The 111,368-nt window shown below is 64.4% G+C and carries 112 protein-coding genes and 1 riboswitch (1 of these 113 running past the window's edge); of the genes, 60 read left to right on the plus strand and 52 right to left on the minus strand.

The window, feature by feature from the left end:
- From AC1DE1_RS13655 to AC1DE1_RS13815, 33 genes are all read left to right on the plus strand, one after another.
- Positions 1 to 417, plus strand: a 417-nt coding sequence (locus tag AC1DE1_RS13655; RefSeq protein WP_477176731.1) for an EF-Tu C-terminal domain-related protein, incomplete at its 5' end; no start/stop codon positions are given.
- 666 nt (positions 418 to 1,083) lie between these two features.
- Complete coding sequence (rpsJ, locus tag AC1DE1_RS13660) at positions 1,084 to 1,395, plus strand: 30S ribosomal protein S10 (protein ID WP_017461875.1); 312 nt, start codon at positions 1,084 to 1,086, stop codon at positions 1,393 to 1,395.
- Between the two features lie 20 nt (positions 1,396 to 1,415).
- Complete coding sequence (rplC, locus tag AC1DE1_RS13665; RefSeq protein ID WP_046972913.1) at positions 1,416 to 2,057, plus strand: 50S ribosomal protein L3; 642 nt, start codon at positions 1,416 to 1,418, stop codon at positions 2,055 to 2,057.
- 11 nt (positions 2,058 to 2,068) lie between these two features.
- Positions 2,069 to 2,671 (plus strand): 50S ribosomal protein L4, encoded by a 603-nt coding sequence (gene rplD / locus AC1DE1_RS13670; RefSeq protein WP_204634037.1) that lies wholly within the window; start codon positions 2,069 to 2,071, stop codon positions 2,669 to 2,671.
- A complete protein-coding gene (rplW, locus tag AC1DE1_RS13675; protein ID WP_046972911.1) occupies positions 2,668 to 2,961 on the plus strand; it encodes a 50S ribosomal protein L23 in 294 nt (97 codons plus the stop codon). Before rplD ends, rplW begins: the two co-directional genes overlap by 4 nt.
- A gap of 18 nt (positions 2,962 to 2,979) precedes the next feature.
- Entirely contained in the window at positions 2,980 to 3,801 is an 822-nt protein-coding gene (rplB, locus tag AC1DE1_RS13680) for a 50S ribosomal protein L2 (protein ID WP_046972910.1), read from the plus strand.
- Between the two features lie 12 nt (positions 3,802 to 3,813).
- On the plus strand, positions 3,814 to 4,086 hold the full coding sequence (gene rpsS / locus AC1DE1_RS13685) for a 30S ribosomal protein S19 (RefSeq protein ID WP_046972909.1): 273 nt from the start codon (positions 3,814 to 3,816) through the stop codon (positions 4,084 to 4,086).
- Positions 4,086 to 4,421: a 50S ribosomal protein L22 gene (gene rplV, locus AC1DE1_RS13690; protein ID WP_046972908.1), complete on the plus strand. Its 336-nt coding sequence runs from the start codon at positions 4,086 to 4,088 to the stop codon at positions 4,419 to 4,421. The genes rpsS and rplV overlap by 1 nt, the downstream gene beginning before the upstream one ends.
- A gap of 14 nt (positions 4,422 to 4,435) precedes the next feature.
- On the plus strand, positions 4,436 to 5,185 hold the full coding sequence (rpsC, locus tag AC1DE1_RS13695) for a 30S ribosomal protein S3 (protein ID WP_121881668.1): 750 nt from the start codon (positions 4,436 to 4,438) through the stop codon (positions 5,183 to 5,185).
- Between the two features lie 11 nt (positions 5,186 to 5,196).
- On the plus strand, positions 5,197 to 5,610 hold the full coding sequence (rplP, locus tag AC1DE1_RS13700; RefSeq protein WP_019464892.1) for a 50S ribosomal protein L16: 414 nt from the start codon (positions 5,197 to 5,199) through the stop codon (positions 5,608 to 5,610).
- 1 nt (position 5,611) lies between these two features.
- The gene (gene rpmC, locus AC1DE1_RS13705) at positions 5,612 to 5,797 is read left to right on the plus strand and encodes a 50S ribosomal protein L29 (RefSeq protein WP_046972906.1); all 186 of its coding nucleotides are present in this window, start codon (positions 5,612 to 5,614) and stop codon (positions 5,795 to 5,797) included.
- Between the two features lie 12 nt (positions 5,798 to 5,809).
- Positions 5,810 to 6,070 carry a 30S ribosomal protein S17 gene (gene rpsQ / locus AC1DE1_RS13710; RefSeq protein WP_038620426.1) on the plus strand — a complete coding sequence of 87 codons (261 nt, stop codon included), beginning with the start codon at positions 5,810 to 5,812 and terminating at the stop codon, positions 6,068 to 6,070.
- A 14-nt stretch (positions 6,071 to 6,084) separates the two neighbouring features.
- Positions 6,085 to 6,453 (plus strand): 50S ribosomal protein L14, encoded by a 369-nt coding sequence (rplN, locus tag AC1DE1_RS13715; protein ID WP_038620422.1) that lies wholly within the window; start codon positions 6,085 to 6,087, stop codon positions 6,451 to 6,453.
- A 14-nt stretch (positions 6,454 to 6,467) separates the two neighbouring features.
- Positions 6,468 to 6,782: a 50S ribosomal protein L24 gene (gene rplX, locus AC1DE1_RS13720; RefSeq protein ID WP_441605431.1), complete on the plus strand. Its 315-nt coding sequence runs from the start codon at positions 6,468 to 6,470 to the stop codon at positions 6,780 to 6,782.
- A gap of 10 nt (positions 6,783 to 6,792) precedes the next feature.
- Positions 6,793 to 7,335 (plus strand): 50S ribosomal protein L5, encoded by a 543-nt coding sequence (rplE, locus tag AC1DE1_RS13725; protein WP_441605432.1) that lies wholly within the window; start codon positions 6,793 to 6,795, stop codon positions 7,333 to 7,335.
- A 22-nt stretch (positions 7,336 to 7,357) separates the two neighbouring features.
- Positions 7,358 to 7,663: a 30S ribosomal protein S14 gene (rpsN, locus tag AC1DE1_RS13730; protein WP_441605433.1), complete on the plus strand. Its 306-nt coding sequence runs from the start codon at positions 7,358 to 7,360 to the stop codon at positions 7,661 to 7,663.
- A gap of 220 nt (positions 7,664 to 7,883) precedes the next feature.
- On the plus strand, positions 7,884 to 8,279 hold the full coding sequence (gene rpsH / locus AC1DE1_RS13735; RefSeq protein ID WP_441605434.1) for a 30S ribosomal protein S8: 396 nt from the start codon (positions 7,884 to 7,886) through the stop codon (positions 8,277 to 8,279).
- Between the two features lie 10 nt (positions 8,280 to 8,289).
- On the plus strand, positions 8,290 to 8,817 hold the full coding sequence (rplF, locus tag AC1DE1_RS13740) for a 50S ribosomal protein L6 (RefSeq protein WP_441605435.1): 528 nt from the start codon (positions 8,290 to 8,292) through the stop codon (positions 8,815 to 8,817).
- A gap of 83 nt (positions 8,818 to 8,900) precedes the next feature.
- Positions 8,901 to 9,260 (plus strand): 50S ribosomal protein L18, encoded by a 360-nt coding sequence (gene rplR, locus AC1DE1_RS13745; RefSeq protein ID WP_477176730.1) that lies wholly within the window; start codon positions 8,901 to 8,903, stop codon positions 9,258 to 9,260.
- 117 nt (positions 9,261 to 9,377) lie between these two features.
- Positions 9,378 to 9,887 (plus strand): 30S ribosomal protein S5, encoded by a 510-nt coding sequence (gene rpsE, locus AC1DE1_RS13750; protein WP_046972899.1) that lies wholly within the window; start codon positions 9,378 to 9,380, stop codon positions 9,885 to 9,887.
- Entirely contained in the window at positions 9,880 to 10,077 is a 198-nt protein-coding gene (rpmD, locus tag AC1DE1_RS13755; protein ID WP_046972898.1) for a 50S ribosomal protein L30, read from the plus strand. The genes rpsE and rpmD overlap by 8 nt, the downstream gene beginning before the upstream one ends.
- On the plus strand, positions 10,077 to 10,514 hold the full coding sequence (gene rplO / locus AC1DE1_RS13760) for a 50S ribosomal protein L15 (RefSeq protein ID WP_199045596.1): 438 nt from the start codon (positions 10,077 to 10,079) through the stop codon (positions 10,512 to 10,514). The genes rpmD and rplO overlap by 1 nt, the downstream gene beginning before the upstream one ends.
- 4 nt (positions 10,515 to 10,518) lie before the next feature.
- Positions 10,519 to 11,844: a preprotein translocase subunit SecY gene (gene secY, locus AC1DE1_RS13765; RefSeq protein WP_441605437.1), complete on the plus strand. Its 1,326-nt coding sequence runs from the start codon at positions 10,519 to 10,521 to the stop codon at positions 11,842 to 11,844.
- Positions 11,845 to 11,981: 137 nt separating this feature from the next.
- Complete coding sequence (gene rpsM / locus AC1DE1_RS13770) at positions 11,982 to 12,338, plus strand: 30S ribosomal protein S13 (protein WP_046972895.1); 357 nt, start codon at positions 11,982 to 11,984, stop codon at positions 12,336 to 12,338.
- Between the two features lie 12 nt (positions 12,339 to 12,350).
- Positions 12,351 to 12,737 carry a 30S ribosomal protein S11 gene (gene rpsK, locus AC1DE1_RS13775; RefSeq protein ID WP_007513384.1) on the plus strand — a complete coding sequence of 129 codons (387 nt, stop codon included), beginning with the start codon at positions 12,351 to 12,353 and terminating at the stop codon, positions 12,735 to 12,737.
- Between the two features lie 11 nt (positions 12,738 to 12,748).
- Positions 12,749 to 13,375, plus strand: coding sequence for a 30S ribosomal protein S4 (gene rpsD, locus AC1DE1_RS13780; RefSeq protein WP_046972894.1), 627 nt, complete (start codon positions 12,749 to 12,751; stop codon positions 13,373 to 13,375).
- Between the two features lie 16 nt (positions 13,376 to 13,391).
- Positions 13,392 to 14,390, plus strand: a complete 999-nt coding sequence (locus AC1DE1_RS13785; RefSeq protein ID WP_441605438.1) for a DNA-directed RNA polymerase subunit alpha — start codon at positions 13,392 to 13,394, stop codon at positions 14,388 to 14,390.
- 302 nt (positions 14,391 to 14,692) lie between these two features.
- The gene (gene rplQ / locus AC1DE1_RS13790; protein WP_477176729.1) at positions 14,693 to 15,073 is read left to right on the plus strand and encodes a 50S ribosomal protein L17; all 381 of its coding nucleotides are present in this window, start codon (positions 14,693 to 14,695) and stop codon (positions 15,071 to 15,073) included.
- Positions 15,074 to 15,338: 265 nt separating this feature from the next.
- Entirely contained in the window at positions 15,339 to 15,836 is a 498-nt protein-coding gene (locus tag AC1DE1_RS13795) for a disulfide bond formation protein B (protein WP_441605439.1), read from the plus strand.
- Positions 15,837 to 15,851: 15 nt separating this feature from the next.
- Positions 15,852 to 17,237, plus strand: coding sequence for a class II 3-deoxy-7-phosphoheptulonate synthase (locus tag AC1DE1_RS13800; RefSeq protein ID WP_441605440.1), 1,386 nt, complete (start codon positions 15,852 to 15,854; stop codon positions 17,235 to 17,237).
- Positions 17,238 to 17,469: 232 nt separating this feature from the next.
- On the plus strand, positions 17,470 to 19,152 hold the full coding sequence (locus AC1DE1_RS13805) for an MASE1 domain-containing protein (RefSeq protein WP_477176728.1): 1,683 nt from the start codon (positions 17,470 to 17,472) through the stop codon (positions 19,150 to 19,152).
- 221 nt (positions 19,153 to 19,373) lie between these two features.
- A complete protein-coding gene (locus AC1DE1_RS13810; RefSeq protein WP_477176733.1) occupies positions 19,374 to 20,078 on the plus strand; it encodes a c-type cytochrome in 705 nt (234 codons plus the stop codon).
- Positions 20,075 to 21,358 (plus strand): c-type cytochrome, encoded by a 1,284-nt coding sequence (locus AC1DE1_RS13815; protein WP_477178075.1) that lies wholly within the window; start codon positions 20,075 to 20,077, stop codon positions 21,356 to 21,358. Before AC1DE1_RS13810 ends, AC1DE1_RS13815 begins: the two co-directional genes overlap by 4 nt.
- Positions 21,359 to 21,373: 15 nt before the next feature.
- Here AC1DE1_RS13815 and AC1DE1_RS13820 read toward each other — a convergent pair whose 3' ends face one another.
- Positions 21,374 to 22,354, minus strand: a complete 981-nt coding sequence (locus tag AC1DE1_RS13820) for an NAD-dependent epimerase/dehydratase family protein (protein ID WP_477176726.1) — start codon at positions 22,352 to 22,354, stop codon at positions 21,374 to 21,376.
- A 90-nt stretch (positions 22,355 to 22,444) separates the two neighbouring features.
- On the opposite strand from AC1DE1_RS13820, the gene AC1DE1_RS13825 reads away from it, so the two are divergent.
- Positions 22,445 to 23,338 (plus strand): LysR family transcriptional regulator, encoded by an 894-nt coding sequence (locus tag AC1DE1_RS13825; protein ID WP_477176725.1) that lies wholly within the window; start codon positions 22,445 to 22,447, stop codon positions 23,336 to 23,338.
- Here AC1DE1_RS13825 and AC1DE1_RS13830 read toward each other — a convergent pair.
- Entirely contained in the window at positions 23,335 to 23,844 is a 510-nt protein-coding gene (locus tag AC1DE1_RS13830; RefSeq protein ID WP_477178076.1) for a mismatch-specific DNA-glycosylase, read from the minus strand. The two genes, AC1DE1_RS13825 and AC1DE1_RS13830, sit on opposite strands and share 4 nt — an antisense overlap.
- Before the next feature lie 168 nt (positions 23,845 to 24,012).
- On the opposite strand from AC1DE1_RS13830, the gene rng reads away from it, so the two are divergent.
- Both rng and AC1DE1_RS13840 read left to right on the plus strand, forming a co-directional pair.
- Positions 24,013 to 25,500, plus strand: coding sequence for a ribonuclease G (rng, locus tag AC1DE1_RS13835; protein WP_477176723.1), 1,488 nt, complete (start codon positions 24,013 to 24,015; stop codon positions 25,498 to 25,500).
- A gap of 36 nt (positions 25,501 to 25,536) precedes the next feature.
- Positions 25,537 to 29,445, plus strand: coding sequence for a YhdP family protein (locus AC1DE1_RS13840; RefSeq protein ID WP_477179113.1), 3,909 nt, complete (start codon positions 25,537 to 25,539; stop codon positions 29,443 to 29,445).
- A gap of 97 nt (positions 29,446 to 29,542) precedes the next feature.
- Here the strand turns inward: AC1DE1_RS13840 and AC1DE1_RS13845 are convergent, their stop codons facing one another.
- Entirely contained in the window at positions 29,543 to 30,748 is a 1,206-nt protein-coding gene (locus tag AC1DE1_RS13845; protein ID WP_477176721.1) for a sterol desaturase family protein, read from the minus strand.
- A 143-nt stretch (positions 30,749 to 30,891) separates the two neighbouring features.
- On the opposite strand from AC1DE1_RS13845, the gene tldD reads away from it, so the two are divergent.
- A complete protein-coding gene (gene tldD, locus AC1DE1_RS13850; RefSeq protein ID WP_477178078.1) occupies positions 30,892 to 32,331 on the plus strand; it encodes a metalloprotease TldD in 1,440 nt (479 codons plus the stop codon).
- Between the two features lie 163 nt (positions 32,332 to 32,494).
- Positions 32,495 to 33,916, plus strand: coding sequence for a YeiH family protein (locus AC1DE1_RS13855; protein WP_477176719.1), 1,422 nt, complete (start codon positions 32,495 to 32,497; stop codon positions 33,914 to 33,916).
- A gap of 292 nt (positions 33,917 to 34,208) precedes the next feature.
- Here the strand turns inward: AC1DE1_RS13855 and yjgA are convergent, their stop codons facing one another.
- On the minus strand, positions 34,209 to 34,790 hold the full coding sequence (yjgA, locus tag AC1DE1_RS13860; RefSeq protein WP_477176718.1) for a ribosome biogenesis factor YjgA: 582 nt from the start codon (positions 34,788 to 34,790) through the stop codon (positions 34,209 to 34,211).
- Positions 34,791 to 34,819: 29 nt separating this feature from the next.
- A complete protein-coding gene (locus tag AC1DE1_RS13865) occupies positions 34,820 to 35,068 on the minus strand; it encodes a DUF1653 domain-containing protein (RefSeq protein ID WP_046972880.1) in 249 nt (82 codons plus the stop codon).
- Positions 35,069 to 35,180: 112 nt separating this feature from the next.
- On the opposite strand from AC1DE1_RS13865, the gene pmbA reads away from it, so the two are divergent.
- Both pmbA and AC1DE1_RS13875 read left to right on the plus strand, forming a co-directional pair.
- Positions 35,181 to 36,533, plus strand: a complete 1,353-nt coding sequence (gene pmbA, locus AC1DE1_RS13870; protein WP_477176717.1) for a metalloprotease PmbA — start codon at positions 35,181 to 35,183, stop codon at positions 36,531 to 36,533.
- A gap of 98 nt (positions 36,534 to 36,631) precedes the next feature.
- A complete protein-coding gene (locus AC1DE1_RS13875; protein WP_477176716.1) occupies positions 36,632 to 37,072 on the plus strand; it encodes a DUF4870 domain-containing protein in 441 nt (146 codons plus the stop codon).
- 41 nt (positions 37,073 to 37,113) lie between these two features.
- Here the strand turns inward: AC1DE1_RS13875 and AC1DE1_RS13880 are convergent, their stop codons facing one another.
- The 8 genes from AC1DE1_RS13880 to AC1DE1_RS13915 form a co-directional block, all read right to left on the minus strand.
- Positions 37,114 to 37,872 (minus strand): hypothetical protein, encoded by a 759-nt coding sequence (locus AC1DE1_RS13880; RefSeq protein WP_477176715.1) that lies wholly within the window; start codon positions 37,870 to 37,872, stop codon positions 37,114 to 37,116.
- 91 nt (positions 37,873 to 37,963) lie between these two features.
- Positions 37,964 to 38,896 (minus strand): polyprenyl synthetase family protein, encoded by a 933-nt coding sequence (locus AC1DE1_RS13885; RefSeq protein WP_477176714.1) that lies wholly within the window; start codon positions 38,894 to 38,896, stop codon positions 37,964 to 37,966.
- The gene (locus AC1DE1_RS13890) at positions 38,856 to 39,107 is read right to left on the minus strand and encodes an exodeoxyribonuclease VII small subunit (RefSeq protein ID WP_354013004.1); all 252 of its coding nucleotides are present in this window, start codon (positions 39,105 to 39,107) and stop codon (positions 38,856 to 38,858) included. The genes AC1DE1_RS13885 and AC1DE1_RS13890 overlap by 41 nt, the downstream gene beginning before the upstream one ends.
- Before the next feature lie 49 nt (positions 39,108 to 39,156).
- Positions 39,157 to 40,446 (minus strand): tRNA lysidine(34) synthetase TilS, encoded by a 1,290-nt coding sequence (tilS, locus tag AC1DE1_RS13895; protein WP_477176713.1) that lies wholly within the window; start codon positions 40,444 to 40,446, stop codon positions 39,157 to 39,159.
- Positions 40,439 to 41,194 carry an NYN domain-containing protein gene (locus tag AC1DE1_RS13900; protein WP_477176712.1) on the minus strand — a complete coding sequence of 252 codons (756 nt, stop codon included), beginning with the start codon at positions 41,192 to 41,194 and terminating at the stop codon, positions 40,439 to 40,441. The genes tilS and AC1DE1_RS13900 overlap by 8 nt, the downstream gene beginning before the upstream one ends.
- Before the next feature lie 130 nt (positions 41,195 to 41,324).
- Positions 41,325 to 42,281 carry an acetyl-CoA carboxylase carboxyltransferase subunit alpha gene (locus AC1DE1_RS13905; RefSeq protein WP_477176711.1) on the minus strand — a complete coding sequence of 319 codons (957 nt, stop codon included), beginning with the start codon at positions 42,279 to 42,281 and terminating at the stop codon, positions 41,325 to 41,327.
- 537 nt (positions 42,282 to 42,818) lie between these two features.
- A complete protein-coding gene (dnaE, locus tag AC1DE1_RS13910) occupies positions 42,819 to 46,409 on the minus strand; it encodes a DNA polymerase III subunit alpha (RefSeq protein WP_477176710.1) in 3,591 nt (1,196 codons plus the stop codon).
- A gap of 91 nt (positions 46,410 to 46,500) precedes the next feature.
- A complete protein-coding gene (locus AC1DE1_RS13915) occupies positions 46,501 to 47,052 on the minus strand; it encodes a TlpA family protein disulfide reductase (RefSeq protein ID WP_477179114.1) in 552 nt (183 codons plus the stop codon).
- Between the two features lie 160 nt (positions 47,053 to 47,212).
- Here AC1DE1_RS13915 and AC1DE1_RS13920 point away from each other — a divergent pair, with 160 nt between their 5' ends.
- Positions 47,213 to 48,652, plus strand: coding sequence for an amino acid permease (locus AC1DE1_RS13920; protein WP_477176732.1), 1,440 nt, complete (start codon positions 47,213 to 47,215; stop codon positions 48,650 to 48,652).
- Positions 48,653 to 48,704: 52 nt separating this feature from the next.
- Here AC1DE1_RS13920 and AC1DE1_RS13925 read toward each other — a convergent pair whose 3' ends face one another.
- The 15 genes from AC1DE1_RS13925 to rpsB all read right to left on the minus strand — a co-directional run bounded on the left by AC1DE1_RS13925 (position 48,705) and on the right by rpsB (position 63,912).
- Positions 48,705 to 48,905, minus strand: coding sequence for a hypothetical protein (locus AC1DE1_RS13925; protein ID WP_441605256.1), 201 nt, complete (start codon positions 48,903 to 48,905; stop codon positions 48,705 to 48,707).
- Positions 48,906 to 49,270: 365 nt separating this feature from the next.
- Complete coding sequence (locus tag AC1DE1_RS13930; RefSeq protein WP_441605255.1) at positions 49,271 to 49,909, minus strand: ribonuclease HII; 639 nt, start codon at positions 49,907 to 49,909, stop codon at positions 49,271 to 49,273.
- Positions 49,902 to 51,113: a lipid-A-disaccharide synthase gene (gene lpxB / locus AC1DE1_RS13935; RefSeq protein WP_477176708.1), complete on the minus strand. Its 1,212-nt coding sequence runs from the start codon at positions 51,111 to 51,113 to the stop codon at positions 49,902 to 49,904. Before lpxB ends, AC1DE1_RS13930 begins: the two co-directional genes overlap by 8 nt.
- Before the next feature lie 59 nt (positions 51,114 to 51,172).
- Positions 51,173 to 51,946, minus strand: a complete 774-nt coding sequence (gene lpxA, locus AC1DE1_RS13940) for an acyl-ACP--UDP-N-acetylglucosamine O-acyltransferase (RefSeq protein WP_441605253.1) — start codon at positions 51,944 to 51,946, stop codon at positions 51,173 to 51,175.
- A complete protein-coding gene (gene fabZ / locus AC1DE1_RS13945) occupies positions 51,943 to 52,416 on the minus strand; it encodes a 3-hydroxyacyl-ACP dehydratase FabZ (RefSeq protein ID WP_046972869.1) in 474 nt (157 codons plus the stop codon). Before fabZ ends, lpxA begins: the two co-directional genes overlap by 4 nt.
- Positions 52,409 to 53,437: a UDP-3-O-(3-hydroxymyristoyl)glucosamine N-acyltransferase gene (lpxD, locus tag AC1DE1_RS13950; protein ID WP_441605252.1), complete on the minus strand. Its 1,029-nt coding sequence runs from the start codon at positions 53,435 to 53,437 to the stop codon at positions 52,409 to 52,411. Before lpxD ends, fabZ begins: the two co-directional genes overlap by 8 nt.
- 157 nt (positions 53,438 to 53,594) lie before the next feature.
- On the minus strand, positions 53,595 to 56,066 hold the full coding sequence (gene bamA / locus AC1DE1_RS13955) for an outer membrane protein assembly factor BamA (protein ID WP_441605251.1): 2,472 nt from the start codon (positions 56,064 to 56,066) through the stop codon (positions 53,595 to 53,597).
- A 219-nt stretch (positions 56,067 to 56,285) separates the two neighbouring features.
- Positions 56,286 to 57,632, minus strand: a complete 1,347-nt coding sequence (gene rseP / locus AC1DE1_RS13960; RefSeq protein ID WP_477178081.1) for an RIP metalloprotease RseP — start codon at positions 57,630 to 57,632, stop codon at positions 56,286 to 56,288.
- Positions 57,633 to 57,654: 22 nt separating this feature from the next.
- Entirely contained in the window at positions 57,655 to 58,842 is a 1,188-nt protein-coding gene (locus AC1DE1_RS13965; RefSeq protein WP_477176706.1) for a 1-deoxy-D-xylulose-5-phosphate reductoisomerase, read from the minus strand.
- On the minus strand, positions 58,839 to 59,657 hold the full coding sequence (locus AC1DE1_RS13970) for a phosphatidate cytidylyltransferase (protein ID WP_441605248.1): 819 nt from the start codon (positions 59,655 to 59,657) through the stop codon (positions 58,839 to 58,841). Before AC1DE1_RS13970 ends, AC1DE1_RS13965 begins: the two co-directional genes overlap by 4 nt.
- Before the next feature lie 8 nt (positions 59,658 to 59,665).
- Positions 59,666 to 60,406 (minus strand): polyprenyl diphosphate synthase, encoded by a 741-nt coding sequence (uppS, locus tag AC1DE1_RS13975; RefSeq protein ID WP_477176705.1) that lies wholly within the window; start codon positions 60,404 to 60,406, stop codon positions 59,666 to 59,668.
- A 25-nt stretch (positions 60,407 to 60,431) separates the two neighbouring features.
- Positions 60,432 to 60,989, minus strand: coding sequence for a ribosome recycling factor (frr, locus tag AC1DE1_RS13980; RefSeq protein ID WP_441605246.1), 558 nt, complete (start codon positions 60,987 to 60,989; stop codon positions 60,432 to 60,434).
- 161 nt (positions 60,990 to 61,150) lie between these two features.
- On the minus strand, positions 61,151 to 61,873 hold the full coding sequence (pyrH, locus tag AC1DE1_RS13985) for a UMP kinase (RefSeq protein WP_441605245.1): 723 nt from the start codon (positions 61,871 to 61,873) through the stop codon (positions 61,151 to 61,153).
- A 211-nt stretch (positions 61,874 to 62,084) separates the two neighbouring features.
- Positions 62,085 to 62,963, minus strand: a complete 879-nt coding sequence (gene tsf / locus AC1DE1_RS13990) for a translation elongation factor Ts (RefSeq protein ID WP_441605244.1) — start codon at positions 62,961 to 62,963, stop codon at positions 62,085 to 62,087.
- A 58-nt stretch (positions 62,964 to 63,021) separates the two neighbouring features.
- Complete coding sequence (rpsB, locus tag AC1DE1_RS13995; RefSeq protein WP_441605243.1) at positions 63,022 to 63,912, minus strand: 30S ribosomal protein S2; 891 nt, start codon at positions 63,910 to 63,912, stop codon at positions 63,022 to 63,024.
- Between the two features lie 345 nt (positions 63,913 to 64,257).
- On the opposite strand from rpsB, the gene map reads away from it, so the two are divergent.
- From map to dapE, 7 genes are all read left to right on the plus strand, one after another.
- Positions 64,258 to 65,025, plus strand: coding sequence for a type I methionyl aminopeptidase (gene map / locus AC1DE1_RS14000; RefSeq protein ID WP_046973047.1), 768 nt, complete (start codon positions 64,258 to 64,260; stop codon positions 65,023 to 65,025).
- Between the two features lie 745 nt (positions 65,026 to 65,770).
- Entirely contained in the window at positions 65,771 to 68,425 is a 2,655-nt protein-coding gene (gene glnD, locus AC1DE1_RS14005; protein WP_477178082.1) for a [protein-PII] uridylyltransferase, read from the plus strand.
- Between the two features lie 110 nt (positions 68,426 to 68,535).
- Positions 68,536 to 69,363, plus strand: a complete 828-nt coding sequence (gene dapD / locus AC1DE1_RS14010; protein ID WP_477176703.1) for a 2,3,4,5-tetrahydropyridine-2,6-dicarboxylate N-succinyltransferase — start codon at positions 68,536 to 68,538, stop codon at positions 69,361 to 69,363.
- Positions 69,360 to 69,716, plus strand: coding sequence for a Spx/MgsR family RNA polymerase-binding regulatory protein (locus AC1DE1_RS14015; RefSeq protein WP_477176702.1), 357 nt, complete (start codon positions 69,360 to 69,362; stop codon positions 69,714 to 69,716). The genes dapD and AC1DE1_RS14015 overlap by 4 nt, the downstream gene beginning before the upstream one ends.
- Positions 69,717 to 69,729: 13 nt before the next feature.
- Positions 69,730 to 70,227 carry a DUF2165 family protein gene (locus tag AC1DE1_RS14020; RefSeq protein ID WP_477176701.1) on the plus strand — a complete coding sequence of 166 codons (498 nt, stop codon included), beginning with the start codon at positions 69,730 to 69,732 and terminating at the stop codon, positions 70,225 to 70,227.
- A gap of 16 nt (positions 70,228 to 70,243) precedes the next feature.
- Positions 70,244 to 71,308: a VIT1/CCC1 transporter family protein gene (locus AC1DE1_RS14025; RefSeq protein ID WP_477176700.1), complete on the plus strand. Its 1,065-nt coding sequence runs from the start codon at positions 70,244 to 70,246 to the stop codon at positions 71,306 to 71,308.
- A 41-nt stretch (positions 71,309 to 71,349) separates the two neighbouring features.
- Positions 71,350 to 72,483, plus strand: a complete 1,134-nt coding sequence (gene dapE, locus AC1DE1_RS14030; RefSeq protein ID WP_477176699.1) for a succinyl-diaminopimelate desuccinylase — start codon at positions 71,350 to 71,352, stop codon at positions 72,481 to 72,483.
- Between the two features lie 56 nt (positions 72,484 to 72,539).
- Here dapE and AC1DE1_RS14035 read toward each other — a convergent pair whose 3' ends face one another.
- On the minus strand, positions 72,540 to 74,960 hold the full coding sequence (locus AC1DE1_RS14035; RefSeq protein ID WP_477176698.1) for a penicillin acylase family protein: 2,421 nt from the start codon (positions 74,958 to 74,960) through the stop codon (positions 72,540 to 72,542).
- A gap of 47 nt (positions 74,961 to 75,007) precedes the next feature.
- On the minus strand, positions 75,008 to 75,820 hold the full coding sequence (locus AC1DE1_RS14040; protein WP_477176697.1) for a phosphodiester glycosidase family protein: 813 nt from the start codon (positions 75,818 to 75,820) through the stop codon (positions 75,008 to 75,010).
- A 172-nt stretch (positions 75,821 to 75,992) separates the two neighbouring features.
- Between AC1DE1_RS14040 and AC1DE1_RS14045 the strand changes: the two genes are divergently transcribed.
- Positions 75,993 to 76,481, plus strand: coding sequence for an NUDIX hydrolase (locus AC1DE1_RS14045; protein ID WP_441605067.1), 489 nt, complete (start codon positions 75,993 to 75,995; stop codon positions 76,479 to 76,481).
- Positions 76,482 to 77,180: 699 nt separating this feature from the next.
- Here the strand turns inward: AC1DE1_RS14045 and AC1DE1_RS14050 are convergent.
- Together AC1DE1_RS14050 and AC1DE1_RS14055 are read right to left on the minus strand one after the other, a co-directional pair.
- The gene (locus AC1DE1_RS14050; protein WP_477176307.1) at positions 77,181 to 78,395 is read right to left on the minus strand and encodes a beta-ketoacyl-[acyl-carrier-protein] synthase family protein; all 1,215 of its coding nucleotides are present in this window, start codon (positions 78,393 to 78,395) and stop codon (positions 77,181 to 77,183) included.
- A gap of 3 nt (positions 78,396 to 78,398) precedes the next feature.
- Positions 78,399 to 78,650, minus strand: coding sequence for an acyl carrier protein (locus AC1DE1_RS14055; RefSeq protein WP_046971921.1), 252 nt, complete (start codon positions 78,648 to 78,650; stop codon positions 78,399 to 78,401).
- 222 nt (positions 78,651 to 78,872) lie between these two features.
- On the opposite strand from AC1DE1_RS14055, the gene AC1DE1_RS14060 reads away from it, so the two are divergent.
- The 3 genes from AC1DE1_RS14060 (at position 78,873) to AC1DE1_RS14070 (ending at position 81,726) form a co-directional block, all read left to right on the plus strand.
- Positions 78,873 to 79,931, plus strand: coding sequence for a GNAT family N-acetyltransferase (locus AC1DE1_RS14060; protein WP_477176308.1), 1,059 nt, complete (start codon positions 78,873 to 78,875; stop codon positions 79,929 to 79,931).
- Positions 79,918 to 80,793: an arginase family protein gene (locus tag AC1DE1_RS14065; RefSeq protein WP_477176309.1), complete on the plus strand. Its 876-nt coding sequence runs from the start codon at positions 79,918 to 79,920 to the stop codon at positions 80,791 to 80,793. The genes AC1DE1_RS14060 and AC1DE1_RS14065 overlap by 14 nt, the downstream gene beginning before the upstream one ends.
- Positions 80,794 to 80,910: 117 nt before the next feature.
- On the plus strand, positions 80,911 to 81,726 hold the full coding sequence (locus AC1DE1_RS14070; RefSeq protein WP_477176310.1) for a CPBP family intramembrane glutamic endopeptidase: 816 nt from the start codon (positions 80,911 to 80,913) through the stop codon (positions 81,724 to 81,726).
- Between the two features lie 9 nt (positions 81,727 to 81,735).
- On the opposite strand, the gene AC1DE1_RS14075 is transcribed toward AC1DE1_RS14070, so the two are convergent.
- From AC1DE1_RS14075 to crcB, 12 genes are all read right to left on the minus strand, one after another.
- Complete coding sequence (locus AC1DE1_RS14075) at positions 81,736 to 82,935, minus strand: DegT/DnrJ/EryC1/StrS family aminotransferase (RefSeq protein ID WP_477176311.1); 1,200 nt, start codon at positions 82,933 to 82,935, stop codon at positions 81,736 to 81,738.
- 13 nt (positions 82,936 to 82,948) lie between these two features.
- Complete coding sequence (locus AC1DE1_RS14080) at positions 82,949 to 83,392, minus strand: DMT family transporter (protein ID WP_477176312.1); 444 nt, start codon at positions 83,390 to 83,392, stop codon at positions 82,949 to 82,951.
- A gap of 3 nt (positions 83,393 to 83,395) precedes the next feature.
- Entirely contained in the window at positions 83,396 to 83,758 is a 363-nt protein-coding gene (locus tag AC1DE1_RS14085) for an EamA family transporter (protein WP_441605074.1), read from the minus strand.
- Between the two features lie 9 nt (positions 83,759 to 83,767).
- Positions 83,768 to 84,607 carry an alpha/beta hydrolase gene (locus AC1DE1_RS14090; protein WP_441605075.1) on the minus strand — a complete coding sequence of 280 codons (840 nt, stop codon included), beginning with the start codon at positions 84,605 to 84,607 and terminating at the stop codon, positions 83,768 to 83,770.
- 165 nt (positions 84,608 to 84,772) lie between these two features.
- Positions 84,773 to 85,288, minus strand: a complete 516-nt coding sequence (locus tag AC1DE1_RS14095; RefSeq protein ID WP_477176313.1) for a hypothetical protein — start codon at positions 85,286 to 85,288, stop codon at positions 84,773 to 84,775.
- A 111-nt stretch (positions 85,289 to 85,399) separates the two neighbouring features.
- The gene (locus AC1DE1_RS14100; RefSeq protein ID WP_477179115.1) at positions 85,400 to 86,815 is read right to left on the minus strand and encodes a M16 family metallopeptidase; all 1,416 of its coding nucleotides are present in this window, start codon (positions 86,813 to 86,815) and stop codon (positions 85,400 to 85,402) included.
- Positions 86,816 to 86,829: 14 nt separating this feature from the next.
- Entirely contained in the window at positions 86,830 to 88,221 is a 1,392-nt protein-coding gene (locus AC1DE1_RS14105) for a M16 family metallopeptidase (protein ID WP_477176314.1), read from the minus strand.
- Positions 88,222 to 88,416: 195 nt separating this feature from the next.
- Entirely contained in the window at positions 88,417 to 90,654 is a 2,238-nt protein-coding gene (parC, locus tag AC1DE1_RS14110; RefSeq protein ID WP_477176315.1) for a DNA topoisomerase IV subunit A, read from the minus strand.
- 240 nt (positions 90,655 to 90,894) lie between these two features.
- On the minus strand, positions 90,895 to 91,770 hold the full coding sequence (locus tag AC1DE1_RS14115; protein WP_477176316.1) for a TraB/GumN family protein: 876 nt from the start codon (positions 91,768 to 91,770) through the stop codon (positions 90,895 to 90,897).
- Between the two features lie 106 nt (positions 91,771 to 91,876).
- A complete protein-coding gene (gene cfa, locus AC1DE1_RS14120) occupies positions 91,877 to 92,995 on the minus strand; it encodes a cyclopropane fatty acyl phospholipid synthase (RefSeq protein WP_477176317.1) in 1,119 nt (372 codons plus the stop codon).
- Between the two features lie 50 nt (positions 92,996 to 93,045).
- Positions 93,046 to 93,390 carry a DUF190 domain-containing protein gene (locus AC1DE1_RS14125; RefSeq protein ID WP_441605082.1) on the minus strand — a complete coding sequence of 115 codons (345 nt, stop codon included), beginning with the start codon at positions 93,388 to 93,390 and terminating at the stop codon, positions 93,046 to 93,048.
- Between the two features lie 8 nt (positions 93,391 to 93,398).
- Positions 93,399 to 93,782 (minus strand): fluoride efflux transporter CrcB, encoded by a 384-nt coding sequence (gene crcB / locus AC1DE1_RS14130; RefSeq protein WP_441605083.1) that lies wholly within the window; start codon positions 93,780 to 93,782, stop codon positions 93,399 to 93,401.
- 73 nt (positions 93,783 to 93,855) lie between these two features.
- A riboswitch (Fluoride riboswitch) is annotated at positions 93,856 to 93,937 on the minus strand.
- 90 nt (positions 93,938 to 94,027) lie between these two features.
- On the opposite strand from crcB, the gene AC1DE1_RS14135 reads away from it, so the two are divergent.
- Positions 94,028 to 95,296: a multidrug effflux MFS transporter gene (locus AC1DE1_RS14135; RefSeq protein ID WP_477176318.1), complete on the plus strand. Its 1,269-nt coding sequence runs from the start codon at positions 94,028 to 94,030 to the stop codon at positions 95,294 to 95,296.
- Between the two features lie 43 nt (positions 95,297 to 95,339).
- On the opposite strand, the gene AC1DE1_RS14140 is transcribed toward AC1DE1_RS14135, so the two are convergent.
- Positions 95,340 to 97,364 carry a S1 family peptidase gene (locus AC1DE1_RS14140; RefSeq protein WP_477179116.1) on the minus strand — a complete coding sequence of 675 codons (2,025 nt, stop codon included), beginning with the start codon at positions 97,362 to 97,364 and terminating at the stop codon, positions 95,340 to 95,342.
- Between the two features lie 211 nt (positions 97,365 to 97,575).
- Here AC1DE1_RS14140 and AC1DE1_RS14145 point away from each other — a divergent pair, with 211 nt between their 5' ends.
- The 3 genes from AC1DE1_RS14145 to AC1DE1_RS14155 are packed head-to-tail and all read left to right on the plus strand — an operon-like array spanning position 97,576 to position 100,285.
- A complete protein-coding gene (locus AC1DE1_RS14145; protein WP_477176320.1) occupies positions 97,576 to 98,454 on the plus strand; it encodes a pseudouridine synthase in 879 nt (292 codons plus the stop codon).
- A 53-nt stretch (positions 98,455 to 98,507) separates the two neighbouring features.
- Positions 98,508 to 99,575, plus strand: a complete 1,068-nt coding sequence (locus AC1DE1_RS14150) for a class I SAM-dependent methyltransferase (RefSeq protein WP_477176321.1) — start codon at positions 98,508 to 98,510, stop codon at positions 99,573 to 99,575.
- A complete protein-coding gene (locus AC1DE1_RS14155) occupies positions 99,572 to 100,285 on the plus strand; it encodes a pseudouridine synthase (RefSeq protein ID WP_441605088.1) in 714 nt (237 codons plus the stop codon). The genes AC1DE1_RS14150 and AC1DE1_RS14155 overlap by 4 nt, the downstream gene beginning before the upstream one ends.
- A 24-nt stretch (positions 100,286 to 100,309) precedes the next feature.
- On the opposite strand, the gene AC1DE1_RS14160 is transcribed toward AC1DE1_RS14155, so the two are convergent.
- Positions 100,310 to 100,510: a hypothetical protein gene (locus tag AC1DE1_RS14160; protein ID WP_477176322.1), complete on the minus strand. Its 201-nt coding sequence runs from the start codon at positions 100,508 to 100,510 to the stop codon at positions 100,310 to 100,312.
- 229 nt (positions 100,511 to 100,739) lie between these two features.
- Here AC1DE1_RS14160 and AC1DE1_RS14165 point away from each other — a divergent pair, with 229 nt between their 5' ends.
- Complete coding sequence (locus AC1DE1_RS14165; RefSeq protein ID WP_477176323.1) at positions 100,740 to 102,299, plus strand: protein adenylyltransferase SelO; 1,560 nt, start codon at positions 100,740 to 100,742, stop codon at positions 102,297 to 102,299.
- A gap of 4 nt (positions 102,300 to 102,303) precedes the next feature.
- On the opposite strand, the gene trxC is transcribed toward AC1DE1_RS14165, so the two are convergent.
- Entirely contained in the window at positions 102,304 to 102,741 is a 438-nt protein-coding gene (trxC, locus tag AC1DE1_RS14170) for a thioredoxin TrxC (RefSeq protein WP_477176324.1), read from the minus strand.
- A 74-nt stretch (positions 102,742 to 102,815) separates the two neighbouring features.
- On the opposite strand from trxC, the gene AC1DE1_RS14175 reads away from it, so the two are divergent.
- Complete coding sequence (locus AC1DE1_RS14175) at positions 102,816 to 103,295, plus strand: hypothetical protein (RefSeq protein WP_441605092.1); 480 nt, start codon at positions 102,816 to 102,818, stop codon at positions 103,293 to 103,295.
- Here the strand turns inward: AC1DE1_RS14175 and AC1DE1_RS14180 are convergent.
- From AC1DE1_RS14180 to AC1DE1_RS14195, 4 genes are all read right to left on the minus strand, one after another.
- The gene (locus AC1DE1_RS14180) at positions 103,275 to 104,675 is read right to left on the minus strand and encodes a glycosyltransferase family 2 protein (RefSeq protein WP_477176325.1); all 1,401 of its coding nucleotides are present in this window, start codon (positions 104,673 to 104,675) and stop codon (positions 103,275 to 103,277) included. The two genes, AC1DE1_RS14175 and AC1DE1_RS14180, sit on opposite strands and share 21 nt — an antisense overlap.
- A gap of 312 nt (positions 104,676 to 104,987) precedes the next feature.
- Positions 104,988 to 105,785, minus strand: a complete 798-nt coding sequence (locus AC1DE1_RS14185) for an SH3 domain-containing protein (RefSeq protein ID WP_477176326.1) — start codon at positions 105,783 to 105,785, stop codon at positions 104,988 to 104,990.
- A gap of 124 nt (positions 105,786 to 105,909) precedes the next feature.
- On the minus strand, positions 105,910 to 106,998 hold the full coding sequence (locus AC1DE1_RS14190; RefSeq protein ID WP_477176327.1) for an aromatic ring-hydroxylating oxygenase subunit alpha: 1,089 nt from the start codon (positions 106,996 to 106,998) through the stop codon (positions 105,910 to 105,912).
- A 71-nt stretch (positions 106,999 to 107,069) separates the two neighbouring features.
- The gene (locus tag AC1DE1_RS14195) at positions 107,070 to 108,893 is read right to left on the minus strand and encodes a DEAD/DEAH box helicase (RefSeq protein ID WP_477176483.1); all 1,824 of its coding nucleotides are present in this window, start codon (positions 108,891 to 108,893) and stop codon (positions 107,070 to 107,072) included.
- A gap of 230 nt (positions 108,894 to 109,123) precedes the next feature.
- Between AC1DE1_RS14195 and AC1DE1_RS14200 the strand changes: the two genes are divergently transcribed.
- Positions 109,124 to 109,588, plus strand: a complete 465-nt coding sequence (locus AC1DE1_RS14200) for a VOC family protein (RefSeq protein WP_441605096.1) — start codon at positions 109,124 to 109,126, stop codon at positions 109,586 to 109,588.
- A gap of 1 nt (position 109,589) precedes the next feature.
- Here AC1DE1_RS14200 and AC1DE1_RS14205 read toward each other — a convergent pair whose 3' ends face one another.
- The gene (locus AC1DE1_RS14205) at positions 109,590 to 110,513 is read right to left on the minus strand and encodes an oxygenase MpaB family protein (RefSeq protein WP_441605129.1); all 924 of its coding nucleotides are present in this window, start codon (positions 110,511 to 110,513) and stop codon (positions 109,590 to 109,592) included.
- A gap of 244 nt (positions 110,514 to 110,757) precedes the next feature.
- Here AC1DE1_RS14205 and AC1DE1_RS14210 point away from each other — a divergent pair, with 244 nt between their 5' ends.
- Positions 110,758 to 111,368: the 5' portion of a 3-deoxy-7-phosphoheptulonate synthase gene (locus AC1DE1_RS14210; RefSeq protein WP_477176328.1), read on the plus strand. It continues 487 nt past the right edge of the window; 611 of the gene's 1,098 nt are visible here — the first part of the coding sequence; the start codon lies at positions 110,758 to 110,760; the stop codon falls past the right edge of the window.

Here is a 111,368-nt window from a genome sequence, read left to right on the forward strand (position 1 = left end):
ACGGGCGTGGAAATGTTCCGCAAGCTGCTGGACCAGGGCCAGGCAGGCGACAACGCCGGTCTGCTGCTGCGCGGCCTGAAGCGTGACGACGTCGAGCGTGGCCAGGTGCTGGCCAAGCCGGGCACGATCACCCCGCACACCGATTTCGAAGCCGAAGTCTATGTGCTGTCGAAGGACGAAGGTGGCCGTCATACCCCGTTCTTCAAGGGTTACCGTCCGCAGTTCTACTTCCGCACGACCGACGTGACTGGCGCTTGCCAGCTGCCGGAAGGCGTGGAAATGGTGATGCCGGGTGACAACGTGAAGATGGTGGTCAGCCTGATCCACCCGATCGCGATGGACGAAGGCCTGCGTTTCGCCATTCGCGAAGGCGGCCGCACCGTCGGCGCCGGCGTGGTGGCCAAGGTCATCAAGTAATACCCTTCGGGCTGCCACCTTCGGGTGGCAACCTGGAAAAAAAGCCGGCCTCTGGGCCGGCTTTTTTTATGTGACTTGTACGGATTGCGCCCCTTGCTCGTCATTCCGGCGCAGGCCGGAGGCGTTCTTCAACAGCCGAATGGCTGGTCATCCAGTAGCAGCATGGTTTGATGGTCGCGATAGGGGTGGATGCTTTGTTGGCTCGTTCGCGAACACCGCATTTGGTCGCCACTGGATCCCGGCCTGCGCCAGGATGACGAGCAAGAAAACCAACGAATCATGCAAAAAGAACCGCTTAGGGCTTTTCTTCCGCCGAATAGTCAGCTATAGTCGCCGTCTTGCCTGTCGCCGGACCTAGGTTCGGGCGACCTTACAGCGAAATGAGGCACAGGAAGTGCTTCGAGTTCGCTGGCCTGGATGGCCAATACGCAAGAGAGGGCTCGGACGACGAAGCATGACGCTTTGTTGACCTGGCCATTTCGCGCGTTTTATACTTTTCCGTCTAGGCGGGCCCGTTTTGGGCCTGCCTAGTCTTTTAAGGTCGGTTTGAGGTGTGGCGTCAGCCACCCAAGAAACGACTGGTTGTTGGCAGTAAAGGGTTGTGCGGGTGGGCGAGAAGCTCACTCGAATCACAAGAATTGTTCTTTCGATAACAGGACACGGTTTATGGCGAACCAAAAGATTCGCATTCGGCTCAAGGCGTACGATCACCGTCTGATCGATCGCTCGGCCAGCGAGATCGTCGAGACTGCCAAGCGCACTGGCGCAACGGTGCTCGGCCCGATTCCGCTCCCGACCAAGATCGAGCGTTACACCATTCTGGTGTCGCCGCACGTCGACAAAGATGCCCGCGACCAGTACGAAACCCGTACCCACAAGCGCGTGCTTGACATCGTCGACCCCAACGACAAAACCGTGGACGCGCTCATGAAGCTGGACCTCGCCGCTGGCGTGGACGTTCAGATCAAGCTTGGTTGAGCGAGAGACAGGATACGAAGATGAGTATCGGACTAGTTGGCCGCAAGTGCGGCATGAGCCGACTCTTCACTGAAGATGGCCGTTCGATTCCGGTGACCCTCATTGAGGCCACCCCGAATCGCGTCACGCAGCTGAAGACGGAAGAAAATGATGGTTACAGCGCTGTGCAGGTCGCAGCCGGCGTCAAGCGCGCCAGCCTGCTGACGCAGCCGCTGAAGGGTCACTACGCGAAGGCCAAGGTTGAGCCGGGTCGTGGTCTTTGGGAGTTCCGCGTGTCTGCCGACGACCTCGGCAAGTACAGCGTGGGCGCCGAGATCAAGGCCGACGACGTGTTCCAGGCAGGTCAGATCGTTGACGTTGCCGGCGTGTCGAAGGGCAAGGGCTTCCAGGGCACCATCAAGCGCTGGAACTTCACCATGGGTGACGCGACCCACGGTAACTCGCTGTCGCATCGTGCGCCGGGTTCTATCGGTCAGCGTCAGACCCCGGGTCGCGTGTTCCCGGGCAAGAAGATGTCGGGCCACATGGGTGCGGTCAACCGCACGCAGCAGGGCCTGGAAGTGGTCAAGGTCGACGCCGAGCGTCATCTGATCGCGGTGAAGGGCGCGGTGCCGGGTGCTACCGGCGGCGACGTCGTCATCCGTCCGACGACCAAGGGCTGAGGAGAGACGCCATGGAACTCAATGTTATTGGCGCCAAGCCGCTCAACGTGTCGGACGAAGTGTTCGGCGGTGAGCTCAAGCAGGCCCTGATCCACCAGGTCGTCATCGCCTATCAGGCGGGCGGCCGTGCCGGTACCCAGTCGCAGCTGTCGCGCGGCGAGATGTCCGGCACCACCAAGAAGTTCAAGAAGCAGAAGGGCGGCGGCGCCCGTCACGGTGACTACCGTGCACCGATCTTTGTCGGTGGTGGCCGCACGTTCGCTGCCAAGCCGCGCAGCTACGAGCAGAAGGTCAACCGCAAGTCGTATCGCGTTGCCATCCGTTCGATCCTTGCTGAGCTGATCCGTCAGGACCGTCTGAAGGTGGTCGAGAGCTTCGGCATCGATACCCCCAAGACCAAGGCGATGGTTGCCAAGCTGGCTGAACTGCAGGTCTCGGGTCGCGTGCTGCTGGTGTCGGAAGACGCCAACGAAGCCACCTTCCTGGCCGCGCGCAACATCCCGTACATCCACGTCGTGGACGTGCTGGCTCTGAACCCGGTCAGCCTGGTCGGTTCGGACCACATCGTCATGACCGTCGATGCGGTGAAGAAGATCGAGGAGTGGCTGGCATGAGCAACGAACGCATTCTGAATACGCTGCGTGCGCCGCACATCTCGGAAAAGGCTGCACGCCTGGCCGAGAAGAACCAGTACGTATTCGTGGTTGCTCCCGAAGCAACCAAGGCCGATGTCCGCGCAGCGGTGGAACAGATGTTCGACGTCAAGGTCGAGCAGGTGAACCTCGTCAATGCCAAGGGCAAGGTCAAGTCCTTCCGTTTCCGCACTGGCAATCGCCAGGGCAAGCGTAAGGCCTATGTCCGCCTCGCCGATGGCCAGACCATCGACGTGTCGGCCAAAGCCTGAGCCAGGAGTTGAATTGAGATGGCACTGATCACTCACAAGCCGACCTCCCCCGGTCGTCGCGACGCAGTCAGCGTTCGCACCGAGGGCCTTCACAAGGGCGCGCCGTACGCGGCGTTGACCGAGGCGAAGACCAAGAACGGCGGTCGCAATAACTACGGTCGCATCACCGTTCGCCACCAGGGCGGCGGTCACAAGCAGCGTTACCGCATCATCGACTTCAAGCGCGACAAGGAAGGCATTGCCGCCAAGGTCGAGCGCATTGAATACGATCCGAACCGTACCGCGCATATCGCACTGCTGTGCTATGCCGACGGTGAGCGTCGTTACATCATCGCGCCCAAGGGCGTGCAGGCAGGCGATCGCCTGGTGTCGGGCAGCGATGCGCCGATCAAGGCCGGCAACAGCCTGCCGCTGCGCGCCATTCCGGTGGGTTCGACCATCCACTGCATCGAGATGCGTCCGGGCAAGGGTGCGCAGATTGCGCGTTCCGCCGGCGCTTCGGTCCAGCTGGTGGCTCGCGAATCGGGTTACGCCACGCTGCGTCTGCGCTCCGGCGAAATGCGCCGCGTGCCGGTCGATTGCCGCGCCACCATCGGTGAAGTGGGCAACGGCGAGCACAGCCTGAAGAAGCTCGGCAAGGCCGGCGCCAAGCGCTGGTTGGGTATTCGTCCCACCGTTCGCGGTGTGGTGATGAACCCGGTCGACCATCCGCATGGCGGTGGTGAGGGCAAGACCTCTGGCGGTCGTCACCCGGTTTCTCCGTGGGGTACGCCGGCCAAGGGCTACAAGACGCGCTCGAACAAGCGCACCCAGCAGTTCATCGTGCGTCGTCGCAAGTAATAGGAAACGATCATGCCGCGCTCTCTAAAGAAAGGTCCGTTTGTCGACCTGCACCTCGTAAAGAAGGTGGAAGCCGCCGTTTCCGCCAATAACAAGCGTCCGATCAAGACCTGGTCGCGCCGCTCGATGATCCTGCCGGAAATGGTCGGCCTGACCATCGCCATCCACAACGGCCGTCAGCATGTCCCTGTGCTGGTCAACGAGAACATGGTCGGGCACAAGCTCGGCGAGTTCGCGACGACCCGTACGTTCAAGGGCCATGGCGGCGACAAGAAGGGCAAGTGATGAGCACTGAAGCCAAAGCGATCCTGCGCAGCGCCCGCATTTCGGCGCAGAAGGCACGCCTGGTGGCTGACCTGGTCCGCGGCATGCCCGTGGGCCGAGCCAGCGACGTGCTCCAGTTCACCAACAAGAAGGCCGCAGCCCTTGTTCGCAAGGTGCTGTTGTCGGCTGTCGCCAACGCTGAGAACAATCTCGGCGCCGACGTCGACGACCTGAAGGTCGCGCGCATCTTCGTCGACGAAGGTCCGGCGATGAAGCGCATGTACGCCCGCGCCAAGGGTCGCGGTTCCCGCATCCTGAAGCGCACGAGCCACATCACTGTGGTCGTTGGCAACTAAAGAGGACGTAGACGATGGGTCATAAAGTTCATCCCACCGGTATCCGCCTCGGCATTGCCAAGGACTGGAACTCGAAGTGGTACGCCAATAAGGGCGAATACGCCCAGTACCTCGCTGCTGACCTCAAGGTCCGCGAGATGCTGCGCAAGAAGCTGGCCCAGGCCGGCATCTCCAAGATCCTCATCGAGCGTCCGGCCAAGACCGCACGCGTGACGATTCACACCGCCCGTCCGGGCGTGGTGATCGGCAAGAAGGGCGAGGATATCGAGAAGCTGCGCAAGGAAGTCAGTGACCTGATGGGCGTTCCGGCGCACATCAACGTCAGTGAAGTCCGTAAGCCTGAGCTGGACGCACAGCTGGTTGCCGAGTCGATCGCGCAGCAGCTGGAGCGTCGCATCATGTTCCGCCGCGCCATGAAGCGCTCGGTCGGCAACGCGATGCGCCTGGGCGCACTGGGTATCAAGATCAATGTCTCTGGCCGTTTGAACGGCGCTGAGATTGCTCGTTCCGAATGGAGCCGCGAAGGTCGCGTGCCGCTGCATACGCTGCGCGCCGACATCGACTACGGCACCGCCGAGGCTCATACGACCTACGGCGTCATCGGCATCAAGGTGTGGATCTACAAGGGCGAAATCTTCGACCTTGCAGCAGCCGGCCAGGAGTCGAAGGAAGAGCAGTCCCAGCCGCGCCGTGAGGGTGGTGAGGGTCGTCGTGAAGGGCGTCGCGAGGGCGGTGAAGGCCGTCGCGAGCGGACGGCGAAGTAAGGAGAGTTGCCATGCTGCAACCTAAGCGAACCAAATACCGTAAGCAGTTCAAGGGCCGTAACGATGGTCTGGCTTTCTCCTCGAACCTCGTCAGTTTTGGCGAGTTCGGTCTGAAGGCAACCACCTTTGGCGCCCTGACCGCTCGTCAGATCGAAGCCGGTCGTCGTTGCATCACCCGTTTTGTGAAGCGCGGCGGCAAGCTGTGGATCCGTGTGTACCCGGATAAGCCCATCACCAAGAAGCCCATCGAAGTTCGAATGGGTGCCGGTAAGGGTGGCGTCGAATACTGGGTCGCTCCGATCCAGCCGGGCCGCATGCTCTATGAAATCGAGGGTATCGACGAGGCGACGGCACGCGAGGCGTTCCGCCTGGCCGCCGCCAAGCTCTCGGTCCAGACCCAATTCGTGACCCGGGCGGTGATGTGATATGGCCATCAAAGATTTGACCACCAAGTCGGCCGACGAGCTGAACAAGCATCTGCTGGACCTCCGCAAGGAGCAGTTCAATCTGCGCATGCAGAAGGGCACCGGCCAGCTCAATCAGCCGCACCAGCTGCGCCGCGTTCGGCGCGACATCGCCCGCACGAAGTTCGTGCTCGGCGGAAAGAAGTAAGGGACGGCTGATATGAGCGACAACCAAAAGCAGACGCGCACCCTCGAGGGCCGCGTCATCAGTAACAAGATGGACAAGACCGTGACGGTCCTGATCGAGCGCCAGGAACAGCATCCGCTGATCGGCAAGATCATCCGTCGTTCGACCAAGCTTCACGCACAGGACGACCTGGGCGCGAACGAGGGCGACCTGGTCCGCATTGCAGAATGCCGTCCCTTGTCCAAGACCAAGCATCACCGCGTGGTCGAAATCATCACGCGCGCTAACGTCTAAGGGAGGGTGCAGACATGATCCAGATGCAAAGCACGCTATCCGCGGCCGATAACAGCGGTGCTCGCGAACTGATGTGCATCAAGGTGCTCGGCGGCTCCAAGCGCCGTTACGCCGCGATCGGTGACGTTATCAAGGTCACCGTGAAAGATGCCATCCCCCGCGGCAAGGTGAAGAAGGGCGAGGTGTACAACGCCGTGGTGGTTCGTACCGCCAAGGGTGTGCGCCGTCCCGATGGCTCGCTGATCCGTTTCGACGGCAACGCAGCGGTCCTCCTCAACAACAAGCTCGAGCCGATTGGCACCCGTATCTTCGGGCCGGTCACTCGCGAGCTGCGCAGCGAGAAGTTCATGAAGATCGTCTCCCTCGCGCCCGAAGTGCTCTGAGCGGAGACTAGACCATGAACCGTATCCGCAAGGGTGATCAGGTCCTCGTGATCACCGGCAAAAACAAGGGTCAGCGCGGCGACGTGCTGCGCGTTGATGGCGACCGCGTGTTCGTCTCCAACGTGAACCTGGTCAAGCGTCACACCAAGCCGAATCCGCAGGCCAACCAGGCCGGTGGCATCGTCGAGCGTGAGGCTTCGATCCACCTCTCCAACGTCCAGCTGTTCAACTCCGCCACGGGCAAGGGTGAACGCGTTGGCGCCAAGACGCTCTCTGATGGGCGTAAGGTGCGCGTGTTCAAGTCCTCCGGCGAAGTCGTGGACGCGTAAGGAATTAACTATGACGACGCGTCTCGAAAACTTTTACAAAGACCAGGTCATCCAGAAGCTCACCGAGCGCTTTGGTTACCAGAACGTGATGCAGGTTCCCCGCATCACCAAGATCACGCTGAACATGGGCGTGGGCGAAGCGGCGGGCAACAAGAAAGTGCTCGAAAACGCCGTGGCCGACATGGCCAAGATCGCCGGCCAGAAGCCGATCCAGACCAAGGCCCGCGTGTCGGTTGCCTCGTTCAAGATCCGCGACGGCTGGCCGATCGGCTGCAAGGTCACCCTGCGCCGCGCGCAGATGTGGGAATTCCTCGATCGCCTGATCAACATCTCGCTGCCGCGTACGCGCGACTTCCGTGGTGTGTCGGGTCGCGCTTTTGACGGCCGCGGTAACTACAACTTCGGCGTCAAAGAGCAGATCATCTTCCCGGAAATCGACTTCGACGCCGTCGACGCGATGCGTGGCATGGATATCTCCATCACCACCACCGCCAAGTCGGACGACGAAGCCAAAGCGCTGCTGGAAGCCTTCAGCTTCCCGTTCCGCAACTGATACACGCGAGAGATATCTATCCATGGCAAAGACCTCGATGGTCAACCGCGATATCAAGCGGACCAAGCTCGTCAAGAAGTACGCCGCCAAGCGCGCCGAACTGAAGGCGATCGTGCTGAGCCCCAACGCCTCGTATGACGAGAAGATGGAAGCCCAGACCAAGCTGCAGAAGCTGCCGCGCGACGCGAGCCCGTCTCGCCAGCGCACCCGCTGTGCTCTGACCGGCCGTCCGCGCGCCGTGTATCAGAAGTTCGGCTTGGGCCGCAACAAGCTGCGCGAAGCCACCATGCGTGGTGACGTGCCTGGCCTGCGCAAGGCCAGCTGGTAATACCCCAAACAGGGCGTTGACGGGTTTCGGCCCGTTGGCGTTCGATGCGGCGGTGGGCATCAGCCTGCCGCCGTTGGCGCGATTTATGCGCTGATGTTCGCAAAGTCGGAAAAAGCTGTTATAGTCGTCGGTCTGCGTTCCGCAGGTCGGCACTGTGCCGGCTCACAATTGAATTGATTTCCGGTTTTTCGGATATCGGTGCACTCTGAAGGATGTTTTCATGAGCATGACTGATCCCATCGCCGATCTGTTTACGCGCATCCGCAATGCCCAGCTCACGGGCAAGCAGACCGTAAACATGCCGTCGTCGAAGCTGAAGGTGGCCATCGCCAACCTTCTCAAGAATGAGGGCTATATCCTCGACGCCAAGGCCTCCTCCGTGGAAGGCAAGCCGGTGCTCGAGATCAAGCTCAAGTATTTCGAAGGCCGTCCGGCTATCGAAACCATTGCCCGTGTCAGCCGTTCCGGTCTCCGCGTCTACCGCGGCAAGGACGAGTTGCCGAAGGTCCTCGGTGGCCTGGGTATCTCGATCATCTCGACTTCCGCCGGTCTGCTGACCGACGCGCAGGCCCGTTCGAAGGGTCTGGGCGGCGAAGTCATCGGCCAGGTCGCATAAGGAGCCGACGATGTCCCGCGTAGCCAAACAACCGATCAACCTGCCCAAGGGCGTTGAAGTCAAGTCCGACGCCAACGGCATTTCCGTCAAGGGCCCGAAGGGCACCCTGGCGATCCATCACCTGCCGGGCGCCTCGATCAATATCGACAATGGCGTGGCCAACATCGTTCTCGCCGAAGGCGCGGACGACAAGTTCGGTGGCACCCTGCGCGCGCTGCTGGCCAACATGGTCAAGGGCGTGTCCGACGGTTACGAGCGCAAGCTCGAGCTGGTCGGCGTGGGCTACCGTGCTTCGATGGCCGGCAAGTCGCTGAACATTGCCCTGGGCTTCTCGCATCCGGTCGTGTTCGAAGCGCCCGAAGGCATCACCATCGAAACCCCGACGCAGACCGAAATCCTGATCAAGGGTTCGGACAAGCAGCGCGTGGGCGAGGTGGCCGCCAAGATCCGTGGCTTCCGTCCGCCGGAACCCTATAAGGGCAAGGGCGTGCGCTACTCCGGCGAGAAGATCACCCTGAAGGAAGCCAAGAAGGCGTAAGCGGTCCCTCGCGAAAGAGCAGCCATCCATGGCTGCACTCTTCAAAAAGGCTAAAGCTGCTTGTCGATCCGCTTCTAGGAACTATGACGATGAACAAGAACGAATCCCGCCTGCGTCGCGCCAAGTCGACTCGCTCCCACATCCGCAAGCTCGGTGTGGCGCGCCTGTCGGTCCATCGCACCGGTCAGCACCTGTACGCACAGGTGTTCGACGCTTCGGGCACGAACGTGGTGGCAGCTGCCTCCACCGTGCAGAAGTCGGTTGCTGAAGACCTCAAGGGCACCAAGAACCTCACTGCTGCCGCCGCTGTCGGCAAGGCCGTGGCTGAGCGTGCGCTGGCCGCTGGTATCGAGTCCGTGGCGTTCGATCGCTCGGGCTTCCGCTACCACGGTCGCATCAAGGCGCTGGCCGATGCGGCCCGCGAAGCCGGCCTGAAGTTCTAAGGCCGCCTGGTATCGGGTGCCGGTTCGCCGGCACTTGATGCCAATAGAAGTACCCACAACTCCAAGCGGCTCAGCCGCAAGTAAAAGTCCCGGTTTGCCGGGCACATGGAAAAAAACATGTCTTCTACCGATCGCGAAAATTCAGACGGCCTGCTCGAGAAGCTGATTGCCGTTAACCGCGTGGCCAAGACCGTCAAGGGTGGCCGCCAGATGAGCTTCACTGCGCTGACCGTGGTCGGCGACGGCGAAGGCCGCGTGGGTTTTGGTTATGGCAAGGCGCGTGAAGTGCCGGTCGCCATCTCCAAGGCCATGGAACGCGCCCGCCGCCAGATGGTGAGCATCGACCTGAACAACGGCACCCTGTGGTACGCCATCAAGGCCAACCACGGCGCAGCCCGCGTGTTCATGCAGCCGGCTTCCGAAGGTACCGGCGTGATCGCCGGCGGCGCCATGCGCGCTGTGCTGGAAGTGGTGGGCGTGAAGAACGTGCTCGCCAAGGCCGTTGGTTCGCGTAACCCGATCAACCTGGTCCGCGCGACCATCAAGGGCCTGCAGGCCGTTGCCTCGCCGAAGCAGATCGCTGCCAAGCGTGGCAAGACCCTGGAAGAGGTGCTGGGCAATGGCTAAGAACAACGAAACCGCCGCCACCGTGCGCGTGCGCCTGGTCAAGGGCCTGCGCGGTGTGCAGAGCCGCCATCGCCTGAGCGTGAAGGCGCTCGGCCTGAGCAAGCTCAATGACGTCCGTGAACTGAAGGACAGCCCGCAGGTCCGCGGCCTGATCAACACGGTCTATTACCTCGTGCGGGTTGAGGAGTAATCACCATGCGTCTTAACGACATCAAGCCGGCCGCCGGCTCCCGCAAGACTCGCCTTCGCGTGGGTCGCGGTATCGGTTCGGGCCTGGGCAAGACCGCCGGTCGCGGTCACAAGGGTCAGCACGCTCGCGCGGGCGGCACCCACAAGTACGGTTTCGAAGGCGGTCAGATGCCGCTGCAGCGTCGCCTGCCGAAGGTTGGCTTCCGCTCGCTGAAGAAGAAAGAAAGCCAGGAAGTGTTCCTGTACCAGCTGGCCACCCTGAAGGCTGACGTGATCGACACGATCGCGCTGCACCAGGCAGGTCTGATCGACAGCCATGCCAAGAAGGTCAAGGTTGTCCTCAAGGGCGAAATCGGCCGCGCCGTGAAGCTGTCGGGCGTGCTGGCTACGGCCGGCGCCAAGGCAGCGATCGAAGCTGCCGGCGGCAGCGTGGAGTAATCACGTGGCGTCAGCCCAGGGCACATCGCTCGGATCGCTCGGCAAGCTGACGGAACTGCGTCAGCGCATCTTCTTCGTGATTGGTGCGCTGATTGTCTTCCGTCTCGGTTCCTTCATCCCGGTTCCCGGCGTCAATCCGGAAGCCATGACGAACCTGATCGAGCAGGGCGGCGGCCTGATGAACATGTTCAACATGTTCTCGGGTGGCTCGCTGGCACGTTTCTCGGTGTTCGCGCTCGGCGTGGTGCCGTACATCTCTGCCTCCATCGTGGTGCAGATGATGGGTTCGGTGATCCCGAGCCTGCAGGCGCTGCGTAAAGAGGGTGAGTCTGGTCGTCGCAAGATGACCATGTACACCCGCTTTGGCACGGTAGGCCTGGCGGCATTTCAGGCGTTCAGCATCGCCATGGCGTTGCAGAAGCAGACCGCCCTGGGTGGCGCGCCGGTGGTGTATACGCCTGGCATGGGTTTCGTCATGTCGTCGGTGGTTGGCCTGACGGCCGGCACGATGTTCCTGATGTGGCTGGGTGAGCAGATCACCGAGCGCGGTATCGGCAACGGCATTTCGCTGCTGATCTTCGCCGGCATCGTCTCCGGCCTGCCCGGTGCGGTGGCGCACACGCTGAGCATGGCCAACAACGGTGAGCTCTCGGTCATCAAGATGCTCATGGTGGTTGCCGTGATCCTGCTGGTGACGGCGTTCGTGGTGTACATGGAGCGCGCCCAGCGGCGCATCACCGTGAACTACGCGCGTCGTTCCGGTGGACAGCGGGCCTACATGAACCAGACCTCGCACCTGCCGCTGAAGGTCAATATGGCCGGCGTGATCCCGCCGATCTTCGCCTCAAGCTTGCTGCTGTTCCCGGCGACGGCTGCTACCTGGTTCGGCCAGGGTCATCAGGCGCGCTGGATCACCGAGCTGACCCAGGCGCTGACCCCGGGCGAACCGCTGTACGACATCGTCTTCGCGGTGCTGGTGATCACTTTCGCCTTCTTCTATACGGCGATCGTGTTCAACTCCCAGGAGACGGCAGACAACCTCAAGCGCTCCGGCGCCTTGATTCCGGGCATCCGCCCGGGCCGCTCCACGGCTGACTACATCGACAACGTGATGACCCGTCTTACCGGTGTCGGCGCGCTGTACCTGGTGCTGGTCTGCCTGGTTCCATCGTTTATGCAAAAAGCGTGGCACGTCCCGTTCTACTTCGGTGGCACCTCTCTGCTCATCGTCGTGGTCGTGGTGATGGATTTCACTGCTCAGGTGCAGGCGCACTTGGTCAGTCACCAGTACGAAAGCCTGCTGAAGAAGGCCAACCTCCGCCGCAACTGATGGCTGCTGGGGTGGTGTGAAGTTGGTCTAAGTCGGAGGGCGGCGGTACCCCAGGTACCGCAGGGCTTTCCTAATGGGTTGTTTAAGGTTAGAATTGCGCGTTTACCGCGCACGAAACGCATCGGAGAAAGTACATCATGGCGCGCATCGCGGGTGTCAATTTGCCGGTCCAGAAGCATGTCTGGGTTGGCCTGCAGAGCATTTACGGGATCGGCCGCAGCCGGGCCAAGAAGGTCTGCGCGGACGCTGGCGTGGTTCCTACCACCCAGATCAAGTCCCTGAGTGAAGGCGAGGTGGAGAAGATCCGCCACGAAATCAGCAAGTACGTCGTTGAAGGCGATCTGCGTCGCGAGGTGGGTATTGCCATCAAGCGTCTGATGGATCTGGGTTGCTACCGCGGTCTGCGTCACCGCCGTGGTCTGCCGGTGCGCGGCCAGCGCACGCGTACCAATGCACGCACCCGTAAGGGTCCGCGTCGCGCCATCAAGAAGTAACGGATTCCGAACATGGCTAAGCCTGTCAAGACCAAGAAGAAGATCAAGCGCGTTGTCACGGATGCCGTGGCCCACGTGCAGGCCTCCTTCAACAACACCATCGTCACCATCACCGATCGCCAGGGCAATGCCCTGTCGTGGGCGACTGCCGGCGGCGCGGGTTTCCGCGGCTCGCGTAAGTCGACCCCGTTCGCTGCCCAGGTTGCCGCCGAAAAGGCTGGCCGCGCTGCTGGCGACTACGGTGTGAAGACCGTGGAAGTGCGCATCAAGGGCCCGGGTCCGGGTCGTGAGTCCGCCGTGCGTTCGCTGAACGCGCTGGGCTACAAGGTGCTCAACATCATCGACGTCACGCCGATTCCGCATAACGGCTGCCGTCCCCCCAAGAAGCGTCGAGTCTAAGGAGCATACCCATGGCCCGTTATCGTGGAGCTACCTGCAAACTCGCCCGTCGTGAGGGTGCAGATCTCAGCCTGAAGAGCCCGGCGCGCGCGCTGGACTCCAAGTGCAAGCTGGAAAACAAGCCCGGCCAGCATGGCGCCAACAAGCGCATGCGCATGTCCGATTACGCCAACCAGCTGCGTGAAAAGCAGAAGGTCAAGCGCATCTACGGCGTGCTCGAGCGTCAGTTCAGCAACTACTACTCCAAGGCGTCGACCCTCAAGGGCAACACCGGCGAGAACCTGCTGCGCCTGCTCGAAAGCCGTCTGGACAACGTTGTTTACCGCATGGGTTTCGCGGTCACCCGCGCCCAGGCCCGTCAGCTGGTCAGCCACAAGGCTGTGCTGGTCAACGGCAAGAAGGTGAACATCCCCTCGTACCAGGTCCGTCCGGGCGACGCGGTTGCACTGACCGAGCGTGCGCGCACTCAGCTGCGCGTGCAGGAAGCGGCAACCGTGTTCGACACCATGGACCTGCGTCCGCAGTGGGTCGAAGTCGACAGCAAGAAGTTCGAAGGTACGTTCAAGTCGATGCCGGACCGCGGCGATCTGCCGACCGACATCAACGAGAGCCTGATCGTCGAGCTCTACTCGAAGTAATCAACCGGAGCCCTGCATGGCAGTTTCGTCAACTAGCGTGCTGCGCCCTCGCGGCCTCAGCGTCGAGCAACTCGGAGCCAACCGCGCCAAGGTGGTGGTCGAGCCGCTCGAGCGTGGTTTTGGCCACACCCTGGGCAACGCGCTGCGCCGCGTGCTGCTCTCCTCGATCCCTGGCTCTGCCATCGTCGAGGTAGAAATTGATGGCGTGCTGCACGAGTACACCACCCTGGAAGGCCTGCAGGAGGACGTCATTGAAGTCCTGCTCAACCTCAAGGACGTGGCGATTCGCCAGCATTCGGGTGATGAAGTCACCCTGACCTTGTCCAAGAAGGGCAAGGGCGTGGTCACCGCCGGCGACATCGCCGTCGACCACTCGGTGGAAATCATCAACCCCGAGCATGTGATCTGCCACCTGACCAAGGACATTGCCCTCAACATGCGTTTGAAGGTGCGTCGCGGCGTCGGCTACCAGCCGGCCAGCTCGCGCCAGCATCCGGATGACGAGGCTCGTCCGATTGGCCGCCTGCAGCTCGACGCGTCGTTCGCGCCGGTCCTGCGTGTTGCCTACGAAGTTGACGCCGCTCGCGTTGAGCAGCGCACCAACCTCGACAAGCTCGTGCTCGACATTGAAACCAACGGCACCATCGGTGCGGAAGACGCGGTTCGCAAGGCCGCTGAAATCCTCAACGACCAGCTGTCGGTGTTCGGTGACTTCTCGCGTCGCGAGAGTGCCACCGACAAGGCGGAGAAGGGCGGTTTCGATCCGCTGCTGCTGCGTCCGATCGACGATCTGGAGCTCACCGTGCGTTCGGCAAACTGCCTGAAGGCCGAGAGCATCTACTACATCGGCGACCTGGTGCAGAAGACGGAAGTCGAACTGCTCAAGACGCCGAACCTCGGCAAGAAGTCCCTGACCGAAATCAAGGACGTGCTGGGTGGTCGTGGTCTCGCGCTCGGTATGAAGCTTGAAAACTGGCCGCCGCCGGGTCTGTCCCACGGCATGCAGCTGGGTTAAGTGTTTTGGCGGTCGTTCGCGACTGCCGGCTGTAACGGCAAACTGGCGAGCGTACTTCGGTGCGCTCGCCAGCTGCTAAAGCGGTATCAAGACCGCACGATGTTTTGGGTGACTACTTTGGTCGCCGGTATTGGTGCTCTGACGAGTGTTCTACCCTCGGATTTTGCAGACACCTGAAACGGCCAGCTTGGCCGTCTTGCTCAATAAGAGCCCGTAGTACCAAGGGCTTCATCAGCGGGTAACCGCGGGAAGTCGGACCTAACCGCCGGCTTTTCATAACAACAGACATAGAGAGTATTGCCATGCGCCACCAGAAATCCGGTCGCAAGCTCAACCGCACGAGCAGCCACCGCGAAGCCATGTTCAAGAACATGGCCGCGTCGCTGATCAAGCACGAGCTGATCCGCACCACCCTTCCCAAGGCGAAGGAACTCCGTCGCGTCGCCGAGCCGCTCATCACGCTCGCCAAGACCGATGGCGTTGCCAACCGTCGTCTCGCTTTCGCGCGTCTGCGCGACAAGCAGGCCGTCGGCAAGCTGTTCGTCGAGCTGGGTCCGCGTTACCAGGCCCGTCCCGGCGGCTACCTGCGCATCCTCAAGTGCGGCTTCCGCCCGGGCGACAACGCTCCGATGGCGTACGTCGAGCTGGTCGATCGTCCGCAGACCGACGAAGCCGCCGAGTAATCGGTAGCAACAAGTGTTTTGCAAAACCCTGGCAGGGCAACCTGCCGGGGTTTTTGCTTTTTGGGGCGGGGAGTGGGAGTGCTGCCATGGGACGCTCAAGCGCCTCGGCGTGGCATTTCAGCTGACCGCGGCCGCGGGAAGTTGCGGTTTGGCGAGCACGCCGCCGACCTGCGACTGCGCCACCAGCGCGTGGGTGAATCGGCAGGGCTGACAGGGGCGGGGCAAGCGGGTAATGTCCGCTTTCGCATTGCAGCACAGTCAGGTCATGAACCCTTTCCGTTGGTCGTATCGCGCCACCTGCTTCGCCGGTTTCTTCATCTGCGTGGCTCTGCTGGGCTTTGCCCTGTACGCCGAGCACGTGCTCAACATGATCCCGTGTCCGCTGTGTATTTTTCAGCGCATCGCCTTCATGGTGATGGCCGTGTTTTTCCTGCTAGGCGGCTTGCATGCACCGCGCGGGGGCGCGCGCTGGATTTATACCGGTGGCGTCCTGCTGGGCGCCCTGGGCGGCATCGTCACGGCGGCGCGCCATCTTTGGCTGCAGACGCTGCCTGCCGATCAGATTCCCGCATGTGGCCCGAATCTCGGCTACATGATGGATACGTTCCCCTTCGCCAAAGTGCTAAAACTGGTGTTCACCGGCTCGGGCGAGTGCGCCAAGATCGAACCGGTGCTTGGCCTGCCCATGCCGGCGTGGACGCTGATGTGGTATGTGCTGCTGGTGATCGCGGCGGTCGTCGCCGCCACACGCAAGCGAGTCTGAGCAAGGTCGTTTTCTATGTCGCAGGTCATGCCCGTCAAGCCTTCACCCTCAGCAGATCTGGAAGGCTGGTCGCCACAAAGTTGGCAGGGCCGCCAGGCGTTGCAGCAGCCGCTCTATGAGGACGCCGCCGAACTGGCGCGCGCCACCGATCAGCTGGCCACGCTGCCTCCGCTGGTCACCTCGTGGGAAGTGCTGTCCCTCAAAAAAGCGCTGGCCGAAGCGCAGGAAGGGCAACGTTTCTTGTTGCAGGGCGGCGATTGCGCCGAGAGTTTCGCCGACTGCACCAGCCCGATCATTTCCAACCGGCTCAAAGTGCTGTTGCAGATGAGCCTGGTGCTGGTGCATGGGCTGAAGAAGCCGGTGCTGCGCGTGGGCCGGTTTGCCGGCCAATACGCCAAGCCGCGCTCGACCGATCACGAGACGCGCGATGGCGTGACCCTTCCGAGTTTTCGCGGCGACGTGGTCAATGGACCGGAGTTCACGCCTGAAGCGCGTCGAGCCGACCCGCAGCGCCTGATTCAGGGGCATGCGCATTCGGCGCTGACCATGAATTTTGTGCGTGCGCTGATCGATGGCGGTTTTGCCGATCTGCACCATCCTGAATACTGGGATCTGGCCTGGGTGGAGCACTCGCCGCTGGCGGCCGAATATCGCCGCATGGTCGCGGCCATCGGAGATTCATTGCGTTTCATGGAAACGCTGGCCGGGCCGATTGCCGGTTTCTCCCGCGTGGATTTCTTCACCTCGCACGAAGCGCTGCTGTTGCACTACGAGCAGGCGCTGACGCGCAAGGTGCCGCGGCACCAGGGTTGGTTCAACCTGTCCACGCACTTTCCGTGGATCGGCATGCGTACCGCGGCGCTTGATGGCGCCCACGTTGAATATTTCCGTGGCATTCGCAATCCAATCGCGGTGAAGGTGGGACCCTCGGTCACGCCGGATCAATTGCTGCCCGTCATCGATGCCTTGAACCCGGAAGACGAGCCCGGCCGCCTCACCTTGGTCCACCGCATGGGCAATGGTCTCATCGGCAGTGCACTGCCGCCCTTGCTCGAGGCCGTCAGGCGGGAAGGGCGCCGTGTGCTGTGGGTGGCCGATCCCATGCATGGCAATACCGAAACCACCTCCAATGGGTATAAGACGCGCCGTTTCGACAATATCCGGGGCGAGCTGGACCAGGCCTTCGATATCCATGCGGCCTCGGGAACGCGACTGGGCGGCGTGCATCTGGAATTGACCGGCGAAGACGTGACCGAATGCATGGGTGGCGCCCGCGATCTCAACGAGGCGGATCTTGATCGCGCCTACAAGTCCATGGTCGACCCGCGGCTCAACTACGAGCAGTCGCTGGAGCTGGCCATGTTGATCGTGCGCAAATCCGTCGGCTCGTCGCCGCGCTGACCGGCTGTGCGCGTGAACCTGCAAAAAAAGATGTGAAAAACAGCGCCCGGCCCCGTCGCCGGGCTTTGTTTTTGCATGGAGAACGGCAAAGGCCCGCGACTGCCGCGATGCAGCGCGTTGCGTAGGACGTTTCCTGCGACAATCGGCGACTCGCTGACGGCCCGATCTCACCGCTCCGCAACGCCTGGACCGGTCTCACGCGTTTATTGAAACAGGGGTTTGGCACCACTCGATGGGCACGGCAACGAAAGAATACGGCGACGCAGGGAAACGTGCGGCGCTCCACGCAAAGCTTCGCCAGGTCGGCGTTGTCGTCGCTTATGCGGTGGGTTTCTCGCTGCTCAAGGAAATCTCCACTTCCCACTGGAACATGATTGCCGGCCTGCGCCTGCTGTGTCTGCTGGTGGTGCCGTATCGCTACTGGCCGGCCATGATCATCGGCGAGACGATCCCCCTGATCGGGCTGGGTTGGGCCTACCATGACCGTTTTGGAACACTCTGGGCACTTTCGGTCACTGTGTCGCCGATGCTGGTGACCGCACCGGTCATTGCCTGGTGCCGGCGCCGCGTGCCTGTGTGGGCGGACGGCCGGGTGAACATCGCCGCGATCATGACCTGCATTCTTGCCGGCAGTACCGTCAGCGCTCTGGTCAATAGCGCTTCGTTTGCCACGATGACGTTCCGGGCAAGCGAAAAACCTCATCCGCTGACGGTGCACACGGTGCTCGAGTATTTCCTGGGCAGTTACCTTGGTGCGCTGACCCTGGTTCCGCCAGTATTCGCCTGGCTGAGTTGGTCGGGTCGGCAGGTGGTGGGTGTCCCCTCGATTAAGCGAGAGGCATTGATCGATTGCCTCAAGGGCGTGGTGCCGTCGCTGCTGCTGCTGATCTGGCTGGCCTCGACCCAGCTTGGCGATGAGGTGGTGGCCGTCGCCCGCATGGCCATGTTCCTGCCGGTGGCATGGCTGACCCTGCGCCTGGGCTGGCAGGGTGCGGCCATCGGTGGCCTGCTCGCCAGCATCGCCGTCGAGCTCACCATGACGGTGGAGCGCGACCCGGCCGTCATGCAGGCGCAGGCACTCATTTCCTTCGCCGTCTCCAGCTTGATCATGCTGGGCGCACGCCTGGCGCCGAAGTCGGTCGGTGATCAGGACGGGCGCCTGGAAAGCAACGAGAGCCTGCGTGGATTCCTGTTGGCGCAGCAAGGCCTTTATCAGGAGGAGTTGCGCCTGCGCCACGTGGCCGAGTCGCTCGATCGCCTGGGCCAGTCGATGCGCGATGGCCAGCACCGCATGATGGAGCGCCTGCGACCGGTGCTGCCGGCCAGCATGGAGCAGACCTATGCACGGCACCTGGATCTGACCCAGCTGGAAATGCAGCGCCTCGCCGACGCCCTGCATCCGCGCGCCTGGCGTGAACATGGTTTGGCGGCGACCTTCGAGAGCGGTCCATTGTCGAAGGCCGCCTCGCTGGTGGGCGCGGTCTACAGCTGCACGCTCACCGGCAGCGGCCTCAACCTGCTGGCGCCCGACGTCCACATGATGCTCTACCGCCAGGCCTGCGAAGTGCTGGTGTACATGCTGGCGCGCGAGCCGATGAAGCGCGTGCGCGTACATATTCGCGGCGGCTGCTCGCACGGCCGGCGCTGGGTAGTGTTGCGCATGAGCGCCGTTCGCTCGGCGCCTGCGCAGCGCGGTCGGCCGGTACCCGAATGGCGCCAGCTCGTATCGCTGCTCGGCACCAATGGACAGGGCATGGCCACCGTGCGCGAACGCGCGCTCATCTACGGTGGCGTGGTGCACGAACGCGAGAGCCAGGATCATCTTGGCGTGACCCTGCTGTTGCACGACGCGTTGCGCGTCGACACGCCGGCTTCGCTGCAGATGCCGCCGCTGGATCGAGCGGTGTCGGCCTGACCCACACGGGAAATCGACAGCACCGGGATCAAGCTTGTGCGGCATGATGTCGCTAAATCGCGCCGTCTGATGGTTTGATCCTGCACAGCGCGGATGCGCGCCTATAATCGACCACCGTTGCGGCGCGGCACGTTCTCGCCGCGCACTCAGGCGTAGGTCGGGGAAACATGAAAACCCTTTCAGCGAAGTGGTCGCAGGCCGGGCGCGCATGGGGCGCATGGATGGCGTTGATCTTGTTGGCGCATGTTGGCCTTGTCCACGCACAGGACGCGCCGCATCCTGTTATTCCCGACACGCTGCAGCAACGCATTGCTGCATGCACCGCCTGCCACGGCGCGCATGGTGAAGGCACGCCGGAAAGCGGATTTTTTCCGCGCCTGGCGGGTAAGCCCGCCGGCTATCTCGCGCGCCAGCTGAAGGATTTCCAGCTGGGCCTGCGCAAGTACGGTCCGATGGAATACACCGTGCGGCAGCTCAGCCCCGAATACATGCACGAGATTGCCGAGTACTTCGCCGCGCAAGAGGTTCCTTACGCGCCTTCGCCGTTGCCCCGCATCACCGCGCAAGCGCAAGAGCGCGGCGAAACGCTGGTGCTGCATGGTGATCCGTCGCGCCAGATTCCCGCTTGCCAGTCTTGCCATGGCAGTCAGCTCACCGGCGTGCAGCCCGATATTCCGGGACTGGTCGGCTTGCCGTACGACTACCTGAGCTCGCAGCTCGGCTCATGGCGGACAAAAACGCGAGCGATGACGGCACCGGACTGCATGGCGGAAATCGCCAATCGCCTGAGCGACTCGGACATCACCGCCGTGTCGGCATGGCTGGCCAGCCGTGCACTGCCGGCCGACATGCACGCGCAGGCGCCAGGGTCGGTGACGCCGCCGCTTCGTTGTGGCGTGCTTGGCGACAAGGGAGACGGCGCATGAAGCGCATGGCGATCATCGTTGTCGTGGTTCTGCTGCTGGCCGGTGGCTGGTGGTGGTTCCAGCATGAGGCGAAGCCTTCCGTGGCGCCATCCACCAGCAGGGCCGATAGAGCGAGTTTGAAGGATCCGGCGCTGATCGCGAAGGGCGAATACCTCACAGCGGTGGGTGATTGCGCGTCGTGCCACACCGCCCAAGGTGGCGAGCGTTACGCAGGTGGACGCGTGCTGCCTACGCCGTTCGGAAATATTCCCTCGCCCAATATCACGCCTGATCACGCGACTGGGTTGGGTGACTGGAGCTTCGAGGATTTCTGGCAGGCGCTGCACAGCGGCAAGGGACGCCAGGGTGAATTGCTGTATCCGGTGTTCTCCTATACCTCCTACACCAAGGTGTCGCGCGACGATGCGTTGGCGATGTTCGCCTATCTGCAATCGTTGGCGCCCGTGCATGCGCCAGCGCAACAACCGACGCTGGAATTTCCATACAGCGTGCGCAGCGGACTGAAGGCGTGGCGCGCGTTGTATTTCCATGAAGGCGAGTTCCAGCGCGATGCGTCGAAATCCGATGCATGGAATCGCGGCGCGTATCTCGTGCAGGGCTTGGGCCATTGCAACGAATGCCATGCACCGCGCGATTCCTTGGGCGGGCAGGAAGGCAAGGCTTCGCTGGCCGGCGGACAGATTCCCGCGCAAAACTGGTACGCGCCGGATCTGAGCATGCAAGCCAATGGCGGCCTTGCCGGCTGGAGCGAGCAGGACATCGTCGATCTGCTGAAGACGGGTCAGTCCGCGCGCGGCACGGCGTTTGGCCCCATGGCCGACGTGGTGGTGCAGAGCACGCAGCATCTGCACGATGAAGACCTGCGTGCGATCGCCACCTATCTGCAATCCTTGCCGCCGCGGGCCGCAACAAAGTCGCAGGAATCGTTGCTCGACACGCACGCCATCATGGCGCAGGGCGCGAAGGTGTACGAACAGCGTTGCGCGGATTGCCACGGCAAGGACGGCAACGGCGTGGTGGGTGTCTATCCGCCGCTCAATGGCAATTCTTCGGTGAATGAGCCGACCGCCATCAATGCGATGCGCGTGGTCCTGCTGGGCGGATTTGCGCCGGTGACCAAGGGCAATCCGCGGCCTTATTCGATGCCGCCGTTCGCGCAGCAATTGAGCGACGCCGATGTTGCGGCGGTGGTGACCTACATCCGCAGGTCGTGGACGAACTCCGCCTCGGTGGTGATGGAGCGCGACGTCGGCAAATACCGCCACACGCCGATCGACTGATCGGCGCTGCGCGTATCACGCCGGCGCATCTGCGTGGCCGGCGACCTTGCTGATGCAGCCGGCACCGACAAGTGCTGCGCGAACCGCCTGGTCGAATGGCGTATAGAGCTCGTTTCCAAGGAACGCCTTGAGCTTGGCATCGTCGAGCTGGACGCGGTCGCGCCACAGATAGCGCATCTTGCAGAGCTCGCGCATGGTTTCGTTGAACGGCGAGGCGAGCTGCGCCAGCCACCAGGGAAAACGCCCAGCCTTGATCGTGTCGTCGCCGGTGGCATGACGCACGGCGTCGAGCATGGCGTGCCCGTCGACCCAGTGGCCGCCGAAATGAAAGCGCTCAAACGGTGCCAACTCCGCTTCGCGATCGAGGAGGCGTACCAGCGTCTGAGCGACATCCGGCAAATAGGCCCAGCTATGGCCGATGCTGTAGTCGCCGGGATAGGCGATGCGCGTGACCGGCTTGCCGGCCTGCAGCAAACCCTGCGCGAACCAGTTGTTGCCGGCGCGCGGTCCAAAGAAGTCGCCGCAGCGAAGCACCAGCACGCGGGCACCTGTCTGCGCGGCGGCCCGCAAACGGCGCTCCATCTCGACGCGAATCTCGCCCTTGCGGGTGCGTGGATGCTGCGGCGCCTCCTCGCCAAGCAGGGGAAAGGCGTCCGGACCGTAGTTGTAGACGGTGCCCGGCAGCACGATGCGGGCGCCATTCGCCTGGGCGGCGGCGATGGTGTTGTCCACCATGGGCAGCACCAACTGGTTCCATGCCTTGTAGCCCGGTGGGTTCACGGCATGGACGATCACGTCTACACCGGCCGCCGCGTCGAGGACGTCGGCGCGCTGCATGGCATCGCCGATGCGCCAGTCGATGGTGTTCGGACCCGCTTCCGGGACCTTGCGGACCAGAGCGCGCACTTGCCAGCCGCGTCGCAGCAGGGCCGTGCAGGTTTCCTGGCCAATCCCGCCGTTGGCGCCGATCACTAGAGCCGTACGCTGCGATTGCATGACAAGTCCTCGTTGGGGAGGGCCACAGCTTGCGAGCCCGGCAGCTAAAAGAAAATTGCCGATCGGCGAAGATCTGCTATAAAAATATGCATGGCCAACGTGGAACCCGCTTGGGAGCTTTATCGGTCCTTTCTCGCCGTGATGCGGGAAGGCAGCCTGTCGGGTGCGGCCCGCGCGCTGGACATGACCCAGCCCAGCCTTGGGCGCCACATGCGTGAGCTGGAATCGACGCTGGGCGCGGCGCTGTTTGCCCGTTCGCCGCAAGGCCTGGTGCCCACGGAGCTGGCGCGGGAGCTGCTGCCGCACGCGCAGGCCATGGCCTCGGCCTCGGCTGCGCTGCAGCGTACGGCCTCAGCTGGTCGTGGCGAGGTCAGCGGCACGGTGCGGCTGACGGCGAGCGAGGTGATCGCCACCGAGGTGCTGCCGTCGATGCTGGCCGACTTCCGCGAACGCCATCCGGGCATCGTGATCGAGCTGGCGCCGTCCAACCAGGCCGCCGACCTGCTGCGACGCGATGCCGACATCGCCATCCGCATGCACCAGCCCACCCAGGATGCGCTGATCGCTCGGCACGTGGGGCGCGTGGAGCTTGGCATGTTCGCGCACAAGCGCTACCTGGAATCGCACGGCTTTCCGCAGGCGCTGGCGGATCTGACAGGGCATGCATTGATCGGCTTCGACACCGAAACGCCCTATATCCGGCGTCTGCGTCCCGAGGGCATGCCCTATACGCGGGAACACTTCGCCCTGCGCACGGACAGCGATCTGGCCGCCCTGGCCGCGATTCGCGCGGGCTTCGGCATCGGCATCATGCAGGTGAACCTGGCGAAGCGGGATGCACAGTTGATCCGGCTATTCCCGGCCGACGTGTCGCTGGCGCTGGAGACTTGGGTGGTGATGCACGAGGACCTGCGTCCCAGCCTGCGTGTGCGGCGCCTGTTCGATCATCTGGCGTCGGCGCTGGAGAGCTACACGCAGGCCTAGCGCGCCCTTACCAGCGCAGCGAGCGCGTGCCAGGGGGCAAGATCCCAATGGCCTCTCGCCTGGCCAGACGGGGAGGGCAGCACAAACAGCTGCGTCGGCCCGTAGCGTTCTTCCTGCAGGCCATAGTCAGCCGCGCGCCCGAGCGCGGCACGTGCGGCGGCCTTGCTGGTGAAGGCCAGCACGCGGGGCGCATGGCGTTCGATGCGCTCGCGCAGTGCTGCTGCATCAAAAGCGTCCCGCGGCAGCTCATCGTCATTGCCCACGTGATGCTTGGCCAGATCGGTCAACCCGATGCCGAGTGCAGGGAGCTGCGGATACTCGGCCGGCGCAAAAAGCCGCGGCGTCAGCGCCACGGCGTGCAGCGCGCGCCAGAACAGGTTGCCCGGATGAGCGTAGTAGGCCGCCTGCTCGGCCGAGCGTCGCCCGGCAGCGGTGCCGCAGAACACCAGGTCCAGGCCGGGTCGCAGCAGATCAGGAAGGATGGGATCGGGCATCCGGACAAGCATAGCCCGCCGATTCCTGCGCAGCTAATGGAACACTCGCCGGTACATGAAATCCCGCGATTTGCGCGCTGGTTGGCGACGTGGCGGAGCTCGCGCGGCCTAGCCTCTTTCACGCATCGACAGTGTGCGCATGCAGCCGCTATAAAGATCGTCCATGCATTGGAGTCACCGGTGAGCGAAGAAATCCTGATCAACGTGACCCCTCGCGAGACACGCGTCGGCGTGGTTGAAAACGGCATGTTGCAGGAGGTGCACGTCGAGCGGGCCTCCCGCCGCGGCTATGTGGGCAATGTGTACAAGGGGCGCGTGCAGCGGGTGATGCCCGGCATGCAGGCGGTGTTTGTCGATATCGGGCTGGAGCGCGCGGCGTTTCTGCATGCTTCGGACATCGTGCGTCCGCCGGTGCCCGCTGCCGCCGAAGGGGTGGAGGTGGTGGCCAGCGGCAATGGCCATACGCCATCGATCAGCGAACTGGTGCACGAAGGCCAGGAGATCGTGGTGCAGGTGGTCAAGGACCCGATCGGCACCAAGGGCGCCCGGCTGTCCACCCACTTGTCGATTCCTTCGCGCTACCTGGTGCTGCTGCCGTATGCGCGCACGCTGGGCATTTCGGCCCGGGTCGAGGAGGAGGCCGAGCGCCAGCGCCTCAAGGAAGTGCTCACCTCGCTGATTGGCGAGAACCCGCTGGGCTATATCGTGCGCACCAATGCGGAAGGGCAGACCGCCGAATCGCTGGCCTTCGATGTCACCTACCTGGGCAAGGTCTGGCGCGTGGTGCAGGAGAACATCGTCAAGGCCAAGGTCGGCGAGCGCGTCTACGAAGAGCTGTCGCTGCCGCTGCGCAGCCTGCGCGACATGCTCAACGACGATATCGAGAAGGTGCGGGTGGATTCGCGCGAGACCTTCGAGAAGGTCGTCAAGTTCGTGCACAAGTTCATGCCGCAGCTGGACGACCGCATCGAGCACTATTCGGGCGAGCGGCCGATCTTCGACCTCTATGGCGTCGAAGATGAAATCCAGCGCGCCCTGAAAAAAGAAGTACCGCTCAAGTCCGGCGGCTACCTGATCGTCGACCAGACCGAGGCGATGACCACCATCGACGTGAATACCGGCGGTTACGTCGGTACGCGAAATCTGGAGGAAACCGTTTACCGGACGAATCTGGAAGCAGCGCAGGCCGCCGCACGCCAGCTCCGACTGCGCAACCTGGGTGGCATCATCATCATCGACTTCATCGACATGACCGACGAGGAGCACCGGCGCCAGGTGCTGCGCATGCTCGAAAAGGGGCTGCTGCGCGACCACGCCAAGACCACGGTCTACCCCATGTCGGCCCTGGGCCTGGTGGAAATGACGCGCAAGCGCACCACCGAAAGCCTGGAACGCCAGCTGTGCGAACCCTGCCCGGCCTGCAGCGGGCGGGGCACGCTCAAGACCGCCGAAACCGTGACCTACGAGATCTTCCGCGAGATCACCCGGGCCGTGCGCCAGTTCAACACCGAAAAACTACTGGTGATGGCCAGCCCGAACGTGGTCGGCCGCATCCTGGAAGAAGAGTCCGCCGCAGTGGCCGAACTGGAAGAGTTCATCTCCAAAAGCATACGCTTTCAGGCCGAGGAGCATTATTCGCAGGAACAGTTCGATGTGGTTCTTCTGTAAGACGCGCCGCCCCGCGCTTCGCGTCGCGAGCCAGTCGTGAGCGCACCCTGGTTGAAACGTACTCATTTCTGCGCCCGGGCTGTCGCCTGGGTAGTCGGCGTGGCCGTGATTTCGCTGGCCGTGCTGATGGGACTGGGCCAGCTGCTGTTGCCGCTGCTGGCCAAGCACCCTGCATGGGTGGAGACGCAGCTGGCCGCCAAACTGCATCGTCCGGTGACCTTCGAGTCGATGGAAGGTCGCTGGCAGCCGTCCGGTCCGATGTTCGTCATGCGTGGCGTCACCATCGGGTCGGGCGACGGCGGTGCGCCGCTGCAGATTCCCGAAGCGGAGCTCAAGCTTGATCCGGGTGGTTGGTTGCTGCCATCGCGCCATGTGGTGAACCTGCATGCGCGTGGCCTGCAGTTTGACCTCAGCCGCGATACCGATGGCACCTGGCACGTCAACGGCTTTGGGCTGGCGGGCGGCGGCGAGCGACAGAAGCCGGGCTTCAACCAGTTGTCGATCGGTTTGTCGCTGAGCGATACGCGGCTGGATATCACTGATAACCGCATCAATCGTCATTTCACCTTGCTGGCCGACCAGCTGCGCCTGAGTCGACAGGGCAGCCGCATTCGCGTCGGCGCCTTGTTGCGTCGTGAAGGGTCGCCGGGCCAACTGCGTGGCGCCGGCAATTTCAGCGACGACGGTTCGGACGGCAAGCTGTGGATCAGCGGCAGCAATCTTGACCTGCACGCCTTGTCCACCGGCATCGATATGGCCGGCTATACGGCCGACAGCGGCAGCGGTTCGTTCGAAAGCTGGCTGGATTGGCGCGATGCGCGCGTGGTGCGCAGCCTCACGCGTTTTCATCTGAGCGATCTGAAACTCGGCAATCCCGATGGCGCCACCGCCAGCGCGGAAGGGCTCGATGGCCTGGCCGAAGTGGCCATCGGCAAGGACAGTTACACCATACGCTGGGCGGCGGATGACGGCGGTATCGCCGTAGCTTCGCTGAAGGGCATGAACACCGATCAGGCCAGCGTCGATGTCGTTGCGCGCAACCTGCAACTGGCGCCGTTGGTGCCCTGGCTGGCGCTCAAGCCGCAGTTGTCGCCGGGCCTGGCGCAGTGGGTCGGGACGGGAAAGCCGCGCGGCCAGATCACGCAGGCGCAGTTCGGCTGGAATCACGCTGAAGGTTTGCGCTCGCTCGACGTCTCCTTCGACAACGTGGCGATCAACCCGGTCGGCAAGTTGCCCGGTATCGATGGCATCCACGGCGAGTTTCGTGGCGATACGCAGGCGATGGCCGTCTCGCTGCCGGCGCAGGCCACGGTAGTGCGCTTTCCGCACACCTTCCGCGAACCGTTCGTGATGTCGAAGCTGGGCGGCGATGTGGCGTTCTGGCGCGATGACGACGCGTTGCATATCGGCACGCAGGCATTTGCATTCGAAGGCGCGGGGTTCGGCGGCGAAGCGCGTGGCGAAGTGGCGTTGCCCAATGAGGGTGGACGTCCATTCATGGATCTGTACGCCACCATCTCCCATGCCGATATCGTCGCTGCCAAGCTGTTCTGGCCCGTGGATTCGATGTCGCCCGCCGCTGTGCAGTGGCTGGACCAGGCATTGGTCGACGGCAAGATGGATCATGCCGATGTGCTGGTGCGCGGCGACCTGAAGGATTGGCCGTTCCACCACAACGAAGGGCGCTTCGAGGGACGTGCCGAGCTCAGCGGGTTGGAGCTCAACTATGGCCGGGACTGGCCGCATGCGCAGAACGTCACGGCGGTCGCCAACTTCATCAACGGCGGCATGTTGGTCGAAGCCAGTGCGGGTGAGTCGCTGGGCAACAAGGTCGAACGCGCGGTGGCGATCATTCCGGAACTTGGCCACAGCGTGCTCGACCTCAATGTGAGCGGCAGCGGCACGGGCGCCAGCATGATGGACTTCGTGCAGCGCAGCCCCATCGGCATCCATCACGCGGACACCTTGTCCAAGCTGCGGCTGGGCGGCAGCGGCGATTTCGATTTCCACCTGTCCTTGCCGGTGGCGGACTCCAGCAACTTCATCCTCGATGGTCGTGCGCAATTGAAGGGCGTGGATTTCGACGCGCCGGAGTGGAACCTCAAGCTCGACAAGCTCACCGGCCCGGCGACTTTCGACAAGGCCGGTTTCCACGCGGGGCCGCTTGATACGAGTTTCCGCGGCCAGCCGGCCAAGCTGGATCTGGCCATCGCCGGCGCCACCGGGCAACCCAATACGGTGCTATCGGCCAAGCTCGCTGGCCGTTTCAGCATGGCCGAGCTCACCCAGGGTTACAAACAGCTCGACTGGCTCAACCAGGTAGCGGATGGGCGTAGCGACTTTACCGTCGGTTTCAACATCCTCACGGCGCCGGGCTCGGCCGCCAGCACGCAGCAATTGAGCGTGGATTCGATGCTCAATGGCATGACGCTCGATTTCCCCACGCCGTTGAAGAAGTCGGCCGAGGGGACGCTGCCGCTGCATGTAGAGATGAATCTGCCCATGCAGGGCAGCGACGTGCAGCTGAGCGTGGGGCAGGTCGTACGCGCACGCTTGCGTCTTCCCCAGAACGACAGCCAGTCGCTGGCAGCCACCTTCGCCTTTGGCACGAGGGCGCCCGATTCGGTACCCGACAAGGGTATTCGCATACGTGGCCGACCCGGCAAGCTCGATGTGACTGGCTGGACGCAGTACGCCTCGTCGGGCAGCAGTGCCAACGGCCCGGGGCTGGAGAGCATCGATGTGACGGCCGAACAGGCGATGGTGTTTGGCCATCCGTTTGCCGATATGCACCTGCTCGCCAGCTCGCAGCCGGATGGCCTGGTCGTGGACGTCGACAGCGCCGGGCTGGCGGGTCGTTTCAATATTCCGCTGGCCGATCTCACGCGCCGCGGCGTAACTGCGCGATTGCAGCGCCTGTACTGGCCCAAGGATGTAGTGACGCCGAAGAAGCCTGCCGGTGGCGCCACCGATGCAACGTCGGCGCAGAGTACGGCTGCACAACCGGGCGCCAGCGCGTCAGCCGCGCCGCCCAATCCAGCCGTCACCGGCATCACGCCGTCGGCGCTGCCGCCGTTCCATCTCTGGGTGAACGACCTGCGTTTCGGTGATTCCAAACTCGGCGAAGCCCGGCTGGAAACGTGGCCGACCGACAAGGGCATGCATATCGACCAGCTACGCACCTTGTCGCACGGCGTGCAGATCAATGGCGTCGGCGACTGGAACGGCACGGCGAACGACAGCCACTCGCACATGCGCTTCGATTTTGCCGCCGAGAACATGGGCGACATGCTCGGTGCCTTCGGCTATGAAGGATTGCTAGCCGGCGGCAAGGTCCGTTCGCAGCTCGATGCCACCTGGCCGGGCGCACCCTCGGCGATGGAGCTGGGCAATATGGACGGCAAGCTGAGCATCAACATCACTGACGGTCGCATGCCTGAAGTGACGCCCGGCGTGGCGCGCCTGTTCGGCCTGGTGTCCGTGCTGGAACTGCCGCGTCGCCTGTCATTCGACTTCGGCGATGTGTTCGGCAAGGGTCTGGCCTTCGACGCCATTTCCGGCGATTTCAAATTGGGCGATGGGAACGCGAACACCGACAATCTGCAGATACGCAGTCCGGCAGCGGAGATCTCCATCACCGGGCGCACAGGCCTGCGTGCCAAGGACTATGACCTGCAGGTGCTTGCCATACCGCATGCCGGCAACAGCTTGCCGGTGGTCGGCGCGTTTGTCGGTGGGCCGATCGGTATTGCCGCCGGCTTCGTGGCTCAGGGGCTGCTGGGGCACGGCATCAATCGTTTCGCCAGTGCGCGCTACAAGGTCACGGGCAGCTGGGACAAGCCCACGATCACCTTGATCGAGAAAAAGGATGTGCCGGTGCCGCCCGCGTTGGCCGCGCCGGGCGCCCCCACCTTGCCGGCGCCGGCGAGCAGCAGCGCGCGCTGAGCCGTCTCCAAAAAAAAGTGTGGGAGCGCACCCTGTGCGCGACGGCCTGGTCGATACCCAAGCCGTCGCACAGGGTGCGCTCCCACAGGTATCGCTCTTACATCTCAGGCTCTCGCGGCTTGGTGCTTCCCCGAAACGGAAACAGCTGCTGGCGCACGAAGCCATCAGGCATGTAGTCGCCGACTACGCCATAGCTTTCCGGAAACTTCTTGGTCGACTTCACCGCCGTGCCAAACAGATGGTCCAGAAACGCGTAGTGCGCGGCGTAGTTCTTGTCGATCGCCTCGTCGTCGGAGGCGTGGTGCCAGTGATGGAAGTCCGGCGTGACGATCACGTACTTCAGCGGGCCCCACGGCAGATGCACGTTGGCGTGATTGAACACGGCCTGGAAGCCGACCACGATGATGTACGCATTCATCACGCCCTCGCTGAAACCGAGGATGTAGAGCGGCGCCAGCACGGCGACGCGCGTGACGATGAGCTCCAGCATGTGCTGGCGCGAGCCGGCCAGCCAGTCCATCGTCTTCACCGAATGATGCACAGCGTGGAAGCGCCATAGCAGCGGCACCTCGTGATACGCACGATGGGTCCAGTACTGCGCCAGGTCAGCCACCAGGATGCATACCAGCAGCTGCGGTACGAACGGCGTGTGTTGCACGAACTGCTGGAAGTCGCTGCGCACCAGCCAGCCGAACAGGTGATGCAGCAGAAAGTTCACCACCAGCAGGGCCAGGCCCACGATGAAGTGATTCACCGCGAAGTGCTTCAGATCGGTCTGCCATTCCTTGCGGAACAGCGTCTGGCCCTTGTACAGCGGAAACAGCTTCTCGATCACCACGAACACCAGGGTGGAACCGAGCAGGTCGAGGATGAACCAGTCCAGCCCGATGTACGGCGTGTGGTCAGGAAAATCGCCCACCGGCACGCGCGAGCCGCCCAGTGCGGTCGCGCCGATCACCAGGGCGAACGCCACCATGCTGAGCCGGCGCGCGCGGCCCAGGATGATGTTGGCCAGCGACATGCCGCCCGCGACTAGCAGGGCGGCCAGCAGCAGCTGGCGCAGCACGTCCACGGAATACTCGTGCCGCAGGTCGGGGGTGGTCAGGTATTGGGGAAAGTGGAAGGCCAGCACCGCCAGCAGGCTCAGGAAGCCCAGCGACAGCGCGATGATGCTGCTCACCATGCCGTGGCCCGGCTTGAGCGCCCCGTCCTTGTGCAGCAGCTCGCGGGTCTCCTCGATGGGCGCCTTGATGGTGCGGTCGATCACCTTGTGGGCCAGCGGCTGGCGGGGTGTGTCGCTCATACGTGTTCCTTCACATGCGCGTCATGGTTGGGTGGCGGCATCCTAACCGTTGGCCCGGCCCGGCTCCATCAGACGAGGCTTTAAACGCCCGGCGAGTGGCCCCAACTTGCTAAAGTCCCCTTTTTGCATACGGCACCGACTTCATGGATTCCCTGATCGCGCAGGCAGAACGCCGCCTGCTGTCGCCGGGCGGCCTGGCCGCCACCGACCTAGACCGCGTCTTCAACCAGTTGATGGGCCCCTCCATCGACGCCGCCGACTTGTATTTCCAGCATTCGCGCAGCGAGTCCTGGGTGCTGGAGGAGGGCATCGTGAAGGATGGCAGCCACTCCATCGAGCAGGGCGTGGGCGTGCGCGCAATCAGCGGCGAGAAGACCGGCTTCGCCTACTCCGACGAGATCGTCCTGCCGCAGCTGCTGGAAGCCTCCAAGGCCGCCCGTGCGATTGCCCAGGGTGGCAATGGCGCCGGTAAGCCGCTGGCCCTCAACGGCGCGCGCCAGCTGTATCCGGCGATCGATCCGGTCGAAAGCCTGCCCAATCCCGACAAGATCGCCCTGCTGCGCGAAGTGGACGCCTATGCGCGCTCCCGCGATCCGCGCGTGAAGCAGGTCATCGTCAGCCTGTCCGCCACCATGGATACGGTGCTGATCGCCGCTTCCGACGGCACCCTGGCCGCCGATGTACGCCCGCTGGTGCGCATGAACGTCACCGTGATCGCCGAGAAGAACGGCCGCCGGGAGCAGGGCAGTTCGGGTGGTGGTGGCCGCTATGGCTATCGTGAGCTGATCGAAAACGGCCGTGCCATGGGCTTCGCCGATGAGGCCGTGCGCGGGGCGCTGGTCAATCTGGAAGCCGTCGACGCGCCCGCCGGCAGCATGCCGGTGGTGCTGGGGCCGGGCTGGCCGGGCGTGCTGCTGCACGAAGCGATCGGCCACGGCCTGGAAGGCGACTTCAACCGCAAGGGCAGCTCGGCATTTGCCGGCCGCATCGGCCAGCGCGTCGCCGCGCCGGGCGTCACCGTGGTGGACGACGGCACGCTGTCCGGACGCCGCGGCTCGCTCAGCGTGGACGACGAAGGCACGGCCACCGAATGCACCACGCTCATCGAGGACGGCATCCTCAAGGGCTACATGCAGGACAAGCTCAACGCACGCTTGATGGGCATGGCGCCCACCGGCAACGGACGCCGCGAGTCGTTCGCGCAGCTGCCGATGCCGCGCATGACCAACACCTACATGCTCGCCGGCCAGCACGATCCGCAGGAGATCATCCGCTCGGTGAAAAAGGGCTTGTACGCCGTGAATTTTGGCGGAGGCCAGGTGGACATCACCAACGGCAAGTTCGTGTTCTCCGCCAGCGAGGCCTACCTGATCGAGGACGGCAAGATCACGCGTCCCGTGAAGGGCGCCACCCTGATCGGCTCCGGTCCCGACGTGCTCAACCGCGTCTCGATGATCGGCAACGATCTCGCGCTGGACGAAGGCGTCGGCGTATGCGGCAAGGATGGCCAGAGCGTGCCCGTGGGCGTGGGCCAGCCGACGCTCAAGGTCGATGCGATGACGGTGGGTGGCACGGCGTCCTGACGCCGCTGCAGAGCCTGCCTGCCGCCAGTCTGCGGCTATATCGATAGAACAAAAGCTCATTTCGCTTTGACGAGCCGCAGCTGGACAGTGTCCGCTGCGGCTTTTCCCGTTGGCCGCCCGGACGTCTGGACGTCCGGTTCATCTTTCGGTGAGGGGCGGTGCGATGAGCGAAGCGACACGAGTTCTGCCGGGTCAGGCCCGCGCCCAGGCGGCTGCCGCCACGCGCCCTGCGCAGTGGGGCGTGTTCTCCAACGAAGACTGGTGGTCGGTGTGGATCGGCCTGCTGGTGATCGTGGTGGCCTGGGCGCTGTTTGCCAATGGCAGCAGCTTGAAGTGGTTGGCGGTGGCGCCGGCGAAGTGGAAGACGCTGGCCGAGGCGTGGCAGGGCCTTGTTGCACATGGGCCCAACTATCTCGCACTGTTCGCTGCGTTCGCGCTGCTGTTCGGCACGGGACTTGCCGTGCTCGGGCAGTCGCTGACGCGTTTTCTGCCCGCCTTTGCGATTCTGTTCGTGGTGTCGCTGCTGATCTTCACGGCTTCTGCGTGGGTCCAGGCTTCGCGGTACAACCTTGAGGCGCCTTTGCTCGCGCTGGGGCTGGGCCTGATCGTTTCCAACACGGTCAAGTTGCCCGAGTGGTTCCAGTCGGGGCTGCGCGTGGAGTTCTACATCAAGGTGGGCATCGTGCTGCTCGGTGCGACCTTGCCGCTGACCCTGCTGTTCTGGGCAGGTCCGGTGGCGGTGGGGCAGGCGACCATCGTGTCGCTCGCCACGTTCTTCACCATCTTTCTGGTCGGCAAGTCCCTGGGTCTCGATAAGCGATTCGCCGCCGTGCTCGGTGTGGGTGGCGCGGTATGCGGCGTTTCCGCGGCGATTGCGAGCGGCGGCGCAGTGCGTGCACGTCGCGAAGATACGTCGGTGGCCATCACCCTGGTGGTGGTGTGGGCCATTGTGATGATCTTCGTGTTGCCATTTGCGTCGCGCGCGCTGGGATTGTCGACGCCGGTAGCCGGCGCCTGGATCGGGACGTCCGAATTCGCGGATGCGGCCGGCGTAGCGGCGGCACAGGCTTACGGCGATGCTGCGCGCAACGCGGGCGGTGCCATTGCGGGTGCGCCGGATGCTGCCGTGCAGGCGTTCACGCTGATGAAGGTGGTGGGCCGCGATATCTGGATCGGCATCTGGGCCTTCGTGCTGGCGTGGATCGCTACGACGCGCTGGAACACTTCTGAGGATGGCGTGCAGGCGAAGGCCGATGTGCGAGAGATCTGGGCGCGCTTTCCGAAGTTCGTCTTTGGTTTCGTCATCGCCTCAGCCCTGGTCACGTGGATCGCCAGCCACTATTCGCTGGTCGACTATCGCAAGGTGGTCACGCCGGATCTGGTCGCGCCGATCAGCACGCTGCGTACCTGGGCTTTCACGCTCTGCTTCTTGAGCATCGGACTCACCACGCGACTGCGTTCGCTGACGGCCACTGGATGGCGTCCGCTGGCGGCGTTTACCGCGGGCGTGGTGGTGAACGTGATCATCGGCTACGTGCTGTCGGTGCACGTGTTTGCGAACTATTGGAACGGACTGGGCGGATGAGCGCGGTAGCGACACTCGCGGCGTGTTGCGCGCACTGTCGCCATCGTTGCGATGATCCGCGCGAGACGGAGCAGCGTGTGCCGGGTTTGACGTCGTTCGGCTCGGCCTATGGCGCGAGTATCGGGGCGAGTGCGTTGTGCGAGGTGCACGATTGTTTTGTGTCGCCACGGGATACGTGCGGGCGGTTCAGTGCCATTGAAGATTGAGGCGGTTTGAGTCGCGCACAGGGTGCGCTCCCACAAGGTGACTTCGATCCTGTGGGAGCGCACGCTGTGCGCGACTCACGCTGGCCTCAATCCTCGTTTTCTTCCGGCGCGTCGTCTTCGTTTTCGTCGACGGCCTCGTCCGTGCGGCTGCCTCCCGCCAGATCCTTCAGCAATTGATAGATCTCGCGATACGCCCGCGGCGGCTTATTGCCGTCTTTTTCGATCTTGGCCTGGCGCACCAGCGAACGCAGGTGCTGGCGGTCGACATTCGGATACTGCGCGATCACCTCGCTCATGGCGTTGTCCGGATCGCTCAGCAGGCGATCGCGGGTGGCTTCCAGGCGGTGCATGGCGGCTGTTTCCTGCCGTTGGCGATCGCGGTTTTCGCCGAGTGCGGCCCTGACGCCTTCAAACACGCTGGCGTCGTGACGGCGCATCACCTTGGCCAGAAATGCCAGCTGTCGCTTGCGCGCGATGTGCGCGGTGATGCGGCGCGTGTTGGCGATCTCGCGCTCCACATCTTCCGGCAGCTCCAGCTTGGCCAGCTTGCTCGGCGGCAGCTCGAGCAGTTGGACGGCCAAGGCCAGCACGGCCAGCGCGTCCTTGCGTTGCTGCGTGCGGGTCGGGCCGTAATCGTGGTCCGGATTGTCGGTGTAAGTGCGATTCACTGGGGTATTCCAACAGATGGAGCAAACGCTCAGGGGGCAGCGATGACGCCGTCGAGCAGGTCCGGTTCGGCCTGTTCCAGCGCGAAGCGGGAAATCGGCTCGCCCTCCAGCTCCACGGTTTCGCAGAACATGGCGGCGGGACGCACCCACAGGCCGTAATCGCCATAGAGCGCCTGGTAGACCACTACCTCTTCCATCGTTTCGCTGTGCCGGGCCGTGCCCAGGACGCGGTAACGCTGGCCTTTGTAGTGACGGTAGATGCCGGCTGTCAGTGACATGGCGTTCTCCGCGACGCTCCGTTGCTTTCGGGTGCGCGACCCCCACTTTCGGAGGTGCGCGGCTAGGACCGCGTATTCTACCCGTTCCCCGCTTGCCCGTAGGAATCGACGAGTGACCCAGCTCAGCCCCACCCAGGACCGCAGCAACGACGAACTCGACCGTCTGGCCCAACTGGCCGAGGACGTGATTCGCCGGGCCCGCGCCGCCGGCGCCAGCCAGGCCGAGGTGGCAGCCAGCATCGACACGGGCCTGAACGTGAACGTGCGCCTGGGCGAGGTGGAAACGGTCGAACACACGCGCGACCGCGGTTTCGGGCTCACCGTGTACTTCGGCCAGCGCAAGGGCTCGGCCAGCACGGCCGACCTCAACCCCGATTCCATCCAGGCCACGCTGGAGCAGGCCTGCGCGATCGCCCGCTACACCGAGGAAGATCCGGCCGCGGGCCTCGCCGACGCGTCCCGCATGGCCACCCAGTTCCCCGACCTGGACCTGTGGCACCCGTGGCGCATCGAGACCGACCAGGCGATCGAGCTCGGCAAGCAGATCGAGGACGCCGGCCGCGCCCACGCGGGCATCACCAACTCCGACGGCGCCAGCGTGCAGATGGGCGAAAGCCTGGCCGTCTACGCCAATTCGCATGGTTTTGTCGGCCGCGAGCGAGGCACCCGCCACTCGCTGTCCGTGGCGCTGATTGCCGGCGACGACGACGGCATGCAGCGCGACTATTGGTACGACAGCGTGCGCTCGGCCGAGGATTTCATCAGCGCCCAGGCGCTTGGCGACAAGGCCGCGCAGCGCACGCTGGCACGCATGGGCGCTCGCTCGCTGTCCACGCGCCAGAGTCCGGTGTTGTTCACGCCGGAAGTGGCACGCGGCCTGATCGGTCACCTGATTGGCGCCGTCAGCGGCGGCGCGTTGTACCGCCGTGCCAGCTTTCTGCTGGACCATGCCGGCAAGCAGGTGATGCCGTCCTGGATGAATATCGTGGAGCGTCCGTTCGTGATGCGTGGGCAGGGCTCGGGCTCGTTCGACGCGGAAGGCGTGGCTACGCGCGACAGTTCGCTGATCGAGAACGGCGTGCTCGCGCGCTACGTGCTCGGCAGCTATTCGGCGCGCAAGCTGGGCCTGGAATCCACCGGCAATGCCGGCGGCATCCACAACATGATCGTGCAGCCCGGGCAGGACGATTTCGCCGGCATGCTCAAGCGCATGGGCACCGGCCTGGTGGTCACCGAGGTGATGGGGCAGGGCGTGTCCACCATCACCGGCGATTATTCGCGTGGTGCGGCCGGCTTCTGGGTGGAAAACGGTGAGATCGCCTATCCGGTGGAAGAGATCACCATTGCCGCGAACCTGCGCGACATGTACGCCAATATCGTGGCGGTGGGCGCCGACGTGGATCATCGCTCGCACCTGCTGACGGGCTCGATTCTGCTGGAGCAGATGACTATCGCGGGAGAGTGACTAGCTACACCGGTAATACGGGCGGACACTTGCTAGGATGAGGCCGTCAGCAGCAGCTGACTGAACAATCAGGCCTTTACGACCCAGGAGATGTACGCATGAGCGTTCCGCCCGAGTCCGTCGTACCGCCCCCGTCGAGCGGCTCTGCCGTGCCGCCGTCCGATGTTCCCAGCGTCCAGGAGCGCCAGTGGGCGATGTTCGCCCATCTGTCTGCACTGCTCGGCCTCATCATCACCGGCCATTGGTTTGGCTGGGGATGCTTCCTCGGGCCGCTGATCATCTGGCTGGTGAAGAAGGACACCATGCCCTTCGTCAATGATCAGGGCAAAGAGGCGCTCAACTTCAATATCACCGTGGCCATCGTGTTTTTTGCGCTGTTCGTGCTCACCTTGATCACCCTGGGCCTTGGCGTGCTGATTGCCGTCCCGGTGGGCATCGTGGTCGGCGTGGCGTGGCTGGTGTTCACCATCATTGCCGCCATCCGGGCGAATGAGGGCGTGCGTTATCGCTACCCGTTCACCTTGCGGCTGATCAGCTGAGCCTGCAAGAAAAAGGCGACCATCGGGTCGCCTTTTTCGTTTCAGTGCAAGCCCACGTAGGTGCGTTTGAAGCCGACCGGCTGCTCCAGCGTGGGCACCTTCCAGGCGCCGGTCACCACCATCTGCTTGCCGTCGTCCGACATGGCCCAGGTCTGGTCGAGCTGGGTGCCATCGGCGTAGCGGATATTCACCACCAGCTGGCCACTCATGACCTGGCCGCGCACCATCGCGTTGCCGTTGAGCGACTGACGGGCCACGCCGTCCAGCTTGCCGGTGAGCTGATCGCCGTTGCTCAGGTGCACCTGGAAGGTTTTGGCGTCTTGCTGCACCAGCAGCACTGAGTCGGCCTGCAGCATCGGCGGCATCGGGTAGGTGGCCGTCGCGATAGGGTCTTTGTCGGTCGCTGGCGCGGTCTTGCTGTCGCCACCGCCGCCACCGCCGCCACCGTGGCCGTGACCGCCGCCGCCCATGCCGCCACCGTGGCCGCCACCGCCCATCCCGCCCCCACCCATCCCGCCCCCGCCCATGCCACCACCACCGTGGCGACCGCCGCCATGCGTGCCCGCAGGCGACGCACTGGATGACGACGAGGCGGGCGCTGAGGACTGCTGGCGCGCCGCGAGCTCCTTGCGCGCTTCCACGCGCATCGCGTTGGTCAGGCCATCCGCGCTATCGCTGTTGCGATCATCCAGGCGCCAGGCGCCGGAAAAATCGTTGGACTGCGCCGCGATGGCGGCGCCGGCCACCAGCATGAGCATGGTGCCGAGCCAGCGGCTGCGAATGAAGCGGGGTAATGGCATCGGGTTCGCGCAGTCGGGGATCCAACACGCAGGAACGTTCGAGCGTGGCGACTGTTGACCCGTTGCCGGCAGCGCGCTGTGGAGCGGATGCTCAGCGCAGGCGCGCAGCGGCGTAGCGGGCGAGTTCTTCCAGCAGGCCGGCGCGTTCGCCGAACGGGGCGATCGCGTCGAGCGCATCCTGGGTGAGGCGTGCCAGATGTTCGCGCGACGCCTCCATGCCGATGATCGAAGGGAAGGTCGGCTTGTCGGCAGCCGCGTCCTTGCCTGCGGTCTTGCCGAGCACGGCCGATTCACCTTCCACGTCCAGGATGTCGTCGCGCACCTGGAAGGCCAGGCCCACGGCATGGCCGTAGCGATCGAGCGCCAGGAGATCGTCGTCCGAGGCCCCGGCAGCCAGGCCGCCCAGGCGCACGGCGGCACGAATCAGCGCGCCGGTCTTGCAGGCGTGCATGAACTCCAGTTCCGTGAGCGTGAGCTTGCGTCCCACCGCAGCCAGGTCGAGTGCCTGGCCGCCGGCCATCCCGTCGGCACCGCAGGCGCGGCCAAGCACGCGCAGCATCTCCACGCAGCGCGCGGGCGACACGCCAAGGTCCACGTCATGGGCCAGCAGCTCGAATGCCAGGGCCTGCAGCGCATCGCCGGCCAGGATGGCCATCGCCTCGCCAAACACGATGTGGCAGGTGGGACGGCCGCGACGCATGGCGTCGTCGTCCATCGCCGGCAGGTCGTCATGCACCAGCGAATAGGCGTGGATCAGTTCGACCGCCACTGCGGGAGCGTCCAGGCGCGAACCCGATTCGCCGAACGCGTGGCCGGCCGCATAGACCAGCAGCGGGCGCAGTCGCTTGCCGCCGCCGAGCACGGCGTAACGCATCGCCCGATGCAACTCGATGGGGGCGGTGTCTTCCGGCGGGAGGGAACGGACGAGCGCCTCTTCGGCGCGGGCGATCAGCGACTTGAGCTGGGCGCCAAGCTCGGAGCTCTCAGAGCTCGGGTTCAAAAGGTTCGGCTGTGTCTGGGGCATCGGGGTCGAGCAGCATCCGTACGCGCAACTCGGCATTTTCCAATGCCTGCTGGCAATGGCGATAGAGGCCGATGCCACGTTCGAAGGAGGACAGGGATTCGTCCAGGCTCAATTCACCGCCCTCCATACGCGCAACCAACTGCTCGAGTTCGTCCAGCGAGTGTTCGAAATCGGCGGCGGGGGCGACGGGGACGGATGCTGACTTGGCCATGGCCCGCAAAGCTAGCGCAGGGGCGGTGCGGAATCAATCGCAACAACGCTCAGTAGGCCGGTTGCCATAGGGGCCGCGCCTCGCCGAACACGGCTACGCCATGGGCGCTCAGCCAGCGGTCGCCCACCCCGATCAGCTCGTCTCCTGCGTAAAGCATGGGGCAGGCCAGCCGACGCCATGGCGGCATGCCGCCATGCTGGAACAGGTCGCGCAGTTCGCGGGTGTGCGCATCGCCCGCCGGACGCAGCTGCTCGCCACCACGGCGCAGGCGGATGCTGATTGACGCGTCCAGCTGACCGGGCGGATCAAGCCGCAGGCTGCCGCCATCGGGCAGGGCCAGCGGCTCGCCGTGCCAGTGGGCACTCCATTGCGGATCGATCACCGGCTGCGGCGGCAGCGCCCACAGGCGTCCACGCCACACATGCACCTCGGCGCCTGGCCAGCGGATGCAGGGCAGCTGGCCGTCGCGGGCGCCGCACTGGCGTTCGATCTGCTCGCGCTGGGCCGTGGTGGGCGCGGTGAGTCCGCGCGCGTGCAGCCAGTCGTCCAGCAGTGGATGACGCAGCGCGGGCGAAAGCGCGAGCCAGCCGTGGGCGTCGAGGCTGCCGTTGGTGGTGTCCAGCAAGCGTGCCTGCTCGCTGCGCCACTGCCGCTCCAGCGTTTCGGTGGCGGCACGGTGGAGGCTGGCGCTGTGCACGATGGAATCCACCGCTTGCGGCCAATGCTGAGTGAGGCGCGGCAGGATCTCGTGGCGAAGAAAATTGCGCGAGAGGCGAGCATCATGGTTCGACGGATCGTCGATGCAGGGCAGTTCGTGCTGCGCCACGTAGCGACGCAGTTCGTCGCGCGACGTGTCCAGCAGCGGACGCCACAGCAGGCCTTCGCCAAGACGACGCGTGGCGCGCATGCCGCCAAGTCCTTCCGGGCCGGCGCCACGGAGCAACTTCAGCAGGACCGTTTCAGCTTGATCATCACGATGGTGCGCCAGCAACAGTCGTTCGCCTTTTTGCAGCGAGGCGGCGAACGCGCGATAACGCGCATCGCGCGCTGCCGCCTCCAGGCCATAGCCGCGTGCATGATCGACGTGGACGCGCAACACCAGGCAGGGCACACCCCACTCGCGCGCCATCTGTTTGCAGCGTTCGGCCCATGTCGCGCTGTCCGCATGCAAGCCGTGGTCGATATGCAGGGCGCGCAGCTCACGCGCGTTTGCTTCCGGCAATTGGGCCAGCGCATGCAGCAACGCGGTGGAATCGGGGCCGCCGCTGTACGCAACGCACAGTTGTCCTTGCGGTTGCTGCTGCAAGGCATGACGCAGCGTGTCGACCAGCTTATTCACGAGCTGCCGTCTTCTTGCCCTTGTTGCGCACGTAGATCACCTTGGGGCGTCCTTCGCCGGGGCTGCGGCGATCCAGTTCGAACAGCGTGGTGGCGGCAATCAATTCGCTCAGCTTGTTGTAGCCATAGCTGCGGGCGTCGAAGTTCGGGCGCTGCTTGGTGATGATGGAACCCACGCCGCCGAGGGCGGCCCAGCCGTCGTCGTCCGAGGCTGCTTCCAAGGCATTGCGCAGCAGATTCACAAGGCTGGAATCCTGCTTGAGCTGGGCGGCCGTGCGCGGCTTGAGCGGCTGCTCTTCATCGGGTTTGCCGACGATGATGTCGGTGTAGATGAACTTGTCGCAGGCAGCCACGAACGGATCGGGCGTCTTGCGTTCGCCGAAACCGTAAACGATCAGTCCCGATTCGCGGATGCGCGCGGCCAGGCGGGTGAAGTCGCTGTCGCTGGAGACGATGCAGAATCCATCGAAGCGCCCCGAATAGAGCAAGTCCATCGCATCGATGATCATCGCCGAGTCGGTGGCGTTCTTGCCGCTGGTATAGCCGAACTGCTGGATCGGCTGGATCGACTGGGTGAGTAGTTGCTCTTTCCAGCTCTTGAGGTGATTGGACGTCCAATCACCGTACGCACGCTTGACGTGCGCGGTGCCGTACTTGGCAACTTCAGCGAGCAACGGCTCGGCAATCGTCGGTTGCGCGTTGTCGGCGTCGATCAGGACAGCCAGCTTGCTGGTGTGTTCGTTGGCCATGGACGCGATTCCGGGCAGCGTTGGCACGGATGGTAGCGCGCTGGCGCGACGATGGTATGTCCTTGTAGGAGCGCACCCTGTGCGCGAACGGGCCTGCCATGCAGGCCCATCGTGAACAGGGAGATGCTTGTTATTCGACGAACGCGCCGTACCCGCGCAGACGCTTGTAGCGCAGATCCATCAGATCCTTGACCGGCAGCGCTTCCAGCTCGTCGAGCTGGTTGAGCAGCACGGCCTTCAGGCGCACAGCCATCGAGTGCGGGTTGCGATGCGCGCCGCCCAGCGGTTCGCGCACGACCTTGTCGACCAGGCCCAGCTCGAGCAGGCGCGGTGCGGTGAGGCCCAGGGCTTCGGCCGCGTCGCGTGCCTTCTCGGCGCTCTTCCACAGGATGGACGCGCAGCCTTCCGGCGAAATCACCGAGTACGTGGAGTACTGCAGCATGATCGTGCGGTCGCCCACGCCGATGGCCAGCGCGCCGCCCGAGCCGCCTTCACCGATCACGGTGCAGATGATCGGGGTCTTGAGGTCGGCCATTTCCAGCAGGTTGCGGGCGATGGCTTCGGACTGGCCGCGCTCTTCGGCGCCCACGCCGGGATAGGCTCCCGGGGTGTCGATCAGGGTGATCAGGGGCAGGCCGAAACGCTCGGCCATCTTCATCAGGCGCAGCGCCTTGCGGTAACCCTCGGGGCGCGGCATGCCGAAGTTGCGGCGCACCTTGCCCTTGGTATCGCGCGCCTTCTGGTGGCCAATGATCATCACCGAGCGGCCGTTGATGCGGCCCAGGCCGCCCACGATGGCGGCGTCGTCGGAGTAGGCGCGGTCGCCGGCCAGCTCATGGAACTCGTCGCACATCACGCTGATGTAATCGAGCGTGTAAGGACGACCCGGATGGCGCGACAGCTGAGTCACCTGCCAGGGCGTGAGGTTGCGGAAGATCTCGTTGGTCTTGAGCTTCAGCTTCTCGCGCAGGCGTGCGACTTCTTCGTCGATGTTGAACGCCTGCCCGTGACTGGCATGACGAAGCTCTTCAATCTTCGCGTCCAGCTCGGCGATGGGTTGTTCGAAATCGAGGAAGTTGGGATTCATTCGGTGCAGTTCATGACACGGAAGCGCGCAAGTATACCGGTCCGCGGAATTTCGCGGGAACGGGGGCGTATGGGGTTAGGAATTGGTGAAGGGCCGCTCAGATGGGGCGGTGAGGCTAGATTGGCCCCTCACCCCAGCCCTCTCCCCGCTGGGGAGAGGGAGAAGTGATGTACATCGCGAAAACCAGCAAACCAGGGGCAATGCGAAGCGAGCCTCCGCTTTAAGTCCTCAGCGATTCGGGCGCGTTGCGCAGCGCTTGGAACTACCCGCTGTGTACCCTCGGAGGTTGTCCCACAACGACGCACCTCAAGCGCTCGGGCTTATCCCAGCACGATGCTGCGGGCGTTATCAGGCCATTTTCTTTGGGTTACTTTTCTTTTGGGCCAGCAAAAGAAAAGTGACTCGGTCGGCGGCAGCCGATCGAAACGCCCGCCGCGTAGGCGGCACGCTGGCGATACGCGACAACTGAGCCGTGTCGCTACTGGATCCCGGCGTACGCCGGGATGACGACTAGGAAAGGACGCGCCGACCGGTCAATCAATCCCCCCGCGGCCGATCATCCGTCTTCACAATCCTCAACTTCGCCGCCTCCACCCCAGGCACCGCCCGAATCGCCCGCAACAACTCCGGAATAGCATCCACCCGCCACTCCTCCCCCAACTCCAGGTCCGCCTGCGCCGTATCGTTGTGATACCCGTAAAGAATCACGCTAGCGCGCCCACCCCGGTACCCAGCCAACGTCCGCCGCAGGTCCTCGATAAAACCCGGATTGACCCCGTTCAGTTTTAAACGCAGCAGGCGCGCGTAGCGGCGGCAGCCGTCGCCGAGGGTGTAGGCGCTGCGGGCGCGTAAAGCGAAGCCGCCGCCAGAGAAATCGTCGATGCGCAGGCCGCCTTCCACCACCAGCATTTCGTCGCGCGTCAGCAACGGCGCCACCTGCTGGTAGAGCTCGCCAAAGAAGCTCACCTCGATGATCCCGGTGCCGTCTTCCAGCCGCACGAAGGCGTCGCTATCGCCGCGTTTGCGGATGGCCGTGACCATGCCGGCCACGGTCCACGGTGTATCCGGGCCCCGGCGGAAACGGTTGTTGTCGCCGTCGTCGTTCTTGCGCGGCTTGGGCGGCTGGTAGCGATCGCCGATCTCGCCCAGCGGACAAGTGGATAGTTGCGCCAGCTCGTCCTTCCACGGGTCGGTGGGATGACCGGACAGGTAATGGCCTAGCGTGTCGCGCTCGCCCTGCAGCAGTTGTTCCAGCGGCCACTCGGGCACGGTAGGGAGATCGACCTGCACGACCGGGGCAACGCTGCCCATCATCGCGCCGAACATATCGTTCTGGCCGCTCTGTCGATCGCGCAGATGCTGCTCGGCCACTTTCATCGCGTTCGGCAGCTGCGCCATCAGGCTGGCGCGGTTTTCGGCGAGTGCGTCGAGCGAGCCGGAAAGAATCAGCGCTTCGAGCACGCGTCGATTGAGCTTGGTCGAATCCACGCGACGGCAGAAGTCGGGCAGGTCCTTGTACGGGCCGTTGCGCTTGCGTTCGTCCGCGATCGCTTCGCACGCGCCCTGGCCGACGCCCTTGATCGCGCCCAGGCCATAGCGGATGGTGCGCGCGCCCTGGCGACCGGTCGACGATGAGCCGTCCGCTTCCACTGCCACGAACATGAATTCGGACGCGTTGACGTCCGGCGGCAGCACCTTCAGGCCGATCGCCTTGGACTCGTCGATGAAGGTGACGGCCTTGTCGGTGTTGTCCATGTCCGACGAAATCGTCGCGGCCATGAACTCGGCCGGGTAGTGCGCCTTCAGCCACGCGGTCTGATAGGAGACCAGCGCGTATGCCGCAGCGTGCGACTTGTTGAAGCCGTAGCCGGCGAACTTTTCCATCAAGTCGAAGATGGCGTCGGCCTTGTCGCCGGTGAGTCCGTCCTTGGCGGCGCCTTCGCGGAACTTGGCGCGCTCCTTCGCCATTTCCTCGAGTTTCTTCTTGCCCATCGCGCGGCGCAGCAGGTCGGCGCCGCCGAGCGAATAACCGCCCACGATCTGCGCCATCTGCATCACCTGCTCCTGATAGACCATGATGCCGTAGGTCTCTTTCAGGATCGGTTCGACGCGCGGGTCGGGATAGATCACATCCTCGCGGCCATGCTTGCGCGCTACGAAGCTGGGGATCAGATCCATCGGGCCGGGGCGATACAAGGCCACCAGCGCGATGATGTCTTCGAAGCGGTCGGGCTTGGCGTCCTTGAGCATGCGCTGCATGCCGGAGGATTCGAGCTGGAACACCGCCACCGTCTGCGCTTTTTTCAGCAGGTCGTAGGTGGGTGCGTCGGTCAGCGGCAGCGCGGCGATATCCAACGGCTCTTCGCCACAAGTCTCGCGGCGCAGATTGATCGCCTTCACCGCCCAGTCGATGATGGTCAGCGTGCGCAGGCCGAGGAAGTCGAACTTCACCAGGCCGACCGCTTCCACGTCGTCCTTGTCGTACTGCGTCACCACACCCGCGCCGCCCGGTTCGCAGTACAGCGGTGCGAATTCGGTGAGCGGCTTGGGACCGATCACCACGCCGCCGGCGTGCTTGCCGACGTTGCGGGTGAGGCTTTCCAGGCTCAGCGCCAGGTCGATCAGCGTGCGCGCTTCTTCGTCCTGCTCGTAGAGTTCGCAGAACTCCTTGACGATGCGATCGGGTTCTTTCTTGGCTTTTTCCGAACGACCGAGCGCGCACTGCAAGGTGAGGTCGAGCGGGCGCGCGGGAATCAATTTGGCGATGCGGTCGACCGCGTTGTAACCCATGCCGAGCACGCGGCCGGAGTCGCGCAGCACGGCCTTCGCCGCCATCGAGCCGTAGGTGATGATCTGGCTGACGTGGTCGCGGCCGTATTTGCGCGCGACATAGTCGATCACCTCATCGCGGCGATCCATGCAGAAGTCGATGTCGAAGTCGGGCATCGACACGCGTTCGGGATTGAGGAATCGCTCGAACAGCAGGTCGAACTGGATCGGATCCAGGTCGGTGATCTTGAGCACCCACGCCACCAGCGAACCCGCGCCCGAACCGCGGCCCGGTCCGACGGGAATGCCGTTCTGCTTACCCCAGTTGATGAAGTCCGCCACGATAAGGAAGTAGCCGGGGAAGCCCATCTTGATGATGACGTCCAGCTCGCGTTCCAGTCGCGTTTCGTATTCCTCGCGCGTGCGGCCCGGCGCGACGCCGGCGAATTCGAGTCGCTCGCGCAGACCCTCGCGCGAAATTTCGCGGATATAGCTGGCCAGGTCGTGGCCTTCCGGCACCGGGAAATCAGGCAGGTAGTACGTGCCGAAATCCAGTTCCAGCGAGCAGCGCTTGGCCAGCTCGATAGTGTTTTCCAGTGCCTCGGGAAGGTCGGCGAACAGCGCCTCCATTTCTTCCGGCGACTTCAGATACTGCTGGTTGCTGTAGTCGCGCGGGCGCTTGGGATCGGCCAGCACGCGACCCTGGTTGATGCAGACGCGCGCTTCGTGCGATTCGAAGTTGTCCGCCTTGAGGAAGCGCACGTCGTTGCTGGCGATCACCGGCAGGTCGAGCTCGCTGGCCAGGGCCAGGGCGGCGGCGTTCCAGTTTTCCTCGCCGTCGCGACCGGTACGGGTCAGCTCCAGATACAGGCGATCGGCCATTTGCTGGGCGAACGGTCGCAGGCGCGCGGCCGCGTTGGTCACGCCCTGATTCACAGCGATGCGTCCGGCTTCGCTTTCTCGGCCGAGCAGGGCGATCAAGCCACGCGTCGCATCCTCAGTCAGCCAGCTGGCGTCCACCAGCGCACGACCGCTGTGCTGGCCGTCGCGCCACGCGCGCGACACCAGACGGGACAGGTTGAGATAACCCTCGCGGTCCTGGCAGACGACCGTCAGACGCCAGGGGCGCGGATCGTCCGGCGCGCTCACCCACAGGTCGCAGCCACCGATCGGCTTGATGCCGGCGGCGCTGCAGGCCTTGTAGAACTTCACCAGCGCGAACATGTTGCTGTCGTCGGTCAGCGCGACGGCTGGGATACCCAGACGCACACAGGCTTCGACCAGTCCCTTGATGCGGACAGTCGAGTCGACCAGCGAGTATTCGCTGTGCAGGTGGAGGTGAGCGAAGCGAACGGACATGGCGCACGCGCGAGATGGATGTTCAGCCTAACGGTGCGGCAGGGGAGGGGCAAGATTGACATTGCCGCCCCTACGACTTTTCCCCATGGGATCAGGAAGAAGCCGGGCCTGCGACCGCTGCCTTCGTCGCGTCCGGCGCGGGTTGGGCGAGCAATTCGTCCACTTGCGCCATGATGGTGTCCAACAAATCTTCGCCGTAGCCGGTGTAGATGTGGGCAATACGACCGTCGCGCCCGATCATGACCATGAAGGGCAGGCCGTTGATGGCGTACGGCTTGCCGATGCGGTTGTCGGGGGCATCGTAGGTCAGGACCACGTCGAGGTTCTGCCAGCGGCGGCGCAAGTCCTTGAACTTGTCGTACTCGTCGGCGTGATTGACGCCGATCACCTTGAGCTCGTCGGCGCCCTTGAGCTTTTGCAGCACGGCCAGCACGGGCAGCTCTTTGCGGCAGTAGGCGCACCAGGAGGCCCAGAAGGAAACGATCACGACTTTGCCGCGCATGCCCGACACCAGGACGTCGTGCCCGTCGCGATCGTGGCCGAGATAGTCGGGCGGAATATCGCCGGGTCCGGGTCGGGCCTGGACCAGGGTCGCAACGGCAAACGCCAGCACGGCCAGCGTCGTTCGGATCGAGTGTCGCATCGCATCTCCCCCTGGATGGGCGAAGCATAGCCGAGGCCCGGGCCGGAGCCATGGCGCCGCGCAGCCGGACCTATGGCGGTTGCAGGGAGTGGCCGGGACTGGCATGGTCGAACGCTTTATCCATCTGCACGGCGGCCTGGTGCTCGCCGGGGAAACACTGATGTCACTGATCCGATCGCTGTTCACCGCCAAACCCATCGAGGCATCGCTGACCGCCAGCGACAACCTGCGGCGTACGCTGGGCCTCAAGGATCTGATCGTGCTGGGCGTGGGTGCGGTGATCGGCGCAGGCATCTTCGTGATCACCGGGCAGGCAGCGGCTGAGCATGCCGGTCCGGCCTTGACCCTTTCGTTTGTACTGGCGGGACTCGCCGCCGCACTGGCCGCGCTGAGCTACGCGGAGTTCGCCGCCATGCTGCCGGTCTCCGGCAGTGCCTATGTCTATGCGTACGCCACCTTCGGCGAGTTGCTGGCCTGGTTCATCGGCTGGAACGTGGTGGCCGAATACCTGCTGGCGGTGTCGTCGGTGGCGGTGGGCTGGTCTGGTTACGGCGTGGGCCTGATGCACAGCATGGGCATCGATGTCCCCAGCGTGCTGGCCAATGCGCCACTGGCTTTTCACGACGGTCACTTCGTGGTGACCGGTGCCTGGATCAACCTGCCGGCGCTGCTGGTGGTAACCGCCATCACGGCCTTGCTCTACACGGGAACGCGGCAATCGACCTTGTTCGCCAGTGTGGTGGTGGTGGTCAAGGTGCTGGTGGTGATCCTGTTCGTGGTGTTTGGCCTGCAATACATCGACACCTCGCTGTGGCACCCCTATGTGCCGGCCAACCAGGGCGGCGACCATTACGGCTGGAGCGGCGTGTTCCGCGCAGCGACCAGCGTGTTCTACGCGTACATCGGCTTCGACGCGGTGGCGACGGCGGCGCAAGAGACGCGCAATCCGCAGCAGAACGTGCCCGCCGGCATCCTGATCTCGCTGGCCGTGTGCACGGTGCTCTACATCATCGTGGCGGCGGTACTGACGGGACTGGTACCGTTTGCCCAGCTCGCCACCGCCGAGCCGGTGGCGACGGCGCTGGCGGCACATCCACAGCTGGCCTGGCTCAAGCTGCTCACGCAGGTTGGCGCGGTGGCCGGCCTGACCTCGGTGATCCTGGTGATGCACCTGGGCCTGGCGCGCATTCTCTACAGCATGGCCGGCGATGGCTTGTTGCCGCGCATGTTCGGCGCCGTGCACGAGCGCTTCCAGACGCCGCATCGCACGACCGTGCTGGTCGGCCTGGTCGGCGGCGTGCTGGCGGCGGTGTTCCCGCTGAGCCTGCTCGGCGACCTGCTCTCGATGGGTACGCTGCTGGCCTTTGCCACGGTATGCGTCGGCGTGCTGGTCCTGCGTCGCACGCGTCCTGACTTGCCGCGCGGTTTCCGCGTGCCTGCCGCCGCGGTGGTATGCCCGCTGGGCGTGGCGGTCTGCCTGTTCCTGCTCGCGCAGATGAATGCCGGCAACTGGATGCTGCTGGCCGGCTGGACGGCGCTCGGCATGCTGATCTATGTCGGCTACGGCTATCGCCATAGCTTGCTGCGGGCGCGCGACTGATTTCCCATTCCAGGGCGACGATGGCGCTCCATCGTCGCCTACCTTGACGGCATCACCAGATGTGAAAGCGTTCGCTGGCGTCGTAACGGTCGAGGTAGTGCTCCAGTCCGTCCACCCTCAGCGGATGGCGGTCGTAGTCGACGTGACGGTATTCGGCCTCGGCGATCGCATTCATCTCTTCAAGCGTGAGTTGCGAGTGGGGCGTGAGGTTGGGGCTGATGTCAGGCTCGTTGGGGCGGCGGGTGGTGCTCATGACACAACTCCTGCGGTCGAATGCGCGCTTGGAGCTTGAGTGCCATGCGGCTGGGGAGACCGCATGGGCCTGCATCCCTGCATACAGGAGACACCGCACCGCGTGGAACGTTCAGCGGGTGAGGGAGCAGGCGGTGGCTTTGGCTTCCTTATCCATTCGGATGCAGCGGCGGCAAAAAAGGTTGCCTCGCCATGGCTGTCGCGTGCGGGCCGCTGCTCCATGTTTCGAGCCTAGCGTAGCGCTATTGCGAGCCGATGACGTGGGTCAATGGACATGCATGTACAGCCGCTATTTGGCCTCATCGATGCATCACCAGACGCGACTCACAAGGAGTGAGTTGGACGTCCATTCCCCTTTGGATCGTTCTAGAACAGCACGCCCTGATCCACCAGGATCTTTACCGGCGCGAAGCTGCGTCGATGATGCGGGCACGGTCCCAGCCGCTGCAGCGCGGCCAGATGGGCCGGCGTACCGTAACCCTTGTGCTCGGCGAAGCCATAGCCGGGATGCTGGCGATCGAGTTCCACCATCCAGCGGTCGCGGGTGACCTTGGCGAGGATGGATGCTGCACTGATGGCAGGCTCCAGCGCGTCGCCGCCGATGATGGCGCGTCCTGCGCAGGGCAGGTCGCGCGGTAGTGCATTGCCGTCGATCCAGGCTTCGTGAGCGCTCGGCGTAAGCCCCGCCAGCGCGCGGCTCATGCCCGTCATGGTGGCCTGGAAGATGTTGATGCGGTCGATCTCGTCGGACATCACCATCACGATGCTATAGCTCAGCGCGCGCTCGACGATTTTCTCGTACAGCGCTTCGCGTTTGGCATGCGTGAGTTTCTTGGAATCGTCCAGGCCGCGGATGCGGGGCCTGGAGGGATCCAGGATCACCGCCGCCACCGCCACCGGACCTGCCAGCGGTCCGCGGCCGGCTTCGTCGACACCGGCGATAAAGCGCACGACGGCATCGGCGTCTGGCGCTACACGACGTGTCCTGGCCTTTGCTTCAGGCACGATGCGCCTCGATCAGCTCGGCGACCGCGTCGGCCGCCAGGTCGCCGGCGTGGCCTTGCAGATCGCCGCGCAGGGCAAGATGCAATTGCTCGAACGCGGCGACAATGGCGCCACGGCGCTCGCTGTCCTGGAACAGCGCCAGCGTGGCGTCGGCCAGCTTGTCAGCGGTGAAATCGTCCTGCATCAATTCGGGCACCAGTATCACGTCCTCGCCCATGCCATTGGCGCGAGCCAGGATATTGGGCAGCGAATAGACGTCCGTCTTGAGCATGTTCAGTGCGCGCGCAATGCGGTAGCTCACCGGCGAGACCCGGTAGCCCACCACCATCGGACGCTTGGCCAGCATCGCCTCCAGCGTGGCCGTGCCGGAGGCGAGCATCACCACGTCGGCGGCGAGCATCGCTTCGTGCGCATGGCCGTCGATCAGCTGCGGCGCGCTTTCGTCGTCGGCATGGCCGATGATTTGCTTCAGGCTGGCATGCACGCGTTCGTTCGCGGCCGGCACGATGATGCGCAGGCCCGGCATCTGCGCGGCGACCTTGCGCGCCGCTTCGATGAAGGCGCTGCCAAGTTGTTTGATCTCGGAACCGCGGCTGCCCGGCAGCACGGCGAGCACCGGAACGCTGAGCGGAATACCGAGAAAATCGCGGGCTCCTATGCGATCGGAGACCAGCGCGAAACGGTCCGCCAGGGGATGGCCGACGAAGCGCGCATCGACGCCGTGACGTGCATAGATCGCCGGTTCCATCGGGAACAGGCATAGCACGCGATTCGCGCTGCGTCCGATTTTTTCCGTGCGCTTTTCGCGCCATGCCCAGACCGAAGGGCTGACGTAGTGCACGGTGCGGATGCCGGCTTCGCGCAGGCGCTTTTCGACACCGAGGTTGAAGTCGGGCGCATCGATGCCGACCACCACATCGGGTCGTGCGGCGATGATGCGCGCCACCAGTTCCTTGCGCAGCTTCAGCAGCCTGGGCAGATGCGAGACGACCTCGGCGAAGCCAAACAGCGAGAGCTCCTTGATGTCGTACCAGGAGTCGAAGCCGGTGGCCTGCATGCGCGCGCCACCGATGCCGACGAAGCGCGCCTCCGGGTAGCGGCGGCGCAGCGCGGCGACCAGGTCGGCGCCCAGCTGATCGCCGGAGTCTTCGCCGGCGATGATGGCGATGGTGGGAGCGCGTCGGGTCACCTGGTTTTCAAGCATGTCCCCAAACCCTCAAGGCCAGAGCCGTGTCCGTTGGGTTGATATGGGCGAAGCCCAGATCAACGCGCCAACGAACGCTCGCTGCGATCAAGGAACTCCAGCATGGCGCGCACGTCATCGCTGTCGTTGGCCTGCGTGCTCAGCTGCTCGCGCGCGTCGGCCAGCGTCAGGCCGGCCATGTACAGCGTGCGGTAGGCGCGCTTGATGGCGGAGATGCGCGTGGTGTCGAAACCGCGACGCTTGAGGCCTTCGCTGTTGATGCCGCGCGGACGTCCACGTTGTTCGTTGGCCATCATCACGAATGGCGGCACGTCCGAGCCCAGCAGGCAGCCCATGCCGATGAACGCGTGCGCGCCGATCTTGCAGAACTGGTGGGCGCCGGAGAAGCCGGCCATCACCACCCAGTCGCCCACTTCCACGTGGCCGGCGAGGGCGGAGTAGTTGGAGAACACCGTGTTGTTGCCGATCTGGCAATCGTGGGCGATGTGGACGTAGGCAAGAATCCAGTTGTCATTGCCGATGCGCGTGGCGCCGCCGCCGTCGCTGGTGCCGCGGTTGATGGTGACGAACTCGCGGATCAGGTTGCGATCGCCGATGATCAGCTCGGTCGGCTCGCCCTTGAACTTCTTGTCCTGCGGCGCGCCACCCAGGGAGGCGAACTGGCTGATCTGATTCTCGCGTCCGATGCGCGTGGGACCTTCGATCACCACGTGCGGACCGATCACCGTGCCTTCGCCGACATGCACGTCAGCGCCGATCACGCTGTACGCGCCGATGCTCACGTCATTGCCAATGACGGCGGAAGGATCGATCTGCGCGGTGGCATGGATCATTTGTCGGACCTCGCGGCGCACATCAGTTCGCAGCTCGCCACTTCCTTGCCGTTGACGATGGTGCGTGCCTCGAACAAGCCCATGCTGCGCAGCAGGCGCTTGAGTTCGACCTCAAGGCGCAGCTGATCGCCCGGTACCACCGGCGCGTTGAAGCGCGCGTTGTCCACCTTGGCCAGGTAGAACAGCGGGCTGCCCGTGGTGCCCTTGAGGCGGCTGGAGATCTGCGTGAGCAGGCCGGCAGCCTGGGCCATGGCTTCCACGATGAGCACGCCCGGCATCACCGGGTGGCCCGGGAAATGGCCCTGGAAGAACGGCTCGTTGATCGTCACGTTCTTGATCGCCACGGCGCTCTTGTCGGGCACCAGCTCGATCACGCGGTCGACCAGCAGGAACGGATAGCGGTGCGGCAGCAGCTGCTGGATTTGTTCCACGTTCACGGGAAGGTGGAAGGGCACGGTCAGGTCACTCATTGTTGCTGTCCTTCTCCAGCGCCGAAAGGCGGCGCACGTATTCATCGAGATGCTTGAATCGGGCTGCGTTGCGCCGCCATTGGCGGTTTTCCTGCAGTGGGACGCCCGAGGAGTATTCACCGGGCTCGCGTATGGAGTGCGTGACCAGGCTCTTGGCGGTAATGGTAACCCGGTCGGCGACTTCCAGATGGCCAAGCACGCCCGCATTGCCGCCGATCATGCAGTAACGGCCGATCTTGGCGCTGCCGGCCACGGCGGCGCAGCCAGCCAAAGCCGTGTGCGCGCCAATGTAAACGTTGTGGGCGATCTGGATCTGGTTGTCCAGGCGCACGTCTTCCTCGAGCACGGTGTCGTCCAGCGCACCGCGGTCGATGGTGGTGTTGGCGCCGATTTCGCAGTCGTCGCCGATGCGCACGCCGCCCAGTTGCGGCAGCTTGATCCAGTGGTCGCGGTCGAAGGCGAGGCCGAAGCCGTCCGAACCGATCACCGCGCCCGGATGGACCAGCACGCGCTTGCCCAGGGTGACGCGGATCACCAGGGTCACGCGGGCGACCAGGCGACATTGGGCGCCTACGGTGCACTCGGGGCCGACGATGCAATGCGGGCCGAGTATCGCCCCGTCTTCCACCACGGCGCCGTCCTCGATCACGCAGCCCGGACCGATGCTGGCGGTCGGCGCCACGCGAGCGGTGGGCGCGACCACGGCCGTGGGATGGATGCCCTGCGGCGAGGCGGGCAGGCGTTCGAACAGGGCGGCGATCTTGGCGTAGGCCACATAGGGATCACGCGCCACCAGGGCGATCACCGGGCTGTCGGCCACGTTCTCTTCGCGCATCACCACCACGCCGGCGCGGGTAGCCGTCAGTTGCGAGGCGTATTTGCTGTTGGAGAGGAAGCTCAGCTGGCTCGGGCCGGCGCCGGCAAGGGTGCCCACGCCGTCGATGACGCGGGAGCCGTCGCCGTGACACACCAGGCCAAAACGCTCGGCCAGCTCGGATACGGTGGTTTGAAAAACGCTCATGTCAGCTCCCTGCAATCGGGCCATTGTAGGGCTCCCCGCCGGGGGCATCAAAAGTGCCCGGCGCGACGCAGTCGTCGCATCAGCGATGGTGGCCACAAAAAAGAAGGCGCGGCATGGCCGCGCCTTCTGCTGTTTCAACCTTGAGCCGGTCAGCCGATCAGAACTGGCTGCCGAAGGTGAACTGGATGCGCTCCTCGTAGTGACCATCATCCGCCTGGGTGCGCAGCGGCACGGCGAAGTTGATGATCAGCGGGCCGATCGGCGCCTGCCAGTGCAGCGAGAGACCCGTGGAGACGCGCAGCGTCTTGGCCGTGAAGCTCTGGTAATCCTGGTAGGCGTTGCCGACGTCCACGAACCACGACACGCGGGCCGTGTTGATGTCCTTGAGGAACGGCAGCGGCAGGTACAGCTCGGCCGTGCCCAGCACCTTGAACGCGCCACCCAGCGGCTGTGCGTAGCTGTACACACTGCCTTGGCAGGTGCCGTTCGGCAGCGGGGTGATCGGCACCTGCTTGCCCGTGGCCGGATCGGTCACGGTGCCCACGCAGACGCGCGGACCCAGCGTGTTGTCCTGGAAGCCACGAACGTCGCGCACACCGCCGGAGTAGAAGTTCTCCCAGAACGGGAAGGTGATCTTCTCGCCGGCCGTGTAGGTGGTGCCGCCATCGTTGTCGAAGGTCTGGCCGTAGGTCTTGCCGTAACCGACCTGGCCGTCCACGTAGAGCACGAAGCCCTTGCCGATCGGCCAGTAATGGTTCGCCTCACCCATGATCTTGTAGTACTGCACGGTGGAGCCGGGCAGTGCGATATCGGTCGACAGCGAGATCAAGCCGCCGCGGGTCGGCGCCCAGTAACCGTTGCGCGTGTCGTGGTTCCAGCCCAGCGTGGCATCCCAGGTGTGGATGGTCTGGTGGCCCAGCGCGTTCTGGTAGTCGATCAGCACCTGCGGCGAGTAGTTGGCCGTCTGCGTGACGGTGTTGCCGTTCTCGTCGACGGTCAGGTACTGGTAGCTGAGGTTGATCTTGTTGCTGCTGAGGCCCAGACCCGCGCGGATGTTGTCCGTTTCGGAAATCGGGAAGCTCAGGAAGCTGGAGAACGACTTCATCGAACTTTCGTAGTTGACGAAGTCGCTGTTGGTGTCGCCGTAGTTGCTCTTGGTGTAACCGGCGTTATAGCCGATACCCACGCCGCTATCGGTGAGGTAGGGGTTGAAGTAGCTGGCGTTGATGCTGGTGGAGTAGTCGCTGCGCGATGCGCCCACGGTGAAGCTGTCACCGGTGCCCATGAAGTTGTTCTGCGACACCGACGCGGACAGGATGATGCCCGAGTACTGCGAATAGCCCACGCCGAACATCAGGCTGCCGGCGGACTGTTCTTCCACCTTCACGGTCAGGTCGACCTGGTCTTCGGTGCCCGGCACCAGCGCCTTGTCGATGTTGACCGTCTTGAAATAGCCCAGGCGCTGCAGGCGGATCTTGGAGCGGTCGATCGCCGGTTGCGAGAACCAGCTGCCTTCCAGCTGGCGCATTTCGCGGCGCATCACGTCGTCTTCCGTGCGGGTGTTGCCCTGGAAGATCACGCGGCGCACGTACACGCGCTTGCCCGGCTCGATGTAGAGCGTGAGGTCGACGGTACGCTTGTCCTTGTCCAGCTTCGGCACCGGCGTCACCTTGGCGAACGCATAACCGATGCTGGCCAGGATGGTCTTGATCGCGTTGGTGCTCGCTTCGATCGCCTTGCGATTGAAGGTGTCGCCCTTGTGCACATACACCAGCTGATGCAGCGAGTCCTCGGGGAGGACCAGCTCACCAAGCAGATGCACGTCGGAGATGGTGTAGATATCGCCTTCCTTGACGCTGGCGGCGATGTACATCGAGCGCTTGTCCGGCGCAATCGTCACCTGCGTGGAGTCGACGCCAAAGTCGGCGTAGCCGCGGTCCATGTAGTAGGACTGCAGCTTTTCCAGGTCGCCGGAAAGCTTTTCGCGCGAGTACTGGTCGTCCTTCGAATACCACGACAGCATGTTGGACGTGCTCGACTCGAAACCCTTGCGGATTTCCTTGTCGGTGAACGCCTTGTTGCCGACGATGTTGATTTCCTTGATCTTCGCGACCTTGCCTTCGCGAATTTCAATGTCGACGGCCACGCGGTTGCGATCGAGGTTGGTCACGTGCGGATCGACCGACACGTTGTACTTGCCGCGGTTGTAGTACTGGCGAACCAGTTCCTGCTGCACGCGATCGAGCGACAGGCGGTCGAAGGTCTCACCTTCGGACAGGCCGATTTCCTTCAGGCCCTTGCGCAGATCCTCTTCTTTGATGTCCTTGTTGCCGCGCAGGGTGAGCTTGGCGATCGAGGGACGCTCGACCACCTTGATGACCATGATGTCGCCTTCGCGATCGATTTCGACATCGCTGAAGAACTTGGTCTGATAAAGCGCACGGATGGCGCGCTGGGCGCCATCGTTGGTCAGGCGGTCGCCGCGGTTGACCGGCAGGTAGTTGAGTACCGTGCCAGCGGAAATGCGGCTGAGGCCATCGATGCGGATATCGGAAACGACGAAGGGCTCGAAAGCGAGGACATTGGCGGACAGTGAGGCAAGCAGGATCAGGGCGGCGATACGCTTCATCGTCGATTCCGTTGGTTTATTCCGATAGGACGGCTTTTTAGGGCCGCCCCGATCAATACGTGAAGCCAGGACAAGCCCAGCCTTGAAAGGGTGCTTGCATCTTCCCCAGATGCACCGGGTAAACCACCGCCATGTTTCCGTAGCAAGCGCGTGATCGCGCACGCTGCAGATACGGCTGTCCGTCGGACGTCGCGCGACTTTCGGCAAAGCCGGTGCGCGTCACGAGGGCAGGAAGCGATGGATGTCGTTGTAGAAAGCCAATCCCATTAACGTGAACAACATGACCAGGCCGACATACTGACCTGCCATCATCGCACGTTCGCTGACGGGACTGCCTTTGACCAACTCAATAAGGTAATACAGCAGCCAACCACCGTCCAAGACCGGTATCGGCATCAGGTTGAGGATCGCAAGACTTAGCGACACCATGGCCAGGAAGCTGAAGAACCAGCCGATCCCCATGCTCGCCGAGGCGTTGGCCACCTGGGCGATGCCGATGACGCCGGAAAGGTTCTTGGTGGATGCCTGTCCGGTCAGCATCTTGCCGATCATGTTGAAGGTGGAGGCGGCGCTGTTCCAGGTGGTTTCCAGCGACGCACCGACGGCCTTCAGCGGGCCATAGCGAAGTACGGCCGGTTCGCGCTGGGCGAACTGCACGCCGATCACCCAGTTGGTCGGCTGACCTTCCAGCGACTCCATGCGGGCCGTGACGGACAGCGGAATGGTCTTGCCGTTGCGCTCCACCACGATGGCCAGGGTCGGCGACTTGGCCGCCTGCTCCGGCACCAGTCGCTGGAATTGCTCGTAGCTGTCCACGGCGGTGCCGTTGAGGCTGGTGACGCGGTCGCCGCCCTGCATGCCGCCCACCGAGGCAGGCTTACCCGGAAGCACGATGCCAACGAGAGCTGGCGAAGGAGCCAGCTTGAGGCCGAGCTGGTCCAGGTATTGCCCGATGTCCTGACCGGCCGGCAGCTGGTTCAGCGGCAACGTGAGGTTGCGCGTGCTGCCGTCGGTGCCGCGAACTTCCATGGGCAGCGGATCGCGGCCGAGCATGGCGTTGGCGACGACATCCATGGAGTCGCTCCAGGTGGCCACCACGTGGCCACCCACACTCAGGATGCGGTCACCGGTGCGCACACCGGCGTCGGCGGCCATGCTCTTGGGCGCAGCGTCGACGACCGGCGCAACGTCCGGCTTGCCCACCAGGAACATCAGCCAGAACGCAAACAGGGTGAAGATGAGATTGAAGGCGGGGCCGGCGGCGACAATCGCAATGCGCTGCCATACCGGCTTGGCGGTGAATTCCTGGCCGGCGAGGGCGGGATCGACCTCGCCTTCGCGGGCGTCCAGCATCTTCACGTAGCCGCCCAGGGGGATCATGGCAACCTGGTACTCGGTGCCGTCCTTGCCGATGCGCTTCCAGATCGCCTTGCCGAAGCCCACGGAAAAACGCAGCACCTTGACGCCGCAACGCCGTGCTACCCAGTAGTGTCCAAATTCGTGAAAGGTCACCAGCACGCCTAGCGTGACGAGTAACCAAAACACTGAGCCAAATACACTATTCATCGGTGAGAGCTTATCAGGCTTGTCAGCAAGCGTTGCGAAGGATGCGGCGGGCGGCCTCGCGGGCCGTGCGGTCGCGTTCATTCAGGGTCTGGACATCGACCACAGCTTGCGCCGGCAGTTCCGTAAGCACGCTCTCAACGAGATCGGCGATGCCCAGGAAGGGCAGCCCGCCGGCCAGGAAAGCCTCGACGGCAACCTCGTTGGCGGCGTTGAGAATGGCCGTGGCATCGCCGCCCGCCCGCAGCGCCTGGAAGGCCAGCGCAAGGCAGCGGAACGTGGCCAGATCAGGCTGCTGGAACGTCAGCGGAGCGCAGGCGGCCAGGTCCAGCGGCGCCACACCCGCTTCGATGCGCGCCGGCCACGCCAGCGCATGGGCGATCGCCGTACGCATGTCCGGATTGCCCAGTTGGGCCAGCACCGAACCGTCGACGTATTCGACCATCGAATGCACCAGGCTCTGCGGGTGCACCAGCACGTCGATCACGTCCGGGGCGGCGCCAAACAAATGGTGCGCCTCGATGACTTCCAGGCCCTTGTTCATCAGGGTGGCCGAATCCACCGAAATCTTGCGTCCCATCACCCAGTTGGGGTGCTTGCAGGCCTGCTCCGGGGTGACCCCTGCAAGTTCGGCGCGCGTACGGCCACGGAACGGGCCGCCGGAGGCAGTCAAGATGAGACGGCGCACGCCGCTGGCGGCCAGGTTGGGACGGCCGCCCGGCAGGCACTGGAAGATGGCGTTGTGTTCCGAATCGACCGGAATCAACTCGCCGCCGCCGACCGCTAGCGCGTCCAGCAGCAGCGCGCCGGCCATCACGATGGATTCCTTGTTGGCCAGCAGCAGGCGCTTGCCGCTACGTGCGGCGGCGAGCGTGGAGTCCAGTCCGGCGGCGCCGACGATGGCCGCCACCACGGTGTCGCACAGGTCGCCCGAGACAGCCTGGGTAACAGCGTCATGGCCGCTGGCAACGTCACAGCGCACGCCAGCCGCGGTTAGGCGGCGAACCAGCTCGGCTTCGAGCGTCGGATCGGCGATGACGGCAAGTTCGGGCTGGAAGCGGACGCACAGCTCGGCCAGCGCAGCGACATTGCTGTGCGCCGCCAGCACGGTGGCGCGAAAGCGGTCGGGATGGCGGGCAATCACATCCAGCGTGCTGCCACCGATCGAGCCGGTCGCACCCAGTACCGCCACCTTGCGCAAGCTATGACTCATAGACCCAGCAGAAGCATGCCGGCAGCGAACACCGGCATCGCGGCGAACACGCTGTCCAGGCGATCAAGCAGGCCGCCATGACCGGGGAACAGGTTACCCGAATCCTTCACGGCGGCATGGCGCTTCATCAGGCTCTCGAAAAGGTCGCCCACGATCGAGACCACCACGACGAACACCGACAGCACCAACAGGCCAATGAGCTTGCCGCCACTGACGCCGAGCAGCGAACCACCGACGCCGGCGACGATGGCGCCAGCCACGAAGGCGCCGTAGACACCCGCCCAGGTCTTGCCGGGGCTGATGGTGGGAGCGAGCTTGCGACGGCCGAACTGGCGGCCGCTGAAATACGCGCCGATATCGGCAGCCCACACGATCAGCAGCGCGAGCATGGTCCACCAGTTGCCGCGGTCTGCCGCGCCATGAATGGTCACGGCGGCGATCCACGCCGGCACGATGGTCAGCAGGCCGGCGCCCAGCTTGATCAGCATGTTTTCGCGCGTGGGCGCGGCACCGAAGGCGAAGTGGCGCAGCCATTGGCCCACCACGATCCACCAGCTCACGCCGATGCCGATCAGCACCGGCCAGGTGATGCCGGCGCGCACGTACCAGCACAGCGCGAAGATCGCGGCGGTGAGCACCAGCAGGGCGGCGCGTGCGGCGTTTTCCTTCAGGCCCGACAGCCGGGTCCATTCCCACATCGCGGCAAGAAAGGCGAGAGCGACGATCGCCGCAAACAGGCCCGTCGGCGCCAGCAGGATCAGGGCGATCACCAGCGGGGCGAGCAGCAATGCGGTCAAGGTGCGCTGGAGCAGCATGAATGTCCTTACGCCTGTTTGGCGACTTGGTCGCCGGTCTTGCCGAATCGGCGTTCGCGGCGTGCGTAATCGTCGATGGCGCTCTTCAAGCAAGCCTCGTCGAAATCGGGCCACAGGGTATCGGTAAAGTGCAGCTCCGCGTAGGCAAGCTGCCACAAAAGAAAGTTGCTGACGCGGCATTCGCCGCCGGTTCGGATAAACAGATCCAGCGGTGGCAGTTCGGCCAGGCACATGCCCTGGCCAAGCGTGGTTTCGTTGATGTCCTCGGCGCGCAGCTCGCCGTGTGCCACCGCTTCGGCGGCCTTGCGCGCTGCCTGCACGATGTCCCAGCGACCGCCGTAGCTCACGGCAATATTCAGATGCAGCGCCTCGTTGCCGGCGGTGCGCGCCATCGCGACCAGCATGCGCTGGCGCAGGCCGGCTTCGAAACTGTCCAGGTCACCGACGAAGCGAATGCGCACGCCGTTGCCGTGCAGTTCGTCCACTTCCTTGTCCAGCGCGCGCACGAACAATTCCATCAGCGCGCCGACTTCATCCTGCGGGCGCTGCCAGTTCTCGCTGGAAAACGCGAACAGCGTGAGCACCTTGACGCCCTGGCGCAGACAGCTTTCGACCACGTTGCGCACGGCCTTGCGGCCGGCGTTGTGGCCGAATGTGCGCGGTCGGTGGCGCAGCTTCGCCCAGCGACCGTTGCCATCCATCACGATGGCAACGTGGCGCGGTGTCCGCGCGGGATCGGCGCTGGTCATGGGCAGGCGCTCAGAGCGATGGCGCTTAGAGCGCCATCAGCTCCTCTTCCTTGTTCTTGACGACGCCGTCGACGTCTTTGACGAAGCGATCGGTCAGCTTCTGGATTTCGTCCTCGGCCTTGCGCTCGTCGTCTTCCGTGATCAGCTTTTCCTTGAGCAGATCCTTGACCTGCTGCATGGCGTCGCGACGCACGTTGCGGATGGCGATCTTGGCGTCCTCGCCTTCATGCGCCACGTGCTTGGCCAGTTCGCGGCGGCGCTCTTCGGTGAGCGGCGGCATGTTGAGGCGGATGGTGAGGCCCGAGGTGTTCGGCGTGATGCCGACGTCCGAGGCCATGATGGCTTTTTCGATCGGGCCGACCAGGGTCTTTTCGAACGGGGTGATGATGATGGAGCGCGAATCGCCCAGCGCCACCGTGGCCACCTGGTTCAGCGGCATGTCCGAGCCGTAGTACGGCACCTTGATGCCGTCGACCAGGGCGGTGCTCGCGCGACCCGTGCGCAGGCGCATCAGGTTGTGCTTGAGCGAGTCGATGCTCTTGCCCATGCGGGTCTGGGCATCGTTCTTGATGTCGTTAAGCATGGGAAACCCCTCAAACCGTGCAAGCCCGCGAGTATAGCAGGGGCCCATGAGGGCGGGGCGGGGGAGTGGGTCGTGGCGACGGCTCGGGGTGAGGGATGGTTGTCAGGGATGTGGGGTGAGCAGCGTCCCCGCGACTCACCCCCAGCTCCTCACTCAATTCCTCAGTCGTCTGACACCAGCGTGCCGATCGCCTCGCCCTGCATGATGCGCATGAGGTTGCCGGGCACTGTCATGTCGTAGATGCGCAGCGGCATGCCGTGGTCGCGGCACAGCGCAATGGCGGCGGTATCCATCACGGCCAGCTTGCCCTCGATCACCTGGTCGTAGGTGAGCGTGTCGTAGCGCGTGGCGTCCTTGTGTCGAGCCGGATCGGCGGTGTAGACGCCATCCACCTTGGTGGCCTTCAGCAGCAGGTCCGCGCCCACTTCCACGGCGCGCAGCGCGGCGGCCGAGTCGGTGGTGAAGAACGGATTGCCAGTGCCGGCCGCGAACAAGACGATGCGGCCCTTTTCGATATGGCGGATCGCGCGGCGGCGGATGAAGTCTTCGGATACGTCGTGGATCTGGATCGCACTCATCACGCGGGCAAAGCCGCCGCGACGCTCGATGGCGTCCTGCATGGCCAGTGCGTTCATCACGGTGGCCAGCATGCCCATGTGGTCGCCGGTGACGCGGTCCATGCCGGCGGCTGCCAGGCCCGCGCCGCGGAAGATGTTGCCACCACCGATGACTACGCCGATCTGAATGCCTGCCCTTTGGACTTCGATGATTTCGTCGGCGAGGCGGCCGATCACTTTCGGGTCGATGCCGTAGTCGGCCTCGCCCATGAGGGCTTCACCGGAGAGTTTGAGCAGGATGCGGCGGTAATTAAGCGGTGCGCTCATGGGGTCTCCGGATTGTGTGGGCAAAACGCGCGTATTGTAACGGCAGTGACGCGAACGGGTAAGGGTTGCGTGCCGTGACGGGGGAAGAAAAGCCGGCTGCACCGTGGGGGCGGGGGAGGGGCGCCGCACGCTTGGCGCGGCGGCAGGCTTTCATAAAAAAAGAAGCCGCGGTTGCCCGCGGCTTCTTCGAGACTTCCTGCAATGGGAGGCCTTAGACCTGCATCGCCTTGGCCACTTCGGCCAGATAGTCTTCCTGCACCTTCTCGATGCCTTCGCCGACGGCCAGGCGGACCACGGCCACGACGTCAGCGCCTTCCTTCTTCAGGACATCGCCGACGGTGACATTGGTGTCCAGCACGTAGGGCTGGCCGACCAGGGTCACTTCCGACACGATCTTGTTGATCTTGCCGGAGATGATCTTCTCGAGGATGTCGGCCGGCTTGGCCTTGTCCTTGTCGGTCATCTGGCTCAGCGCGATGTCCTTTTCCTTCGCGATGAACTCGGCCGGGACGTGCTCCGGCTTGATGTGCGGCGGGTTCATGGCAGCCACGTGCATGGCGATGCCCTTGGCCAGCTCTTCCGAGCCGCCCTTGAGCGCCACGATCACGCCGATCTTGCCGCCGTGCGAATAGGTGGCCAGCGGGCCATCGTTCGCGACGTGGGCAATACGGCGCACTTCGATCTTCTCGCCAATGGTGGCGGTCTGGGACTTGGCGGCAGCTTCGACGCTGTCGGCGCCCGGGAAGGCGGCAGCCTTGGCGGCGTCGATGTCGGCAGCGCCCGAGGCCAGCACGGCTTCGGCCACTTCGTTGGTGAACTGCACGAAATTCGGCGCCTTGGCGACGAAATCGGTTTCGCTGTTCACTTCGACCAGCACGGCGTTGCCGTTGCCCTGGGCGGTCGCGATGCGGCCTTCGGCGGCGACGCGGTCAGCCTTCTTGTCGGCCTTGGCCAGGCCGGTCTTGCGCAGGTATTCCACAGCGGCGTCGATGTCGCCGTTGTTCTCGACCAGCGCCTTTTTGCAATCCATCATGCCGGCGCCGGAGCGCTCGCGCAGTTCGCTAACCAGTTTTGCGGAAATGGCGGTCATCTGGGTTCCTCAAAAGCTTTGATGCGCCCCGACCCTTGCGGGCCGGGGCAGGGAAGGCTTACTCGCCGTCCGACGACGGCTCGTCGGCGCGACCGCGGCCACCACGGCCACCGTCACGACGCGGCGCGCCAGCGCCCTTCTTGGCCGGACCACGGTTGTTGCGGTCGTCACGGCGCGGGGCAGCCTTGCGCTCGTCCTTGGCCACCGGGTTGCCTTCTTCGTCCAGCTCAACGAACTCGTTGGCGTCGCCCTGGGCGGCAGCCGGCGCAGCGGCCTTGCCTTCCAGGATCGAGTCGGCAGCGGCACGGGCGTACAGCTGGATGGCGCGGATGGCGTCGTCGTTACCCGGGATGGCGTAATCGACCAGTTCCGGGTTGTAGTTGGTGTCGACCACGGCGATCACCGGGATGCCAAGCTTCTTGGCTTCCTGCACGGCGATGTCTTCGTGACCGATGTCGATGATGAACAGCGCGTCGGGCAGACGGTTCATGTCCTTGATGCCGCCCAGCGAATTCTGCAGCTTGTCGCGCTCGCGGCGGCGGGCCAGCACTTCGTGCTTGACCAGCTTCTCGAAGCTGCCGTCGGTTTCAGCGGCTTCCAGTTCCTTCAGGCGGGCAACCGACTGCTTCACGGTGCGGAAGTTGGTCAGCATGCCGCCGAGCCAGCGGGCGGTCACGAACGGCATACCGGCGCGCGCGGCTTCTTCAGCCAACGGCTCACGGGCCGAACGCTTGGTGCCGACGAACAGGACGGTGCCACGCTTCTGGGCGATGGCCGACAGGAAATTCATCGCGTCGGTGAAGAGCGGGAGCGTCTTCTCGAGGTTGATGATGTGGATCTTGCCGCGGGCGCCAAAGATGTACGGAGCCATCTTCGGGTTCCAGTAACGGGTCTGGTGACCGAAATGCACGCCAGCTTCGAGCATTTGGCGCATGGTGACTTGAGCCATGGTGTAACTCCAAATTGTTGGGTCGGCCCTGAAAGGCGATTGACCCGGGGGGTTGGGACCTCCACGCATCCCCGACTTCGACCCCGGCAGCCCGTTATGATTGGGTAGGCTGACCAAGGCACCCCGAAGACGGTGCCGATGCGTGTGTGGCGTTTAAGTGTCCGATCAAGGACTTGTGGGGGTTGCACCGCAAGGCGGTTACAATCTCCCTCGCTCTGCGACGACCGTCTGGACCCATGGAAAGGGACGCGTCGGGTCAGCAAAACTTCGAAATTGTAGCCGGTGCGCCGGCGATGCGGCAAGTCGCTGGATTTTCAGCAGGTTTGCCGCCATGTGAGTAGAACTATGGCAGTCACCCTTAAAACCCCCGAAGACATCCAGGCCATGCGCGAGGCCGGCAAGCTGGCCGCCGAAGTGCTTGCCATGCTCAAGGAGCATGTAAAGCCCGGCGTGACCACCGAAGACCTCGATCGGCTGGCCTACGAGCACATCGTCAATGTGCAGAAGGCGATCCCGGCCAACGTGGGCTACAACGGCTTTCCCAAGACGTTGTGCACCTCGGTCAACCATGTGATCTGCCACGGCATTCCGACGCCGGGCAAAGTCCTCAAGGACGGCGACATCATCAATCTCGATGTCACCGTCATCAAGGACGGCTGGCATGGCGATACCAGCCGCATGTATTTCGTCGGCACCCCGTCGGTGCTGGCCAAGCGCCTGGTGGACACCACTTATGAAGCGATGATGCACGGCATCCAGGCGGTGCGCCCGGGCGCGACGCTGGGCGACATCGGCGCGGCGATCCAGAAGCACGCGGAAGCGGCCGGTTTCTCGGTGGTGCGCGAGTACTGCGGGCACGGCATCGGCAAGGTCTATCACGATGAGCCGCAGATCCTGCATTACGGGCGTCCGAGCACGGGCCTGGAGCTGAAGAAGGGCATGACCTTCACGGTCGAGCCGATGATCAATGCGGGCAAGCCGCAGACCAAGCAGCTGCCGGATGGCTGGACGGTGGTGACCAAGGATCACTCGTTGTCGGCGCAGTGGGAGCACACGATTGCGGTGACGGATGATGGGTTTGAGATTTTGACGCCTTGGCCGGATGCGGCTTGAGGTTGTTGGATTTTTGATGGTTGAGGGAAGGTCGCTGCGGCGGCCTTTCTTTTTGGCTCATCCTTTTTGATCGTCATCCCGGCGCAGGCCGGGATCCAGAGCCTCGGTATTTGGTTGTCGCCTCTCCGCCAACGTGCCGCCTACGACGCGAAGCTAGTCCCTGTGGGACGCGGCGGGCGTTTCGATCGGCTGCCGCCGCTCGAGTCACTTTTCTTTTGCTGGCCCAAAAGATCCCACGGGACTAGCTTCGCGTCGAAAGTAACCCAAAGAAAATGGCCTGATAACGCCCGAAGCATCGTGTTGCGATAAGCCCGAACGCTCGAGGCGCGTCGTTGTGGGACAACCTCCGAGGGTACACAGCGGGTACTGCAAAGCGCTGCGCAACGCGCCCGAATCGCTGAGGACTTAAGGCGGGGCCTCGCTGCGCATCGGCTTTAGCCCCGCACATTGCGAACTGGATACCGGGCCTGGCGGTTGTCTGTGGGAGCGCACCCTGTGCGCGACCGTCACGCTGCGGTGTGCCGCTCCGTAGGCTTGTCGCGCACAGGGTGCGCTCCCACAGTTTTTTCTCCCTCTCCCTTTTGGGGAGAGCTCTGGGGTGAGGGGGGCTCGTGGCGGCGTTGCAATCGAAGCCGTTTATCAGGCTTGGGCTTTTGCCGATATTTTCTGGTCTTGACCACAATTTGCCCTGCGCTCCACCCCCATGCGTGGCAGACTTGCTGCATCGCCACATGCGTCCCTTTCCATGCCTGTCGCTCCGATCGTGTTGCCTCCTTTGCCACGCCTGCCTGCGGCGGTGCCGCGTTCGGGTGTGTCGGCGGATGCGCGGCGGGCGCTGCGGCAGCTGCTGGGTGATGTGGATCGCGCGCTGGCGACGGCGTTTCGCGATGGTGCGGATGCGGCGGCGCTGGCCCAGCGGCGCGGGGAGTCGGTGCAGCGGATCGTGGTGCATGTGTGGTCGGCCTGCCTCGGCGACGTGAGCGATGCTGCGTTGTTTGCGGTTGGCGGGTTTGGCCGCGGCTTGCTGTTTCCGCATTCGGACGTCGATCTGCTGGCGCTGGTCGGGCCGTCCGAACCGGCACGACTGCGCGCGCTGGAGCAGTGCTTCGCTACCCTGTGGGACATCGGCCTGAAAGTAGGTCACGCGGTGCGCGATCTGCCGCAATGCCGCGTACTTGCCCGGCAAGACGCCAGCGTGTTCACCAGCCTGCTCGATGCGCGCCGGCTGGTCGGTGATCCCTCGATGGAGGAAGGGCTCAAGGCGATCGTCAACGATCCTGCCTTGTGGCCGCCGGCCGAGTATCTCGCGGTGCGCCTGGCCGAGCGCGATGCACGCCACGCGCGCTACAACGACACGGCGTACAACCTGGAACCCAATCTGAAGGATGGCCCCGGTGGCTTGCGCACGCTCGATGCGTTGCGCTGGCTGGGTCGTCGTCTTGCGCATGCGGACGACTTCGACGACATGGTTGAAGAAGGCCTGCTCGATCCCGCTGAAAAAGACACGCTGGAACAATCCGAGGCCACGCTGCGTCGCTATCGCTACGCCCTGCATCTGGAAGCGGGGCGCGCCGAGGAACGCCTGCTGTTCGACTATCAGCGTGCCTTGGCGGCGCGGCTGGGTTTCCAGGACGAGCACGAGAAGAACCTCGGCGTTGAACAGTTCATGCAGGGCTACTACCGCGCCGCCAGTCAGGTGGAGCGGCTGGGCGTGCAGATCGCCGAGCGCTTCGAAGAAATGCTCGAGCCGCTCGCGCCACCGCAACCGGTAGGCGAGGATTTCGTGCGCTACGGCAAGCGACTTGCCGTGCGCGATCCGGACCTGTTCATGCGTCGGCCGGCAGCGCTGGTCGATGCATTCATCGCGCGATTGGGCGAGCCGGGCATCACCGGCTTCACCGCCGACACCATGCGCCGCATGCATCAGGCATCGGCCGCGCTGGATCGCGAGCTCGCCGACGATCCGGAGGTGCTGGCAGCGTTCCTGCGCCTGCTGCGCCTGGGTGCGCCGGCGGTCGAGGCGATGTGGCGGATGAATCGCCATGGTCTGCTGGCGGCGATTCTTCCGGCCTTTGGCAAAGTCTTTGGCCGCATGCAGTACGACCTGTTCCACGTCTACACCGTCGACGAACACACGCTGCGCGTGCTGCGCAATATGGCGCGCTTTGCCGACGCGGATGCGGCGAACGATTTTCCCATCGCCTGCAAGATCTGGCCGGGTTTGCCCAAGCCGGAACTGATGCTGCTTGCAGGGCTGTTTCACGACATCGCCAAGGGGCGCGGTGGCGATCATTCGGTGCTTGGCGAAGAGGAAGCGCTGGCCTTTGGTCGACGACTGGGTTTGCCGGAGGACGATACGCAGCTGATTGCATGGCTGGTGCGCTGGCATCTGCTGATGAGCACGACGGCGCAGCGGCAGGACATCACCGATCCCGATGTCGTGCAGCGTTTCGCCGAGACCGTCGACACGCCCGAACGGCTGGATTACCTCTACCTGCTGACCATCGCCGACATCATCGGCACCAGTCCCAAATTGTGGAACGGCTGGAAGGATCGCCTGCTGGCGGACCTCTATACGTCCACGCGCTACGTGCTGCGCAGCGAGGACGAATTGCCCTCCGATGCCGCCGCGCGCGTACGCCACTGCAGCGAGCAGGCCTTGGCGCTGCTGGAGCAGGAAGGCTTTACGGCCGACGCGTGCCAGCGCGTGTGGCGCGGCTTTCCGGAATCGAGTTTCCTGCGCCACCGGCCCGAACAGATTGCCTGGCAGACCTCGGCGATCCTGCGCGCCAAGGGCGCAACGCCGCTGGTCGAGGTGCATCCGAAATCCGTGCGTGGCACCACCGAGTTGTTCGTTTACGTACCCGATCGCGATGGCTTGTTTGCCGCCGTCACGGCCATGCTCGATCGCCTGCATCTATCCGTGATGGAGGCGCGCATTCTCAGCTCGCCCACCGGCATGGCGCTGGATACCTTCCTGTTGCTCGAAGCGGATACGCAGCAGCCGGCCACGCCGGAGCGTGCCGACGAGCTCAAGCAGCGCCTGCATCGCGCCTTGTCGCAGCCGGGTCATGTGCACCAGCCGTCGCGCCGCAGCATGTCGCGGCACCTGAAGCATTTCCAGGCGGCGCCGAAGATTGCCTTCAGCACCGTCAACGGCCGCACACGCCTGGCCCTGGTGTGCAGCGATCGCCCCGGCCTGCTCGCGGCGGTGGCGCAGGGCATGATGGATGCCGGTGTGCGCGTGCACGACGCGCGCATTGCCACCTTCGGCGAGCGCGTGGAGGATTTTTTCCTTATCACCGACCGTCACGACGCGCCCTTGAGCATCGAGTTGCAGGATCGATTGCTGCATGCCTTGCTCGAACGGCTGGGGCCCGCCAAGGAAAAACGCGCCTGAGGCGGCGACGTGGCATCGACTCGCGGCGCACGCCTTTTCTTGTCAGAATCGCTTGTCCCTTGCGGCACCTTGCGTTGCCGCTCACTCCCGACCCCTTTGCCGTGACTGCCATGCAACCTATTGAAACCCTGATCAACGACGCCTTCGAACGCCGCAACGAACTGACCCAGGCCGAGATCGACACCCATCTGCGTCCCGCCGTGGAGCAGGTCATCGACCTGCTGGAAGCGGGCGAGCGCCGCGTCGCCGAGCCCGATGGCCATGGCGGCTGGACGGTCAATCAGTGGATCAAGAAAGGCGTGCTGCTGTATTTCCGCATCAACGGCAATCGTGTGGTCGATGGTGGCCCGGCCATGGCGTTCGACAAGGTGCCGCTGCGCTTTGCCCATGGCAACGATCAGGAGCTGGAAGGGCTGGGTGCGCGCGTCGTGCCTGGCGCATTGGTGCGCCGTGGCGCGCATGTGGCGAAGGACGCCGTGCTGATGCCCAGCTACGTGAATATCGGCGCCTATGTCGGCGCCGGCAGCATGGTCGACACCTGGGCCACGGTCGGTTCGTGTGCGCAGATTGGCGCCGGCGTGCATCTATCCGGCGGCGTGGGCATCGGTGGCGTGCTGGAACCACTGCAGGCCAACCCGACCATCATCGAAGACAACTGCTTCATTGGTGCGCGTTCGGAAGTGGTCGAAGGCGTGATCGTGGAGAAGGGCAGCGTGATCGGCATGGGCGTGTTCCTCGGCCAGTCCACGCGCATCTACAACCGCGCCACCGGTGAAGTGAGCTACGGCCGCGTGCCGGCCGGCAGCGTGGTGGTGGCAGGCAGCCTGCCGGCGAAGGATGGTTCGCACAGCTTGTACGCCGCCATCATCGTCAAGCAGGTGGACGAGAAGACGCGCAGCAAGACCGGCATCAACGAGCTGCTGCGGAGCGCCGAATGAGCGTGACCCTGTATGGCCTGAGCACCTGCGATACCTGCCGCAAGGCGCGCAACTGGCTCGATCGCTTCGAGGTGGCATACACCTTCGTCGATTACCGCGCCCATCCGGTGCCGGCGGCCACGCTCAAAAGCTGGGCGCAGCAGCTCGGCGGCTGGGAGAAACTGGTGAACAAGTCGTCCACCACCTGGCGCACGCTGCTGCCGCAGCGCAAGAATCCGGGCAGCGATCCGGAGTGGACGCTGCTGCTCAAGGAATATCCCGCGCTTGTGCGCCGTCCGGTGGTGCTGCAGGAAGACGGTTCGGTCAGCCTGGGCTTCACCGACAACGGCTTCAAGAAACTGTTCGGGCGCTGAGGTCGCGATCGCCATGGTGGTGCGCCTGTCACGGATCCTGCTGCTCGCCGCCATCGCGCCCTGGCTCAGCCTGGTGGCGTTCGGCAACCTCACCGACTACGGGAGCAATTGGCCGTTCGTGCAGCACGTGCTGGCGATGGACACGATCTTCCCAGGCGCGGGCATCCATTACCGCGCCATCACCTCGCCGCTGCTGCAGCACCTTGCCTACGGCCTGATCATCGCCACGGAAACGCTGGCCGCCGTGCTGTGCTGGCTGGGCGTGTGGCGGCTGTGGCGTACGCGCGCGGCGCCGGCTGTGGTATTCCATCGCGCCAAGCGTATGAGTGTGCTCGGCCTCACCATCGGCATCATGTTGTGGCTGGGCGGCTTCATCGCCGTGGGCGGCGAATGGTTCGGCATGTGGATGTCCACGCAGTGGAATGGACTGGAGAGCGCGTTCCGCTTCGTGGCGGTGTTGCTGGTGGCGCTGGTCTATCTGGGGCAGCGCGATGGCGAGCTCGACGAATGAGTCACATGGAGGCGGCATGACAGCCCGTCGCGCACGGCACTACCGCAGCAATCTTCGGATCGAGCGTGACAATGCGGCGCTGTATGAGCATCTGTCCGAGCTAGCCTCCGACCAGCGTCTGCGGCGGGCCTATCGGCGGATTGCCGACGGCGAACGAGCCAACGCAACGTTTTGGGAAGAACAGCTCAAACACATGGGCGTCGAAGTGCCGCCGGTGCGGCTCGGCGTTCGCGTCAAGGTGCTGACCTGGTTTGCGCGACGCTTCGGCACCGAGTTTGTGATGCCCACGGTGGTACGGCTCGAACACGCCGATCACCTGCCGACTCCGGTCGACCGCGAAGGACACCGCGACCATTTCCTTGAGCCACACACACCGTCGATGCGCAGCGGCCGTCATCGCACGCAAAGCGGAAACACTTTGCGCGCGGCCGTGCTGGGCGCGAACGATGGACTCGTTTCCAACGGCAGTCTGGTGATGGGCATGGCGGGCGCAGCCGCCGGCAACCACGCGATCCTGCTCGCCGGTTTCGCCGGGCTGGTGGCCGGTGCATGCTCGATGGCGCTGGGCGAATGGCTGTCGGTCAACAGTTCGCGCGAGTTCTATCAGGCGCAGATCGCGGCGCGCGCCGAGCGTCTCGCCGTATCGCCGGAAGACGGCAAGCGCAGCCTCGCCAGCATCTATCGCCAGAAGGGCATGGACGCGAAAACGGCCGACGAATTGGCCGAACAGATCGCCGAGCGTCCGCGCAATGCGCTCGATACTCTGGTGCGCGAAGACCTCGGCATCGATCCGGACGAACTGGGTGGCTCGGCATACGGCGCAGCCATTTCCTCGTTCTGCCTGTTCGCCCTGGGTGCGCTGTTTCCGGTGGCACCCTACCTGTTTCTGAAAGACCATACGGCCTTCGTCGCCAGCATCGCCTCGACCATCGTGGGGCTGGTGCTGATCGGCATGGGCACGGCGCTGTTCACCGGGCGGAGCATGGTGTTTTCCATTGCCAGGCAGTTTGGTATCACGTTGGCGGCCGCCGGCATCACCTATGTGGTAGGTCATGCCTTGGGAACGGTGTTGGCGGGCTAATTGGCACAGTAGCTCACGGTTTGCATGATTTGAGGCAAAGCATGTCCAAGGTTCTCGATTTAGCCGTTGATCTCATCCGCCGCCCTTCGGTGACGCCGCACGATGCCGGCTGCCAGGCAGTGATCGGCGAACGCCTGGAGGCTGCAGGCTTCCAGGTGCAGCACCTGCGCTTTGGCGAAGTCGACAATCTGTGGGCTACGCATGGCAAGGGCGGTCCGCTGCTGATGTTCCTGGGCCACACCGATGTGGTGCCTACCGGGCCGGTCGAGGGATGGGCGAGCGATCCGTTTGAGCCGGCGATACGCGATGGCCTTCTATACGGCCGTGGCGCGGCGGATATGAAAGGTTCGGTGGCGGCGATGGTGGTGGCGCTGGAAGCCTTCGTGGCCTCGCATCCCGCTCACAGCGGTCGAGTTGGTTTGCTGTTGACCAGCGACGAGGAAGGGCCGACCAATCTCGACGGCGTGCGTCGCGTGGCCGAGCATTTTCGTGCCACGGGCGAGCGCGTCGACTGGTGCGTGGTGGGTGAGCCGTCGTCGAAAGAGCAGCTCGGCGACCTGATACGCGTGGGGCGCCGCGGTTCGCTTTCCGGCACGCTGGTCGTGTGTGGCATCCAGGGGCATGTGGCTTACCCGGAGAAGGCGCGCAATCCCATCCATGCGTTTGCTCCCGCACTGGCAGCACTGGCGGCGGAGCGTTGGGACGAAGGCAACCGGGACTTCCCACCTACTTCGTTCCAGGTATCCAACCTCAATGCGGGTACGGGCGCCAACAACGTGATCCCCGGCACGCTCACGGCCTTGATCAACTTCCGCTACAGCACAGCCAGTCGCGCCGCGGATCTGCGCACGCGCACCGAAGCCATCCTCGACAAGCACGGCGTGGATTGGCAGATCGAATGGTCGCTGTCGGGCGAACCGTTTCTCACGCCGCCGGGCGGCGCGGTGCGCGATGCGGTGATTTCGGTATGCCGTGAGTTGTGCGGCATCGCACCGGAAGAGAGCACAGGCGGCGGTACCTCCGATGGCCGCTTCATTGCGCCGCTGGGCGCCGAAGTAGTGGAGCTGGGGCCGGTGAACGCCACCATTCACAAGGTGGACGAATGCGTGTCGGTGGCTGATCTGGAGAAGCTGCCGTCGCTTTACGAGGCGATTTGCGCACGCCTCTTGCGTTGACGCTGGCTTCCAGCATGGCGCATTGAAAAAGCCGCCCTGAGGCGGCTTTTTCGCGTTTAAGACTTGGTGGGCACCAGTGTCAGCGTGTGCTGGTCAGGCCCCGGCAGCAACGGTGTCGGCCGACCGTTGACCCAATCCTCCTCGCCTGCACCGTGATACGGCGACAGCGGGTTGTCGCTCTGGCCGCCGGGCATGTGGAGGATGCTCTGCGCTTCATGGCCGGGCATGGCATCGAGACGCTCGGAGGCGCCAAAGCCGGGCGAGACGACCCGCGGCATATTGTGATCGCCAGCCACGGGCTCGTCGGGCATGTCCAGGTAGCGGCCGAGGAAGTCGGGCAGGGCGCGCGACAGCGGATGGCGGATGGCCGTTCGGTTGTATTCGCCCCAGGTGCGCGCCGCCAGGCCGCCGGGCTGCTTGCCAAGCTCGTCGGCCACGTCGTGCGCAGCGGCGTTGAGCAGGGCGTTCCAGTTGTCGTAGGCCGGATCGAGCAGGTTGGCGGGACGGTCGCGCAGCAGGGTCCACACGGCTGCCTCGGTGTCGACCAGACCGGGCCAGGCGAAGTCCTCGTGCCTGGCCTTCACCTGGGCGACGAACGGCGCCAGCACTTTTTCCTTCACCTTGTCGCGGAACGCGCGCACCAGGCGATAGTCGACGCTGTCCGTCGCGGCGCGGCCCGCCCAGCTGGCCGTGAGCTGGCGCAGCTGTTCCAGCCCGGGGTCATGCGTGCCCGCCAGCGTGTCCTGCAGCAGGCGCTGCCAGCGCGTGAGCAGCACGGCGCGGTTGTCCAGTTGCACATCGAGCATATTGCCCGGGGTGAAGCTGTTGCGCGCACGCAGGTCGTCGCGGATCTGCTGCGCACGCGCGCCCAGGTCGTGGCCGCCGTTGCCGAGCAGTTCGAGTTCGGCGCCGTCGACGGTGCGGTTGTTGGCCGTCCACAAACGGCCATCGGCGGGATCTTCAACGCGCGGATACTGCGAGGCCTCGGCACATCCCAGCCAGCCCGTATCGGCGGTCGACCAGTCGGCGGGCAGCTGCGCGTCGTAGCCCTTGCGCAGCGGAATGCAGGTGCCGGTGACGGTCCAGCCGATATGGCCGGCACTGTCGCCCACCAGCAGGTTCTGCGGCGGCATGCCCATGCCGGGGGCGAGATCGAGCGCGGCATGCGCACTGTCGACGTGCTCCAGCTGCATCACGCCCAGGTTGTAGCCGCGCGGACGATCGCCGATCCAGGCCAGCGCCAGCGGCGTGCCGTCGATGTCCTTGCCCATGACCGGACCCCAGCGCGTCGCTTCCACTTTCAGCGTCTGGTCGGGCGCGTCCTTGATGTGGATGACTTCGTCGTGGGTTTCGAGCGCGGCCCAGCCTTCGGGCACCTTGTAGCGCGAGGCGTCGTTGGGATCGCGCTGCACGCGTACCCAGTCCGCCCAGTCGCCGTAGCTGTTGGTGAAGCCCCAGGCCACCTGGCCGTTCGAGCCGACCACCAGTGCAGGCGTACCCGGCAGCGACACGCCGTTGGCATCGCGCTGGCCGCCCGGCGCCGTGGCATCGGGATAGCGCAGGCGCACGCGGTACCAGATATTGGGCACGCGCAGCGTCAGATGCATGTCGTTTGCCACGATGGCGGCGCCCGATTCGGTGAGGCTGCCTGCGACGGCGAAGTTGTTGCTGCCCGGTCGCGCGGCATCCAGCGCGGGGAGCAAGGCGGCGGTCAGAGCCGTCTTGTCGCCGGTGGTGGACGGTGCGGCTTTGCGCAGGTCGAACACGTCCGCGCCGGGAATCACCGGCGGATGCGAGAGGTCACCCTGCAATGGTGCTTCCCAATCCGGATCGGGCGAGAGCAGGAAATCGGCTACTGGCGCGGGCAAGGCATCACGCAGCTCGGCCATGTGCAATTCGCGATCGTTGCGGCCGTCGCCATTGAGATCCAGATACATCGCGGCAATCACCAGAAAGCTGTCCTCTGGGCGCCAAGCCTGCGGCTTCGCGTTGAGCAGCAGGTATTCCCACGGCTTGACGTGCAGGTGCGCGAGGCCGGCGTTCACGCCGGCGGCATACAGATCCAGCGTGCGCTTCTGCTCGGGCGGCAACGCGGCATAGGCGGCCTGCGCCACGCTGCGCAGGCGATGGCGACGATGATTGAGGTCGGTATCGAGCGCCTTGGCGCCCACCAGTTCCGACAGCTCGCCTGCGGGCAGGCGACGCATCAGATCCATGGCGAAAAACCGCTCCTGTCCGTGCACATAGCCCATGGCATAGGTGACGTCGTCACGACTCTTGCCTTGCAGCGTAGTGGTGCCGAGCGCATCGCGCGTGATGGCCACGGCATCGCTCAAGCCGTTGATCTGCACCTCCCCGTCGAGTTGCGCGCGGCTGCCTGCCAGCAGGAACCAGGCGGCGATGAAGACGCCCAGTACCAGCACCAACAAGGTGCCAAGCAGGTAACGGAGCCAGCGGAAACGGCGGGGTTGATTCATGGCGCGAGTGACTCGATGCGTTGGAAGAAAACCGCCAGCGTGCGCGGTCAGGGCGTGGTTGACGAGAACACCGCGAAAATGCCGGCATACGGCTTCACCATGAACGTGGGCGCGCCGGCATAGCCTTCACCTTCCACGTAAAACTGCGAAATGGTGCCGTCCAGGTAAAGCGCATCGCGGCAGCCGAGTTCTTCCTTGAACAGCCGCGCGAAGGTATGGAAATTCACCGGCGCCTCGCTCACCGCAAACACCACGTGGTGCGGCGTTTTTGCGCACACGCCGCTACGCCACTTGAGGCTGTTGGAGTCGTCGATGAACTGCTCGTTGAGCTTGCCGTCGATCACCAGCATGGGGCCGGACTGGCTGGCCCATTGCGCGGGCTTGCCGGCCGCCTTGAACGCCGCGCTGGTCTGCACGGCGGCGTGGCCGTCGGCATAGATGGCGAACACGCCATTGGGCAGCAACGAGAAATTGCCCGATGCCGGGTTGCCGTGCGCGAGGTTCAACGGCACGGCGGTCTTGCCGTTCTCCACATACAGGCCCAGTGGCGCAAACTGGCGGTCGTAGATGCCGGCGTTGGCGGCAAACAGCATGCGGCGGCTGTGCGTCATGCCCCATTGGCGCAGCGCGTTGATGGTGCCGAACGGCTCGCCGCTTTCCGGGTCCTTCCAGTGCAGGCTCAGCGATTCGCGTTTAAGGTCGATACTGACCACGCGGAAGTTCTGGTTGTCGAACACCGTCTCCCTGCTGGCCACGGCCTGCGCCTGGCGATCGCAGCCGGCCACCAGCGCCAGTGCCAGCAGCAGCCAGCACAGTGAGGGGCGCAGACGGGATGACGGACGGCCTGGAGCGGTGGACATGTCCTGATGGTCGCCGCCCGGGCCGGGCCGGCGCAAGCCCATGCAGATGCATCGGCAGAAATTTTGTCGCAGCGATTGCCTGACGGGTGGGCGACTGCCCGTACGAATCGAGCAGCGGCAACGGGTGCGTGACTATACTGGCCGCTTTCCTCCCCAGCACTGCAGCGTACCGATGCCCTACACCCCCATCGTGGCGACCCTCGGCTATGTGTTGTCGCCGGATCGTCGGCAAGTCCTGATGATTCACCGCAATTCGCGCCCGGACGACATGCACCTGGGCAAGTACAACGGCCTGGGCGGCAAGATGGAGCCGGGCGAAGACATTGCTGCCTGCATGCACCGCGAAATCCTCGAAGAGGCCGGCATCACCTGTGAGTCGATGTCGCTGCGCGGCACGCTCAATTGGCCGGGCTTTGGCAAGCAGGGTGAGGATTGGCTGGGCTTTATCTTCATCATCGATGGATTCAGCGGCACACCGCTGACTTCCAATCCGGAAGGGACGCTGGAGTGGGTGGCGGTAGATCGGTTGATGGAACTGCCGATGTGGGAGGGGGATCGCCATTTCCTGCCGCTGGTGTTTGACGAGGATCCTCGGCCGTTTCATGGGGTGATGCCGTACAAGGACGGCCGCATGCAGTCGTGGTCGTACTCGCGGTTTTGATTGGGGTGGTGATCGTGCGCATCGGGTAGCGCCAACGCCCGCTATCGCCGTGCGGCTCTTTTGTAGGAGCGCACTTGTGCGCGACCAGCCGACGGAGCGGTACACCGCAGCTCTGCGGTCGCGCACAAGTGCGCTCCTACAAGGAGGGCGCAGGTCCGTGGATGGCGGATCAATCTTGCCGGTCGGCTCGTCTGTGGGAGCGCACCCTGTGCGCGACAAACCTACGGAGCGGTRCACCGCRGCGTGGCTGTCGCGCACAGGGTGCGCTCCCACAGACAAGCMCGCGYGGCAAAGGGAAKGCGGRMCGWCTAAAGCCGATGCGCAGCGAGGCCCGGCTTTAAGTCCTCWGCGAYTCGGGCGCGTTGCGCAGCGCTTTGAAGTAYCCCCTSTGTACCCTCGRAGGTTGTCCCACAACGAGGCGCCTCGAGCGTTCGGGCTTATCCCAACACGATGCTGCGGGCGTTTTAGGCCATTCTCTTTGGGTTACTTTTCTCTTGGGCCAGCAAGAGAAAAGTGACTCGAGCGGCGGCAGCCGTTCGAAACGCCCGCCGCGTAGGCGGCACCCTTGCGGTAACGCGACAATCAAAAACCGACGCTCTGGATGACCAGCCATGCGGCTGTTGAAAAGCACCTCCGGCCCACGCCGGGATGACGATTCCTTTCGCGCCGCGCGTCAGTAAGCGGCACAACAACCCACCCTCACCCCATCCGCCTCACCGCCACCACCGCATTCAACCCCCCAAACGCAAACGAATTGCTGATCGCCGCATTCACCTTGCGCTCGCGCGCCACATTCGGCACATAGTCCAGATCGCAGGCGGGATCAGGTTCGAGGTAATTGATGGTGGGCGCCACGATGCCATCGTGGATCGCGCCGATGGCGGCGATCAATTCCAGTGCACCGCCCGCGCCCAGCGCATGGCCATGCATGGACTTGGTGGATGACACCAACATTTCGCGCGCATGCGCGCCGAACACGCGATGGATGGCGCGCGTCTCGGTGCTGTCGTTGGCCACCGTGCCGGTGCCATGGGCGTTGACGTAGTCGACGTCCTCGGGCGCCAGGCCGCCATCGCGCAGCGCCATGCTCATTGCGGCGGCGGCGCCGATGTCGGACGGCGCGGCGATATCGCCAGCGTCGGAGCTCATGCCCGTGCCTGCGAGCTCGCAGATGATTTCCGCGCCACGTTTCTGTGCCGACTCCAGCGTCTCGATCACATACATCGCCGCACCTTCGCCCAGCACCAGGCCGCGGCGGCCCTTGCTGAAGGGGCGGCAGGTATCGGGGGCGAGCACGCGCATGGCTTCCCAGGCGCGCAGTGTGCCGAGCGTGATGCAGGCCTCGGTGCCACCGACCACGGCCGCATCGACGATGCCGGATCGGATCATCATCGCCGCCTGCGCAAACGCATGGTTGGAAGATGCACACGCGCTCGCCACCACGAATGCCGGGCCGGTGATGCCGTGCACCATGCTCACCTGGCTGGCGGGCGCGTTCATCATCATGCGTACGATGCTGAGCGGGTGGAAGCGGCCCTGGTGTTCGCCATACAGGCGTTCATAGAGATCGTCGCGGGTGGTCTCGCCACCGGCACCGGTGCCGATGACGACGGCGGCACGCGAGCCGGCTTCGCCCTCGAAGCTTATGCCCGACTGGCGGATCGCTTCGTTGGCTGCGATCAACGCGTATTCGCTGAACGTATCGAGCAGCGCGCGACGGCCTTCGTCAAAAAAGTTGGCGGGGTCGTAATTCGCCACTTCGGCCGCGATGCCGCCATTGCGCAGCTGGCCCACTTCGATGTGGTGGATCGGGCCGATGCCGGACCGACCCTCAGTCATCGCCTTCCACACGGAAGGTGCGTCGTGGCCGAGCGCGCAGATCGCGCCCATGCCGGTGATCACGATGCGGCGCATGAATTATTCGCTGGTCTTCTGGGCGAGCTGGCGCTCGATGGCTTCCACTAGCTGTCCGACGGTGCCGCCGTCGAAGTCGGTGTCTTCGTTGGGCAGGTTGATGTTGAAGTGTTCTTCGATATCAAAGATCACTTCGATGGCATCCAGTGAGGCGATACCCAGGTCCTTCAGGGTGGACTCCGGCTTGATCGTGTCGAGCTCGATCTTGGCCTGCTTGGCGATGATGTCGAAGGTTTCCTGCTGAACGTTGCTCATGTGTGCTTTCCTGGGGTCCATGGCGCCGGGTCACACGGCATCCGCCGGATGCCGTTTCACAAGCCTGACGAACCGTCAGGACAAAGTCCAGAACGCCACCGCATGGAACGGCTGTCCTCATGCTCCGCCGGGTTGCCTTTCACCAGCCTTTTAAGCGGGAAATCGTGGGCAGGGCGGGGCGGGAGTCGTATCCTATGGCCTTGTGACTCGTGGAACTGTCGCGTGCGGTACCTCAATCAGCTCGAGCCGGACGCACTGGTCGCCCGGTTCGCCGAACATCCCCCCATCGATTTCAGCGTGATGCAGGTCGCGGACACGCCGGCCTTCGTGGCGCCGTTCGACCTGCTCACCACCGCCGATGACGAGGCCCGCGCCAAGGTGACTGGCGCGCCCGGCTATCGCTGGTGGGGGCGTCTGCTGCGCTGGCGCACGGCCTTCGTGGGAACCACGGTGTCGGAATATGCGCTGTTTCCGCGCTATGCCCAGCCCGATGCACTGGCCAAGGCCTTGCGCGACCAGCTGGGTCGGCGCCAGCGCCTGATGATCGTGAAGGACATACCGCAGGCCTCGCCCTTGTTCGACGCCGCCACGGGCGACTGGTGCAAGCGTTTCGCCGATGCCTGCGACGCCGCCGGTTTCATCCTGCTGGAAGGGCAGGCGCTCGCTTATGTGACCATCGATTTCCAGGGCGAGGACGATTACCTCGCCCGCTTGTCGTCGAGTCGACGCAAGGACATCCGCCGCAAACTGCGCAAGCGCGATGAAGTGGCGGTGGCTTCGCTGCCATGCGGGGATGCGGCGTTCATCGATGACACGGTGATCGACGCCTATTACGCGCTTTACGAAAACGTCTACGCGCAGAGTGAAGTCCATTTCGACAAGCTCAGCCGCGAGTTTTTCGCCGCCGTGTTGCGCGATGCCACCAATGGCGGCGTGGTGTTTGTCTATCGCCACCAGGACGAGATGATCGGCTGGAATCTGTGCTTTGTGGTGGAGGGCAAGCTGATCGACAAGTACGTGGGTTTTGCCTATCCGCAGGCGCGGGAGCAGAACCTGTATTTCACCAGCTGGTTCCACAATCTCGCTTACGCTCGCGAACACCATCTCACCCACTATGTGGCAGGCTGGACCGATCCGCAGATCAAGGCCTATCTGGGTGCACAATTCACCCTGACGCGGCACGCGATCTATCTGCGCAATCCGCTGCTGCGGCTGGCCGCGCGCCGCTTAGGCAAATTCTTCGAGAGCGATAGCCAATGGGCAGCGCATGAACCGGCGTGAACCACTGATCCTGGACTTCGACAGTTCGGTCGGGCAGATCCCGGGCGCGACTACGCTGGCGCTCACCGACTGGCAGGAAGCGATCCGCTTTGGCTGCACGCTGCGCACGTTTCACCGGCTGCGCGACTATCTCGACACGCGTCTGCCGGAAAACTACGGCACCGTGTTGATGGGCTCGGGCGACTATCACCATCTCACCTGGCCGCTGGTGCAGCGTCAGCGCGCCCGCGGTCCGTTCCAGCTGGTGGTGTTCGACAACCATCCGGACAATATGCGTTTCCCCTGGGGCATCCATTGCGGATCGTGGGTGCGTCGGGTGGCCATGCTGCCGTTCGTCACGCACGTGCACGTGGTGGGGATTACCTCCGGCGACATCGGTGCCAGGCACGCTTGGGAAAACTATTTGCGTCCGCTGCAGGCCGGCAAGCTCAGTTATTGGTGCATGGACGTGAACGTGGACTGGGCGGCGAAGCTTGGGCTCAGCGATGCCTTCCATCGCTTCGATGATCCCGACGCGCTGACCTGCGCGTTCGTGCAGCAATTGAAGCAGGCACCGCAGCCCACGTATCTGTCCATCGACAAGGATGCGTTCAGCGTCGATACGGCGCGCACCAACTGGGACCAGGGCCTGCTGGAAGAATCGCACGCCATGGCGATCATCGAAGCGCTGCGTGGACGCATCGTGGCCAGCGACATCAACGGCGAAGTCTCGGCTTATCAGTACCGCACGTGGTGGAAGCGCTTGTTGAGCGGCTTGGATGGCCAGGAGCCGGTGCCGCAGGCCGAGCTGGATGCCTGGCAGGCGCAGCAGCGGGCGTTCAATGCGCGACTGTTGGCAGCCATCGCCGAAAGCAGCGTGTAAAGCATTGGATTGAAGATCGGCGCCGCATTCACGCCGGCACGGCGTTGAACGGGCAAGGATGCCGCAGGCGTATCGAGAGCCGGCTCGTTCCGGCAACGTTCGAGGCGATGCCATCGTATGACCGAGCATTTTCCCGCCAGTCGTCGCGCGTTGATCTTTCTTGGCGTCACCTTCGCCATCACCTGGTTGGCCTGGGGCGCACTGGTCGCGCTGGCGCAGGCGCAGGCCACCAGCTATGGCACATGGCCCTTCATGACCTTGTATGTGCTGGGCGGCTTGGGCCCGACCATCGCCGCCTATGTCGCCGTGTGGTGCACGCGCCACGAGTCGCCGCTGCGCGAGTTCAATCAGCGGGTTTTGCGTTGGCGGGTGCGGCCCGTGTGGTATCTGGTGGCGCTGGGTTTGCCGGTCGCGCTGGGCTTGTTCGCGATCGGCGTCGCCGTGGCCTTGAAGCCCGCGCTGGCGTCGCTCGTCAGCATTCGATCGTGGTATCTGTTTCCGCTCTACCTGCTGATGACCATCATCGGCGGCGGCCTGGAGGAGCTCGGCTGGCGGGGCATCACGCAGGAGGAGTGGGCACGGACCATCGGTGCCGCTCGTGCGGCCCTGCTGATCGGGCCGATCTGGGCGGTCTGGCATCTGCCACTGTTTTTCCTGCCGGGCGTGGCGCAATACCACGCGGGCTTCGCGCTGTTCCTGGTGGGAGTGATGGGCAATGCGCTGCTGTTCGGCTGGCTATACACCCGCACGCGCAGCATTTTGTTGTGCGTGTTGATGCACGCCGCGTCCAATGCGGCGGTGATGATGGGGGTGAGCATTCCTTCCGGCATGGGCATGTCGGTGGTTGGTCCGTGCCTGAGCCTTGGTGTGGGTGCGCTGTTGTTTCTGTCCACGGGACAGCGATTGGAAAGTCATGAACGACCGACGCGTTGAACGTGGTGTTCAGGCCGTCGCGCGTTCCAGCTCGACGCAAATGGCTTCAAACGTCGCGTCATCCAGCCAGGGGCTGTTGGTGATGGTGAGCGAGCGCGCGGCAAAGGCACGCGCATTGGGCAGCTCGGCATCGGCGACGATGTCGCGCAGGTAGCCGTAGTCGGGCAGGGCGTGGATAAAAAGCCGGCTGACGCCGAGGCCGGCCGTCCACAGCGTCTTCAGCGCCGCATCGCGCCTGGCCTGGTCGGGCAGGGTGAGCAGCAGGAAGGGCCACACGCCTTGCTGGCCCTGCGCATCGTCGAACACGGTAATGCCGGGTATGCGCCGCAGACGTTCCACCCGACGCAAGGCCTGTATGCGCGTGGCATCGAGAAAGGCCGGAAGTCGGGGCAGCGCACGCGCACCCACCGACTGCCGCCAGTCGCTCACGGTGTGCATCGGAATATCGGGGCCAAAATCGTCGCCGACCGCGGCCACCGGGTCGTTGGCCGCCAATGCTTTTCGCAATGGACGTCCATACGCCCAAGCCAACAGCGACGGGCGATAGGCCAGCGCGTAGCCGGTCAGTTCGAGCGCACGCTGCCAGTCCATTTTTGTGTCGGCGCGAATATTGGCCTGGTGGCTGGCAGCAAACGCCGCGCGCAAGACAGGATCGCGCGTCAACAGCAGGCCACCTTCGAACAGGGTGAGACCCTTGCCGACGGCGAGACTGAAGAAGCCGGCATCGCCCAGCAGGCCGACGCTGAGGCCGTTCTGCTTCGCGCCCAGCGCTTGCGCGGCGTCTTCCAGTACGTAGGCGCCCACGCGATGGGCTACGTCGAGCGCCGCATTGACGTCGGCTACGCGACCGGCCAGATGCGTCGGCACGATGGCCAGCGTCTTGGCGCTGCCCAATGCGCAAAGCTGGGCGACATCCATATCGAAGTGATTCGGCGCGAGGTCGCACAGGCGCAGCTTGAGGCCTGCACGATGAATGGCCAGCGCCACCAGCGGACACGTCCACGCGGGGACGATCACTTCGTCGCGCTGCGGACTCAGGCCATGCATGGCCTTGAGCGCCACCACCATGGCCGCCGTGCCCGAGCATTCGAGCTGCAGCTGTTCGACGCCCAGCCATGCAGCGACCTGGTCCGCGAACGGCGCACGGCCCGGCCACAGATCGCTCAGCTGTAGCGGCAGGCCGGCGGTGGGCGGTAGCTCGCGGGACATGGGGGATGTCTGGTCAGTCGCCGGCCACGATGCCGAGCGCGCCCTTCGCTTCGGTCGGCGCATCGCCTTCCGGATGCGCGCCACTTTCCGCGAACGCCAGGCAGATGATGCCGGCCACGATGGCGACGGCGCCGATGATGCGAGAGGCGGTCAGCGGCTCATGGAACAGCCACACGGAGAACAGCATCACGCTCACCACTTCCAGGTGCGTGACGGCGAACGCAGGGCCGATCGGCGCGTGCTTGAGCAGGGTCATCCAGGTGAAGAAGTTGCCGACGTAGCCGATCACCGCGACATAGATCCACGGATGGCCAAACACACGCACGATCCACGCCCAGTTCGCCTCGGGCGGAAACGCATGGTCGCCGGCGTATTTGAAACTCAGCTGCACCAGCGTGTCGAACAACACCAGGATGGTGAAGCCGATGGCGTAGAAACGGGCTAGCTTCATCGACATTTCTCAGCCTCCGGCCATGCCGACGATGGCTACGCCCGCGGTCACCAGCAGCATGCCGGTCACGCGTAGCGGCGTCAGCTTTTCTTTGAACAGGATCCGGCCGGCGATCATCACCACCACGATGTTGATCGAACCCAGCAGCACGCCTTCGGACAAATCGACCAGCGACAGGAAGGCGATCCAGACCAGGAATTCGGCCACGTAGGAGAGCACGCCGATCCAGATCCACGGACGCGCCGCCATGTACTTCCAACGCGCAACGCCATCACCGGCTCGCGGATCGCCGGCCGCTGCCTTGAAGGACAGCTGGCCGACGGTATCGAGCGTGACATTGAGCAGCCACAACGCGACAACCAGGGGACTCATGGCGAGTCCTCAGGCCGCAGCGCGCGCGACGGGTTCGTAGGTGGCGGCGATCTGGCGGAAGAACTCCGCCGAGCGGTCGGTCAGCAGGCGACGTTCCCGGTCCACCGTGATCATGTGGTAGCTGTCCTTGAGCCACAGCGTCTCCACCGGGCCGGACACGCCGCGCTGCACGAGATAGGCGTTCTCGATGCTGGCGATGTCGTCTTCGGTGGCGTGGGCGATCAGGCAGGGCGCCGCCACCTTGGGCAGGTCGCGCTTTACCACCGCAGCCATGTTGTACATCTCGCCCAGCGACGGCCACGGGTTGCCGGGCAGGCCGGCGGCGGCACTGTCGCCGCTCAGCATGGCGCTGCTGATCTGCGCGCGCAGGCGCTCGTCGCGGATGCCGTACGGTTCACCCTCGTGCACCATGCGGTGCTTGCCGATGCCCAGGCGGTGCAGCAGGGGCAGCAGGAAGGAGAACTTGCCGATCCACGGAATCGCCCAGCCGTCATAGCGGAAGGTGGCGCCGTAGACGCCCACGCCCTTGACCCATTCCGGACGCTCGGCGGCCAGCTTGAGCGCCAGCACGGCGCCCATCGACAGGCCGGCCACGAACAGGTGATCCACCTCGTGGCGGAACTTGTCGGCGGCAGCTTCCACGCTGGCGTACCAGTCGCGCCAGCCGGTCTTCAGCAGGTCGTCGACGTCGCCGCAATGACCGGCCAGCTGCATGCCATACACCGTGTAACCGGCGCGATTGAGGCCCTTGCCGAGCAGGCGCATCTCGGTCGGGGTGCCGGTCAGGCCATGAATGAGCAGCACACCGCTGCGACCGCCTTCATAGCGGAACTCGACGTCTTGAATCACTGGGGAGCTCCGCAGCAGCCAATCGGGGAAGTCCGGGGCATGCGCCACGCGGAAAGATGACAGTAAATCATGGGGTCAGTCTGACCACCGACCCTTTCCAAGAACTTTCGACCCCGGTGGCCCCAGGCGGGGCCAGATGCGAGTCCAGGCAGGGCCTGCCGGCGCTCAGCGGCCGAAGTGGCCCTGGGTGCCGCCCACGGAGATGCTCATGCCGCCGGTCGGGTGTTCGCAGCTGCCGAAGGCCTGGCTGAGCGTGACGCCGCCGCCGGTGTAGTTGCCGCTGAAGTGGTTGCCGGCAACCACGCCCGTGGTGACCGAGCCATGCACCTGCGGCTGGTTGTAGGTGGCGTCGTCGCAGGTCACGGCCGGCGCAACGCCGACGGCCGCCTGGGTGTCGCCCATCGCGCCGCTGGTGTCGCCGTAATAGGTCCCCGGCGGATCCTTGGTGTAGCTGCCGTTCTGGTTGGCGGCCTGCGCGGTGGCGTTGCCGTTGGACTTGGCCGCCTGGCCCGTGCTGTTGGCCACCGTGGTGGCCGGCGGTGGCGGCGGTGCCGCGCTGGCGCTGGCGGCGGGAAGATTGGCCGGCAGCTTCAGGTTCAGCGACTGGTCGGCGCTCTGTGCCCAGGCCGTTGCCGCCAGCAGGCTGGCGGCGGCGAAAACGGTGGTGCGGACGATCTTCATGGAAAAACTCCGGGGACGTGAGGCCTATAACGCGCCACCGTCGCCGGTGTGGACACGTCCCCCTTTGGACGACGCGTGGCGACGGGAGTTCCCGCCGCCACGCGGGGTTGCTCAGGGCTTGTACGGCGTAAAGCTGCCGATCGCCTTCAACTGCGGATCGATCGCCTTGGGGTCGCCGACCAGGATGATGCTCTGTTTCTCCGGAGCAAAGTACTTGCGCCCCATCGCCTGCACCTGCTCGGCAGTGACCTTGCCGGTGTCGGTGACGTACGTGGTCATGAATGAGGGCGGCATGCCGCTCACCCAATAGCGCGCCAGCGTATTGGCCAGGGCCGACTGGATCTGGTTGCGCAGCAGATAGATGCCCGCGATGAGGCGCTTGGCGCGCATCAGTTCTTCCGGGCTGGCCGGCTCGGTGCCCATGCCTTGGTAGAGCCTGGACAGTTCGCCCAGCGTGGCGCCGGTGACTTCGTTGCGCACATCCACCACGGCGAGCGTGTTGCCGCCGTTGCGGCGCACGTCCAGCGTGGAATAGGGGCTGTACGAATAACCCTTGTCCTCGCGGATGTCCTGCGTGATGCGGCTGCTGAAGCCGCCGCCGAGCACGGTGTTGGCCACGGTGAGCGGGATGAAGTCCGCATCGCGCAGGGGGACCGTGGGCTGGCCAAAGCGGATATTGGTCTGCACCGCGCCAGCACGCGCCACCAGCAACTTTTGCGCGGGCACATCGGTGGGCACCTGGGCCACATTGGCGGGCGCGGGTCCTTGTGCCTTCCAGCTGCCGAACTGCTGCTCGACCGTCTTGAGCACCTCGTCCGCATCGACCTTGCCGACCACCACCAGCAGCGCGCGCTCCGGCCGCATGCGTTGATCGTGCAACGCGTGCAGCGATTCGGACGTGACGGCCTGGATGCTTGCCTCGATGAGTTCGTCGCGCGCATACGGGTGATCGCCGTATACCGCGTGATTGAACGCGCGCATCGACTGCCAGTCCGGGTCGGCTTCGTTCACCTTCAGCGACTGCAGCGCATTGGTCTTCTCCAGTGCGACTTCCTTGGCGGGGAAGCTGGGATGCAGCGCCGTGTCGGCGACCAGTTCGAGCAGTTCGTCCGAGTGACTTGCCAGCGCGCTGGCGCTGACGCCGATGGAATCGCGTCCCGCGCTTGCACCGTAGTCGCCGCCGATGGCTTGCAGCTTTTCGGCGATCTGCCTGGAACTGAGTTTGTCGGTACCTTCGTTGAACAAGGCGGCCATCAGCTCGGCCTGGGCAGGATGTTTCGCATCGTCGTACGACGTGCCGCCCAGCACCGCCAGCTGCACGTTCACCTTGGGCAAGCCGTTGCGCGGAATCACCCACACGGTGAGGCCATTGGGCAGGGTGCGCTGCGTGATCTGCGGAACGGGCAGCGGTCGCTCGGGACCGTAGGGCGGCAGTTCCCTGGGCATGGGCGCTTCGGTCGCATGCGCGGCCATGGCGAAGCCGAGGGCGGCAGCGAGCAGGGATGCTTTCAGAGTCGTCGTGATCATGACCTTCGCTCTCCTCAGTGCTTGGCCGGCTTGGCGCCGGCATCCTTGGCATGGGCCGTCACCGGGCGGCGGATGATCACGCTGCGATTGGCGTCCGTGAGATAGGTCTGCGCCACGCGGCGTACGTCGTCGGACGTCACCTGGTTGATCCAGCCGGGCACTTGATTCACCACGTTGGCATCGCCCCACAGCGTTTGCAGTTTGGCCAGCGTGTCGGCGCGGGAGAGGAAATCCTCCATGCCGCCGTACCAGTCGGAGAGCATCTTGGTTTTCACGCGCGCCAGCGTGGCGTCGTCGACACCGTCGTGGGCGACCTTGGCGATTTCCTCGTTGAGCGCAGCCAGCACCTGGTCGGGCTGGGCGTTGGGCTTGTAGATGGCAAACAGGCCGAACAAAGTGGGGCCCGCGTAATCGGTGCCGCTGCCCAGCGCGAAGTTCACGCCACCCTGGATTTGCAGCAGTTGTTCGCGTCCCTTCACCAGGCCCTGGTAGAAGCGCGAAGCGTCATCGCCCACCAGCAGTTGGGCCAGCACCAGCATCGGCATCTGGTCCTTGCTGCCGCGATCGGGTGCTTTCCAACCCACGGCAATCGCCGGCGCCTTCGCCAACGCGTCGGTCTGCTCGAGGTGCCGGCCTTTGTTGTTCAGCGGTTCGGAAACGTCGGTGCCGGCCGGGAGTGGCCGGGCCGGAATCGCGCCGAAATATTTCTGCGCCAGCGCGAAGGCCTGCTCGGGCGTGACGTCGCCGGAGATGCCGAGCACCGCATTGGCGGGCTGGTAGAAGGTGTCGTGAAAAGCCTTTACGTCGGCGATGCTGGCGTGGTCGAGATCCTCGAACGAGCCGTAACCGTCGTGCTTGTTGGCCCATTTGTCGAAGGCCAGCGCGTCCAGGTCGGTCCAGAAGAACAAACCATAAGGCTGGTTCTTCACGTTGACGCGGATTTCTTCCTTCACCACGTTGCGCTGGTTGTCGAGATTCTTGTCGCTGAAATCCAGCGTCTTCATGCGGTCCGCTTCAATCCACAGCAGTGGTTCCAGGGCGGAGATGGGCGCGGAGGCGATGTAGTTGGTGTAGTCGGCGCGGGTGGATCCGTTGAAGACGCCACCGCCGCCCTGGATCACCCGATCGAACGTGCCCTTGGGTGCATTGGGCGTGCCTTCGAACATCAGGTGTTCGAACAGATGCGCAAAGCCCGTGCGGTTCTGCGGCTCCAGCCGCATGCCCACGTGGTAGACCGTGCTGATGCCGACGGTGGGGGAGCTGTGATCTTCGGAAACGACAACAGTGAGGCCGTTGTCCAGTTTCTTCACGGCCACCGGCATCTGCCAGTGGTCGGTATCCGCGGCGTGAGCCGTTACTGCGAACAACAGGCCGGCGATGAGCGCCGGCAGTCGTGACGTGCGCATGGACCATCCTTGTGCTGCGGCGGGAGCACATTGGATACGGCGCAGGCGGGGCATCCGTCAACAGGAAGGATGGTCTAGGGCCGGCAAACAACACTGTGGGAGCGCACCCTGTGCGCGACGGGGGCCTGAGGCAGGCCAGTCGCGCACAGGGTGCGCTCCCACACGGGTGAGGAAGGATGGAATGGAAGGGCTGGATCAGCCCGTCGTCTCGATCCGCTCCACCCGGCGCAGACCCTGCGGCAGCAGGCCGCCGCGGGTGGCGCGGTTGCCGCCGTACTCGACCAGGTTCGACCATTTCAGCGTGAGCTTGCGCTGGCCGGCATAGAGCGTCACTTCGCCCTTGCCTTCAGTGACCACGGCGACGCCGACGACCTTCACGCCTGCGCTCAGCTTGGCCTTGGGCACGTCGATCAGCTTGTTGCCCTTGCCCTTGTCGAGCTCCGGCAGCTCGGCCACCGAGAACATCAGCAGGTGGCCTTCGGTGGTGACGACGACGATGCGGTCGCGTGCCGGATCGGCGCTGATCTGCGGCGCCAGCACCTTGGCGCCATCGCCCAGGGTGATGATCTGCTTGCCCGCCTTGTTGCGGCCGGTGAGCGCCTCGAAGCGCGTCACGAAACCGTAGCCGTGGTCGGTGGCCAGGATCAGGCGCGTGTCGTTGTCGCCGGCGGCAAGTGCGTCGAAGCTGGCGCCCGAGGGCGGGCTGAAGCGGCCGGTGACCGGCTCGCCGTTGCCGCGTGCCGAGGGCAGCGTGTGCGCTGCCATGGAATAGCTGCGGCCGGTGGAGTCGATCACCGCGACCTGCTGCGTAGTGCGTGCCTTCACCGTGGCGAGCAGGCTGTCGCCTTCGCGATAGTTGAGGCCGTCCGCATCGACGTCGTGGCCCTTGGCGGCGCGGATCCAGCCCTTGGCGCTGAGCACCACGGTGACCGGTTCGCTGGCTACCAGCGCGCTTTCATCGAGCGCCTGCGCGGCATTGCGCTGCACCAGCGGCGAGCGGCGGTCGTCGCCGAACTTGGCGGCGTCGGCGCGCAATTCTTCCTTGATCAGGCCCTTGAGCTTGGCCGGCGATTTCAGCAGCACGTTGATGCGTGCGCGTTCTTCCTCGAGCTGATCGCGCTCGGCGTTGATCTTCATTTCCTCGAGGCGCGCCAGCTGGCGCAGCTTGGTCTCGAGGATGTAGTCAGTCTGTTCGTCGCTGAGGCCGAAGCGCGCCATCAGCACGGGCTTGGGCTCGTCCTCGGTGCGGACGATGCGGATCACTTCGTCCAGGTTGAGGTAGGCGATGCGCAAACCTTCCAACAGGTGCAGGCGACGCTCCACCTTGGCCAGGCGATGGTTGAGGCGGCGGGTCACCGTATCGGTGCGGAAATGCAGCCACTCGCTGAGGATCCGCTTGAGATCCTTCACCTGCGGACGGCCGTCCAGGCCGATCATGTTGAGGTTGATGCGGAAGCTCTTCTCCATGTCCGTGGTGGCGAACAGGTGCTGCATCACCTCGGCGGCGTCGATGCGGTTGGAGCGCGGCACCACCACCAGGCGGATCGGGTTCTCATGATCGGATTCGTCGCGCAGGTCTTCGACCATCGGCAGCTTCTTCGCGCGCATCTGCGCGGCGATCTGCTCGAGGATCTTGGACGGGCTCACCTGATGCGGCAGCGCGGTGATGACGATGTTGCCCTCGTCCATGTGGTACACGGCGCGGGCGCGTACCGAGCCGACACCGTTCTGGTACATCGCCAGCAGCTCGTTGCGCGGCGTGATGATTTCCGCTTCGGTCGGATAGTCCGGACCCTGGATGTGTTCGCACAGGTCGGCGACGGTGGCGTCCGGGTCATCCAGCAGGCGGATGCATGCGCTGACCACTTCGCGCAGGTTGTGCGGCGGAATATCGGTGGCCATGCCCACGGCGATGCCCATCGATCCGTTGAGCAGCACATGCGGCACGCGCGAGGGCAGCCAGCTGGGTTCTTCCAGCGTGCCGTCGAAGTTGGGCACCCAGTCCACCGTGCCCTGGCCGAGTTCGCCCAGCAGGGCCTCGGCGATCGGGCTCAAGCGCGACTCGGTGTAGCGCATCGCGGCGAAGCTTTTCGGATCGTCCGGCGAGCCGAAGTTGCCCTGACCGTCCACCAGCGGGTAGCGGTACGAGAACGGCTGCGCCATCAGCACCATCGCCTCGTAGCACGAGGTGTCGCCGTGCGGATGGAACTTGCCGATCACGTCGCCGATGGTGCGGGCCGACTTCTTGGGCTTGGAGGAGGCGGCCAGGCCGAGCTCGCTCATGGCATAGACGATGCGGCGCTGCACCGGCTTGAGGCCGTCGCCCACGAAGGGCAGGGCGCGGTCCAGCACCACGTACATGGAATAGTCGAGGTAAGCCCGCTCGGCGTATTCCTTGAGCGGGATCTGTTCGAAATTGGCTTGCAAATTCATGGGTTTGCGTCGTTGGGCTGCGCGCAGAGGGCGCGCTTAACCGGACGATGGTGCCAGAAAGGGGGACCGGCCGGCGAGGGGTGATGGCGCCAGCCCTGTGGGAGCGCACCCTGTGCGCGACAGGCGGCGGAGCAGTGAAGCCGGGCGGTTGGGGCGCGAAAGCCGACCATTGAGGATGGGTGGGGCGTGGCAGTCGCGCACAGGGTGCGCTCCCACAGGAGAGGCGGTCTGGGCCTGCTTTTAGTTCTGGATACGGGTGGTCTTCACACCCAGCTTGCGCAACTGCTCCTGCAAGCTGTCAGGCCCTGCCAGGTGGCCGGCACCCACGGCCACAAAACTCACCCCCGGCTGCTGCATGCGCTCGGCAATGGTCTTGGCCCAGGCCTGGTTACGCTCGACGATCAGCGTCTGGTAGAGCGTCGGGCTGTCCTTGCGCAGGTCTTCGTCCTCGATCCTGGCGATGGCGGCGGTGTCGCCATTGCGCCAGGCATCGATCAGCTCGTGCAGCTTGCCCGGGCCGTCGGCTACGTCCTTGAAGGACTGGCGCAGGAATTCCAGCTGCATCGCCTCGGGCAGGTCGGCCAGCATGCGGATCTGCTTTTCCGCCGTTTCCAGCCCATCGACGGGTTTGCCGGCCTGCTGCATGCGCGCCTTGAGCAGCTTGTCCACGCCCTGGTTCGCGTCGAGCCCGGCCTGCATCAGCGGCGCCATCGTGAGCGTAAGCGCCGCCAGCCAGGGGCGCATGGGCTGTAGCGCGGCGATCCCACCGGGCAGCTTCGCCACCTCGGCGGCCTTCTCGAGTTCGCCCCGATCCTTCTGGTCGAGCTTGCTGGACAGCGGCTCGCTCAGGTCGACGCCGTGCTGCATCAGCAGGGCCTGCATGGAGGCCGAATCGTCGTCGACGATCTCGATGCTCAGGCGCTGGCTCTCGTCCAATGCCTTGTCCAAGGCGGGCGACTGCCAGTTGGTGTCCGAGGGCAGCAGGTGCACCGTGCCGAACAGGTAGACGGTGGCGCGCTCGTTCTTGGCCATCCAAAGGCCGGGCTGGGCCACCGCGACCGTGACGAGCAACAGGTTGAGGGCCAGGGCGGCCGCGTATCGACGAAACAGTTTCAAGGGGAAATCCCGAATCAGGAGCGGACCACGTGTCGTAGCGGGCCATGACCATCCGGCCCGCTGATATGCGCACTATCGTGCTCGAAGTGGCTTGCTGCAAGCATTCTCAGCGCGGCACACGGTATCCGCCAGGCACGCCGTGCGGGCTGAGGGTGAGCTGCCACAGCTGGTCGCGGCGGCTGCGGAACACGGCGGCCGAGACGGACAGGTAGAAGCGCCACATGCGGCGGAAGCGATCGTCGTAGTTGGCGGCCAGCTGCGGCCACGCCGCATCGAAGTTGGCCCGCCACGCCGACAACGTGAGGTCGTAGTCGGTGCCGAAGTTGTGCCAGTCCTCCACCACGAACAGATTCTGCAGCGCCTCGGTCACCTGGCTGGCGGCGGGGATCATCGAGTTGGGGAAGATGTATTTCTCGATCCACGGGTCCGGCCGGCTGGGCGAACCGTTGCTGCCGATGGAATGCAGCACGAACAGGCCGTCGTCGTGCAGGCAGCGTCGCGCGATCTCGAAATAGGTGCGGTAGTTGAGCGCGCCCACGTGCTCAAACATGCCGATCGAAAAGACCGCGTCGAACGGTTCGTTGATCTCGCGATAATCCTGCAGGCGGATATCGATCGGCAGGCCTTTGCACAGCTCACGCGCGTATGCCGCCTGTTCCTTGGAAACGGTGACGCCCACGCCCTGTACGCCGTAGCGTTCCGCCGCATATTTCAGCGCCTCGCCCCAGCCGCAGCCGATGTCCAGCACGCGCTGCCCGGGTTGCAGGCGCAGCTTGCGGCAGATCAGGTCGAGCTTGGCTTCCTGCGCATCATCGAGATTGTTCGCCTGCGCCCAGTAGCCGCACGAATACACCAGTCGCTTGCCGAGCATGGCCTGGAACAAATCGTTGCCCAGGTCGTAATGCACGCGGCCAATATCGAACGCATGGTCGCCGCGCTGCAGGTTGACGAAACGCGCCTTGAGATGCGCGAGCAGCGTGTCCAGCGACTTCAGCTCGGTGTCCAGCTGCGCGCCGAGTACCCGGGTGAACAGGCCGGGCAGGTCTTCGCTGTCCCACCAGCCGTCCATATAGCTTTCGCCAAGGCCCAGCGATCCGTGCGAAAACACGCGTGCGTAGAGCCGTTCGTCGTGCACCCGCATGTCGGTAGGGCGCGAACCATCGAGAAGAATGCCGGCGTGTTCGAGCAACCTGGCGGCGCGAACCTTCAATGAATCCTGACTCATGCGGTCCTCGTATGCCATGGTGACGAGAAGGGCAGGATGGCGCCGCCTGATCAGCGGGAGTGCGGCGTCCTGCCTAGTATCCCAAAGCTTGCAGGAGCAATTGCAAAGACTGCGTCGACGCCGCTTTCGCGAACCGTTTGCAGCAGCGCCTGCGATTGCGCCTCGCTGAGCAGGAATTCCACTTTGATGGCGAGATCGTCGGTCAGTTCGAAGAACTGTTCTTCGCGCAACACGCCGTGCCTGCCGAAGCCGCAGATGGCGCGAAACGCCGAACCGCCGCCGACGCCGTGGCTGCGGGCGTGCTCGAGCAACCACTCATAGACCAGTTTGCCGTCGTGGCGCGCCCGCGTGTGGGTATAAAAACTGAGCTGGACGCCTTGTTGTGTCGTTTCCATGGGGCCTCCTAGCGCAATACAGCGCGGGTGATGGCGATACCTGCCACGGTCAGTGCGATCGAGCCGACCAGGTGCAGGGCCAGATGGCCACCGAACCAGAGGTATTGCTCACGCAGCAGCAGGGTGGTCGATTCGGCCGAGAAGGTGGAAAACGTGGTCAGTCCACCCAGGAAGCCGGTGGCGACGAACAGGCGAAGTTCGGGCGGCAGGGTCTGGAAGTGATCGAACACGCCCAGCACCACACCCATCAGCAGGCCGCCGACCAGGTTGGCGGCCAGGGTGCCGAGCGGCACGGTGGGGAACAGCGGGTTGAACATGACGCCGAGCATCCAGCGCAGCCAGCAACCCAGCACGCCTCCCACGCCGACGGCGAGAAAACCGGTAAAGCCCACGTTGTCGTCTCCTTCTGAAGAACTTCGGAAGGACTCCCCGGAAACAGGCACGCGCCTGCGCCCCGGAAAATCCGGCGGTGCAGGCATCATCAACCCGAAGGTGGTTCGCCGCGGCACATGGCCTGGGCGGGAGGCATGCCATCTCCCTGTGCCATTTATCCTAGCCCATGATCCCTCGAACGTCATGGCTCAGCCGCGCAGAGGGCACCGCTATACTCATCGCTCCTCGCCAGCATGCCACGCCCATGACCCCCATCCCGCGCCCTGTCCGGCGCAGCCTGCCGTTGCTGCTGGCGGGCTTGTCGATGATCGGCCCGTTTTCGATCGACGCCGTCTTCCCGGCGTTTCCGCTGATCGGCGCGCGCTTTGGCGTGGACAGCACCGGCTTGCAGCAGATGATCAGCATGTACCTGATCACCTATGCCGTGATGAGCCTGTTTCATGGCGCGATCTCCGATGCGATCGGGCGCAAGCCGGTGATCGTCGTCGGCATGCTGGTGTATGCGCTGGCCTCCGCGGGCGCTGCGGTGTCGACCTCCTACGTGATGCTGCTTAGCTGTCGTGCGCTGCAGGGCGCGTGTGCCGGTGCCGGCCTGGTGGTGGGCCGCGCGATCGTGCGCGACAGCCTGGAAGGGCCGGCGGCGCAGCAGATGATGTCGCGCGTGATGATGATCTTCAGCATCGCCCCGGTGATCGCGCCGATCGTGGGCGCGCAGTTGCTGTTCCTCAACGGCTGGCACGGCATCTTCTGGGTGCTGATGGGATTCACCCTGGTGTTGGCGGCGGCTTTGGCGCTGTTTCTCGATGAAACTCATCCCGTCGCGGCGCGCATGCCGTTTCGCGCGGGCACGCTGGTGCGTGGCTACATCAATTTCGGCAAAGACCGGCCGTTCTGGCCGCTGCTGATTTCCTGTTCGGTGAATTTTGCCGGTTTGTTTTTGTACATATCCTCGGCGCCGCACATCATTCGCGACCTGCTGCATCTGTCCGCGCAGGGTTTCCCGTGGCTGTTCCTGCCGACGGTGGCGGGCCTGATGGCCGGCGCATGGATGTCAGGACGCCTCGCCCATCGCCGCAGCGCGGCGTATACGGTCAACCTCGGCTACGGCTCGATGTTGCTCGCGTGCGCGCTGCATCTGTTGATTGCGCTGGTCACCACCGAGCCGGTATTGCCCTGGTCGATGCTGCCGCTGGTCTTGCATGGCATCGGCGTGCAGCTGGCGTTTCCCACGCTCACGCTGTTATTGCTGGACCGCTTTCCGCATCGACGTGGCGGCGCTTCATCGGTGCAGGCGTTCGGCAGCCTGCTGATGTGCGCGGTGGTCGCCGGCGTGCTGTCGCCGCTGCTATCGGGCCATATGGTGTATCTGGCGCTGGGTGCCAGCGCGCTGACCGTTACCGGCTGGCTTGCCTGGCGCTGGTACCGGCATCTGACCAGTCAGCCGCACGTGCCGCATACCAGCGCAGCCGAGGTCGAGGTGGAGATGCAGACGGAAATCACCGAGCCGCGATAACCGGCGGGAGACGCGGCGCGGGCCCGAGCCCGCGCCTGCCTGCTCAATGTTCGTTGACCTGCAGCTTTTCCAGCAGCAAATTGAGCTTGCCCTTCATCGCATCTTCGGGGCGCGGGCCGTCTACGCCGTAGAACGCGGTGTACAGCACATCCGGCTTGGTCTCGCCGCTGGTCTTGGTGCCGCCCACGGTACCGATGTAGGTCATGTCGTTTTCGCTATACGGCACGCCGTCGTCCGGATGATCGCGATGGACGATCTTGCCCCAGTGGTTGCGGAAGCTGTCGTCCAGGTCGTCGGTGGGGGCGACATGACGGTTCACCATCACATGCTCGGCGTTCTCCACGTTGGACTTCACTTCCACCTTGGAGACATCCCACACCGTCTTGCCGTGATCCTGGAAGTAGGACATGCCCAGCACGAGCTGGCTGTCCGGGTCGATCTTCTGCAGCGACGGCGTATAGGCAAAACCCAGGCGCTTGGACTGGTACTTGAAGTCGTCGCCATAGTCGAAGCGGATGGCGATGTCGGAGAGCACGCTGGGCAACAACTCGGTATTGGCCAGGAATTCCTTCCATTGCGCCAGCGTGCCGCTATAGGACACGTCGACGAAGTTGGCCAGCTGGGTCAGGTCGGCCATGTCTTCGTGTTCGGTGCGGTTCTCGGTGACCCGGCCCATCGCCGCGTAACCGTCAGGCACCGGCAGCAGGAAGACGATCACCAGCTGGTTGTCGTACGCCATCTGCCATTCGCGTATCTGCCAGCGGCGCTGGTAGGCGTCGGTGTAGCTGCGTTGCAGCGACGGCGCGCCCAGCGAGGTGATCTTCACCAGCTCGGAGCCCACGCGTCGCTGCATCGGCGCGCCCTTCAGCAGGAGGTCCATGAACAGCTTGGAATCGCCATACAACTGCTTGCTGGTCACGTCGTCGGGCTTGCGCAGGTGAAACATCACCTGCTGACCCACCAGCGCACGGCTGATGAAACCGTTGTGGGGCAGCTGGGCCTTGTTCTCGTTCGCCCGGGCGCTGACCCAGTTGCCGTTGCTGTTGCGGTGTAGCAGGGTCGGAAAGGCGCTCAGATCGGAATTGACGTGCAACAGCCGGTTCGCGCCCTGGCCATTGGGAAACATGGTGGCGGCGTTCTCGGCCAGCAGATCGTGCAGTTTCTGGTCGACGTCGGCGTTGTGCAGCTTCTGGTAGGTCGCGCTGAAGTCCGCAAAACTCTTGGGCAGCGGGAACTGCGCCTTGAACGGTCCAGTGTGTTTGTCCTCGATCACGTCCAGCTGATAGCTCTCGCGCGTATCGATCTGGCCGAGGTTGGCGGGCGCCTTCAGCACTAGGTCGATCGGCAGCGCGTAATTGAGGTTTTCGTCGGGCGACTTCATCACCACCACGCCGATGACCTTGCCGTCCTTGTCCAGCAGCGGGCCGCCGCTATTGCCGGGCGAGGCGGCGGCAGAGAAGCGCAGCCACTTCCAGCGGCCGTCCTGCTCCTCGGGTGTCTGCGAGGTGTACAGGCCGTCGCGTATCACGATGCCGGTGCCCAGCGCATTGCCTACCGCGTAAACCGCTTCATTCATGGCCGGCTGCGTGTTCACCGCCAGCGGCGTCACCTTGGGCGGATCCTTCAGCGAAAACTCCACAAAGTCTTCGTGCAGCGAGTAACGCGTGATCTTGTCGATCGCATAGACATGGCCGCCGGCATCGCGCACGGCAGGTTCGCCCATCAGGCTGTCGATGCCCATCGCGAGCACGTGGCCGGCGGTGACGTAGCGGTTCTCGCCAATCGTAAAGGCGGTGCCGACCGAGTAGTACTTGTCAGTGCGCTGCTGGTAGGGGAGCTGGTCGAACGGCAGCGGCTTCTCATAACTCAGGGGGTCGTTCACCGGTTTGGGAATGACCACTTCGAACGTGGCGCCCTGCACCTGGGGCAGCACGGCCGGATCCAGCGTGGCCGCATGCAGCGACGGCAACGCCAGGCACGCAAGCGCGGCCAGCCACGCGGCGGGACGCCATGCGTGTGACCGTTTCCAGGTGAGCGCGTGCGATGCACGGGTTGCCGGCTGATCCATGTGCTGCCTCGTTTGGTGATCGGCGCGCTCTGGTGACGCCATCCCCGGGTGTCAAACCCGTCGTTCGCTGAGTTTATCCAACGCCCCACGCGTTGGAACGGTGTACGCCGTAAGACATATCGATGACTTCCCGCCCTGGCGGTGCAGCAGCGTTTTCGCGGCAGCATGACCGCGGCGGTTTAAGCTGCCGTTCGTCGATGCGGAGTTGCCGATGTCTGTTCCTCCCGCTGCCAGCACGGTGCACTTGCCCCAGGGATCATGGGGCACGGTGCTGGACGGACTGTGTGCGCTGTTTCCCCGTATCGAAAGAAGCGTATGGCAGGATCGCTTCGCCCGCGGCCGCGTGCTCGACGAGACGGGTCTGCCGCTGGATGTCGACGCGCCGTATCGCGTGGGGCTGTGCGTGCGCTATTTCCGCGAAGTGCCGCAAGAAATGCCGATCCCCTTTCACGAAACCCTGTTGCATGTCGACGCGCACCTGGTGGTGGTGGACAAGCCGCACTTTCTGCCGGTCACGCCGGCGGGCGGTTTCGTCGACCAAACGGTGCTGGCGCGGTTGAGGCGCACCCTGGGCAATGCCGATCTGGTGCCGCTGCATCGTATCGACCGCCATACCGCCGGGCTGGTGATGCTCTCGGCCGATCCGGCCAGTCGCGATGCCTATCAGGCACTGTTTCGCCAACGCCGGATCAGCAAGCGCTACGAGGCCTGGGCGGCGCCACTGCCCGGGTTGTCATTTCCTCATGTGCGGAAATCCCGTATCGCAGCAGGTGAGCCGTTCTTCCGCATGCACGAGGTGGCGGGCGAGCCCAACAGCGAAACGGTCATCGACGTGCTTGAACGGCGCCCGGAGCACTGGCGCTATGCGCTGGAACCGGTCACCGGCAAGACGCATCAGCTGCGCGTGCACATGGCCGCGCTGGGCGCGCCCATCCTGTACGACCCGTTTTATCCGGACCTGCCCGAGCAGCAAGCCGACGACCACGCGCGGCCCTTGCAGCTGCTGGCCCGCCGGCTGCACTTCGTCGATCCCATCAGCGGCATGCCGCGGGAGTTCGTCAGCGAGCTGGAGCTGCTCGCGCCTGAATGACGGAGCGCGTCGGTTGGTAACATAGGGCGCCCACCCAAGGACCCGCCTGTCCGATGCCCGTCTCTTTCTCTCCCGCAGCCCAGGACGCGGCGCTGGAGGCCCTGTTCGTGCCCCTGGAAACGGGCGAACTGGCGCAGCCGGCCGATGGCCGCGTGCTGTTCCTGCGTGCCCGCGACGGCTTTCGGCTGCGTGAGATGGCGCGCAAGTCGTGGGTATGTGAGCAAAGTTTCAAGCCGTTCGCCGAGGCCTTGGCGCGCAGCGGTCTCACCGTGGCGGCGCCGGGCGGGGCGGAACGCTATCCGCTGGTGCTGGTGCTGCCGCCGCGCCAGCGCGATGAGGCCCGCGCCTTGTTCGCGCAGGCCGTGCGTCGCGCCACGGACGGCGGCGTGGTGCTTGCCGCCGTTCCCAATGCCGAGGGCGCCAAGTCGGCCGAGGGTGATCTGGCCAGTGTGGCCGGGCCGCTCAGCCAGCTGTCCAAGCACAAGTGCCGCGTGTTCTGGACCCGGCCGCTGGGTTCGCAGGTGAACCTCGATCTGCTGGAGAGCTGGACATCGCTGGACGCGCCGCGCCTCAACGACGCAGGCTTCGTCAGCCGCCCCGGACTGTTTGCCTGGGATCGCGTGGATGCTGCCTCCGCCTTGCTGGCAGCGCATCTTCCAGCCGATCTGGCGGGTAGCGTCGCGGATCTGGGCGCCGGCTATGGCTATCTGTCGACCCAGCTGTTGGTGCGCTGTCCCGCCGTGTCGTCCATTGATCTGTTCGAAGCGGAGGCGCGCGCGCTGGAACCCGCGCGGCAGAATCTGGAGCGTGCACAACAGGACAGCGCCCGCGATGTGACATGGGCCGCGCACTGGCACGACGTCACCCAGGGATTGCCGCGGCGCTACGACGCCATCGTGAGCAACCCGCCGTTTCATCAAGGCCGCGCCGATCTCCCCGAGCTGGGTCGCGCCTTCATCGATACCGCCGCCAACGCCTTGCTGCCGCATGGCCGCTTCTGGCTGGTGGCCAATCGCCATCTTCCCTATGAGGCCACTCTGGCCGCACGTTTCAATGAGGTACGCACCGTGGTGACGCAGGACGGATTCAAAGTGATCGAAGCACGCGGAGTGCGCGCATGAAACTGGTCAAGTTGATTGCCAACCTCGGCTATGGCAGCCGCAAAGAAGTCACGGCGATGTTTCGCGAGGGACGCATCACCGATAGCGACGGCGACGTGCTGTACGCCGACGACAAGCTGCCCCACGAACACATCCGCATCGACGACGAGCCGCTCGATCCGCCGGCCGGCCTGGTGTTGATGATGAACAAGCCACTAGGCGCCACGTGCTCACGCAAGGACATCGGGCGCGTGGTGTACGACCTGTTGCCGCCGCGCTATCGCGTGCGCGATCCAGCGTTGTCCACGGTGGGACGTCTTGATCGCGAGACCTCGGGCCTGCTGCTGTTCACCGACGACGGTGCCTTGCTGCACCGGATCATTTCACCCAAGGCGCAGGTGGCCAAAGTGTACGAGGCGACGTTGGCCTCCGATCTGCGCGGCGACGAAGCTGCGCTTTTCGCCAGCGGCACGATGATGCTCGAATCGGAAAACGAACCGCTGGAACCGGCCAGGCTCGACGTGCTGGCGCCGCGCCTCGCGCGCGTCACGCTGACCGAAGGTCGCTATCACCAGGCCAGGCGCATGTTTGCCGCGGTGGGCAATCACGTGGAGACCTTGACGAGAGTGTCCGTGGGCGCACTCACGCTGGACGGACTGCCGCCCGGGGAATGGCGCGCGCTTGAAGATCACGAGATCGCGCGCATCTTTGAAGCACCATCAGGTGCTTGATGCGCGCGGAGCGTTGCGTGGTTTTCAGCCGAACGGAGTCTGGCGACGTCGAGCGAGTTCGTCCTCGCGGCGAGAGTGCGCGCCCGGTTGCCAGGACACCAGCTGAAAATTGCTGCGGTCCTGATCGTTGTGGTGGCGGACGTCCTGCGTGTCCTGATGATTGAGCATCCCTGCTACTAGCTGCATTCCGCGCTCTAACGCAGAACGGGCAAGAAGCATGTGCATGTCGTCGCTCCGGACCACCCCTGCGTGGCCGTTCAGCCTACATATAAGCAGCTTCACGGGCGATATACAAATGCCAATAGGCCATGAAAAACGTCTTAAGTCCAACGCAAGCAAGCGTCATATTCTTCACAAAGGTGAATAGCGCAATGATCTGCGATTTACCCGCTCAAGCACGGATTTCCATGGCGCGGAACAGCGCTTTCATTCTCGTCTTTTGCAAGCAGACGCCATGCCTACTTTGAACTTCGATAACGCCTTCGTGCGCGAGCTGCCGGGTGATCCTGAACAGGGTTCCCGGCAGCGCCAGGTGCTGGGCGCGTTGTATTCCCGCCTGGAGCCCACTCCCGTGGCATTGCCCCGCATCGTGGCGTGGTCGCCGGAGATGGCACAGGCCCTGGGCCTGACCCCCGCCGACCTGGAAAGCCCCGGGCTCGCGCAGGTGCTGGGTGGCAACGCGTTGCTGGAGGGCATGCAACCCTTCGCGGCCAACTACGGCGGCCATCAGTTCGGCGTATGGGCGGATCAGCTGGGCGATGGGCGTGCGATATCGCTGGGCGAAGTACTCACGCGTGATGGCCAGCGCTGGGAACTGCAGCTGAAAGGGGCGGGACCGACCCCGTATTCGCGCGGCGCGGACGGGCGCGCCGTGCTGCGCTCATCGATCCGCGAGTTTCTCTGCAGCGAGTCGATGCATCACCTGGGCGTACCAACCACCCGCGCACTCAGCCTGGTGGTGACCGGCGACATGGTGGTGCGCGACATGTTCTACGACGGACATCCGCAGCAGGAGCCGGGTGCCATCGTGTGTCGCGTCGCGCCATCGTTCCTACGTTTCGGCAATTTCGAGTTGCCGGCGGCGCGTGGCGATATTGCGCTGCTTAAGCAGCTGGTCGATTTCACCATCGCGCGTGATTTCCCCGAATGCCGGGGCGAGGGCGAGGCGTTGTATGCACAGTGGTTTGCGCAGATCTGCGAACGCACCGCGCTGATGGTCAGTCATTGGATGCGCGTGGGCTTCGTGCACGGCGTGATGAACACGGACAACATGTCCATCCTCGGACTGACCATCGACTACGGCCCGTATGGCTGGATCGACAACTTCGATCCGGAGTGGACGCCCAACACCACCGATGCCGGTCGTCGCCGCTATCGATTTGGCCAGCAGCCTAATGTCGCGTGGTGGAATCTCAGTCGTCTCGCCATGGCGCTGGCGCCGCTGTTCAGCGGTACCGAGCCCTTGCAGGCGGGACTGGATCGCTATGCCGCCGTGTACGCGCAGGCGGATCGCGACATGATCGCGGCCAAGCTGGGTTTTTCAGCCTGTGACGACGGCGACGTGGAGCTGATGCGGGAGTTGTATACGCTGCTGACCGAGGCGGAAGTGGACATGACGCTGTTCTTCCGTGCTCTGGCGGACGTCGATCCGGCACAGCCGTCATTGGCGCCGTTGCGTGATGCGTTTTACGACGAAGCCAAGCGGCAGGCATTCGAGCCTGCGTTCCAGGCGTGGCTAAACAGCTATGCCGCACGCGCGCGCCGCGACGCTCTTTCAGCAGGTCAGCGCCGATTGCACATGCACGCCGCCAATCCGCGTTACGTGCTGCGCAACTATCTCGCGCAGGAAGCGATCGACCTGGCCATGCAAGGCGACTACAGCGGCATCCACGAACTGCTCGAGGTGATGCGCCATCCCTACGACGAGCAACCCGGTCGCGAACGCTACGCGCAGAAGCGGCCCGCCTGGGCGATGCACAAGGCGGGCTGCTCGATGCTGTCGTGCAGTTCGTAAGTCTTTAGCGCAGCGCGTTGGCGAGGAACTGGCGCAGCTGCATGCCATTGAGCGCACCGGCCTGGCGCGCCACTTCATGGCCATTGCGCAGCACCAGCAAGGTGGGAATGCTGCGGATGCCGAAGCGCTGAGCCAGGGCCGGTTGCGCCTCGGTATCCACCTTGGCCAGCCGCAGCTGCGGTTCCAGGCTCTTGGCGGCCTCGGCGAACACCGGCGCAAAACTCACGCACGGGCCGCACCAGGGCGCCCAGAAATCGATCACCACCGGCAGGTCGCCACGGGTCGCCACGGCGTCGAAGTTGTTGACGTCCAGCGCCATCGGCCTGCCTTCGAACAGCGGCTGCTTGCAGCGTCCACAGACGGGATGCTGGCCGAGGCGATCCTCGGGCACGCGATTGAGAGCTGCGCAGTGGGGGCAGGGAACAGTCAGCGGAGTGGACATGGCAGGCCTCGATGGCCAAAACTCGATGCAGCATCAGATGGTGTCCGCCGACGCGGTAAACAAGGAGCCCTGGCGTGCGCAAGCGTGAAGGCCGGAACACGGCAGCTCGCCGGCTCGTCTTGCTGGCAGGCGCGCTATGGACGCTGCCCAACAGTGTGCTGGGCCTGCTCGCCGGCCTTGCCTGCGTGCCATGGGGTGCCCGGCCTCAGTGGCGCCGCCGTGAATGTGCCTTGGCGTTTCGGCGGATGCCGCATCGGGGCAGCGGCGGGGCGCTGACCCTGGGCAATGTGATTCTGTATTCGTGCGACGAGCTCGACACGCCGTGTTTCACCTATGCGCATCGCGCGGGCCATCGCCAGGAGCCGTGTATTTCGCTGGCGGACCACGAGCGGGCGCATGTCTACCAGTACATGGTGCTGGGGCCGTTGTTCCTGCCCTTGTACGCCTTGTGCGGCGGCATCAGCGTGCGCAATCGCTTTGAGCGTGCCGCCGATCGCTACGCGCAGCAGCGTGCCGGCTGGTGGCCGTGGTCCTCAGCGCGAATAGTCGCGTGACCGACGCGTCAGAAGTCCGGACAGATAGCCCATCACGCTAGCCGGCTTGAGCACCAGGCCGTAAAGCACGGCGTAGCCAAGCAAGCCGAATGGGTTGCGCCGCACGGTCAGTCCGAGGTCGCGGAACATGCGCGCCTGCACGGCGTAGATGACCCCATGGGCGAGCAAGGCCGCGGGCAGGACGAAAGCCAGCATCGCGGCAGCCAGGCCATAGATGCCCATGCAGGCCAGCAGTACGGCGGGCAACACCGCAATGGTGTAGACCAGGTCCATATAGGGAAACAGCAGGTTCCACCAGATCAGGAAAGTGCTCAGGCGACGACGGAACAGCAGGGAGCCGTGCGCCTTGAATGCTTCCATGAGGCCGCGAGACCACCGGCCGCGTTGCTGCAGGAACGGTGTGAGCGACGCGGGTACGCGGGCGAATGCGATGGCGTCTTCGCAATAGCCGACGCGATGATGGTCTTTCAACAAAGCCCAGGTCAGCACGGTGTCTTCGCCCGCGCCCGCCGGCCAGCCGCCGATCACCCGAAGGATGTCGGTGCGGTACAGCGAAAACGCGGCTGGCGCGACGAGCGTGCCCTGAAACAGACTTTGCAGACGCTTGTTGGCAGCGATGCCCTGGAAGTAATCCCACTCCTGCATGCGCGTCACCAGGCTTTGCCGTGAATTGCGCACGAGTACCGCGCCCGCCACCGCCGCGGTGTTCGGCGGATCGCTCATGTAACGCGTCACCAGTCGACGCAAGGCCTGGGGATGCAGGTGCGCATCCGCCGCCAGCGTCACCGTAACGGGGTAGGACGCCAGCCGCAGCCCCGCATTGAGCGCATTGGCCTGGCCGCCGGCGGATTTGAGGTCGAGCACTTCCAGCCACGGATAGGACTCGCCGCGCAGCCGCTCAAGCGTGGCATCGGTGGAACCATCGTTGATCACCATCACTTCGATGGGCGCGGGATAGCGCTGCATCGCAATGCTGGCCAGCGTGCCGAGTATCGTGTCCTGCGCGTTGTGCGCGGCGATCAGGATCGTCACGCTGGGAAAGTCGCTGTCGGCGAAGTGCGAGCGCGGCGGCCGCCGGTCGAGCAGCAAGCCCACGGCGAGAAAGGTGTTCATGAAGGCGGGCAGTACCGCGATGCCAAGCACCAGCAGATGCGCCATCAGCTGCTGGCCGGACGTTTGGAATTCGCCCAGCCAGTGCTGCGCCGTGGCATAGGCAAACGCGGCCCAGCTGAGCGAGACGGCAAGGGCGAGCACAAACTTCAGTCCAACCGGCATGTAGCGACGTCGATGCAGCTGACCGTCGTTCGCCGCAGCCAGAGGCAAGCGGACCGTGACGGAGAACGGTCGTCGCCTTGACCAGACGGGTGCGTTGACGCTCATGGCTAAGTCCGCTGCTGCGGCATTGCGCTTGCAGGTCACGGATGAAGCGTCCCACCTCAGGGGCTGAGCGCAACTCCGCAGGCCCGAACACGCATGCCTGGATGAACCGACGGCGTCCTGCCCGAACTCCGTTCCTTGCTGGAATCAGGGGCAAGAGTCATGCCACACGCGCTGTGTGGCAATTGCGCCATAACGTCGGGAAACACCGCCGTTCCGGGCTGATCCGCACAGCGACGGCCAGGCAGGGACCGACGTGCGCTGACACAAACCGACGCGCGAGGGCGGCCGGCTTGGTCAGCACAGGGAGCGGCATCAGGCGGCTTGTTTGGCCGACTCAGGATGCGGTTTCGGCGCCGGTTTGCTGTTGCCATGACCCGACGGCGGCCGGTTGCCACCCTGGTTCGGCGGCGGGTGACCGCCCTGATTGGGCGGCGGTCGATGGCCTTGCGGCGGTGTGCCCCCGGGCGGCCTGGTCTGGCCCGGCGGATGCGTACCCGGATTCTGCGGCGGCCGGTTGTTCGATGGCGGCCGGTGTCCCTGATTCGGAGGCGGCCGGTTGCCCTGCGGCGGCGGTCGGTTGCCTTGCGGCGGCGGACGATGGCCACCGTTCGGCGGCGGACGATACCCGCCATTGGGCGGTCGATAACCATGCGCCGGCGGACGCGAACCCGGATGCCAGCCCGGCGGACGCGGCGGCGGACGCGGCGCATATGGACGGCTATACCAGTAATCGCGATTCCGATAGAACGGTCGATTGGTGTAGTACGAGCCCCAATACGCGCCGATCGAAAACGCGACGATGGGAATGCCGATGCGCGCGCCGTAATCGGCCACATAGACCGGCTGGCTCTGATAGGTGTATTGCACGAAGGTCGCGGGCACCCAGCCGCGCAAGCCCTGTGTGATCACATCGCACCAGCCCCAGCCTTGCGTGCACCCTTGAATGGCTACGGCCGTGCCCGGTGGGAGCTGCGCAATGGTGGGATAGCCGGCGTCCGGACCCGCATAAAGGTCGGCATACGTCGTCACCACGCCGTTCAAACCCTGCGCAAAAGCGGCAGGGGTGGCCAAGCCGAACAGCAACAGCACGGACCAGACTAGCCGCTTCATGGGTGCCTCTCCTGGATATACGACCCGATGAGACTGCGTCTTCCGCGAAGGACGCGTCAACAACGCGTCAGCTTTGCTGATCGTGAGTTCGTGCGTTCAGCGCGCGGTGCGGCGAGCATGGTGTTCAGGCTTGGACGAGCGATTCGCGATACGCGCGTCGCACCATCTCGTGGAAGTGATGCACGGCATTCTCTCTCAGCGGATTGAGCCGGCCCGCTTCGTACGAGCCCGACGCCAGGCCGCGCTGCACGTCCTCGCAAATGGTCACGTCCTCATCCTGCACTTCGTCGCTGAACTCCACATCGCGTGCGCGACGCGCATGCGCGGCATCGCTGTCATCGGCTGGATAGTAGAAATCAAATTCCACCCGGCAGCGATCCACGCCCAGCGGCAATACGCGATTGGTCTGCAAACGCGAAGGCAGGATGTTGAGCATGGTGTTGGGATGAATGAAGTAATACAGCGCTTCGCCGCTGCCGTACAGGTCGCCGGCGCTTTCCAGCGGGCTGTACTGGAACGAATACCACGGCGCCGTTTCGGTGATGTAGCTGCGATAGTCGAGCAGGCTGTTGAGGCCGGGATGGATGTGCGGCACGTGGTAGCCCTCGAGGTAGTTGTCCACGTAGACCTTCCAATTGCACGCCACCTCGTAGCTGGCGCGGTGATGAAACACGTAGTCTTCCAGCGAACGCGCCGGCCCCAGGCGTTCGTCGATGCCGGCGACCAGCTCCGCAAACGGCGGCGCCTCGCCAAGGGCGACAAACACCAGGCCCTGCCATACCTGCACCCGCACTTCAGGCAGGCGGATATCGGAGGGATTGAAGTCCTGCGTGCGGCCCATCTCCGGCGCGCCGCGCAGCACGCCGTCGAGCCCGTAGGTCCAGCCGTGATAACGGCAACGCAGCGCCTTCGCGCCCTTGCCATCGCAACTGGCGATCGGTCCTGCCCGATGGCGGCAGACGTTGTGGAAGGCGCGGATCACGCCGTCTTCGCCGCGCACCACGATCAACGGCAGGCCGGCAATCTCGGTCACCACGTGATCGCCCACTTCGGGCACCTGCGAGCGGTGGCAGACCAGCTGCCAGCTGCGCGCAAAGATGGCGCGTGCATCCAGCGCCAGCATGCGCGGGTCGGTGTAGAAGCGCGCGGGCAGGGTCAGCGCAACCTCGAGGGGTTGCGGTGCCAGAACGGATTCGTCGAACAGATCGCGCATGGACATCACATCGGCAGCGGTTTGCCCGAGTATCGGCCCGCACACGCCCCCGTGGAAGAGGGCGGGCCGCTTCAGGCGCTCGCCAGCTGCTGTTGCACGTCGTTGATGGAGTTGCGGATGCGCTGGCTGAAGATCGAATCCTCGTGGTGAATCAGCACCAGTTGCTCGGTCGCACGCGTCATCGCCACGTAGAGCAGGCGTGCCTCTTCCGCCTCGTTTTTGCCGGGTTTGGGCAGCGAGCCCAGGCCGGGGATGATCACCAAGGGAAATTCCAGGCCCTTGCTGGAATGCATGGTCACCAGCTTCACGGTGTCGTCCACCACGAACAGCGAGCTCTTGCCATTGCCCTCGGCGAGCTGGCTGGCAATACCGGCACGCTGCAGCGCTTCCTGCAGCTTTTCGCCTTCCCAGCTGTTGCGGAAGATCACCGCCATGTCCGACAGCGGGCGACCCGCACCCAGCTCATCGCGCAGCCGCTGGATGATCGCCGGCAGCTGATCCTCCTGGCGCTCCACGCGGATCAGCTCGGGCAGGGCACCGCGACGCCCGGCGCTTTCCGGTGCGATCAGCGGCACGCCGTCGTCATCGTCGCTGCGGCCCAGCAGCAGTTCGTTGGCGAAGCCGCGCGCCACCGAGAGGATTTCCAGCGTGTTGCGGTAGTTGAGCTTGAGGATGGTGGTGCGGCCCTGTGCCTGCACGCCCAGGCTTTTCCAGCTGAGCTTCTTGCGATTGGCCTGGCCGTAGATGTTCTGCGCGTCGTCGTACAACACCAGCAGCGAGTTGGTGTTGGGATCGATCATCTGCACGATGAGCTTGTACCACTCGGGCTCGAAATCATGGCCTTCGTCGATCAGCACCGCGCCGTACTGGAAGCGCGGAATCTGCCCGCTGTCCACGCCCGCGATGACGGCCGGCGGCAACGCTTCGGCGAAATGCGGGCCGTCTTCGGGCAGGGGCACGTGGTAGGCCGTCAGCATGCTGCGGCACCACTTGTGGAAGTTGTACACCTGCACCTTGTCGCTGAGGCCGCGTTCGCCCATCAGTTGTTCAAGGCGCTCGGCCAGCGTTTTGTTGTAGCACAGCACCAGGATCGGCTTGGACAGCGCACGCGCCAGTTCCATCGCGCGAAAGCCCAGGATCATGGTCTTGCCCGAGCCGGCCACGCCGTGAATGATGCGGTGCTCGTCGCCCAGCGAGCGGGCCAGCAGCTCCTGCTGCGCGTCCATCACCTTGATCAGATCCGGAATCGCCAGCTTGGTCGAGCTGCTGCTGGCGGAGGCGAACAGGCCGAACTGGCCCTCGCCGGGCTCCACGCGGATTTCCGGAAACAGATGCCAGCGCACGCGATCGATCTGCGGCAGCGTGAGCGCGGTGGGGAAGACCTGCGGAAACATCGCCCACAGGCGTTCCTGGAACGCTTCGGACTCCACCGATTCGTACATCTCGTCCTGGCAGATCACCAGATGGGCGGGGATCACCGCTTCGAGCTGTCCGGCCTCGAACTGCTTGCGGCTGATATTGGCCAGCACCACGCCGTAGCCCCACGGCATCAGCAACTTGCCCTCGTAGGTGTGGCCGGGCGGATGGCGCAGCGCCGGGTCCTGCGCCAGCACTTTGTAGATTTCGTTGGCGCCGTCGCGCGCCTGCATCAGCGGGTTGTGTTCCTTCACGCTGCTGCTGCCGGTGATCAGTGTGAACAGGGTGCGGTCGGCCTGCTGGATGGTGCCCGGCTTCCAGTCCTTCACTTCGAGCACCAGCAGGCCGCGGCGCGGATGGAACACGATGAAATCGGGGCGGCGCTGCCTGGGGCCGATCGCCACGTCGTACCACAGCAGGTAGTCGTCCTCGAGCTTCTGCTCCAGGCGCTCGGAGAAGCGCTTCTCGCCGCTGGTCATCTGCGGCAGGCTGCTGTTGCGGGAGGGGATGAGCGTCGCCAATGAGAGCCTGCCTCGTGCCGTGCCTTTGTACGCGCCATGCGTTCAGGTCCGGCGACGTTAGCGGATCGGTGGGGCGTGTCAATCTCGCGGGGCCGGGCGACGCCCTGCTGGGCTTGGATTTTCACCAAGACGACGACGTGCCGGAGGGCATAGTGTCCGGGCCGCCTGTCCTGCCCTGGGAGCCCCCGATGAATACCACCAAGCCACCCGTCATCAAGGAAATGTTTCCCTATCTGCGCGTGCGCAACGCCGAGGCCGCGTTGGCGTACTACCAGGAAGTGTTCGGTGCGACCCTCAAGATGCGTCTGGACGAGCCTGGCACCGGCCGCATCGGACATGCCGAACTGGCCATGGGCCCTTCGGTGCTGATGCTGTCGGACGAATACCCCGAGCATGGCATCGTGGGTCCGCAGAGCATCGGCGGGACCAGCGTGTCGATCCATCTGCATGTGGACAATGCCGATGCGGTACTCGCGCGCGCCGTCGAAAAAGGCGGCTATCTGGTCAGGCCGGCCACTGATTTCTTCTACGGCGAACGCGGCGGCACCGTGCGCGATCCCTTCGGTCACGAGTGGCTGGTAGGCCACGAGATCGAGCAGGTGAGCGCCGAAGAAATGCAGCGGCGCTACGACGCCGCGATGGAGCAGGGTTGAATCAGCGCCAGTGTTGCAGCGTGTCGGTGGGCACGCCGACACGCATGCACGCATGGCTGCCTATGCCGTCATGCAGCGCCATGCGAAAGACCGGCGCCACCGACCACAGAGCCCGCGCAGCCAGTCGCGATTGCGCGCGCTGCAGCGGCGTGCGCTCCAGCAAGGTGTCGGCCCACGGCGGCAGCAAAGCGGCGCCTGCCTGCAGAAAGACATCACGCGACAATCCCGCCACCGGTACCGGCAGGCGCACGCGATACAACACATCGAGCACGGCACGCGAGCGTTCGGTGAAACGAAGATCAGGGCGTACGCGCCGGAAATAAGCAGTGATCTGCGCTTCCGATGCCGGCACGTCGCGCGCGCCCAGCGCCTCGGCGATGCGACGCACCTCGTCGTAGTAGCGGTCGGCCGCGCCTGCCGGCATCGCGATATGGCTGTAGCGCCGATAGCCCTGCAGGAAACTATAGGCCTCAGTGACATGCACCCAAGTCAGCAGATGCGGATCGTCGGCCGCATAGGGTCGCCCATCTTCCGCCGTACCCTTTACCTGCGAGTGAATGTGCCTCACGCGTTCGATCAAGGCCTGCGCCTGGTCGGCCGGCGCATACGTCGTACCACTGACGAATGACGTCGTGCGACGCAGGCGGCCGATCAGGTCGTCGCGGAAGTTCGAGTGATCCCATACACCGGCGAGCGCCAGCGGATGCAAGGTCTGCAGCATCAGCGCCGCAAGACCGCCGGCGAGCATGCCCGGAAAATCCGAATGCACACGCCAGGTGGCACTGTCGGGGCCAAAAAGCCCGGGATCGCCTATCGGATGATCGTAGTCCACATGGCCGCCGCCACCGCGAGGAAATGCGCTCAGCACCCAGCGTCGGATGGGCTCGCGGGCGGGGCGGGTAAGGAGATTCCAAGGTGACGACATGCTGACCAGTGTAATGCTTGGTTTCACATGCATCCTTTGCACACGCGAAAATCCTGTGTTATCTCTAACACCCATGACCTCCCACTCCGCCCGCCAGTATTTTTGGTATTACGGCTATCCGATGCCGCTGGCGGAGGGTTGGTCTCGACTGTCGTAACGACAAGACACCATTCCAAAAAAAGGCCGCCAGCCACCACTGGCGGCCTTTTTCATGGTCGCGAGTGGAACCTCCCAGGAGATCCCCGTGAACCCTTCCACCGACGATTTACGTATCCGCGCCATCACGCCGCTCACCGCGCCGGCCGAAGTGATGCGCGACTGCGCCGCGAGCGTGCATGCCGCGCATACCGTGAGCGCCTCGCGCCAGGCGCTGCATCGCATCCTTGCCGGCGAGGATGACCGGCTGGCCGTGGTGATCGGCCCGTGTTCGATTCATGACACCAAGGCTGCGCTGGAATACGCCGGGCGGCTTGCGGAACAGCGCAAGCGGCATGCAGGCGAGCTGGAAATCGTAATGCGCGTGTACTTCGAAAAGCCGCGCACCACGGTGGGCTGGAAAGGTCTGATCAACGATCCCGATCTCGATGGCAGTTTCCGCATCGACAAGGGCTTGCGACTGGCGCGCGGTCTATTGCGCGACATCAACGAACTGGGCGTGCCGGCCGGCTGCGAATTCCTCGACATGATCACGCCGCAGTACATCGCCGATCTGGTGGCGTGGGGCGCGATCGGTGCGCGTACCACCGAAAGCCAGGTGCATCGCGAGCTGGCCTCGGGACTGTCGTGCCCGGTGGGTTTCAAGAACGGCACCGATGGCAATGTGAAGATCGCCGTTGACGCGGTAAGCGCCGCATC

It is taken from the genome of Dyella sp. 05T440 (assembly GCF_056395965.1).

Bases quoted from the DNA above. Each gene is read 5' to 3' on its own strand.
- rpsJ (WP_017461875.1), top strand. From the start codon at position 1,084: ATGGCGAACCAAAAGATTCGCATTCGGCTCAAGGCGTACGATCACCGT.
- rplC (WP_046972913.1), top strand. From the start codon at position 1,416: ATGAGTATCGGACTAGTTGGCCGCAAGTGCGGCATGAGCCGACTCTTC.
- rplD (WP_204634037.1), top strand. From the start codon at position 2,069: ATGGAACTCAATGTTATTGGCGCCAAGCCGCTCAACGTGTCGGACGAA.
- rplW (WP_046972911.1), top strand. From the start codon at position 2,668: ATGAGCAACGAACGCATTCTGAATACGCTGCGTGCGCCGCACATCTCG.
- rplB (WP_046972910.1), top strand. From the start codon at position 2,980: ATGGCACTGATCACTCACAAGCCGACCTCCCCCGGTCGTCGCGACGCA.
- rpsS (WP_046972909.1), top strand. From the start codon at position 3,814: ATGCCGCGCTCTCTAAAGAAAGGTCCGTTTGTCGACCTGCACCTCGTA.
- rplV (WP_046972908.1), top strand. From the start codon at position 4,086: ATGAGCACTGAAGCCAAAGCGATCCTGCGCAGCGCCCGCATTTCGGCG.
- rpsC (WP_121881668.1), top strand. From the start codon at position 4,436: ATGGGTCATAAAGTTCATCCCACCGGTATCCGCCTCGGCATTGCCAAG.
- rplP (WP_019464892.1), top strand. From the start codon at position 5,197: ATGCTGCAACCTAAGCGAACCAAATACCGTAAGCAGTTCAAGGGCCGT.
- rpmC (WP_046972906.1), top strand. From the start codon at position 5,612: ATGGCCATCAAAGATTTGACCACCAAGTCGGCCGACGAGCTGAACAAG.
- rpsQ (WP_038620426.1), top strand. From the start codon at position 5,810: ATGAGCGACAACCAAAAGCAGACGCGCACCCTCGAGGGCCGCGTCATC.
- rplN (WP_038620422.1), top strand. From the start codon at position 6,085: ATGATCCAGATGCAAAGCACGCTATCCGCGGCCGATAACAGCGGTGCT.
- rplX (WP_441605431.1), top strand. From the start codon at position 6,468: ATGAACCGTATCCGCAAGGGTGATCAGGTCCTCGTGATCACCGGCAAA.
- rplE (WP_441605432.1), top strand. From the start codon at position 6,793: ATGACGACGCGTCTCGAAAACTTTTACAAAGACCAGGTCATCCAGAAG.
- rpsN (WP_441605433.1), top strand. From the start codon at position 7,358: ATGGCAAAGACCTCGATGGTCAACCGCGATATCAAGCGGACCAAGCTC.
- rpsH (WP_441605434.1), top strand. From the start codon at position 7,884: ATGAGCATGACTGATCCCATCGCCGATCTGTTTACGCGCATCCGCAAT.
- rplF (WP_441605435.1), top strand. From the start codon at position 8,290: ATGTCCCGCGTAGCCAAACAACCGATCAACCTGCCCAAGGGCGTTGAA.
- rplR (WP_477176730.1), top strand. From the start codon at position 8,901: ATGACGATGAACAAGAACGAATCCCGCCTGCGTCGCGCCAAGTCGACT.
- rpsE (WP_046972899.1), top strand. From the start codon at position 9,378: ATGTCTTCTACCGATCGCGAAAATTCAGACGGCCTGCTCGAGAAGCTG.
- rpmD (WP_046972898.1), top strand. From the start codon at position 9,880: ATGGCTAAGAACAACGAAACCGCCGCCACCGTGCGCGTGCGCCTGGTC.
- rpsM (WP_046972895.1), top strand. From the start codon at position 11,982: ATGGCGCGCATCGCGGGTGTCAATTTGCCGGTCCAGAAGCATGTCTGG.
- rpsK (WP_007513384.1), top strand. From the start codon at position 12,351: ATGGCTAAGCCTGTCAAGACCAAGAAGAAGATCAAGCGCGTTGTCACG.
- rpsD (WP_046972894.1), top strand. From the start codon at position 12,749: ATGGCCCGTTATCGTGGAGCTACCTGCAAACTCGCCCGTCGTGAGGGT.
- AC1DE1_RS13785 (WP_441605438.1), top strand. From the start codon at position 13,392: ATGGCAGTTTCGTCAACTAGCGTGCTGCGCCCTCGCGGCCTCAGCGTC.
- rplQ (WP_477176729.1), top strand. From the start codon at position 14,693: ATGCGCCACCAGAAATCCGGTCGCAAGCTCAACCGCACGAGCAGCCAC.
- AC1DE1_RS13795 (WP_441605439.1), top strand. From the start codon at position 15,339: ATGAACCCTTTCCGTTGGTCGTATCGCGCCACCTGCTTCGCCGGTTTC.
- AC1DE1_RS13800 (WP_441605440.1), top strand. From the start codon at position 15,852: ATGTCGCAGGTCATGCCCGTCAAGCCTTCACCCTCAGCAGATCTGGAA.
- AC1DE1_RS13805 (WP_477176728.1), top strand. From the start codon at position 17,470: ATGGGCACGGCAACGAAAGAATACGGCGACGCAGGGAAACGTGCGGCG.
- AC1DE1_RS13810 (WP_477176733.1), top strand. From the start codon at position 19,374: ATGGCGTTGATCTTGTTGGCGCATGTTGGCCTTGTCCACGCACAGGAC.
- AC1DE1_RS13815 (WP_477178075.1), top strand. From the start codon at position 20,075: ATGAAGCGCATGGCGATCATCGTTGTCGTGGTTCTGCTGCTGGCCGGT.
- AC1DE1_RS13820 (WP_477176726.1), bottom strand. From the start codon at position 22,354: ATGCAATCGCAGCGTACGGCTCTAGTGATCGGCGCCAACGGCGGGATT.
- AC1DE1_RS13825 (WP_477176725.1), top strand. From the start codon at position 22,445: ATGGCCAACGTGGAACCCGCTTGGGAGCTTTATCGGTCCTTTCTCGCC.
- AC1DE1_RS13830 (WP_477178076.1), bottom strand. From the start codon at position 23,844: ATGCTTGTCCGGATGCCCGATCCCATCCTTCCTGATCTGCTGCGACCC.
- AC1DE1_RS13845 (WP_477176721.1), bottom strand. From the start codon at position 30,748: ATGAGCGACACACCCCGCCAGCCGCTGGCCCACAAGGTGATCGACCGC.
- tldD (WP_477178078.1), top strand. From the start codon at position 30,892: ATGGATTCCCTGATCGCGCAGGCAGAACGCCGCCTGCTGTCGCCGGGC.
- AC1DE1_RS13855 (WP_477176719.1), top strand. From the start codon at position 32,495: ATGAGCGAAGCGACACGAGTTCTGCCGGGTCAGGCCCGCGCCCAGGCG.
- AC1DE1_RS13865 (WP_046972880.1), bottom strand. From the start codon at position 35,068: ATGTCACTGACAGCCGGCATCTACCGTCACTACAAAGGCCAGCGTTAC.
- AC1DE1_RS13875 (WP_477176716.1), top strand. From the start codon at position 36,632: ATGAGCGTTCCGCCCGAGTCCGTCGTACCGCCCCCGTCGAGCGGCTCT.
- AC1DE1_RS13880 (WP_477176715.1), bottom strand. From the start codon at position 37,872: ATGCCATTACCCCGCTTCATTCGCAGCCGCTGGCTCGGCACCATGCTC.
- AC1DE1_RS13885 (WP_477176714.1), bottom strand. From the start codon at position 38,896: ATGCCCCAGACACAGCCGAACCTTTTGAACCCGAGCTCTGAGAGCTCC.
- AC1DE1_RS13890 (WP_354013004.1), bottom strand. From the start codon at position 39,107: ATGGCCAAGTCAGCATCCGTCCCCGTCGCCCCCGCCGCCGATTTCGAA.
- AC1DE1_RS13900 (WP_477176712.1), bottom strand. From the start codon at position 41,194: ATGGCCAACGAACACACCAGCAAGCTGGCTGTCCTGATCGACGCCGAC.
- AC1DE1_RS13905 (WP_477176711.1), bottom strand. From the start codon at position 42,281: ATGAATCCCAACTTCCTCGATTTCGAACAACCCATCGCCGAGCTGGAC.
- dnaE (WP_477176710.1), bottom strand. From the start codon at position 46,409: ATGTCCGTTCGCTTCGCTCACCTCCACCTGCACAGCGAATACTCGCTG.
- AC1DE1_RS13915 (WP_477179114.1), bottom strand. From the start codon at position 47,052: ATGCGACACTCGATCCGAACGACGCTGGCCGTGCTGGCGTTTGCCGTT.
- AC1DE1_RS13920 (WP_477176732.1), top strand. From the start codon at position 47,213: ATGTCACTGATCCGATCGCTGTTCACCGCCAAACCCATCGAGGCATCG.
- AC1DE1_RS13925 (WP_441605256.1), bottom strand. From the start codon at position 48,905: ATGAGCACCACCCGCCGCCCCAACGAGCCTGACATCAGCCCCAACCTC.
- lpxB (WP_477176708.1), bottom strand. From the start codon at position 51,113: ATGCTTGAAAACCAGGTGACCCGACGCGCTCCCACCATCGCCATCATC.
- lpxA (WP_441605253.1), bottom strand. From the start codon at position 51,946: ATGATCCATGCCACCGCGCAGATCGATCCTTCCGCCGTCATTGGCAAT.
- fabZ (WP_046972869.1), bottom strand. From the start codon at position 52,416: ATGAGTGACCTGACCGTGCCCTTCCACCTTCCCGTGAACGTGGAACAA.
- lpxD (WP_441605252.1), bottom strand. From the start codon at position 53,437: ATGAGCGTTTTTCAAACCACCGTATCCGAGCTGGCCGAGCGTTTTGGC.
- bamA (WP_441605251.1), bottom strand. From the start codon at position 56,066: ATGAAGCGTATCGCCGCCCTGATCCTGCTTGCCTCACTGTCCGCCAAT.
- rseP (WP_477178081.1), bottom strand. From the start codon at position 57,632: ATGAATAGTGTATTTGGCTCAGTGTTTTGGTTACTCGTCACGCTAGGC.
- AC1DE1_RS13965 (WP_477176706.1), bottom strand. From the start codon at position 58,842: ATGAGTCATAGCTTGCGCAAGGTGGCGGTACTGGGTGCGACCGGCTCG.
- AC1DE1_RS13970 (WP_441605248.1), bottom strand. From the start codon at position 59,657: ATGCTGCTCCAGCGCACCTTGACCGCATTGCTGCTCGCCCCGCTGGTG.
- uppS (WP_477176705.1), bottom strand. From the start codon at position 60,406: ATGACCAGCGCCGATCCCGCGCGGACACCGCGCCACGTTGCCATCGTG.
- frr (WP_441605246.1), bottom strand. From the start codon at position 60,989: ATGCTTAACGACATCAAGAACGATGCCCAGACCCGCATGGGCAAGAGC.
- pyrH (WP_441605245.1), bottom strand. From the start codon at position 61,873: ATGAGCGCACCGCTTAATTACCGCCGCATCCTGCTCAAACTCTCCGGT.
- tsf (WP_441605244.1), bottom strand. From the start codon at position 62,963: ATGACCGCCATTTCCGCAAAACTGGTTAGCGAACTGCGCGAGCGCTCC.
- rpsB (WP_441605243.1), bottom strand. From the start codon at position 63,912: ATGGCTCAAGTCACCATGCGCCAAATGCTCGAAGCTGGCGTGCATTTC.
- map (WP_046973047.1), top strand. From the start codon at position 64,258: ATGGCAGTCACCCTTAAAACCCCCGAAGACATCCAGGCCATGCGCGAG.
- glnD (WP_477178082.1), top strand. From the start codon at position 65,771: ATGCCTGTCGCTCCGATCGTGTTGCCTCCTTTGCCACGCCTGCCTGCG.
- dapD (WP_477176703.1), top strand. From the start codon at position 68,536: ATGCAACCTATTGAAACCCTGATCAACGACGCCTTCGAACGCCGCAAC.
- AC1DE1_RS14015 (WP_477176702.1), top strand. From the start codon at position 69,360: ATGAGCGTGACCCTGTATGGCCTGAGCACCTGCGATACCTGCCGCAAG.
- AC1DE1_RS14020 (WP_477176701.1), top strand. From the start codon at position 69,730: ATGGTGGTGCGCCTGTCACGGATCCTGCTGCTCGCCGCCATCGCGCCC.
- AC1DE1_RS14025 (WP_477176700.1), top strand. From the start codon at position 70,244: ATGACAGCCCGTCGCGCACGGCACTACCGCAGCAATCTTCGGATCGAG.
- dapE (WP_477176699.1), top strand. From the start codon at position 71,350: ATGTCCAAGGTTCTCGATTTAGCCGTTGATCTCATCCGCCGCCCTTCG.
- AC1DE1_RS14035 (WP_477176698.1), bottom strand. From the start codon at position 74,960: ATGAATCAACCCCGCCGTTTCCGCTGGCTCCGTTACCTGCTTGGCACC.
- AC1DE1_RS14040 (WP_477176697.1), bottom strand. From the start codon at position 75,820: ATGTCCACCGCTCCAGGCCGTCCGTCATCCCGTCTGCGCCCCTCACTG.
- AC1DE1_RS14045 (WP_441605067.1), top strand. From the start codon at position 75,993: ATGCCCTACACCCCCATCGTGGCGACCCTCGGCTATGTGTTGTCGCCG.
- AC1DE1_RS14050 (WP_477176307.1), bottom strand. From the start codon at position 78,395: ATGCGCCGCATCGTGATCACCGGCATGGGCGCGATCTGCGCGCTCGGC.
- AC1DE1_RS14055 (WP_046971921.1), bottom strand. From the start codon at position 78,650: ATGAGCAACGTTCAGCAGGAAACCTTCGACATCATCGCCAAGCAGGCC.
- AC1DE1_RS14065 (WP_477176309.1), top strand. From the start codon at position 79,918: ATGAACCGGCGTGAACCACTGATCCTGGACTTCGACAGTTCGGTCGGG.
- AC1DE1_RS14070 (WP_477176310.1), top strand. From the start codon at position 80,911: ATGACCGAGCATTTTCCCGCCAGTCGTCGCGCGTTGATCTTTCTTGGC.
- AC1DE1_RS14075 (WP_477176311.1), bottom strand. From the start codon at position 82,935: ATGTCCCGCGAGCTACCGCCCACCGCCGGCCTGCCGCTACAGCTGAGC.
- AC1DE1_RS14080 (WP_477176312.1), bottom strand. From the start codon at position 83,392: ATGTCGATGAAGCTAGCCCGTTTCTACGCCATCGGCTTCACCATCCTG.
- AC1DE1_RS14085 (WP_441605074.1), bottom strand. From the start codon at position 83,758: ATGAGTCCCCTGGTTGTCGCGTTGTGGCTGCTCAATGTCACGCTCGAT.
- AC1DE1_RS14095 (WP_477176313.1), bottom strand. From the start codon at position 85,288: ATGAAGATCGTCCGCACCACCGTTTTCGCCGCCGCCAGCCTGCTGGCG.
- AC1DE1_RS14100 (WP_477179115.1), bottom strand. From the start codon at position 86,815: ATGATCACGACGACTCTGAAAGCATCCCTGCTCGCTGCCGCCCTCGGC.
- AC1DE1_RS14105 (WP_477176314.1), bottom strand. From the start codon at position 88,221: ATGCGCACGTCACGACTGCCGGCGCTCATCGCCGGCCTGTTGTTCGCA.
- parC (WP_477176315.1), bottom strand. From the start codon at position 90,654: ATGAATTTGCAAGCCAATTTCGAACAGATCCCGCTCAAGGAATACGCC.
- cfa (WP_477176317.1), bottom strand. From the start codon at position 92,995: ATGAGTCAGGATTCATTGAAGGTTCGCGCCGCCAGGTTGCTCGAACAC.
- AC1DE1_RS14125 (WP_441605082.1), bottom strand. From the start codon at position 93,390: ATGGAAACGACACAACAAGGCGTCCAGCTCAGTTTTTATACCCACACG.
- AC1DE1_RS14135 (WP_477176318.1), top strand. From the start codon at position 94,028: ATGACCCCCATCCCGCGCCCTGTCCGGCGCAGCCTGCCGTTGCTGCTG.
- AC1DE1_RS14140 (WP_477179116.1), bottom strand. From the start codon at position 97,364: ATGGATCAGCCGGCAACCCGTGCATCGCACGCGCTCACCTGGAAACGG.
- AC1DE1_RS14145 (WP_477176320.1), top strand. From the start codon at position 97,576: ATGTCTGTTCCTCCCGCTGCCAGCACGGTGCACTTGCCCCAGGGATCA.
- AC1DE1_RS14150 (WP_477176321.1), top strand. From the start codon at position 98,508: ATGCCCGTCTCTTTCTCTCCCGCAGCCCAGGACGCGGCGCTGGAGGCC.
- AC1DE1_RS14155 (WP_441605088.1), top strand. From the start codon at position 99,572: ATGAAACTGGTCAAGTTGATTGCCAACCTCGGCTATGGCAGCCGCAAA.
- AC1DE1_RS14160 (WP_477176322.1), bottom strand. From the start codon at position 100,510: ATGCACATGCTTCTTGCCCGTTCTGCGTTAGAGCGCGGAATGCAGCTA.
- AC1DE1_RS14165 (WP_477176323.1), top strand. From the start codon at position 100,740: ATGCCTACTTTGAACTTCGATAACGCCTTCGTGCGCGAGCTGCCGGGT.
- trxC (WP_477176324.1), bottom strand. From the start codon at position 102,741: ATGTCCACTCCGCTGACTGTTCCCTGCCCCCACTGCGCAGCTCTCAAT.
- AC1DE1_RS14180 (WP_477176325.1), bottom strand. From the start codon at position 104,675: ATGAGCGTCAACGCACCCGTCTGGTCAAGGCGACGACCGTTCTCCGTC.
- AC1DE1_RS14185 (WP_477176326.1), bottom strand. From the start codon at position 105,785: ATGAAGCGGCTAGTCTGGTCCGTGCTGTTGCTGTTCGGCTTGGCCACC.
- AC1DE1_RS14190 (WP_477176327.1), bottom strand. From the start codon at position 106,998: ATGCGCGATCTGTTCGACGAATCCGTTCTGGCACCGCAACCCCTCGAG.
- AC1DE1_RS14195 (WP_477176483.1), bottom strand. From the start codon at position 108,893: ATGACCAGCGGCGAGAAGCGCTTCTCCGAGCGCCTGGAGCAGAAGCTC.
- AC1DE1_RS14200 (WP_441605096.1), top strand. From the start codon at position 109,124: ATGAATACCACCAAGCCACCCGTCATCAAGGAAATGTTTCCCTATCTG.
- AC1DE1_RS14205 (WP_441605129.1), bottom strand. From the start codon at position 110,513: ATGTCGTCACCTTGGAATCTCCTTACCCGCCCCGCCCGCGAGCCCATC.